This is a genomic window from Gemmatimonadota bacterium, from assembly GCA_016713785.1.
Classification (GTDB): Bacteria; Gemmatimonadota; Gemmatimonadetes; order Gemmatimonadales; family GWC2-71-9; genus JADJOM01.
In genome coordinates this window covers 285,058-400,400 of record JADJOM010000001.1, presented here as the reverse complement: position 1 = coordinate 400,400, position 115,343 = coordinate 285,058, and the positions used below count along the sequence as shown (strand labels likewise).

Sequence of the window (115,343 nt, the reverse complement as noted above, 5' to 3'; positions counted from 1 at the left end):
CGAGCACGTCCTTGCGGAGGGCGGAGATCGTCTCCCGCGCGATGATCTTGTTGCCGATCGCCGCCTGGATCGCCACCACGAACAGCTGCCGCGGGATCAGCTCCTTGAGCTTCTCCGCGATCTTGCGGCCGTACTCGTACGCCTTGTCCTTGTGGATGATCACGCTGAAGGCGTCGACGGTCTCGGCGTTGATCAGCATGTCGAGCCGCACCAGGTCCGACTCGCGGTACCCGGCCAGCTCGTAGTCCATCGCCGCGTAGCCGCGGCTGATCCCCTTCAGCTTGTCGAAGAAGTCGAGCACGATCTCGCCCAGCGGGAAGTCGAAGTCGAACTCCACCCGGCTGGTGTCGAGGTACTTCATCCCGTGGTACACCCCGCGCCGGTCGGTGCCCAGCTTCATGATGCCGCCGATGTACTCCGACGGGGCCATGATGCGGGCCTTCACGTACGGCTCCTCGATCCGCGAGATCTCCGCCGGGTCGGGGAGGTTGGTCGGGTTCTCCAGCAGCATCATGCTGCCGTCGGTGCGGTAGACGTTGTATTCCACCGTGGGGACGGTGGTGATGAGGTCGAGGTTGAACTCCCGCTCCAGCCGCTCGCCGACGATCTCCATGTGCAGCAGGCCCAGGAAGCCGCAGCGGAACCCGAAGCCCAGCGCGGTGGACGTCTCCGGCTCGTACTGGAGGCTGGCGTCGTTCAGCTTGAGCTTGGCCAGCGCGTCGCGCAGCGGCTCGTACTGGTCGCTGTCGGTGGGGTAGAGCCCCGCGAAGACCATCGGCTTCACGTCACGGTAGCCCGGGAGCAGCTCGCGGGCCCGGTCCTGGGCGTCGAACACGGTGTCGCCGGCCCGGGTGTCGGAGACGGTGCGCAGGTTGGCCACCAGGTAGCCCACCTCGCCGGCCTCGAGGAACTCGGTGGGCCGCTGGCCCAGCTGCAGGTAGCCCACCTCATCCACGGTGTACACGTCGTCGGGATGCGCGCCGAAGGCGATCTCCATCCCCTTCCGCACCGTGCCGTCCACCACGCGGATGCTCGGGATCGCGCCCCGGTAGCGGTCGAAGTACGAGTCGAAGATCAGCGCCCGGAGCGGCGCGTCCGGCTTCCCCGCCGGCGCCGGCACCTTGCGGACGATCTCCTCGAGCAGCGCCGGGATCCCCGTCCCCTCCTTGGCGGAGACGCTCAGGATTTCCTCCCGGCGCGACCCGATCAGGTCCATGATCTCCTGGGCCCGCCGCTCGGGCTCGGCGCCGGGGAGGTCGATCTTGTTGAGGACCGGGATGATCTCGAGCCCGGCGTCCATGGCCAGGAAGAGGTTGGAGAGGGTCTGGGCCTGCACCCCCTGGGAGGCGTCCACCACCAGGATCGCGCCCTCGCACGCGGCGAGCGAGCGCGACACCTCGTAGGTGAAGTCCACGTGGCCGGGGGTGTCGATCAGGTTGAGCTCGTAGTCCTGCCCGTCCCGCGACCGGTAGGCCATGCGGACGGCGTTGAGCTTGATGGTGATGCCCCGCTCACGCTCGAGGTCCATGGTGTCGAGGAGCTGCTCGCGCATGAGCCGCTTCTCCACCGCCCCGGTCGCCTCGATGAGGCGGTCGGCGAGGGTGCTCTTGCCGTGGTCGATGTGCGCGACGATGCAGAAATTCCGGATTCGGGCCTGACGCATGGCGGGTAAGATAAGGGGTAGGGGGAGGCCCCGGGGGGCGTTCCCCGGCGGCGCCCCGTCCCCTAGCTTCCCTTCCCATGACTGACACCCCGACCGGCTCCCTGGCCGATTTCAACGCCTTCCGCAGCCGGATGAACGACCTCATCCTCGGCGCGGGCCACCTGACCATCAACCGGTTCTTCGCGCTCGACCACCGCTGCTACGAACCGGGCGCCCTGGGCACCAAGACCAAGGAGATGCTGGGGCTGGTCTCGAGCCTGGTGCTCCGCTGCGACGACTGCATCACCTACCACGTGGTGCGCTGCCACGAGGAGGGCACCACCCGCGAGGAGTTCCTCGAGATCTTCTCGGTGGGGCTCGTCGTGGGCGGGAGCATCGTGATCCCCCACCTGCGCCGCGCCATGGCCAGGCTCGAGGAACTGGCCGGCCCCGCCGCCTGAGCGCCTAGCCCTCGGCCGGGATCGGCCGCCGGAACTGGGCGTTGCCCAGCAGCACGCCGCCCACGATCAGCGCGCCCCCGAGCAGGTGCCAGCCGGTGAGCCGCTCGCCCAGCACCGCCGTCGCGATGGCGGTGGCGATGAGCGGCGTGGCGCAGGTGAACAGCGCCGCCCGCGAGGCCCCGATCTGCTGCACCGCCCGACTCCAGAGCAGGTACGCCGCCACCAGCGACAGCAGCGTGGAGTACACCAGCCCGCCCCAGGCCGTGGCCGGGACGGCGTGCCACTCGGTGCGCAGCAGGCTCGGGAGGCCCGCCACGAGCAGCACCGGGGTGCCGGTGAGCATGGTCCACGCCGTCACGCCGAGGGCCGAGACCCGCCCCGAGATCCTCCGGAGCCCCAGGGTATAGGCCGTCCAGCAGCCGACCGCCGCCAGGATCAGCAGGTCCCCCCGCCAGTCGCCGTGGCGCACGTCGAGCCCCCGCGAGGCCACCACCACCACCACGCCCACCGTGGCCAGCGCCAGCGCCCAGCGCTGCCGGCCGGTGATCACCTCCAGCCCCAGCACGCCGGCGGTCACCGTGACCACCGTCGGCATCGCCGAGAGGATCAGCGAGGTGTTGATCGCGGTGGTGGCCGCCAGCCCGTGGATGAAGCAGAGCTGGTAGAGGGTGTTGCCCACGAGGCCCAGCATCACGACCGGCCAGCGGAGCTCCGCCGGGAGGTCGTGCGCCGGTTCCAGTCTCCGCAGCAGCAGCCACAGCAGCGCCGTCCCCACGGTGAAGCGGAGGGCGGTGAAGGCCAGTGGGGGGATGAAGGGAAGCGCCAGCTTGGTGGCGGTGAAGTTCCCGCCCCAGAACAGGACGGTCAGGACCATGCCCAGCAGGGGCGAGGGGCGGTGAGGCATGCCGGAAGGTAAGGCGGTCCGGCAGTGGCGCGGCCGGGGGATCGGGTGATCCCCCGGCCGCCCCGGTCGGCTCAGGTGGCCGGCTTCTTCTCCACGATCTTGTCGTAGCTCTCCGGGTTCCACTTGGGCCGTGCCGGGTTGTTGGCGATCTCCTGGCCCAGGTGGAAGAGCAGCTGCAGGATCCGCGACTCCTTGTCGGCGTCGATCTTGTCCGGCGAGTCCGAGACCTGGTGGTAGTCGGGGTGCACGCCATTGAAGAAGAACAGGACCGGCACGCCCTTCCGGGCAAAGTTGAAGTGGTCGGAGCGGAAGTAGAAGTTCTCCTCCGGCCACCGGTCGTCGATCGCCGCCATGTTGAGGTCGGCGTGCGCCGCCTGCACCCGCGCCAGCCGCTCGCCCAGGTCGGAGTGCTCCCGGCCGATCGCCACGATGGTGTCGGGCCAGTTGCGGCCGATCATGTCGATGTTGACGTTGGCGACCACGTTCTCCATCGGCACCGTGGGGTGGGACGCGAAGTAGGAGCTGCCGAACAGGCCCTTCTCCTCGCCGCTCACCGTCAGGAAGAGCACCGAGCGCCGCGGCCGGACGCCGCGCTGGCTGAACGCCTCGGCCAGTTCCACCACGCCCACCGTGCCGGAGCCATCATCATCGGCGCCGTTGCAGATGCTGTCGCCGCCGCGCGCCTGGCACTGGCCGCCGCCGGCGGTGCCCACGTGATCCATGTGGGCGGAGAAGACCACGTACTCGTGCTTGAGCTTGGGGTCGCTGCCCTCGAGCAGGCCCACGGTGTTGGGCGCGGTGGCCGCCTCGAGGACCCGCTCCACCAGGCCGATACCCACGGTGAGGCCCGGCAGGTCCCGGATCACCGCCGTGGCCGAGCCCCGGATCTCCGCCGGCGCGATGCCGGCCGCGGTGAGGGCGGGGCCGAGCGCGCGCTCGTGCACCTCGACCACCGGGACCCCATCCTCCTCCAGGCCGTCCACCCCGACCCGCACCTGGGCCTGGTTGGCCACCCGCTGGGCAAAGGCCACCGAGTCGCGGTTGGACAGGAGCAGCACCGCGGCCGCGCCGGTGCGGAGCAGCGCCGTCAGCGACTGCTGGAACGCCGGCGTCAGCGGCTTGCTGTAGTCCATCACCACCAGCACGGCCTTCCCGGCGGCCTGGAGCCCACCGGCCTCCTCCGCGGTGAAGCCGCCGCCCAGCAGGAGCGCGGGCAGGTGCAGCTCCTCCTTGGGGACCCGGCCGAAGGCGAATCGGGCATCCTTGCTCAGCTCGGCGTGCACGTGCTGCCCCGCCACGATGAGCCCGACGTGGGAGTTGACCGGGTCGATCTGGCGCCGGCTAATCGTGTAGCGCTGGAACCAGGTGCCGTTCTCGCCCGCGGGCTTGAGGCCGAACCGCTTGAACTCATCGGCCACGTACTGGGCCGTCATCTCCAGGCCGGGGCTCGGCGTGTTGCGGCCCATCATGGAGTCGTCGGCGATGATGTTGATCCGCCGCTGCACGTCCGCGGCGGTGATGGTGGCGGCGGCGCGCCGCAGAGCGGGGGCGGCCGGGGCGGCCTGGGCCGCGAGGGCCAGCGGCGCCGCCGCGGCGAGCAGGAGAAGTCGGGCAGACAATGCCGGTCGCATGATGGTCCTGTGCTGGGGTGGTGGAAAGGCGCGCCCAAAGATAAGCGCCCGGTCGGGGTGCTACGACCGGGCGCTCATCGGGGTTTCGATCCGGCTAGTTGGGACGCCGGCGCCGCAGCTCGGGTTGCCCGGTGCTCCGGGGCTGGGACGGCTGGGCCCGGGGCTCCGACTGTGGCCGCGCGGCCGGCGGGGCCGAGCGGGGCGCTTCCCGCGGGGTGGAGCGCGGCGCATCGTTCGGGGTATCCCGGCGCGGCTCCCGCGCGCTGCCATTGTCCTGGGAGCCGCGGCTGTCACGCGGCTGGCTCTCCACGGGGCTCCGGCGTGGAGCACTCTCCCGCGCGCCGTTGCCGTTGTCCCGGTCTTCCCCGGTGTCGCGCAGCCCGCCGCCGCTCTCGCCGCTCGGCCGCCGCCGGGGCGTCGACCCGCTCCCCGGCTGTTCCCGGGTGGTCGAAGCGGGCTCCCGGGTCTGGTCCGGCTCGTTCCGGCGGCGCGGTTCGCTCGAACTCTCCGGCCGCGCCTGGGGTGCGCTCGGCTGGTCACTGGGCCGGCGGCGGTTGCCGTCCGACTGGGGCGCCGTGGGGGTGCCCGCCTCCGGGGTCCGCCGCCGCGGGGTGGCATTGGGTGACGTGGCGCCAGGGGTGGCCGGCTCACCGGTGCGGCGCCGGGGCGAGACCGGCGCGGGGACGCTGCCCCGGCCGCCGACGTCGGCGCTGGTCCGGTCGCGGTCGATGACGGGCCGGCGGTCCTCCGGCACCCGGGGCCGTTCCGCCACGCGCGTGATGTAGTCGTTGCGCTGGTCGTAGTCCTTGAACACGTACCGCGGGCCGGGCCGGTAGGGCCGCACGATCACGGTCCCGCCCCGATAGTGGCGGTACGGGTAGTAGTACCAGTCATCGTAGATCACGATGCGGAACCGCGAGCAGTAGTGGCTGTAGGGATCCCAGTACCGCCAGCTGGCGTAGGTGTGGCAGTCGTAGCAGACGAAGCGCGGGTAGTCGTAATGCCGCTCCACGTTGTACTCCGCGACGTCGTAGTCATACGCGTCCTCCTGGCCGATCCGCTCCGCCAGGTCCGCCACGGCCACGTAGGGGTCGCCGCGCACGCGACCGTCGGAAATCGCCCGGTAGTCCCAGTGATCGCCGCGCACCAGGTCGTCGTAGTTGAACGGGTCCTCCGAGGCGATCGCGAAGAGGTAGCCCACGCCGGGGTAGTCATCGACGCGGAAGGCCTCGTCCCGGTCCCGGCCCAGGACCTCGAAGGTCCGGCCGCCGCGGGCCCAGTTGTCCTCCCAGGGGTCGATCGGAAACAGAACGCGGATGCGGCCGTCCGTATCCACCCGGAGGATGGTCACGTAGGCGTCCTGGTCACTCTTGAAGTAGACCCGGGCGTTGTCCCCGCGATTGTAGACGTCATCACGGTTGAGCCAGACATTGATGCGGGGGCGGTCGGTGGACGTACCCCGTACCCACCGGGCGATGATCGCATCCGGGGGGGTCGGAGTGGGGGCTGGACCGCTGATGGTGAGGGCGGTCAGCGCCAGAAGCAGGGCGGCGGACATGTGGCCTCCAGGGACAACAGAGTGGACGGGAGGCACCAGAGCAGACCATGTGCCAGCAAAGCAGAATCCGCTATCTTGTTGCCATACAATGACCTGTGCCCTCGTTGCCGATCGGAACCCTACCCGGGAGTGTCCTCACTCCCGGACACTCGGTGTCCGCGTTGACTTGAGCCCCGATGCCCCGGTACGTTGACGCGCCCATGAGCACCCCCGCGGCTGCCCCCCGCCCGCTCGACCTCCTCGACCCCCGTGACGCCGCCCGGCTGGCCGGGCTGGAACTGCTCACGGAGGGCATCGTCGAGGGATTCCTGACCGGCCTGCACCGCTCCCCGCGGCGGGGTTTCTCGGTGGAGTTCGCCGAGCACCGGATGTACCAGCCCGGCGACGAGTTGCGCTACGTGGACTGGAAGCTCATGGGGCGAAAGGACCGGCTCTACGTCAAGCAGTATGAGGAGGAGACCAACCTCCGCGCCATGCTGGTGGTGGACGTCAGCCGGTCCATGGCCTGGACGGGGGACGCCGGGCGCACGCTCTCCAAGCTGGAGTACGTGCGCCGGCTCACCGCCGCGATCGCGCTGCTGCTGCTGCGCCAGCGGGACGCGACCGGGCTGATCGCCTTCGATGAGTCGGTGCGGGCGGTGGTCCCGGCGCGGGCGCGGCTGTCCCACGGCCAGCAGCTGCTCGGGGCACTCAGCGGGCTCACCCCCGGGCTGGGGACCGCAGCCGAGCCTGCGCTGCGCCGGGTGGTGGGCCTGCTGCGCCGGCGGGGCCTCGTGATCTTCGTCTCCGACCTGCTGCTGGACCGCGAGCTGTCACTGCGGGCCCTCAAGTTCCTGCGGCACCGCGGGCATGAGGTGCTGGTGCTGCACGTGATGGACCCGGCCGAGCTGGAGCTGGCCGGACCGGCGGAGGCACGGTTCGAGGACCCGGAGACGGGCCAGGGGGTCACCCTCCGGCCGCGCGACTGGGCGGTCGCCTACCGCGAGACCGTGACCGGCGTGGTGGCCGCGTGGCACCGGGCCTGCCGGACCAGCGGCATTCACTATCATCACATCACCACTGACACGCCGTTCGGCCTGGCGCTGCGCCGGGTGGTGGGCCGTCCCGCCGGGCTCGCGTGATCGGCTTTCTCCAGCCCTGGGCGCTGCTCGGCCTCCCGCTCGCGGGGCTGCCGCTGCTGCTGCACCTCATGCAGCGCCGCGACCCGCCCACCGTCGAGTTCCCCGCCGTCCGCTACCTGGTCCAGGTGACCGAGGAGCACCAGCGCCGCCTCAAGCTGCGCCACTGGCTGCTGCTCCTGGTGCGCACCCTGCTCGTGCTCGCGGTGGTCCTGGCGGCCGCGGGGCCGGCGGCGTCCCTGGCGCGCGGCGCCACCCACGCCCCGAGCGCGCTGGTGGTCGTGCTCGATGATTCGCCGTCGAGCGCCGCGGTGGTGGCGGGCACGCCGCGCCTCACCGACCTGCGGGCGGCGGCGCGGCGGGTGCTCGAGCGCGCCACTCCCGCCGACGCGGTCTGGCTGCTGACCAGCGATGGCATCGCGCGGCGCGGCTCGCCCGCGGCGCTCCGGGCGCGAGTGGACAGCCTCGAACCCTCCCGCATCCGCATGGACCTGGGCCAGGCCCTGACGCTGGCCGGCGAGGTGCTCGCCACCGACGGCCGCCCCGGCGGGATTGTGGCCCTCACCGACCTGCAGGCCACGGCCCTGAGCGCCACGACGGCGCGGGTGCCGATCGTGGTGGCCCACCCGGCGGGGCCGGCGCCCGAGAACACCGGCGTGGTGGGGCTCGACCCCGGCGCGCAACCCTGGACGCCGGAGGGTGGGGCCGCGCAGGCTACCGTCGGTGGCGACGCGGCCACTCCGGCAGCGGTGGCGGTGCAGCTGGGCGACCGGCCCGCGCGCCAGGCGCTGGTGCCCGCCGGGACCACCAGCAGCTTTGCGCTCGGGCCGGCGCTGCCGGGGTGGTGGCCGGTGACGGCCGTGCAGGGGGCGGACGAGTTCCGCCTCGACGACCGGCGCGAGGCCCTGGTCCGGGTGGCGCCGGTGGCCCGGGTGGCGTGGGACCCGCGCGACCGCTACATCGACGCGGTGGCCGGCGTCCTCGCGGCGAGTGGCCGCATCCGGCCCGGGACCGAGCTCACGTTCGGCGCCCTCGGCCCGGGGGCCTCGGTGGTGCTGCCGCCGGCCGATCCGGCCGCCGTGGGGGCGCTCAACCGCGCGCTGGAGCGGCGCGGGGTCGGCTGGCGCTACGCCGCGCTGGTGGAGGCTGCGGGGGTCACCGACAGCGGGGCGCTGCTCGGGCGGGAAGCGGTGCTGCGCCGCTACCGGCTCGAGCCGCTCCGCGCCGCCGCGGCGAGCGGGGTGGTGGCGACCGTCGGTGGCGCGCCGTGGATCGTGCGGACCGGCGACGTGGTGCTCCTTGGGAGCCGGCTGGAGCCGGCCTGGACCCCGCTGCCGCTCCGTGCCGCGTTCCTGCCGCTGGTGGATGCCCTGCTCAACCGGGTGGCGCGCGGCCAGTTGGCGGTGCTGGAGGGTGCTCCGGGTGAGCCGGTATTGCTGCCGGACCTCGTGACCCAGGTAACCCAGGGTGAGCGTCGCTGGGTGGTCGAGGGGGGCGCCGCGTTCCGGCCTCCGGCCACGGGGCTGTACTTCCTGCTGGCCGGCCGCGACACCGTGGGCGGGCTGGCCGCCAACCTCGATCCGCGGGAGTCCGCGCTCGCCGCGGCCCCGGCGGGGCAGGTCCGCCGGCTGTGGCCCACGGCGCGGCTGCTCGAGCTCGCGGCGGCGCCGGACGCCGCCTTCGCCGCGCTCGGCCGGGCCAGCCTGGCCGGACCGCTGCTCTGGCTGGCCTTCCTCCTGGCGCTCGCGGAAGTGGTGCTCGCGAGCGGGACACGTCGCGCCGCATGACCCTGCAGCTGCTGCTGGACGCCTTCGAACGCACCGCCTTCGGCTACGATCTGCGCGACCGGCTCCCCGGCCGCGGCACCCTGCTGCCCCTGGCCGGGCTGCCGGGCTCGAGCTCGGCGGTGATGCTGGCGTGGCTGGCGCGGGCCTACCCCTCCCGCCTGTTCACCGTGATCGCCACCACGCCAGCCGACGCCGAGCGCTGGGTGACCGACCTGCAGCACCTCACCGATGCCCCGGTGGCGCTCTACCCGCAGCGGGAATCGCTGGGGGAAGAGGAGCCGCACTACGAGATCGCCGGGGAGCGGGCCGAGACGCTCGCCGCGCTGCTCGAGGGGCGGCTCCGGATCCTGGTCACCACGGCGCGGGCCACCCAGGAGCGCACCGGGGTGGTGGCGGGGCTGCAGGCCACCACGCTTCGCCTGGGCGGGGCGGGGACGCCGCCCCTCGGTGCGGTGGCCGCCCAGCTCGAAGCGATGGGCTACGAGCGGGTTGCCACGGTCACCGAGGTGGCCCAGTTCAGCGTGCGTGGCGGGATCATCGACGTCTACGGCTTCGGCATGGCGGGGCCGGCCCGGCTCGAGTGGTGGGGCGACACGCTCGATTCGCTCCGCGGCTTCGACCTCACCACGCAGCGCAGCGCCGAGGCGATCGACGAGGTCACCGTCCTGCCGCTCGGCGGGTCGGCGGCGCGGCGACGCGGGGACGGCGCGGAGCCGGTGGCCACCGGGGCACGCCGCACCCTGCTCGAACTGCTGCCCTCGGAGACGCTGCTGCTCGAGGACGGGTCCGGGGCCAACGCGGAGGAGGTGGGCCGTTCGTGGCGTGAGGCGGCACACCACCTCGAGGTGGCGCGGCGCCTGGGCGAGGAGGTGCCCGCCCGCGAGGCGCTGTTCGAGCCGCCCGAGGCGTGGGGCGCGCGGCTGGCGGCGTTCGGGCGCCTGGTGGTGCGGGGCGAGGGGGAGCCTGGGGCGCTCAACGCCGGGTTCTTCCCCCCGGAGCCGGTGGACCGGGATGTCCGGCGGCTGCGCTCGCTGCTGGCGGGCGAGGTGCCCACGCTGATCCTGTGCGACAACGAGGGCCAGCTGGAACGGCTGGACGAGCTGCTGCACGAGGACGGGCGACGGGGCGGCACGGCCACCCTGGCCATCGGGGCGCTCGACGGCGGCTTCGTGATGCGGAGCCTCCGGGTGCTCACCGACCACGAGATCTTCCGCCGGGCGCGTCGCCTGCGGCGCTCGCGCCGCTACCGCCAGGCGGCCCCCACCGCCATGACGGGCCAGCTGGCCGCCGGCGACTTCGTGGTGCACCTCGACCACGGCATCGGGGTGTACCGCGGCATCGCGACGATCCAGGTGGGCGAGTCGACGATGGAGGTGGCGATCGTCGAGTACGAGGGCGGCGACCGGCTCAACGTCCCGCTCTATCGCCTCGACCAGCTGGAGCGCTACCGCGCCGCGGGCGATGACGGCGACCAGCCGCCGCCCCGGCTGCACAAGCTGGGCGGCACCTCGTGGCAGCGGGTGCGCGACAAGACCCGGCAGGCCATCAAGGAGATGGCCGCCGAGCTGCTCGACCTCTACGCCCGCCGGCAGGTGAGCGCGGGCTACGCCTTCCCGCCCGACACCCGGTGGCAGCGCGAGCTCGAGTCGGCGTTCCTCTACGAGGACACCCCCGACCAGCGGAAGGCCACCGAGGCGGTGAAGCGGGCCATGGAGCAGCCGCTCCCGATGGACCTCCTGCTGGTGGGCGACGTGGGGTACGGCAAGACCGAGGTGGCGGTGCGCGCCGCCTTCAAGGCGGTGCAGGGCGGCAAGCAGGTGGCGGTGCTGGTGCCGACCACCATCCTGGCGGACCAGCACTACCGCACCTTCAGCGAGCGGCTGGCCGACTTCCCGGTGAAGGTCGAGGTGCTGTCGCGGTTCCGCACGGTGAAGGAGCAGAAGGCGGCCCTGGAGCGGCTGGCCGCCGGCGACCTCGACGTGATCATCGGCACGCACCGGCTGCTCTCGCCCGACGTGCAGTTCAAGGACCTGGGGCTGCTGGTGGTGGACGAGGAGCACCGGTTCGGGGTGCGGCACAAGGAGCGGCTCAAGGCGCTCCGGCTCACCGTCGACGTGCTGACGCTCACCGCGACACCGATCCCGCGCACGCTTCACCTTTCGCTGGCGGGGCTGCGCGACCTGGTGCTGATCGAGACCCCGCCACGGGACCGCTCCCCGATCCTCACCTTCGTGGAGCCGTGGGACGACGGCCTGCTCGAGGAGGCCTTTGCGCGGGAGCTGGACCGCGGCGGCCAGGTGTTCTTCGTGCACAACCGCATCGAGACCATCGAGACGCTCGCGGCCCGGGTGCGGGCGCTGGCGCCCCGGGCGCGGGTGGCGGTGGGCCACGGGCAGATGACGGCCGAGACGCTCGAGGACGTGATGCGGCGCTTCGTGCTCGGGGAGGTGGACATCCTCGTCTCCACGATGATCGTGGAATCGGGGCTCGACGTGGCCAACGCCAACACGATGGTGGTCCACGACGCCCAGCGGTTCGGGCTGGCCCAGCTGTACCAGCTGCGGGGGCGGGTGGGACGCAGCCACCGGCGGGCCTACTGCTACCTGGTGGTTCCGGACCTCATCGACCGCGACGCCGAGGAGCGGCTCAGGGTGCTGGAGCACCACACCGACCTGGGCGCGGGGTACCGGATCGCGCTCAAGGACATGGAACTGCGCGGCGCGGGCAACCTGCTCGGGCAGGAGCAGTCGGGGCACGCCCAGGCCGTCGGGTTCGACCTGTACCTGCGGTGGCTGGAAGAGACGGTGCGGGCGCTGCGCGGGCAGGCCGGAAAGGTCGAGCGGCCGGCGCCGCCCGAGGTGGTGCTCGACCGGCCGGCCCACCTGCCGGACGATTTCGTGGCGGCCGACGACGTCAAGCTCGATTTCTACCGCCGACTGGCGCGGGCCCTGACCTCTGGCGACATTCAACAGTTGCGCGACGAGCTGCGGGAACGGTTCGGGCCGCTGCCGGAGGCGGCGGACACGCTGCTGCACATGGCGCAGCTCCGCACCGTCGGGGCGCAGCTCGGGCTGCAGCACCTGCTGGTCCGGGGCGATGAGGCCCGGCTCACCTTCCGCGAGGGGGCAGCCCCGCGCTTTGCGGGGCTGTCGGCCGCCCTCGACCACGTGCAGCTCGCCGTCGAAGTCCGGCGCACGGTGCCGCTCTCCCTCCGCCTGACGCGGCTCGGGGGCGAGGCGATGGTCCCGGCGCTGGTGCGGGCGCTGGGCCTGGTGGCGGAGAAGCAGCTGGGTGGGTAGGCGGCAGGCATTCGATCTCAGATTGGGAGCAGGCATGCGACGGTTGGCCGTGGGAGTGCTCGGCGCGGTGGTGGCGCTGTCGGGCTGCGATGCGATCAAGCGGATGTCGGGCGGCACGCCCACCGTGGTGGCGACCGCCGCGGGGCAGCAGCTGAGCGTGGACCGGCTGGCCCGGCTCATGGCCGGCATCAAGGGCGTGCCCATGGCGCCCGAGGCGGCGGACTTCATCGCCAACCTCTGGGTGGACCACACCCTCCTGGCCCAGTCGCTCGCGGCGGGCGAGACCTTCCTCGATTCGGCCACGGCCAGCGAGGTCATGTGGCCCGAGCTGGTGGAGCTGCGCGGCAGCCGCTGGCACGACACCCTGCTGGCGCGGAAGATCCCGTTCACCGACCAGGTGGTGGACAGCATCTACGGCGCGGACCAGGTCCGGCTGTTCCAGCACATCCTGGTGCGGGTCGAGTCGACCGCGGAGCCGCCGGCGCGGGCCGCCGGCCGGCGCCGCGCCGAGGCGATGCTCGCGCGGGTGCGCGGCGGCGCCGACTTCGGGCAGGTCGCCACCCAGGTCAGCGACGACCCCGCCAGCAAGCTCGACAGCGGCTACCTCACCCCGGCGCCGCGGGGCCGCTGGGTCACCGCCTTCGACAGCGCCGGGTGGACCCTCGCGCCCGGCGCGATGACCGGCCTGGTCGAGACCCCGTTCGGCTACCACGTGATCCGGCGGCCCCTGGCCGCCGAGGTGCGCGGCCGCCTGGTGCAGTACATGCGCGAGCAGCTGGGCCGGCAGCTCGACTCGGTCTACCTCGACAGCCTCGGCATCCAGCGGAAGCTCAAGGTGGTCAGCAACGCGCCCGACCTGGTGCGCCAGGCGCTCGGCGACAAGGGTGAGGCGATCCGCTCCCCCAAGGTGCTGGCCTCGTACGACGGGGGCGCCTTCACCGTGGCGTCGCTGATCCGCTGGGTGACCGGCCTCGGCCCGGAGTGGGCCGCGGACCTCGGCCAGCGGCCCGACAGCAGCCTGACCCAGTTCGTGAAGCTGCTGGCGCAGAACCAGATCCTCGTGGCCCAGGCCGACTCCGCCGGGATCCGGGTGCTGCCTGACGAGTGGGCCTCCATGATGCAGCGGTATCGTGGCCTGCTCGACACGCTGCGCATGTCGCTCGACCTCTCGAGCGGCGACCTCACCGATCCCGCCGTGGCCCAGGAGCAGCGGGCCCGGGTCGCGGCGCTCAAGGTCGAGACCTTCTGGGACCGCGTGGTCCAGGGGCGCGGCCGCCCGCGCCCCATCCCGGGCCCGGTGTCGTTCGTCCTGCGGAAGACCGGGCAGTACACCGTGGACCGGCGCGGGGTCGATGCGGCGGTGGCGCAGGCCGCCGTCCTCAAGGCCAAGGCGGATTCCGCCGCGGCCGCCGCCCCGCGCCTTCCCGCCCCAGGAGGGCCGTGACCATGCGTCGCCTGCTCGGCTGCCTTGTCCTGCTGCTCCTGCCGGCCGCGCTCGCCGCGCAGGATCAGGGTCCCGCATTCCGCTGCGACACGGCGAGCACCGTCGTAGACCGGGTGATCGCCGTGGTGGGCGACGCCCCGATCCTCTCCTCGCAAGTAGAGGAGGAGATCTTCACCCAGCGCGCGCAGCAGGGCCCGCTGCCCACCACCCTGCCGGAGTTCCAGGCGCTCTGCCGCCAGGTCATCTCCGACCTGGTCGACGCGGAGCTGCTGCTGCAGGTGGCCCAGCGCGATACCGCCATCAAGGTGACCGACCAGGAGATCGCCGACGGCGTGGAGCAGCAGTACCGGAACGTCCGGCAGCGGTTCCAGAGCGAGGTCGACTTCCGCGCCGAGCTCGCCAAGTCGGGCTTCCAGACGCCGGAGGAGTTCCGCCGCTACCTGGGCGACCACCAGCGGAAGCAGGCGTACCGCCAGCGCCTCATGGAGAAGCTCCGCTCGGACGAGAAGCTCAAGCCGGTGCAGCCGACGGAAGCCGAGATGCGGGCGTACTTCGACCAGTTCCACGACCAGCTGCCGCAGCGCCCGGCCACGCTGTCGTTCCGGAACATCGTGGTCTCCCCGAAGCCCGCCGACGCCGCCCGTGCCCGGGCGCGCCAGCTGGCGGATTCCATTGTGGTCGAGCTGCGCAAGGGCGGTGACTTCGCCACCGCCGCGAAGCGGTTCTCGCAGGACCCCGCGAGCAAGGAACAGGGGGGCGACCTCGGCTGGTTCCGGCGGGGCCAGATGGTGGCGGAGTTCGAGGCGGTGGCGTTCCGGCTGCGCCCCGGAGTCATCGCGGATCCGGTCGAGACGCCGTTCGGCTTCCATATCATCCAGGTGCAGCGGATCCAGCCGGCCGAGGTCCAGGCGCGCCACATCCTCCTGATGCCGGACATCGAGCCGGCCGATGCCGACAGCGCCGAGGCGCTCGCGAACCGGGTGGCGCTGGCCCTGCGCGCCGCCGCGCCGTTCGACTCGCTGGCGCGGCTGTACCACGACGCGGCGGAGGAGAAGGAAGCGGAAGACGTGCCCGTGACGCAGCTGCCGGAGGAGTACAAGGACGGCATCGGCACGGCGGACAGCGGCTCGGTGGTGCCGGTCTTCGCCATCCGCAAGGCCAACGGGGTGCGCCGCAAGTTCGTGGTGCTGCAGGTGACCGGACGCCGCAGCGAAGGCGCGATCCGGTACGAGGACGTGAAGGACCAGATCCGCAAGCAGCTCAGCGACAACCTGGCCACCCGGCGGTACATCGACCGGCTGCGCCGCTCGGCCTACGTGGACATCCGCATCTAGGCCGCCGGTGGGGCGGGGGCGCGCCGGCGGCGCGCCCCCGCTCCGTTTCCTCCCCCTCCGCCTCGCGCTACCTTCAGCCCATGCCCTCCCCTCCCCGCCTGGCCGTGACCCTGGGCGATCCCCGCGGCATCGGCCCGGAGATCACCGCGCGTGCGCTGGCCACCGCCCTCGACGCCGAGATCGTCGCGATCGGCGCCGAGGAGCAGGTGGCCGCGGTGCCGGCGGCGCGGCGCATCGTGGTCGGCAGCTGGAAGGAGGGTCTCGGCGAGGGCGAGGGGGAGGGGGTGCCCCGGGCCGGCCCCTCGCGCGCCGCACGCGCCGGGAGGATCGCCGGGCTCGGCGTGGAGCAGGCCGCGCGGCTGGCGCTCGCGGGCGAGGTCGATGGGATCGTCACGGCACCGGCCCACAAGCACGCCCTCAACCTGGCCGGCTTCCAGTGGCCGGGGCACACCGAGTGGCTGGCGCACCTCGCGGGCGACGTGGACGTGGCCATGATGCTCGCCGCCGACCGGTTGCGGGTGGTGCTGGTGACCACCCACGTGCCGCTCAAGGCCGTGCCCCAGCTGGTGACCACCGACCGCGTGGTCCGCGCCGGGCGGGTCACCGCGCGCGCGCTGACCGACTGGTGGGGGATCGCGGCGCCCCGGCTGGCCGTCTGTGCCCTCAACCCGCACGCGGGCGAGGGCGGGCTGTTCGGCGACGAGGAGACGCGCGTGCTGGCGCCCGCGGTGGCGGCCCTCGGCGCCACGGGCCCGCTGCCGGCGGACACCGTCTTTGTCCGCGCCATGCGCGGCGAGTTCGACGCCGTGCTGGCGCCCTACCACGACGTGGGCATGACCGCCATCAAGGTCGCGGCGTTCGGGCGCGGGGTGAACATCACCCTGGGCCTGCCCTTCCCGCGCACCTCGCCCGACCACGGCACCGCCTTCGACATCGCCGGCACCGGCACCGCCGACCCGGGCAGCATGCGCCAGGCGCTCGAACTCGCGGCGCACCTGGCCACCATCCGGCGCCGGGCCACCGCATGAGTGGCGGCGGGACGCCGCGCATGCTGCGCTCGCTGCAATGGGCCCTGGTGGCCGTGGGCGTGCTGCTCCGCCTGCGCCAGTACCTGCATGCGCGCCCGGTCTGGCTCGACGAGGCAATGCTCCTCAGCAACATCCTGGGACGCTCCTTCGGGGACCTCCTGCAGCCGCTGGACAGCGACCAGACTGCGCCGGTTCCCTTCCTCTGGGCCGTCCGGCTCTGTGCCGTGCTCGGCGGCACCGACGAGCGGGTCCTCCGGCTGGTGCCGTTCCTCGCGGGGGTGGGGCTCCTCGTGGCGGTGCTGTGTGTGGCGCGCCGGCTGCTCGCGCCGGGGGCCGCCACGCTCGCGGTGCTGCTGGTGGCGCTCTCGCCGATGCTGATCTACTTCGCCAACGAGGTGAAGCCCTACGGGGTGGATGCGTGCGCCTTCGCGCTGCTGGCGCTGCTCACCGCCCGGCTGGCCGAGCGACCCGACCTGCGCGACCGCTGGGCGGCGCTGCTCGCCGTCGGCGCGGTGGTGGCCGTGTCGAGCGCCACGGCGCCGTTCATGCTCGCGGGGGTCGGGGCCGCGCTGGTGCTTGCGCCCGAGGTGCGGCGGGCGCCCGCGGCGGTGGCGTGGCTGGCCGCGATGGCCCTGCTCTGGGGTGGCGCCTTCGCCGCCGAGTACCTGCTGGTGTACCGCGCCGCGTCGGGCAGCGCGTACATGCAGCGCTTCTGGACGCCCTATTTCCTGAGCCCCACGCTGCCCGGCCTCGCCGGCAAGGCGGTCGCCGCCGTGGTGGAGGGGATGGAGTCGTGGTTCCTGGCGCCCGGGGGCGGCTGGCGCGCCGTGGTGGCGGGCGCGCTGGTGCTCCCGCTGGGCCTCGGCGCGTGGACGCTGGCGCGGGGCCGGGGCGTCTGGGCAGTGGCGCTGATGCTGGTCCCGGTGTTCGGCGCGCTGGCAGCCTCCGTGGTACGGGCCTACCCGGTGGCGCCGCGCCTGCTGCTCTTCGTGGTGCCAGGCCTGGCGGTGCTGCTGGCCGCGGGCACCGAGGCGGTGTGCGCCTGGCTCACCCGGCGGTGGCCGGTGGCGTGGCTCGCGGCGGCGGGGGTGGGGCTCGCCTTTCTCCCGGGGCTCGATGCCGCCCGCCAGCTCGCGGAGCCGTACGAGCGGGAGGCCACGCGGCCGCTGGTCGAGCGGTTCCGGCGGGAGCACGCGCCGGGTGCGGCCATCTACGTCTTCGGGCGGGGGATGCCCGCCTGGCTTTTCTATTCCACCGACTGGCGTGCCCCCGACCTGGTTCGGGTGCGTGAGCGCATCGCCCTGGTGAGCTCCACGGGCGCGGCGTTCCGGAATGCGGCGAGCCGCGGGCGGCCGGTCGCGGCGGAAGGGGACACGCTGCGGTTCGCGGTGGGCGACTGGCGTGAGCTCGTGGGTGTGCCCACCGGGACGGGGCCCGACTCACTGGGGATTCCCTCCCCGGCGCCCGACAGCGGCTGGGCCGACAACGAAGCCCGCCGGCTGCATGAAGCCGGCGGGCCCGAGGCATGGGTGCTGCTGTCGTCGTTCCAGCCGATGGTGCCGGACCAGCTCGACGCGGCCCTGACCAGGCGAGGGGGCGTGCGCGCCCTGCGCGAGGAGCGGCCTGGGGCGGTGCTGATGCGCTGGACCTTCCCGGCGGCGCCGGAGGCTAGCCCAGCCGCGCCATGATCTGCAGGTGCTGCTCCAGCTTGAGCTTCTGGCTGGCCCGGTTGGCCACCAGCACCGCCCCGACCTGCAGGATCGTCTCCCGCTCCGCGAGCCCGTTGGCCTTGAGGGTGTTCCCCGTATCCACCAGGTCCACGATCCAGTGGGCCAGGCCCAGCAGCGGCGCCACCTCCACCGACCCGTGCACCGTGATGATCTCCACCGGCCGCCCCGCCTGGGCAAAGTGGCGCCAGGCCAGGTTGGGGTACTTGGTGGCCACCCGGGCGGTCTTGCCGCCGGGTAGGGCAGGGAAGGGCTGGTCCGCGGGATTGGCCACCACCAGGCGGCAGGCGCCGAAGCCCAGCTCCAGCGGCTCCAGCACGTCGGCGTCGGATTCCCGCAGCACGTCGGTGCCGGTCACGCCCAGGTCGGCGGCGCCGCTCTCCACGTAGACCGCCACGTCGGCCGGCTTGACGATCAGGAACTCCACCGTGGGATCGCTCGACGGGATGAGCAGCCGCCGTCCGGGCGCGGGGTCGATGACGATCCCCGCGCGGGCGAAGCGCGCCACGGCGTCATCGTACAGGCGCCCCTTGGCGAGCGCGATCCGGATCGGGGCGCTCATGCCGCCCCCGCCTCGGCGATGGTGTCGAGGTCGAGGGAAACCCCTACCGCCGGCATCGGCGCGCCGAAGCGGCCCATGAGGTCGTCGTAGCGCCCGCCGGCCCCGGCGGCGCGGCCGGCGCCGGCGGTGTAGAGCTCGAACTGGATGCCGGTGTAGTACTCGAGCCCGCGGACCTCGCCCAGGTCATAGACCACGTGGGCCCGCTCGGCGGGCACGAGCGCGTCGTCGAGGCGGCAGAGGTGCTCGAGCCCCGGGCGCGCCGCCGGCGTGGCGGCGGCGAGGGCGGCGTCGAGCGCCGGCCGTCGCCCGATCACGAAGGCCAGTCCTGCCAGGCGGGCCGCCTCCGCGGGCCGGCCGGCGAGGCCGCGCGTCAGGCTGCCGCGGTCCTTGCGGTCGATCCAGCGGCGGACCTCCGCCCGGTCGGCGGGCTCGAGCGCCGAGAGGCCGGGCGCCAGCACCCCGACGTGCCCCAGGTTGAGCTGGAAGTCCCGCAGGCCGAGCTGGCGGGCCAGCTCCAGCGTCAGGCGGACGATCTCCACGTCGGCCCCGAGGTCGGCCTGGCCGAGCAGCTCGGCCCCGGCCTGCAGCGTCTCGCGGGGGCGGCCACCGCGGTCGGGCTCCTGCCGGAACACCTTGCCGCTGTAGGAGAGGCGAAGCGGCATGGGCGCGCCACGCAGCGTGGTGGCGGCCACCCGGGCCAGGCTCGCGGTAAAGTCGTAGCGCAGCGCCAGGATGCGGCCGTCGCGGTCGGTGAAGCGGAGCAGCCGGTCGGCCACGCCCGGCCCGCCGGCGCGGAGGAACACTTCCTCATACTCGAAGGTCGGCGGCAGCAGCTCCTGGTGCCCGCGCTGCTCCAGCAGGTCGAGGGCGGTGCGCTGCAGCCGCCGGCGGGCGAGCGCGGCGGGGCCGGTGAGGTCGAGGGCGCCGGGGGGAATCGGCGCGATGGAGCGGGGCATGGGCGGGAGTGTAAGCGCGGGCGGGCACGCCCGCCACGGGGCGGCTAGCGGAGCGGGCGGGGCGGCGTGACCGACGGGACCTCGCCCGTGGGCGTGCCCGGGGCCACCCCGCCGCCAAGGTGGAACCGCACGGACTTCACGCGGCGGCCCTCCATCTCGGCGATCTCGAAGGCGTCCTGCCCCACCGTCACCCGGTCGCCGGGCTTGGGGAGGCGGCCGATCTGCCCGAACAGGTAGCCCCCGACCGTGGTGTAGTCGGTGTCGTCGAGCTGCAGCTCGTGCTCGGCGTTGAAGTCGGAGATGGCCAGGCTGCCGTCGAGGAGCGGCGCGCCCTCGGGCGCGGCCTTGGGCCGGTCGAGGCGGTCGTACTCGTCGAAGATGTCGCCGACGATCTCCTCGAGCAGGTCCTCCATGGTGACCAGGCCGGCGGTGCCACCGTACTCGTCGAGCACCATCGCCAGGTGCACCTTGAGCCGCTTCATGTCGGCCAGGACGTCCTCCACCTCGCGGGTGCCGGGCACGAAGAGCGGTGGCCGCATCACCGCGCCGATCAGCGAGCCGGGCTGCTGCCGCACCGCCGTGAGGATGTCCTTGGCGTGCACCACGCCGACGATGTCGTCCAGGGACTCGCCGTACACGGGGTAGCGGGAGCGCCGCGCCTCGGCCACGACGTCGGCGGCCCCCTCCACCGTGAGCTCGCGCTCCAGCGCCACCATCTGGGTGCGCGGCGTCATGACCTCCTGCGCGGTCTTCTCCGAGAACTCGAAGACGCCCTCCAGCAGGCGGGCGTCCTCCTTGCCCAGGCTGCCGCCCTCCTCGCTCTGCTCCACCAGCATCCGGATCTCCTCCGGGGAGTGGAGCCGCTCGTGCTCGCCGGGGGGCCGGATGTGCATCAGGCGGAGCAGCCAGTTGGCGGTGCCGTTGAGCATGGCGATGGGCAGCGCCATCACCCAGGCAAAGCCGATGAGCGGCCCGGCCACCCAGGCGCTGATGCGCTCCGGGTAGAGCAGCGCCAGCGCCTTGGGCACCAGCTCCCCAGGATGATGTGCAGGGTGGTGATGATGGTGAACGCGAGGGCGATGGCCAGCGCATGGCTGGCGACCATCTCGAGATTGCCGGGGAGCCAGACCAGGCCCGACTGAATGATGCCGGACAGGGCGGGCTCGCCCACCCAGCCCAGGCCCAGTGAGGCGAGGGTGATGCCCAGCTGGGTGGCGGAGATGTAGCGGTCGAGCGATTTTACGGCGCGCAGGGCGAGGGCGGCCTGCTTGTGGCCCCGCTGGATCATCTCCTCCAGCCGGGTGCGGCGGGCCCCGACCAGGGCAAACTCCGCCGCCACGAAGAAGGCGTTGAGCGCCACCAGGGCCAGGACGGCCACCAGTTTCCCGGCGACCAGACTACTTTCGGACGGCTCCATAGGCCGTAACACTAGCGTCCTCCTTCCCGGCCCGCGAGGGCAACGCATGATCCGCCAGATTGCCGTCCCGCCGTTCGACCTGCTCGAGCCGTTCCTGCCCAAGCCGTCCGTCCTCGACACCGCCACGCGGGACGGGGTGGCGAGCATCCTGGCCGACGTGGCCACCCGCGGGGACGCCGCGGTCCGCCACTGGACCCGGAGCCTCGATGGCGTGGACCTGGCCCCCGAGGCGTGGGAGCTGCCCCGCGCCGAATGGGAGGCGGCCCTCGACCGGATCGACCACGAGTTGCGCGAGGCGCTGGAGACGGCGGTGCAGCGGGTGCGGGACTACCACCGGCGGCAGCGTGACCCGGGCTTCACCCTCCTCGAGGAGGACGGCACCATCCTCGGCATGCGGGTGGTCCCGCTGGACCGGGTGGGATTGTACGTCCCCGGCGGGAAGGCGGCGTACCCCTCCAGCGTGATCATGAACGCGGTCCCGGCGGTGGTGGCAGGGGTGGAGGAGATCATCGCGGTCACCCCGCCGCAGGGGATCACCGACGCGGTCCTGGCCGCCTGCGCGCTGGCCGGCGTCAACCGGCTGTTCCGGGTGGGCGGGGCGCAGGGCATCGGCGCGCTGGCCTATGGAACCGCCACGATCCCCCGGGTCGACAAGATCGTGGGCCCGGGGAACAAGTGGGTGGCAGAGGCCAAGCGGCAGGTGGCGGGGCCGGTGGGGATCGACATGATCGCGGGACCCACCGAGGTGGTCATCATCGCCGACTCCACGGCGCGGGCGGAGCGGGTGGCCGCGGACCTCATCGCGCAGGCGGAGCACGACGAAGACGCCAGCGCCTGGTGCGTGACCACCGACCTGCACCTCGCCGACCAGCTCCCGCTGGCGCTGGAGCGGCACCTGGCGAAGAACCCGCGGGCCGCGGTGGCGCGTGCCTCGCTCACCCGCAACGGGCTGGTGATCTGGGTGCCCACCCTCGCTGACGCCGTGACGGTGGCCAACCTGCGGGCGCCGGAGCACCTGGAGATCGTCACCCGCGACCCGGAGGGCGTGGCCGCGGGCATCCGCCACGCCGGCGCCATCTTCCTGGGCGACGACACCCCCGAGCCGGTGGGTGACTACCTGGCGGGCCCGAGCCACGTGCTGCCCACCAGCGGGACCGCGCGGCACGCCTCGCCGCTCGGCGTGTACGACTTCGTGCGGCGGCAGAGCCTGATCCACTACACACCAAGGACCGGCTCTACAACGACGCGTCGCGGATCATCGCGCTGGCCGAGGCCGAGGGCCTCTACGGCCACGCCGAGGCGGTGCGGATCCGGGTGGAGTAGGCCCGCTCCCCGCCGGTCCGACGTCCGCGGTATACTCCCCTCATGGTTTCCCCGCCCTGCGCCCACGTGGACCGCCGGTCGGCCGGCCCGCCGATCGGCCGGCTGGTCGGCGTCTTTGCGCTCACCGCGCTGTTCATGGTGGTGGAGGCGGTCGGAGGGTGGATCTCGGGGTCGCTGGCGCTGCTGGCCGACGCCGGCCACATGCTCACCGACGTCGGGGCCCTGGGGCTCACGCTGCTCACGGCGTGGATCGCCCGGCGGCCGGCCAGCGCCACCAAGACCTACGGCTACCTCCGCTGGGAGATCCTCGCCGCGCTGGTCAACGGCGCGCTGCTCTTCGGCATCGCCGCCCTGGTGGTGGTCGAGGCCATCGGCCGGCTGCGGCAGCCGGAGCCCATCCAGGGGGGCCTCTTCCTGGTGGTGGCGCTGGCCGGCCTGGTGGTGAACGGGGTGTCGCTCGGGCTGCTGCACGGGCATCACGACGGCCACCTCAACACCCGCGGCGCCTACCTGCATGTCCTGGGTGACCTGCTCGGCTCGGTGGGCGCGGTGGCGGCCGCGGGGATCGTGCTCCTGACCGGGTGGACCGCCGCCGATCCGGTGGTGTCGATCGTCCTGTCGCTGCTCATCCTGGTGGGCGCCTGGCGGCTGGTGCGGGAGAGCACCGACGTGCTGCTCGAGGCGGTGCCGCGGCACATCGCCCTGCCCGAGGTGGAACGTCGGATGCTCGCCGTGCGGGGTGTGGCGGCGGTGCACGACCTGCACGTGTGGACGGTCACCAGCGGGATGGTGGCCATGAGCGGCCACGCCATGGTGCCCGACCTGGAGCGGCATCCTGAAGTGCTGGAAGGACTTCGGACCGCGCTGGGGGGGCTCGGGATCGGGCATGTGACCCTCCAGCTCGAGACCTGCGAGGGGTGCCTGGAGACGGCCGCGACGGAGCTCCACGACCACGCCGGCCACGCCGGGCACCACCACTAGCACCACCCCATCGGCGCCCCGGGGGAAGCCCCGAAAACAGGCCCCGGTCCCGCCCTTGCCCCCCTTGCCTACTCTCGTCTATATATGCCGCGCGGAAACCGGGCGGCCCGAATGGGGCACCGGACGTGCGCCGGCGGTCGGCGCGCAACGCGGTACAGTATGTCGGACAGGTCGGGATGGCCCAGAACGAGCAGATCCGTAACATCGCCATCATCGCGCACGTGGACCACGGCAAGACCACGCTGGTGGACCAGATGCTGCGCCAGGCGGGGCCTTCCGGGCCAACCAGCACGTCGAGGAGCGCGTGATGGACTCGAACCCGCTGGAGCGGGAACGGGGCATCACGATCCTGGCCAAGAACACCGCGGTGCGCTGGGGCGACACGAAGATCAACATCGTGGACACCCCGGGCCACGCCGACTTCGGCGGCGAGGTGGAGCGGATCCTGCGCATGGTGGACGGGGGTGCTGATCCTGGTGGACGCCGCCGAGGGGCCGATGCCGCAGACGCGGTTCGTGACCCGGAAGGCGCTGGCCCTGGGGCACCAGCCGATCGTGGCCATCAACAAGATCGACCGGCAGGACGCCGAGCCGCTCCGGGTGCACGACGAGGTGCTCGGGCTGTTCATCGACCTCGAGGCGAGCCACGAGCAGCTCGACGCGCCGTTCCTCTACACCTCCAGCCGGGCCGGCACCGCCACCCTGGAGCTGGACCAGCCGGGCACCGACCTCAAGCCGCTCTTCGAGGCCATCCTCAAGCGGGTGCCGGCGCCGACCGGCGAGGGCGACGGCCCGTTCCAGATGCTGATCTCCACCCTCGACTTCTCCACCTTCGTGGGGCGGATGGGGATCGGGCGGATCGAGCGGGGCCGGGTGCGGGTGGGGCAGGAGGTGGCGCTGCTGCCCATCGGCGTGCCGGGGATGGTGGTCGACGAGGCCGTGAGCAAGGGCCGGATCACCAAGCTGATGACCTTCGATGGGCTCAACAAGGTGGAGACCGAGGAGGTCGCCGCCGGCGACATCGCGGTGATCGCGGGCATCGAGGGGATCGAGATCGGGCGGACGCTCACCGCGGTGGAGTGCCCGGAGCGGCTGGAGGGGATCGCGGTGGAAGAGCCGACGATGTCGGTGGACTTCATCGTGAACAACAGCCCCTTCGCGGGCCGCGAGGGCAAGTTCGTCACCAGCCGCCAGGTGCGTGACCGGTTGTTCCGGGAGCTGGAACGGAACGTGGCCCTCAAGGTCGAGGACACCGACAGCCCCGACACCTGGGCCGTCTCGGGCCGCGGCGAGCTGCACCTGGGCATCCTGATGGAGACCATGCGGCGCGAGGGGTTCGAGTTCCAGGTCTCGCGCCCGCGGGTCATCACCAAGGTGGGCCCCGACGGCGAGCGGCTGGAGCCGTACGAGGAGCTGATGGCCGATGTGCCTGAGGGGTACATCGGGACCGTCATCGAGAAGCTGGGCCCCCGCCGGGCCGAGCTGATCGAGATGAAGAACCCGGGGCAGGGCATGGTCCGGATGAACTTCCGGATCCCGGCGCGGGGCCTGTTCGGCTACCGCTCCGAGTTCCTGACGGATACCCGCGGCACCGGGACCCTGCACCACCGGTTCCTGGAGTACGGGGCGTGGGCGGGCCCGCTGGCGGGGCGGAAGAACGGCGTGCTGGTGGCGGACCGGGTCGGGGAGGCGGTGGGCTTTGCCCTCTTCAACCTGCAGGAGCGGGCCCAGATGTTCATCTCCCCGGGCGACGAGGTGTACGAGGGGATGGTCTGCGGCGAGAACTCCCGCCCCGGTGACATGGACGTGAACGTCGCCAAGGAAAAGAAGCTCACCAACATGCGGACCACGGCGTCGGACGAGAACATCCAGCTGGAGACGCCGCGGCAGATCACGCTCGAATATGCCCTCGAGTACATCGAGGAGGACGAGCTGATCGAGGTGACCCCGAAGTCGATCCGGCTCCGCAAGCGGGCGCTGGCGGCGACGGACCGGAAGAAAATGGCCCGGGCCGCGGCACGGGCGGACGCATCTTAACCCTGCACCCTCTCGGAGGAGTCATGCTGCCGTGGGAAGCGTCGGTCGAGGCGCTGGACATGCGTCGCCGCCGGGACGACGACGACTTCGACGATGACGAGGAAGCCTTCTCGTTCGACGACGAAGACGAGGATGAGGACGAGGACGGCGAGGATCTCGACGACGAGGACCTCGAGGACGAGGATCTCGACGACGAAGACCTCGACGACGTCTCGTTCGAGGAGCTCGAGGACGAGGACGACGGGCCCCGCCGGCGCTAGCCGCGGGTTGCGCCCCGGCGCGCGGGTGGGTTATCCTCCCACCCCTTCGGGGACCCTGGCGGTCTCGCGGGGGCCCTTGCAGGGCCTGTAGCTCAGGTGGTTAGAGCGCACGCCTGATAAGCGTGAGGTCGGTAGTTCAACTCTACCCAGGCCCACTCATTCGACCGCCCCCGGCGATGTCATCGCCGGGGGCGGATCTGCGTTCTGGCCGTTCCCCACCCACGGCTTGGCGGAGCAGGCCCGCGAGGACCGGGCTACGAGCCCAGCGATGGGTCTCCGACGGCCGTGAGCCGCGCCAGCACCGCCCGCGAGCCGGCGTCCGCCCGGAGCGCCGTGAGGGTCGGGTCGCGGTCGAGCGCTTCGGGCAGCGCCCCGCCGCGCGCGGCGGTGACCAGCGCCTCGCGCGCTTCTGCCGAGCGACCGAGCCGCGCCAGGGCCTCCGCCCGGTAGAGGGCCACGGCGGGGTCGGCGGGTCGCAGCCGCTCGGCGATGGCCAGCAGGGCGAGGGCACGCCGTGGGTCCTGGCGCACCAGGTGCTCCCGCGGCTCGTAGAACGAGGTGTAGACCCACACCTGCTCCAGCGCGCGCCGGGCCGCGTGGGCACCCATGGTGTCGGCGGGGTCCCGGGCGCGTTCCACCAGCCCGTCGAGGCCCAGGCGTCGCCAGCTGGTGGCGAGCGGCTGGCTGGTGCGGCGCAGGTCGCCCAGGACCTCGCCCAGCGTCCGGTTGAACGCCTCCTGCTGACGCACCAGCTCCCCCAGATGCCGCTCCGCCTGGAAGACGCCCGGCTGCCGCTCCAGCTCGCGCCGGTGCTCGGTGGCGGCGGCGATGTCGTGCAGCCCGGCAAAGTCGGTCTCGATGGCGCGGAACCGGCGCCAGGCGCGATAGGAGGCCCCGGCGGCCCGCATCATCGCGGCGTCACCGAGGCGGCTGCGGTACAGCGCATCGATCCAGGGGCGGTCGGCGGCCAGCAGGCCCCGGCGCATGGCCTGGAGGTGCATCCACTCGACGGCCTCCGCCAGGTCGGCCGCGCCGGGCCACGCGTGGACGCCGTCGAACCAGCCGATGTGGTGCCGGATGCCGACGCTGTCGAGGCGGGCATCGAGCGCCCACATCTCGTCGAAGTTGTAGTCATCGATGCCCGCCGCGCCGAAGAAGTCCGGGCCGGCGGCCCCCCCCGGGCCCGGTTGCTCGAGCGGGAAGTCCCTGGGGGTCCCGGCGCCGTACCCGATGATCCCCGCGACGTTCCCGCGCAGGCTGTACCCGAAGATCCAGCTGCCGCGCGCCGTCCCCGACTGGCCCACGAGGTAGATCCGGTGGGGGTCGATGCTGAGCAGGCGGTCGGCGTCGTCGAGGATGGCGTTGATGGCGTCGGCGTTGTGGTCCTCGGGCTCGTCACTCCGCGAGTTCCAGGAGCTGAGCACGATGTACCCGAGCCGGTCGGCCACCTCGCGCACCCGTTCCAGCGGGAGCAGCGCGCGCCCGCGGGGATCGAGGACCACGAGGACCGGCCATGCCTGGTCGGTGCTGTAGCGCGACGGGAGGAAGGCGGCGTACTGCTGCTGGCGATTGGACCGGCTGGTGACCCGCTCCACCACCTGGCCTGCGGGAAGCCAGGCGAGGCCGGTGCCGCCGCGGCTGGCGGTGGCGAGCTGGCTGGCCTGGGCGCCGGATGGAGGCAGCGCCCCGAGGAGGAGCCCGGTCACGAGCAGGCGCTGGAATCGCGACACGCGGCGTCCTCCCGGCGGCGGGGCCGGCCCCACGCGTGGGGGCGCACCCGCGGCCAGGGGAGGATCCCGCTGGCGCCAGGCGATCACGCGAATGGTGGTAGGACGCTCGTTAGCCACTCCGGGTTGCACACGTTGATGTACGAAACTGGTGAGCCGCGCGCGCTGCAACATGTGCAACGGCGGAATGCCCGATCGCATGCCACCCATGGGACGGTTGGAACGGATGGAACGTGTGCAGCGGTCAGTCCCCGAGTCCCACGCGCCGCCGCACGAAGGTCAGGTGTTCCACCTGCGTGAGCAGGAAGCCGGCGACATCGCCCACCGCGATCCGGGTGGCGCCTTCGGGCAGCTGGTCGGCCGTCACCCGGTACCGACCGCCCCCCTCCCCATCCACCAGGTCCGGGCAGCAGGCCAGGGTCCAGGCGAGCTCGCTCTGCCGCACTGCCCGCCAGGTGCCGAGATGCTCGGCGTTGATCGCGCGAAAAATGGCGGGAAAGTCCGGGGCCTCCCCCCGAAGGCCGCCCGCGGGATGATCCAGGATGCCACTGCCGGCGACCGCAACGACGCGAGTGAGCCCGACGTGCGCCATGGCAGCGACGATCTGCCGCATGCCGACGGAGAGCACGGTGCCGGGCCGCTCCACCGGGCCGCCGCCCAGGGCACTGATGACCGCCTCGGCGCCCTCGAGGGTCGCCCGCACCGCGACGGGGTCGGTGGCGTCGCCCGTCACGCAGGAGAGCCCGGGGCGTGGCGGCAGGCGGGCCGGGTCGCGCGCCAGCGCATGCACGGCATGACCGGCGGCGAGGGCGGAGGCGATCACCCGGCTGCCGACGCGACCCGTGCCGCCGAAGACGGCCAGCCGCACTAGAAGCGTTCCCCGACGAGGGGCAGCTCCCGCCGGCGCAGCGCCACCACCACCAGTGCCGCCACCATCACGGTGAGCGCCAGCTTGAAGAGCAGGCCGTGGTCGCCCTGGACCTCGATGCCAAGCCGGGTGAGGTGGCTCATCAGCGCGCCGCCCATCAGGCCGACGGCCAGCACCGCGCCGAGGACCGGCGTCTTCGGGTACAGCAGCAATGCCACCGCGACGAGCTCCGCCACGGCGGTGCCCAGGCGACCCCAGGGCTCGATGCCGAGGGTGCTGAAGATGTACCGGCTCTCCGGCGCGCCGGTGAACTTGAAGAAGAGGGTCTGGCCGAGGATCACGGCGGCCGTGAGCTGGCAGGCCCAGCTGACCATGGTGGCCGTGCGGCCGAGCGGCATGGGAGACATCGGACGGGCTCCACGAAGAGAGGGGACGGGCTCGATCTCGCCCAAGAACGCCGTGGAGGGGCGATCGGTTCCGTGGCGGCGGTCGGGAACCGGGAGCGGGGTCCCGGGCTTGACAGCGCATCCGGCAGGCGCCGTCCGGCTGGTTTCCCGCTCCCCGCGCTGGAGGACCCATGACACCGTCCACTCCGACCCCCCGCGTCACCACGGCGATCCCTCCCCGGTACGGGACGGCGCGTGAGGGGGTGCTCCGGATCCTCGCGCGGTGGGAAGAGAGCACCCGGCGGGCCATGCGAGGCGCGGAGTGGTCCCGGGTTGCCGCGGAGCAGCCGTGCGAGTGCTGATGTTCGGCTGGGAGTTCCCGCCATTCCAGGCCGGGGGACTCGCCACCGCGACGGTGGGGCTGGTGAAAGGACTGCTGCGGAACCGGGTGGGGGTGACGCTGGTGGTGCCCTTTCCCGCGGAGCAGTCGCCGTTGCCGGAGCTTCGTCTGGTGAGCGCCGACGGCGCCGTGGAGGAGCTGGTGATGCACCGGGTGCCGTCGCCGATGACCCCCTACGGCGGGGCCGCGGAGTACCAGGAGATCTTCAGCACCCTGCGGCGCGCGAGCCGGGCGCCGGGCGCGGTCTATGGCGCGGACCTCGAGGAGGTGGCGCGCTACGCCGCGCTGGCGGGGGGGATCGCGGCGCGCGAGGCGCACGACGTGATCGACACCCACGACTGGATCACCTTCGCGGCCGGGCTCGCGGCGCGCGCCGTCTCCGGCAAGCCCCTCATCGCCCATATCCACGCCACCGAATACGACCGGGCCGGGGCCGGCGCCAATCCGGAGATCTGCCGCCGAGAACACGCCGGGATGCAGGCGGCCGATCGGGTGGTGGCCAACAGTCACGCCCTCAAGCGCACCTGCGTGGAGCGGTACGGCATCCCGGCGGGGAAGATCGACGTGGTGCACTGGGGGATCGATCCCGACGCGGTGGCCCCCGACCTCCCGGCTGAATCCCCGTTCCGCGCCCGCGGCGCCGGCGCGCGGGTGCCGGTGGTGCTCTTCCTGGGCCGGGTGACATGGCAGAAGGGGCCCGACTACTTCATCGAGATGGCGGGGCGCGTGGCAGCGCATGTCCCCGGAGCCAAGTTCGTCGTGGCGGGCCAGGGGGATATGCTCCCCAGGCTCATGCACCGGACGGCCGAACTCGGCATCGCGGACCGGGTGCACTTTGCCGGCGCGGTGGCGGGGCGCCAGGTGCAGCGACTCTACCGCCTGGCCGACGTCTGCGTCATGCCCTCGGTGAGCGAGCCGTTCGGGCTGGTGGGGCTGGAGAGCTTGCGGCATGGCACGCCCTGCATCCTGCCGCGCGCCGCCGGGGTGTCCGAAGTCATCGCCAACGCCTTCAAGGTGGACTTCTGGGATCTGGACGCGATGACCAACCAGATCGTGGCGCTGCTGCGCCACCCCGCGCTGCGGGCCGAACTGGCCGACAACGCGCGCCGTGAGGTCGAAGGCCCGCGCTTCTCCTCGAAGAACCCGCCCGGCTGACCGCCGCTGCCTACACCCGCACCCTCCAGGGGAGCCCTGCATGACCGCCATCTGCCTGTACGCCCAGGTGCACCAGCCGTTCCGCCTGCGGCCCTACGGCCTGTTCGACATCGGCACCGGGGCCGAATACTTCGACACTGAGCAGAATCGGGCCCTCCTCCGGCGGGTGGCGGAGAAGTGCTACCTGCCGGCCAACCGGCTGCTGGCGGACCAGATCCGGCGGTCGCAGGGGGAGTTCCGGCTGGCGCTCAGCCTGAGCGGGACATTGCTGGACCAACTGGCGGCGTGGGCGCCCGAGGTGTTGCAGAGCTTCCAGGAGCTGGTGGCCACCGGGGGGGTCGAGCTGCTCGGCGAGACCTATCATCACAGCCTGGCATCGCTCGCCTCCGAGGCGGAGTTCGTGGCGCAGGTGGAGCGGCACCGGGCCGCGATCGGTCGCCACTTCGGCCAGCGGCCCGTGGTGTTCCGCAACACGGAGCTGATCTACTGGGACAACCTGGCGCCGCTGATCGCGCGGCTCGGGTTCCGGGGGGTGATGGTGGAGGGGGCCGACCATGTCCTCGACTGGCGCTCGGCCAACCACGTCTATGCCGCCACCACCGCGCCGGGCCTCCGCCTGCTGCCGCGCCACTATCGGCTGAGCGACGACATCGGGTTCCGCTTCTCCAACCGGGCGTGGGACGGCTGGCCGCTCACCGCGGAGAAGCACGCCGACTGGATCGCCGCCAGCGGCGGGGACAGCGTGCACCTATACGTGGACTACGAGACCTTCGGGGAGCACCAGTGGGCCGACACCGGCATCTTCGCGTTCCTGGCCCAGTGGCCGCGGGAGTGCCTGCGGCGGGGGCTCACGTTCGCCCATCCCGGCACGCTGGCGGCGCGGGCGCCGGTGGCACCGCTCGCCTTCACCCGGCCCACCTCCTGGGCCGACGTGGAGCGGGACACCACCGCCTGGCTGGGGAACCGGCTGCAGGAGGCGGCGCAGCAGCGCATCTACGGGATGCGCGAGGCGGTCCTCGCCGCCCGCGACCCGGAGCTGCTGGAGCGGTGGCGCCGGCTCACCACCAGCGATCACCTGTACTACATGTGCACCAAGTGGTTCGCGGACGGCGACGTCCACAAGTACTTTAGTCCGTACGAGTCGCCCTACGACGCGTTCGTGGCGTGCATGAACGTGCTGCAGGACCTGGAGCAGTCGCTGCCGGTGCCCATCGTGGAGGCAGCGCCACCGGCGCTTGCCGCCCGCCGGATGCTCGCCGCCCGGCGGTCCGCCATGGTCTGAACGGCACCGGGGAACCTTCCGGGGCGCGCCAGCGTTACCACTCGAGGCCCGGGGCCTCGTGGGGGAGACTGCTGCCTGATGAGGGCTTCCAAGCGATGACCGGCCAACGACATGGATGATCTGAACGGGGGCGCCGCGGAGGTGGCGGCCCCGGCGGCGGCCTTCGAGGCGCTGCTGGCGCCGGTCCTCGACGCGGCCTATGGGACCGCGCTCCGGTTCACCCGGAATCCCGCGGATGCCGAGGACCTGGTGCAGGAGGCCGCGCTGCTCGCCTTCCGGGGATTTCACACATTCCAGGTCGGGAGCGGCTTCCGAGCCTGGTTCTTCCGGGTCCTGACCAACTGCTATTTCAGCCGGTACCGGAAGCAGAAGCGGCAGGGCACGGAGCTGGCGCTCGATGACACGCCCGAGCTGTACCTGTACTGCCAGACGGCGGCGCTGGGGCTGCACGCGCGGAGCGAGGACCCGGCAGCCGAAGTGATGAGTCGGCTCGAGACGGAGCACGTCGAGGCGGCGATCGCGGCGCTCCCGGAGGAGCACCGGGTCGTGGCGTCGCTCTACTTCATGCAGGATTTCTCCTACCAGGAGATCGCGGAGATGGTGGGTGTCCCGGTGGGGACGATCCGGTCGCGGCTGCACCGCGGGCGGCGGATGCTGCAGCAGGCGCTCTGGGCGGTGGCAGTGGACCGGGGCATCGTGGCCGCGCTTGCCGTCGCGGGAAGCGAGGGCGCATGAGCACCCATCCGCCCGATCGCTTCACCTGCGAGGAGGTCTTCGCGCGGCTCGACGACTACCTCGACCGGGAGCTGACGCCCGACGAGCTGCGCCTGGTGCGGGCGCACATGGAGACCTGTGCCGTGTGTGCCGCGGAGTACCGGTTCGAGCAGGGGGTGCTGCAGGGCGTGCGGCAGAAGCTGCAGCGGCTGGCCGTGCCCGACGGGCTGATGGCCCGCATCACCGCGCGCCTGGCCGCCGAGGGCGGGAAGGACGCCGCGGGCTAGTCGGCCAGGCGGCGCAGCACCGCCTCCGCCAGGCCGATCCCCTCGAGGAAGGCGGTGGGCAGGCCGTGCGCGATCCCGGCCAGGGTGGCGAGGTCGAGCGAGGAATCGGCAGAGTGGCTCGTGGCCTCGAGCCCGAGCGCCAGCGGCAGGCTCGGCACCGCGGCGAAGATGGTGCGCCCCAGCGCGGCGTCGGCCATCCGGGCCGCGGTGAGGTCGGCCCGGTGCAGCACGGCGTGGGTCAGGTCGGCGTGGGTCAGGTCCGCGCCGGCGAGGTTGGTCCCTTCCAGCAGCGCCCCCCTGAACGTCGCCCCCCGCAGGTTGGCCCCCGCCCAGTTGGCCCCCCAGGGAGCCTCCGAGAGATCCGCGCCGGACAGATCGCAGCCGGCCAAGGTGGTATGGTCGAGGCCGCTTCGCTGCATCCGCGCGTCGCGGAAGTCCGCGGGTGCGGTGGCGGCCCCCGCCAGCTTGAAGCTGGTGCGACCCAGGTCCGCGCCGCGGAAGCTGGCGCCGCTCAGGTCGGTGCCGAGGAGCCGGGCGTCGGTGAGGCGCGCGCCGGCGAAGCTCGCCGCCCGCAGGCAGGCCCCGCTCAGGTCCGCGCCCCGGAGGTCGGCACCGTCGAGGCGGGCACCCCTCGAGGTTGGCGGAGCAGAGGTCGGCGCCGCGGAGCCGCGCGCCGGTGAGGTCCGCGCCGGGCAGCTCGGCATACAGGAGGACGGCATACGGCAGCGACACGCCGGCGAGCGTGTCGGTGTCGGTCTCGAGCAGCAGCGCCCCGGTGTCGCGGCGCACGATCCGGATCATGGGGGTCGTCCGGTCGAGGGAAGGGAGAGGGTCCCCTAACCTACAGCGGCCGCGGCGGGATGGTAGCGGGAACCCCCCGGGCCCCCCCGGCGTTGAGCGCGCACGGCCATGGGGCAGGTTGCCCGGGCGCGGCGCGAGGCAAGCGGAGGCGGCGTGCGACAGATCACGGCGGAGGACGGTCGGCTGGACCAGACCCGGCGCGGCGCGGTGGACTGGCGGCGCTGGGGGCCCTACCTGGCGGAGCGGCAGTGGGGGACGGTGCGGGAGGACTACAGCGCTGACGGCGCCGCGTGGGACTACCTGCCGCACGATCACGCCAGGAGCCGCGCCTACCGCTGGGGGGAGGACGGGCTGGCGGGGTTCTCCGACGACGGCCAGCGGCTCTGCCTCTCGCTCGCGCTGTGGAACGGGCAGGACCCCATCCTCAAGGAACGGCTCTTCGGCCTGACCAACGGCGAGGGCAACCACGGCGAGGACGTGAAGGAGCTGTACTACTTCCTCGATGCCACGCCGAGCCACTCGTACCTGAAGATGCTGTACAAGTACCCGCAGCGCGCGTTTCCCTACCGGCAGCTGGTGGAGGAGAACGCGCGGCGCGGCATCGGCGCGCCCGAACTTGAGCTGATCGATACCGGCCTGTTCGACGACGACCGCTACTTCGACGTGGTGGTGGAGTACGCCAAGGCCGGCGCGGACGACATCCTGCTCCGGGTGACGGTCCACAACCGCGGTCCCGGGGCGGCCGAACTGCACCTGCTGCCACAGCTGTGGTACCGCAATACGTGGTCGTGGGCGCCCGGGGCGGCCCGCCCCGAACTGCGCCGGACCGATGACGCGGTGCTGGCCCCCCACCCGAGCCACGGCGACTACCGGCTGCGGGTGGACGGGAGGGTGGAGTGGCTGTTCACCGAGAACGAGACCAACGTGGCGCGGCTCTTCGGTGCGCCGGCCACCGGGGCCTACGTGAAGGACGCCTTCCACGCGCGGGTGGTGGAGGGTCGCGCTGAGGCGGTGAACCCCGAGGAGCGGGGCACCAAGGCGGCGGCCTGGGCGCGCGTGACCATCCCGCCGGGCGGCACGCACGTGCTCCGGGCGCGGCTCTCGCCCGAGGGCAGCGGGTTCGGGGACTTCGAACGGGTGATGGACCTGCGGATCCGCGAGGCCGATGAGTTCTACGACCGGCTGCAGCGTGACCTGCCCGATCCCGACGCGCGCCTGGTCCAGCGCCAGGCCCTGGCCGGGATGATCTGGAGCAAGCAGTACTTCTACTACGACGTGCCGGAGTGGCTGGCCGGCGACCCGGCCCAGCCGACCCCGCCGGCAGGGCGGCGGCGTGGCCGGAACGCCGAATGGCGGCACCTCAACAACGCCGACATCATCTCCATGCCCGACACCTGGGAGTATCCCTGGTACGCGGCGTGGGACCTCGCCTTCCACTGCATTCCCCTCGCGCTGGTGGACCCCGAGTTCGCCAAGGGGCAGCTGGTGCTGCTCACCCGCGAATGGTACATGCACCCCAACGGCCAGCTGCCGGCCTACGAGTGGGCCCTCGGCGACGTGAACCCGCCGGTGCACGCGTGGGCCACCTGGCGGGTGTTCCAGATGGACCGCAAGCGCCGCGGCGATGCCGGCGACCTGGCCTTCCTGGAGCGGGTCTTCCACAAGCTGATGCTCAACTTCACCTGGTGGGTGAACCGCAAGGACGCCCAGGGCCGGAACGTCTTCCAGGGCGGCTTCCTCGGCCTGGACAACATCGGCGTCTTCGACCGCAGCGCGCCGCTCCCCACCGGCGGGTTCATCAACCAGGCCGACGGCACCGCGTGGATGGCGATGTACAGCCTCAACCTGATGCGGATCGCGCTGGAGCTGGCGCGGCACAACCGGGTCTACGAGGACATCGCCACCAAGTTCTTCGAGCACTTCCTCCACATCGCCGAGGCGATGACCAACCTCGGCGACGGCGGGGTGGGCCTGTGGGACGAGGGGGACCAGTTCTACTACGACGTGCTCAATACCCCGGACCAGCGGATGGTCCCGCTGCGGGTGCGGTCGATGGTGGGCCTCATCCCCCTGTTCGCCGTGGAGACTCTGGACCAGGCCCTGCTGGAGGAGCTGCCGGAGTTCACCGCGCGGCTGCGCTGGTTCCTCGAGGCCCGGCCAGACCTGGCGGCGCTGGTGTCGCGGTGGGAGACGCCCGGGATGGGCGAACGCCGGCTGCTCAGCCTGCTGCGAGGCCACCGGATGAAGGCCCTGCTGCGCCGCATGCTGGACGAGACCGAGTTCCTGTCAGAGTTCGGGGTGCGGGCGTTGTCACGCCATCACGAGGCCGCGCCGTACCGGTTCGACGTGATGGGCATGCCCCTCACGGTCCGGTACCAGCCGGGGGAGTCCGATTCCGGGCTCTTCGGGGGGAACTCGAACTGGCGGGGGCCGATCTGGTTCCCGGTCAACTACCTGCTCATCGAGTCGCTGCAGAAGTTCCATCACTACTACAGCGACGACTTCCGGGTGGAGTGCCCGACCGGCTCGGGGCGGTACCTCACGCTCGCGGAGGTGGCGGAGGAGCTGACCCGTCGGCTCTCCCGGCTCTTCCTGCGCGGGGCGGACGGGCGCCGGCCGGGGCTCGGCGACCATCCCAAGCTGCAGCATGATCCGCACTTCAGGGACCTGGTGCTGTTCCATGAGTACTTCCATGGCGACACCGGGCGAGGCGTGGGGGCATCGCACCAGACCGGGTGGACCGGGCTGATCGCCAAGCTGCTGATGCCGCGGACGCCACGGGCGGAGGTGCCTTCGGCCGCGGGGCCGCCCGCGCGTGCCGCCCATCCCCGGCGCGGAGGCGAACATGCGGCCCGCTGAGACGCCGGCGCCTCTGGAGGGCCAGCGGGCGCTGGTCACGGGGGCCAGCTCCGGGATCGGTCGCGCGATCGCGTTGGCGCTGGCGGACGCCGGCGCCGACGTCGCCATCAACTACTCTTCCGCGGCGGAGGCGGCGGAGGCGGTGGCGGGGCAGATCCGGGACCGCGGCCGCCGCGCGGTGGCCCTCCGGGCGGACGTGGGGCGCGAGGCCGAAGTGGTCGCTCTGTTCGCGGGAGCCCGCGAGGCGTTCGGGAGCCTCGATATCCTGGTGAACAACGCGGGGCTGCAGCAGGACGCGCCACTGCACGACATGACCCTGGCCCAGTGGCAGCGGGTGATCGACGTGAACCTCACGGGCCAGTTCCTCTGCGCCCGGGAGGCGGTGCGTGAGTTCCGGCGCCGCGGGCCGGAGCCGGCGCGCTCGCGGGCACTGGGAAAGATCCTGTGCGTGAGCTCGGTGCACGAGGTCATCCCCTGGGCCGGGCACGCCAACTACGCCGCCTCCAAGGGGGGCGTCAGCCTCCTGATGAAGAGCATTGCCCAGGAGTACGCCGCGGAGGGCATCCGGGTGATGGGGCTGGCGCCGGGCGCCATCCGGACGCCGATCAACCGCGCCGCCTGGGAGACGCCCGAGGCGTATGCCGCCCTGATGCGGCTGGTGCCGTACCGGCGCATCGGCGAGCCGGAGGACCTGGGGCGCGCCGCCGCCTGGCTGGTCTCCGACCAGGCCGACTACGTCACCGGCACCACGCTCTTCGTGGACGGGGGCATGACGCTCTATCCCGGCTTCGAGGAGGGCGGATGATCCCCGCGCTCGAGGCGGAGTGGCTGGAGACCGACGGGCTCGGTGGGTTCGCGAGCGGGACCGTCGGTGGCTGGCGCACCCGGCGGTACCACGGGGTGCTCACGCCGGCGGTCGAGGTGCCGTCGCGTCGCGCGGTGCTGGTGGACGGCTTCGAGGCGTGGTACGAGCGGGCGGGTGTCCGGACCCCGCTGACCACCCAGCACTACGCGCCCGAGGTGTTCCATCCCGACGGCCACACACGGCTGGCGGCCTTTGCGGCTGCCCCCTGGCCGCGCTGGACGTGGCGGCTCGCCGGCGACGTCGAGATCACCCAGGAGCTGGTGCTGCCGCACGAGCGGCCCGCGGCGGTGTTGCGCTGGCGGGTGAACGCCGCCGGTCGCGGCGGGCGGCTCGTCGTGCGTCCGCTGCTCTCGGGGCGCGACAGCCATGCGCTGCATCACGAGAACCCGGCGCTCCGCGCCGAGACCGTGGTCGAGGGCGAGCGGGTGCGGTGGCAGCCGTATGCGCAGCTGCCGCCGGTGCAGAGCCTCGCGGCGGCGGACTACCAGCACGACCCGCAGTGGTATCGCAACTTCCTGCTCGCCGAGGAGCGGGAGCGCGGCTTCGAGCACCGGATGGACCTCTGGTCGCCGGGGGAGCTGTGCTGGGATCTCACCGGCGGCGAGGCCGTCTGGGTGCTGCTCGCGGAGGGGATCGAGGGCCACGTGGCGCCGGGGCGGAGCCGGGCCGCCACCCTCGGCACCCGGCTGATCGACGCGGAGGCGACCCGGCGCGGGGCGCTGGGTGATCCGCTCGTCCGCGCGGGCGACCAGTACCTGGTGCGTCGCGGGGCGGGGAAGACGATCATCGCGGGGTATCCCTGGTTCACGGACTGGGGGCGGGACACGTTCATCGCCCTCCGGGGCCTCTGCCTGGCGACCGGGCGGCTCGACGATGCCCGCGACATCCTGCGGGAGTGGGCGGGCCAGGTGTCCGAGGGGATGCTGCCGAATCGCTTTGTCGAGGGAGGCGACCAGCCCGAGTTCAACACGGTCGACGCCTCGCTCTGGTACGTGGTGGCGGTGCATGAATACCTCGAGGCCCGCCGGCGGGTGCCCGCCGCGGAGCGGCAGCGGCTGCTCACCGCGGTCGGGGCCATTCTCGAGGGCCACGCGCGCGGCACCCGCTACGGCATCCGCATGGATGCGGATGGCCTGCTGGCCGCGGGAGCGCCGGGGGTGCAGCTCACCTGGATGGATGCCCGGGTTGGCGAGTGGGTGGTGACGCCGCGCATCGGCAAGCCGGTGGAGATCCAGGCGCTGTGGATCAACGCGCTGCGGATCGGCGCTACATCGGATGCGCGCTGGGGCCCCATCGCCGAGCGGGCGACCAGGGCCTTCGGTGAGCGCTTCTGGCTCCCGGGCGGCTACCTGGCGGACGTGGTGGACGCGGACCACGTGCCCGGCGCGGTCGATGATGCCTTCCGTCCCAACCAGGTGCTGGCGCTCGGGGGACTCCCTGGCCCGTGCTCGACACCGCGCGCGGCCGCCAGCTGCTGGAGGGGGTGGAGGAGCGATTGTGGACACCGATGGGCCTCCGCAGCCTGGCCCCCGACACGCCCGGGTACCGGCCCCGGTACGTCGGGGGCCGGTGGAGCGCGACGGCGCCTACCACCAGGGGACCGTCTGGCCGTGGCTCGCCGGCCCCTTCATCGAGGCCTGGGTGCGGGTGCGCGGCGACACGCCCGCCGCCCGTGCCGAGGCGCGGGGCCGGTTTCTCGAGCCGCTGCTGGGGCAGCTCACGCGGCTTGGCCTCGGGCACCTCGCGGAGATTGCCGACGCCGAGCACCCGTTCACGCCACGCGGCTGCCCCTTCCAGGCCTGGTCCCTGGGCGAACTGCTGCGGCTCGACCGGGTGGTGCTGGCGCCGCCGTCCGGCCGGCCATGAGGCCCCGGTGGCGGGACCACCTGCCTGAATACCTGGCGGAGGCGTTCGGGCTCGGGCTGTTCATGGTGTCGGCCTGCGGGTTCGCGGTGCTGTTCTTCCATCCCGGCTCACCGGTAGTCCAGCGCCTGCCCGGGATGTTCGCCCGGAACCTGGCGATGGGCCTTGCGATGGCGCTGACGCTCGCGGTGAACGTCTATGGCCCCTGGGGCCAGCGGTCCGGGGCACACCTCAACCCGGTGGTGACGCTCACCTTCTACCGGCTGGGCAAGGTGGCCCGGGGTGACCTGCCGGGCTACGTGCTGGCCCAGTTCGCCGGCGCCCTGGCGGGTACGGGCGTGGCGGCGCTCATCTTCGGTGAGCGGCTGGCGGATCCGACCGTCAACTACGTGGTCACGGTGCCCGGTCCCTCCGGCGTGCTCGTGGCGCTGCTGGCCGAGCTGCTGATCGCGTTCGTGCTGATGCTCGTGGTGCTGCACGTGGCGGCGACGCCCGCGCTGGCCAGGTACACCGGCGCGTGTGCGGCGGTGCTGGTGGGGCTGTACATCACCGTCGAGGCGCCCTACTCCGGGATGAGCATGAACCCGGCGCGCACGGTGGGGTCGGCGGTGTTCGCCGGCACCTGGACCGGGTGGTGGATCTACTTCCTCGCGCCGGGGCTCGGAATGCTCGCCGCGGCGGAGGCGTTCCTGCGCCTGCGGGGCCCGCGGGCGCGCCTGTGCGCCAAGCTGAGCCACGTGGAGGGGGTGCGCTGCATCTTCTGCGAGCATCACGCCGGCTGAGGCGGGAACCGATCCGGGGGCAGCGGCATTCTCGCGGTGCAGGCCACGCGGCACCGGCACGGCGCCGGTGCGAGACCACACTCCGGAGGATGCAATGCGCAGGATGTTCGCGGCTGTCGCGATGCTGGTGACCCTGGTCGGGATGACGACCGCGGCCACCTACGCGCCGAAGAGCTTCACCAGCAAGCCGTTCATGGGCGTCAAGGCCAACACCGGCACCGTCACCGCCACGGTCGACGCCGGCCGGATCTCGCTCAAGGTGTCCGATGACTTCGTCATCCCCGACACCCCGGCGCCGAGCTGGCAGATCGTCGACTCGAAGGGCAACACGTACCTCCTCAACCAGTTCCGCATCAAGGGCGACAAGACCAACCGCACGCTCACCCTGCCGGCCTACATCAAGGACGTGGCCAAGGTGCAGGTGTGGTGCTCCTTCGCCGAAGTGCTGCTGGGCGAGACCAGCTTCGACACCATCGTCAAGTAACCTGTCACTGGCACACCGCCGGTCGGGCGTCCCCGGCCGGCGGTCGTGTTTCCGGGAGGATCCCCCATGCGCATGACCCGACTGGCCGTGCTCGCCCTGGTGGTGGCCGGCCTGGCCACCCCCGCCACCGCCCAGGTGGCCCAGCACCGGAGCCTCACCCTCGAGGGTGCCCGCAACGTGATCGCGGCGGCGGCTGCCTTTGCCCGCACCCGCGCCGGGACGGGCGTCATCGCGGTGGTGGATGACGGCGGCCACCTGATGGCGCTGGAGCGGCTCGACGGCACCTTCGCCGCCGGCGCCACCATCTCCATCGGCAAGGCGCGGACGGCCGCGCTGTTCAAGAAGCCCACCCGGGTGTTCGAGGAGCTGATCAACAAGGGCCGCACCGCCATGACGACGGTGGACTTCACCCCGCTGATCGGGGGCGTGCCGATCGTGCTCGACGGCGAGATCGTGGGCGCGGTGGGCGTGAGCGGCGCCGCGAGCGCGCAGGAGGACGAGGAGGTGGCGCTGGCCGGCGCGGCGGGCGTGACCGCCCGGGTGTCGGCGGCGGCCCCGATGCACCAGCCGGAGGTCAGCTACTTCAGCCGGGACGAGGTCCGGGCCGCCTTCCAGCGCGGCAGCGTGCTGCTCGACGGCGCGGGGCGGAACTACATGGTGCACGCCAGCCGCCGCGAGAAGGCCGGCCAGGCGGAGGTGCACGCGCTCGACACCGACGTGATCTACGTGCTCGACGGCTCGGCTACGCTGGTGACCGGCGGGACGGTGGTGGGCGGCAAGACCACCGAGCCCAACGAGGTCCGCGGCGACGCCATCGACGGCGGCCAGTCCCGCCGCATCGGCCGGGGCGACGTGATCACCGTCCCGAACGGCACCCCGCACTGGTTCCAGGAGGTGCAGGGCCCGCTCACCTACTACGTGGTCAAGGTGCGGTAGCCATGCGCAACCCAATCCTGCTCATGGCCGTCCTGGCGGTGGTGCCCCCCGCCGGCCTGGGCGCCCAGGTGACCGGTGACGCCCCCTCCGGCAAGCCCGTGGCCGTCATCGACCTGGGCACCAGCGACGGCACAACGCTGGTGCGCGGCAGCTGGCGCTACAGCGACGCGGCCTTCGTGGCGGTGGACCACCGTGAGCCCGGTCCGGACCTGCGGGCCAGCGGTCCGCCCAACCGCACCCACGACATCACGCCCCACGCCGGGCCGGCGGAGTTCGACGACGGCGCCTGGCCGGTGATTCCCGCGGAGTCGATCGCCGTTCGCCGCGGGCACGGCCGGTTCTCCTTCAACTGGTACCGCATCAACGTGACCGTCCCGGCCCGGGTCGGCGCGCTCGACCCGACGGGCATGACGATCGTCTTCGAGCTGGTCGTGGACGATTACGCCGAGGTCTGGGTCAACGGCACGCTCCCGCTGGTCCTCGGCCAGGCCGGCGGCCAGCTGGTCAAGGGCTTCAACGCCCCCAACCGGGTGGTGCTCACGCGCGACGCCCGCCCGGGGCAGCAGTTCCAGCTGGCGATCTTCGGGATGAATGCGCCGGTGTCGCATCCGCCGGCCAACTTCATCTGGATCCGCAGCGCCACGCTGGACTTCCTTCCCCCCGGGGCCGCGCGCGTCGGGACGCCGGTGGCCACCCGCATCACCCGGCTCGACCCCGGGCTCGATGACGTGCTGGCTCCCGGCGTCCAGGCCGAGCGGCTCGCGGGCGGCTTCGAGTTCGTGGAGGGGCCGGTGTGGGTGGCGGAGGGCGGTTACCTGCTCTTCAGCGACCCCAACACCAACACGATCTATCGCTGGAGCCCCGACGGCCAGGTGAGCGTGTATCGCACCAAGAGCGGCTACGCGGGCGTGGACATCGGCCGCTACCACCAGCCGGGCTCGAATGGCCTGACGCTCGACCGGGAGGGGCGGCTGCTGATCAACCAGCACGGGCACCGCCGGGTGCTGCGGGTGGAGCGCACCGGCGCGCTGACGGTGCTTGCCGATCGCTTCGAGGGGCACCGCCTCAACAGCCCCAACGACCTGGTCTACCGATCGGATGGGGGCCTCTACTTCACCGACCCGCCCTTCGGGCTGCCACGGGTCTTCGACGACCCGGCCAAGGAGACGCCCTGGAGCGGGGTCTACCGGCTCAAGGACGGACGCCTCACGCTCCTCACCCGGGAGCTGCGCGGCCCCAACGGGCTCGCCTTCTCGCCGGATGAGCGGACGCTGTACGTGGACAACTGGGACCCGGCACGGAAGGTGATCATGCGGTACGACGTGCGGGAGGACGGGACGGTCGCCAACGGGCGGGTGTTCTTCGATATCACCCGCACCGTCCCGGAAGATGACGCCTGGGATGGGCTCAAGGTGGATGCCCGCGGCAACCTCTACGCCGCCGGCCCCGAGGGGATCTACATCCTGGCGCCCGATGGCCGGCACCTCGGCACGGTGACGCTGCCGGAGCACGTGGCCAACTTCGCCTGGGGCGACGCCGACCTGCGCACGCTCTACATCACGGCCAGCACGGGGCTCTACCGCCTGCGGGTGGAGCTGCCGGGCACCGTGCCCTTTGCCGGCGCCACCGCCGCCAGCCGCTGAGGCGCCACCCCGGCCCGCGCCGCACGGCTCGGGCCGACCGGCGCCGGGAACCTCCGGCCGCCGCGGGCGTTTACGGGGCAGGAGGAATCCCATGCCCGATACGCTCGAGGCCCGCAGCATCCTGGTGGATGCCCTGCTCGCGGGCCATACCCTGCTCACCCGGCGCGAGGAAGGCTGGATCGCGCAGGAGATCGACGCGACGGGCCGGCTCCGGCCGGCCCAGCCGCACCCCGCCGACCCGGCCGACATCGCCTGGCGCGGGAGGCACGCCCCATGTCACTGAACCACTACGACGTCATCGTCATCGGCTCGGGGGCCGGGGGCGGCACGCTGGTGCACCGGCTGGCGCCGAGCGGCAAGCGGATCCTGCTGCTGGAGCGGGGGGGCTACGTCCCGCGGGAGCGGGAGAACTGGAGCACCCGCGCGGTGAACCTGGAGGGCCGCTACAACACCCGGGAGGAGTGGCGGGATGCCGCGGGGAAGCCGCTGCACCCCCACACCAACTACTTCGTGGGTGGCAATACCAAGTTCTACGGCGCGGCGCTCTTCCGCCTGCGTCGTGAGGACTTCGGGGAGCTGCGGCACCACGGCGGCGTGTCACCCGCCTGGCCGATCTCGTACGACGAGCTCGAGCCCTACTACACCCAGGCCGAGCACCTCTACCAGGTGCACGGCGTCCGGGGCGAGGACCCGACCGAACCGCCCGCGAGCGCGCCGTACGCCCACCCGCCGGTGTCCCACGAGCCGCGGCTGCAGCAGCTGCACGAGGACTTCGCGGCGCAGGGGCTGCGCCCCTTCCATGTGCCGATGGGGGTGATGCTCGACGAGCGGGAGCCCCGCCGGAGCGCCTGCATCCGGTGCGCCACCTGCGACGGCCACCCCTGCCTGGTGAACGCCAAGTCCGACGCGCAGGTGGTCTGCGTGGACCCCGCGCTGGCGCGTCCCAACGTCACCCTGCTCACCGGCGCCTACGTCTCACGCCTGGAGACCGATGCCGCCGGCCGGCGGGTGACCGCCGTGCAGGTGGAGCGCGACGGCCAGCGGGAGCGGTACTCCGCCGACGTGGTGGTAGTGGCCGCCGGCGCGATCAACTCCGCCGCGCTGCTGCTCCGCTCGGCCTCCGACCGCCACCCGCGCGGGCTCGCCAACGGCTCCGACGTGGTGGGGCGGCACTACATGGGGCACATCAACTCCGTGCTCATGGCACTCTCCAAGTGCCCGAACCCGACGGTTTTCCAGAAGACGTTGGCGCTGAACGACTTCTACTTCGGCTCGCCGGAGTGGGCCTACCCGATGGGCCACATCTCGTTCGTGGGCAAGCTCGACGGCGACACCCTGGCCGCCGGCGCGCCCGTCATCGCGCCGGGGTGGACCCTGGAGCTGATGGGCCGGCACTCGCTCGACTTCTGGCTCACCTCCGAGGACCTCCCCGATCCCGACAACCGGGTCACCCTCGACCGCGAGGGCCGGATCGTGCTGAGCTACCGCCCCAACAACGAGGAAGGCCACCGGCGGCTCACGGCCAAGCTCAAGCAGCTGCTCGAGGGCCAGCGGGCCTGCGGTGTCCATGGCCACGAGTGTCACCAGGGCGTCTTTGCGCGGAACCTCTTCCTGGGCCAGCGCATCCCGCTCGCGGGCGTGGCGCACCAGAACGGGACCATCCGCTTCGGCCACGACCCGAGGACCTCCGCCCTCGACCCGCACTGCCGGGCCCACGAGGTGGACAACCTCTACGTGGTGGACGGCAGCTTCTTCCCCTCGAGCGGCGCCGTGAACCCGGCGCTCACCATCATGGCCAACGCGCTCCGGGTCGGGGACCACCTGCTCGGGAGGCTCGCATGAGCGGGCTGACCGCGCGGATGGATGGCTGGCGGGCGCGGATGCTGGTGGCACTGGCCGGCGGCACGCGCTCCCTGGTCTGGTACTACCTGCTCTCGACACTCTGCCTCGCGTTGCCCGCGACGGCCCAGGCCCCGTGGACCGGCCCGGGCGTCGGGCTGCCGGCGGCGCAGGCGGTGCCGGTGGTGGGGCTCACGGTGAGCGACATGGACCGCTCCCTGGCATTCTATACCTCGGCGCTGCCGTTCACGGTGGTGGCCGACACCGAGGTGGCCGGCCGTCGCTGGGAGGAGCTGACGGGCGTGTTCGGGGTGCGCCTGCGGCTCGTGCGGCTGCGGCTGGGCGAGGAGCAGCTCGAGCTCACGGAATACCTCGCGGCCTCGACCCCAGGACGGCCCGCGCCGATCGACGCCCGCAGCCACGACCGCTGGTTCCAGCACGTGGCGATCATCGTCCGCGACATGGACAGCGCCTACGCTCGGCTCCGGGCCCACCGGGTGCGGAGCGCCTCCACCGGTCCGCAACTGCTGCCCAAGTCCATTCCGGGGGCCGCCGGCATCCGCGCCTTCTACTTCAAGGACCCCGACGGCCACCCGCTCGAGATCCTGCAGTTCCCCCCCGACAAGGGCGACCCGCGCTGGCACCGTGGCCACGGGCTGTTCCTCGGCATCGACCACACCGCGATCGTGGTGGCGAGCACCGACCGGAGCCTCGCGTTCTACCGCGACCTGCTCGGCCTCCGAGTGGCGGGGGAGAGCTACAACCAGGGCGAGGAGCAGGAGCACCTCAACAACGTCGAGGGGGCGCGGCTGCGGATCACCGGCCTGCGCAGCCCGGCCGGCCCCGGGGTGGAGCTGCTGGAGTACCTCGCGCCGACCGACGGCCGCCCCTATCCGGCCGATGCCCGGCCCAACGACCTCCTGCACTGGGAAACGACCATCGCCGTGACCCGCCTGGACGCCGTGCTCGCCCGGCTCGACTCGGCGGGCGTGCCGCGACTCTCCCGGGCCCCGGCCATGCTCGGCGCCCGGAACCTCGGCCTGGGCGACGGCGTTCTGGTGCAGGATCCCGATGGTCACGTGGTGCGGCTCATCGACCGGTAGTCCGGTCCTGGAGGCAGCGATGGCGACCCAGTTCCAGCAGCTCGGCCCCGCGGATGCCGACCTCCTCGCCGGTCACCTGGTACGGTGGCGGCGCCTCGAGGGCATCTCCCTGGAGCCGGCCCACGCCGCGCGCGAGGCGGCGCGCATGCTCGGCGATGACCAACTCTGGCACGCCTGGCTGATCCGCGCCGCCGACCGGACCGTCGGCTACCTCGTGCTCCGCTTCCGCCACGCCGGCCCCTTCGAGCCGCCGCTGGCCCACCTCGCCGGGATGTACGTCGAGCCCGCGGCGCGCCGTCAGGGCATCGCCCGCCAGGCGCGCGCGCTCCTGCTCGACCTGGGCCGCTGGCTGCAGGTGCGGGTGATCGCCGATGACTTCACCCGCGAGGACTGCCACGCCGAGCCCTTCGCGCGCCCCGCGACCATCGCACCGCGCGGCCCCGCATACCTTCCCCGGCGAGCGATCGCATGACAGGCACCCTGGCCCCCCGCGAAGCAACCTCCTTGAGCGCCGTCGCCACGATGCAGGCGGTGGCGGTGATCCCGGGCCGCCCCGGCTCCGCCCACCTGACGACCCTGCCGCGCCCCCGGGTGGCGGACGTTCCGGGGGGCCGCGGAGTGCTGGTCCGGGTGCTGCGCGTCGGGGTGGACGGCACCGACAAGGAGATCAATGCCGCGGAGTACGGCGCCGCGCCGCCGGGCGAGGACGTGCTGGTGATCGGGCACGAGAGCCTGGGTCGCGTCGTGGAGGTGGGACCGATGGTCACCGAGTGCGCGCCGGGCGACCTCGTCGTGGCCACGGTGCGGCGGCCGGGCCACAGCCTGTACGACGTCATCGGCACCAGCGACATGACCACCGACGACACCTACTTTGAGCGCGGCATCAACCTGCGGCACGGCTACCTGGCCGAGTACTACGTGGACGACGCCGAGTTCCTGGTGAAGCTGCCGGCCTCGCTCGGGGAGCGGGGCGTGTTGCTCGAGCCCACCACCGTGGTGGAGAAGGGCATCGCGCAGGCCTGGGAGATCCAGCGGCGCCTGCGGGTCTGGCGCCCCCGGAAGGCCGCGGTCATGGGCGCCGGCACCATCGGCCTGCTGGCCGCGATGGCGCTCCGGCTCCGCGGGCTCGACGTGACGGTGTTCGGGCTGGAGCGCGCGCCGTACCTCAACGCCGAGCTGGTCGAGGCGCTCGGGGCGCGGTACTGCTCCACCCGCGACCTCCCGGTGCTCGATGGGGCGGCGCGGCACGGCCCCTTCGACCTGGTCTTCGAGGCCACCGGGTTCTCCCCCATCGTGTTCGAGAGCATGCAGGCGCTCGCGAAGAACGGGGTGCTGGTGCTCTCGAGCGTCACCGGCGGCGACCGCCGGGTGGAGGTCCCGGCTGACCGGATCAACCTCGAGTTCGTCCTGGGAAACAAGGTGATGGTGGGGACGGTCAACGCCAACCGCGAGTACTTCGAGGCCGGCGTGGGCGACCTGGTGCGCTGCGAGGCGCAGTATCCCGGATGGCTGGCGCGCCTGCTCACGCATCCCGTGGAGGGCCTGGCCCACCACGCCCAACTGCTCAGCCTGCTCACCATGGGCCAGGGTGTCATCAAGGCGTTCTGCCGCGTCGCCGACTGAAGGGGCGACGGCGTGGCGGACGGACACGGCTCTCCCCATTGCCGGGGAGGGCCGTCGTCCGTCGGGGCCGGGGCGGGGGCGCTAGCGCCGCGGCTGGTCCTTGAGGCCCGGCCAGTTGGCATCCGCCTTGGCTACATAGCCAGGGATGTCCTTGAGCCAGCGCCCCTGCACCCCCTTGTCGTAGTTGAGGTAAAGCCGTCCCTCCACCAAGGTGAAGGCCTCGGGATCGACTTTCACCTTGTACCCGCGGGAGACGCCATACGCGCAGTAGCCGCCGTAGGCCGGGAGGTACGGCGCCGGGTCGGCCGCGAAGGCATCCCGGTGCGCGGCGGTGCTGAAGCGATAGGTGGCGCCGTCATGCTGCACGATGAGGTCAGCGGTGCCGGGCACCGCGCGCTGGTCCTCGTGGTACGCCACCGCGTCGTAGCCGCCCAGTGCCACGCCGGCGCGGTCGGTGTTGATGGCCTGGCCGCCGAGCCGCAGGGGCAGCACGAGAAGGAGCAGGGCGGCGGCGCGGAGCGTCAGCCGCCGGGTCTGAGCTGGGTCGGGGTGCATCGCGGGACCTCCTGGGGTGATGCCGCCGCCGGACCGCCCGGCGGCTGCTCCTCCGGAGACGTCATGCGCCCGCAATTGGTTCCCTGGACCGCCTCCGCTAGGTGGCTGGCCGCGCCACCGCAGTGGCCGGGGGAATGGTATCCGCCAGCTCGGCGTGGAAGCGCGCCGCCTGGGCCGGCTCGCCGAGCGAGTCGAAGGCGGCCGCGAGGTCCTTGCGGGCGGCGCGGAGGAAGGAGGTCGCGGGGTCGGTCTGGCGGACCAGGATGTCATAGCCCGCCCGGGTCTCGACGGTGGCCTCGCGGAATCGCCGCTGCCGCAGCAGCGTGCGGCCCAGCTTGATGTGGCCGATCCCGGCGTTGACGTGCCCGGGCGAGAGGACCGCGTCGTAGATCGCGATGGCCTGCCGGAACAGGTCCTCCGCCGTGTGATAGTCCTTCTTCTCCGACAGCACGCTGGCCAGGTTGGACATCGCCACCGCGACGAACTGGTGCTGCGTGCCGAACACCTGGCGGTAGATCGCCACCACCCGGCGGAACCGCGCCTCCGCCAGGTCGAGCTCCCCCGCGGTCCAGGCCGCGTTGCCGAGCTCGTTGAGCGCCTCCGCCACCTGCGGGTGCACCGGCCCGAACACCCGCTCCTGAATCGCGAAGGCCCGCTCGAGGGCCGCATTGGCCTCGGGGAGCTTCCGCTCATAGGTGAGGGCGCGGCCCAGGCGCGTGAGGTTGGCGGCCACCTCCGGGTGATCCTCGCCATACCACCCCTCGGTGATGGCCAGCGCCTGGGCGTACGAGCTCTCGGCGGCGGCATAGCGTCCCAGCATCACCTCGATCTCCCCCAGGCTCGCGAGGTCCGTCGCCACCTCGGGATGCCGGCGGCCGTAGCGCTGCTCGTGCAGCGCCAGCACCCGGCGGCCGAGCGAATCGGCGGCCGGGTAGTGGCCGGCGTAGAAGTGGGCGTTGGCCAGCTCCCGCAGGTGCGCCGCGCGGTCGGGCGCGGCGTCCCCGGCGGTGGAGTCGCGTCGCACCACCTCGCCGAGGATCCCGATGGCCTCGTCGTAGCGGCCGCGCTTCTGGAGGACCTGGCCCAGGGTGACGGTGGCGTCCACGACCGTGGGGTGGTCGGCCGGGAGCGACGCGCGGGCGCTGGCCAGTCCACGCCGGACCAGGGCTTCCGCGTCCTCGAACCGGGCCTGGTCGAGCCGGAGGCGGCCCAGCGCCACATCGACGCGGGCCAGCGCCGGGTCCTCCGGGCCCAGGCGCGCGGCGCGCTGCGCCCGCGCCTTCGCGATGAGCGAGTCTGCCCGGTCCAGCTTGCCGAGCCGCTGGAAGACCGAGCCAAGCGTGAGGTAGAGCTCCTCCTGTACCTCCGGTTCGCGGTCGAGGGTGCCCGCCTGCTGCACGCCGCCCTCGAGCAGGGTCACCACGCGCAGACTGTCCGCCGGCGCCACGTCCTCCTCGCCGCCCTGGAAGAGGTTCAGCATGAAGCGCTGGATCTGATCGGTACGCGCCGCCTCGGCGAGGGCGGCGTTCCGCGCGCGTGCCAGCCGCAGGGTGTAGAAGGCCACCAGGCCGATCACCAGCAGCGCGATCGTGACCCCGGAACCGACGGCCGCGGCATGCCGGCGGACGAACTTCCCCAGCCGGTAGCCGACGGTGTCGGGCCGGGCCTCGAGCGGGCGGCCGTCGAGGAACCGGTCCACTTCGGCCAGCAGTGCATCCACCGTGCGATAGCGCCGCGCGGGGTCGGCGCGCATGGCGGTGAGGCAGAGCACGTCGAGGTCGGCCCAGGCCCCGGCGCCCAGCGCCGACCAGAGGTCCCCGGCCCGCGCCGCCGTCTCCCGGGCCGCCACCGAGGGTCGCGGCGGCTCCTGCGCGGCGATGATGGCCGCCGCCTCGTCCGGGGAGCGGCCGCTGAGGTCGTGGGGCAGGCGGCCCGCGAGCAGCTCGTAGAGCACCACCCCGAGCGAGTAGACGTCGGAGTGCACCCCGACCCGGCCCCCGCGGAGCTGCTCGGGGGCCGCGTAGGCGGGGGTGAGCGCGCGCAGCCCGGTGCGGGTCTGGTCGGCCGGGAGGTCCACCGCCTCCAGCTGCTTGGCGATGCCGAAGTCGAGCAGCTTCACCACGCCGTCGGCGCGCACCATGATGTTGGAGGGCTTGAGGTCGCGGTGAATCACCGCGTGCTGGTGGGCATGCCGGACCGCCTCACACACCGTCCGGAACAGCGCCAGCCGCTCCCGGATGCCGCACTGGTGGCTGCGGCACCAGGCGGTGAGCGGCTCGCCGTCCACGAACTCCATCGCGAACCACGGCGTCCCGTCGGGCAGGGTGTCGGCATCGTAGAGCCTGGCGATGCCGGGATCGTTGAGCTGCGCCAGGGTGCGCTGCTCGGCCAGGAACCGCTCGCGGCGGCCCGGGGAGAGCCAGGCGTCGGGGAGGATCTTGATGGCGGCCTGGCTGCCGAGGTCGGCGCGATCGGCGAGGTACACCACGCCCATTCCCCCCTCGCCCAGGATCCGCAGCAGCCGGTAGGGCCCGAACAGCTGGCGGCCCAGCATCGCCTCGTCCAGCCGGCCGATGACGGCTTCCGCCGCGGGGCCCACGCCACGGTCCAGGATCGAGTCGCCCCGCGCGTCCTGCGCCAGCATCCCCAGCACGTCGCCGACCAGCGCCTCGTCTCCCTCCGCGGCGTCCTCGAGGAAGGCCCGCCGCTCCCCGTCGGGCAGCGGCAGCGCCTCGTGGAACAGCGCCTGGACCCGGTCCCAGCGTGCCCGGTTCATCGCGGCCTCACCCCTGCGCGCGGAGGGCGTGGGCCAGCCAGGCGCGCGCCGCGCGCCAGTCCCGCAGCACCGTGGCCTCGGAGACGCCGAGCCACTCGGCGATCTCCGGGATCTCGAGCCCGCCGAAGAAGCGACCCTCCACCATGGCCGCCTGGCGCGGGCTGATCGTGGCCAGGGTCTCCAGCGCCTCGTGCAGCTGCAGCATGTCCTCCCCCGAGGCGGCGGGATGGGCCAGCGCCTCGTCGAAGGTCACGTCCGGGATCCCGCCCCCGCGCTTGTCCGCGGTGCGCCGGCGCGCCGCCTCGACCAGCACCTGCCGCATCGCCCGCGCCGCCACCCGCTTGAACTCGGGGCGCGAGAGCCGGCCCACCGCCGGGGAGGCCGAGAGCTTGAGCCATGCCTCGTTCACCAGCGCGGTGGGCGTCAGGGTATGCGAGGACTCGCCCCGGCGCACCGCCGTGGCAAGGCGCCGCAGCTCTTCGTAGGCCGCGGCGAACAGCCGGTCAACGACCTCCCGGTCGCTGTCCGGTAGTGGATCGGTAGTCATGAACGGGTTCCCGTGCCCCCAACCTACCCCGGAATCCCGATTGGGCCAGTCGCCGCTTCGTTACATCGCGGATGACGGTTCTGGCGCCCGGACTGCGCATGGCGGGAGGAACCCTTCCTGGAGTCCCTCATGCGCTGGATCCGATGGGCCGCGGGCACGCTGGCCGGTTTCGCGGCGGTGGCTGGTTGTGGCGGGAGTGGTGGATCGACCGGTCCCGGCGGCGGCGGCGGCGGCGGCGGCGGTGGGGGTGGGGGCGGGGGCTCCGGCGGGATCTCCGCCGTCATCGACGGGGTGCCTTGGACCAGCGCAACCGTCTCCGAGGATGCCCAGGTCGGGACCTTCGGTGTCATCCTGATCCAGGGGTCGCAGAACGGCACCACGATCCAGATCGTGCTCTACAACGTCGATTCCGTGGGGACCTACCGGCTGGGCATGGGGGGCACCAACGTCGGCGGATACGCGCAGGTCACCGACCTCCTGCCGCGCGGCTGGAGCACGCCTCTCTCGGGCGCGGCCGGGACGGTCACCATCACCACGCTGACTGCCGGGCACATCGTCGGCACCTTCGCCTTCACCGCCGACTCCCTGCTCGGCGCGGCGCTGGGGCAGCGGGTGGTGACCAACGGCCAGTTCGACCTGCTGCTGGGCGGGACCCTCGCCACCCTGCCGGACAACTACGGCAGCCGGCTGGACGGCACCGTGGGCGGCGCGGCGTGGCACGCCGCCACGGTGGTCATGCAGCTGCAGAGCGGCACGCTGGTCGTCGGCGGCAGCAACACCGCCTACTCCATCTCCATCGCCAAGACGTCGTTCGCCGGCGTGGGTACCTACCCGCTCGGCAGCGCGCCCGGGGATCCCGTGGTGGTGATGAGCGGCCCGTGGACCAACCCCAACGGGCCGGTCAACTGCTGCTGGGGCGGAGGGACGGGCAATACCGGCACCCTCGAGATCACCAGCCTCACGGCCACCCGGATCCAGGGAACCCTTTCGGCCACGCTGGTGCCATCGCCGGCCACGGCCGCCACCACGCCGCTCACACTCTCCAACGTCACCTTCGATATCGGCCGGCCCTGACCGGCCGGTCGCCCCTTCGCCCTCACGCCTGGAGTGTCTGCCATGTGGGACGTCATCACCGGACTCTTTTCGCTGGTCTTGTGGATTGCCCTGCCGCTGGTGGCCTTCGCGGCGTGGACCTACAACAAGCTGCAGAAGCAGGCCCAGGAGGTGCGCGAGGCCACCTCCAACGTGCAGGTGGCGGTCAGCAAGAAGCTCAACCTGGTCAACCAGCTCGGCGACATCGTCAAGAGCTTCCAGGCGAGCGAGCAGTTCACCCACATGAAGCTGGCCCAGGACAACAACGCCACCGCCATCGCCGTGGCGTACGCCCAGTCGGGGCAGATGCTCTCCACGCTCCTGGCCGCCGCGGACCGCGCCCCGGAGTTCAAGGCCAACGAGCAGTACCACCGGCTGGTGGACAGCATCCAGCACTGCGAGCTGGACATCCAGCAGGCGCGCTCCGCCTTCAATGCCACCGTCAAGCACTACAACAACGCCTACCTGGCGTTCCCCACGGTGCTGGTGGCGCCGTTCCTCGGCTTCTCCAAGGCGCCATACCTCGAGTTCGACATCTCCGGCAACGTGGACGCCACCGCGCTCAAGTCGTTCCAGACCGATGACGGGGAGCGGCTCAAGCAGCTGCTCGCCTCCGCGGGCGGCCACCTCGCGGACGCCACCCGGAGCATCGCCGGCCAGGCCGGGCAGGCCGGCAAGCTGATCGCCGGCGGGGCGGGGCAGGCGGGGAAGCTGCTCGCGGCCAAGGTCACCGAGCGGACCGCCGTCACCTACTTCTACCTCCCCAGGGGTGGCGTCCCCCGCGGGCCGGTGCCGTTGCCCACGGTCCGGGAACTGATCCAGCGCGGTGAGCTCGAGGCCGATGTCCTCGTGGCGCGGGCCGGCTCGGAGGACTGGCAGCCCCTGGCCGCCGTGGCGTCCGAGGGCTGACCCGCGGCCGAGTTCCACCGCAACATCCGGATAGCCCCGGGTTCGCCCGGGGCTTATCCTGTTGCCCATGCCCACGGAACGACGCCCCGGAGACACGCAGGCCTGGCACGCGGTGGAAGCCCGCGACCGCGCCGCCGACGGACGCTTTGTCTACGCCGTCCGCAGCACGGGGATCTACTGCCGCCCTTCCTGCCCCTCGCGCCGGCCCCGGCGGGACAACGTCACGTTCTTCGCCACGCCGGCCGCGGCGGTGGCCGCGGGCTTCCGCGCCTGCCGGCGCTGCCATCCCGACCAGGATGCCGTCACCTCCACCGAGCGCGCGGTGGCGCGGGCGCGGGCCCACCTCGACGCCCATCCCGACACGCGGGTCAGCCTCGCCGAACTCGCGCGGGCGGCGGGACTGAGCGCCGGTCACCTGCAGCGGAGCTTCAAGCGGGTGATCGGGGTCTCCCCCCGGGAGTATGCTGCGGCCCGCCGGGCCGAGCGGCTGCGGACCGGGCTGCGGCAGGGGGGCACGGTGAGCCGCGCGGTCTTCGAGGCGGGATTCGGGTCGGGCAGTCGGGTGTACGAGGCATCGCATCGCCTGCTGGGCATGACGCCCGGCCGGTTCAAACAGGGAGGCAGGGGCATGCAGATCCGCTATTCGATCGTGGCGTCGCCGCACGGGCGCCTGCTGGTGGCCGCCACCGATCGCGGCGTGGCCGCGGTGCTGCTGGGCGACCGCGATGCCGGCCTGGCGCGCGACCTCCACGCCCAGTTCCCGGCGGCGGGCATCACGCGCGTGGACGCCGGCGACGCGTGGCTGCGGGGGCTGGTGCGCCGGGTGGCCGCGGAGGTGCGGCGGCCCGGTGGGCCCGGGGCCATCCCGCTCGACCTCCAGGGCACGGCCTTCCAATGGAAGGTGTGGCAGGCCCTCACGGCGATCCCCGCGGGTGAGACCCGGACGTACACCGAGCTGGCCCGGAGCGTGGGGCGGCCCCGCGCGGTCCGCGCCGTGGCGAGTGCCTGCGCCGCCAACCGCGTGGCGGTGGTGGTCCCTTGCCACCGGGTGATCCGCCGTGACGGTTCGCTGGGCGGGTATCGCTGGGGCTTGCCGCGAAAGGCGGGGCTGCTCGAGGCCGAGCGACACGCGGCGGGGTAGGCCTCCGCCGCGGGTCTTGCCCCGCGCCCGTTTCCCGCGCTACTTACCCCCGCATCCATCCAGTCTGTCACCTTCCCGGCGCGGGGGAGTTTCCATGATCAGTCGCACCTTTCTGCTGGCGGGCCTCACCGGCTCGCTGCTGACGAGTGGCGTACGGGCCCAGGTGCCCAGCGCGGAGGCCCAGATCGCCGGCGCCGTGAGCGCGGCGCCCGAGGGGCTCCGCGCCGCCGCCACCGTCCTCGGCTACCGCAACTACCACCGGATGGACATTCTGCGGCAGGGCACCAACGGCATCATCTGCCTGGCCGACGACCCGAGCGTGGAGCGGTGGCAGACCTCCTGCTATCACCAGGACCTCGAGCCCTTCATGCGGCGCGGCCGCGAGCTGCGCGACCTGGGCCTCTCCCACGCGCAGATCGACAGCGCGCGGCAGGCGGAGGTCGACGCCGGCATCCTCAAGATGCCGGACGGCCCGCGTGCCCTGTTCAACCTCTACGCGCCGGCCGACAGCGTGGACCAGGCCACGGGCCTCGCCCGCGGGACCTCCCGACTCGAGGTGGTCTACACCCCGTACGCCACCAGCGAGACCACCGGCCTCCCCACCCGGCCCGGCAACGGCCTGCCCTGGCTGATGTACCCCGGGAAGCCGTGGGCCCACATCATGATCATGCACTAGCCGCGACCGGCCCGCGCCGGGCCGCTCCCGACATCCACCCGCCCCCTTCGGAGAACTCATGCGCCTTCGTCGCGTCGGATTCACGCTGCTCGCCGCGCTGCTCGCCGGCGGTACCCTCGCCGCGTGCGGCGGCGACAGCGGCGGCCCGAGTGGCCCGGCTCCCGACCTCACCGGCACCTGGACGATGGTCAACCTGAACATCGTGGGGACCAACGTGCCGGGCGCCACGGGGACCTTCGTCTTCACGGCCGACTCGATCGACATCGCGCTCGACGTGCCGGGCCAGGGGTCTTTCGGCGGCGCCGGCACCTACACCCTCACGGCCAGGAAGATCACGGTCGACACCGACGCCCCGCTCATCGGGCAGGCGACCGGCTCCTACACCCTCCGCAGCTCCGACGTGGTCGAGGACACCCTCTACGCCAACCTGATCGCCCAGGGCCAGCAGGTCTCGGTGGCCGTCACCCGCCCGTAATGCGCCTGGCAGTCCTCCGCCGCCATTCGCTGCACCTGGCCGGCCTGCTGCTCCTCGCGGCGGGCCGGCTCGCCGCTCAGGAGGATGCCGCGCTGCTCACCGGCCGGGTGACCGATTCGGCCACCGGGCAGCCCATCGAAGCGGCGACCGTGCTCCTCCGCGGCACGATGCTCCGGGCCACCACCGGGGTCCGGGGCGAGTTCCGCCTCTTCCCCGTGCCGAGCGGCCCCCAGGTCCTGACGGTCGCCGCCATCGGCTACGGGACCGTGCAGGTGACGGTCCGGGCGGTGCCGGCGGGCCGGACCGAGGTGACCGTGGCGCTGGCCCAGGCCACCATCGAGCTGCCGGGCATCGTGGTCACCGCCAGCCGGGGCGAGGAAGCCCAGGGCGAGTCGCCGGCCAGCGTATCGGTGGTGGGCGCGCGGGAGCTGGCGCAGCGCAACGTCACCACGATCGACGAGGTGCTGCCCTTCGTCCCCGGCGTCACCTTCAACAACAGCGACGTGGCCATCCGCGGATCCACCGGCATCGCCAACGGCGTCGGCAGCCGGGTCCTGATGCTGCTCGACGGCCACCCGGTGCTCACCGGCGACGGCGGCGAGATCGACTTCGAGGCGATCCCGCTGCTCGACGTGGAGCGGGTGGAGGTGGTGAAGGGCGCCTACTCCGCGCTGTACGGCAGCAACGCCCTCGGCGGCGTGGTGAACCTCATCACCAGCCCGGTCAGCGAGCGCCAGGAGACCGTGGTCCGCGCCCATCTCGGGCTCTGGCAGGTGCCCGGCCGCTACCGGTTCACCGACGAGCGGCTCACCGCCCAGGGCGTCGGCCTCCAGCACTCCCGCCAGCTGGGCGGCGTGGGGGTCCGGCTGTACGCGGCGCGAGAGACGACCGACGGCTTCACTGACAACGACGCCAGCCGCCGCTGGCTCTTCCGCGCCAAGCTCGCCTCCCGTCCCGGGGTGGCCCACCCGTGGGACGGCTACGCCATGCTCGTCCGCACGGTGGACTACTCGTTCTTCACCTGGCGCGCCGCCGACCGCCCCTTCGAGGTGGACACCGCCAGCCGCGGCGACAACGAGCAGACCTGGAAGTTCCTGAGCGGGTTCAGCGTCACCCCGCTGGTGCGGAGCCGGACGCTGCTGCGGGTGAGCCCCTACCTCAACTACAACAGCCTCACCAACGACTTCCGCGCCAACGCGGACTACCATCGTGCCCTGAAGGCCGGCGGCACCGTGCAGCTGGCCGTCACTCCCCACGACGGCCAGGTGGCCACGCTCGGCGCCGACGGCGGCTTCACCCGCGTCACCTCCAACTTCCTGGGCGGGCGCGACCTCGCCGACGCCGGCCTCTTCGGTCAGTACGACGTCCGCCTCGCGCCGCGCCTCAAGCTCGTGGCGGGCGGGCGGCTCGACTACCACCGCGCCACCGGCGGCGAGGGCGAAGTCACGCTCTTGCCCAAGCTCGGCCTCACGTGGCGCGTGGCGGAGCAGCTCCACCTGCGCACCTCGGTGGGCCGTGGCTACCGTGCGCCGAGCGCCATCGAGCAGTTCGTGAACACCACCCAGTTCGGCTTCCGCGTGGTGCCGAATCCCGGCCTCAGGGGCGAGCGCGCCTGGACCGGGGAGGTCGGCGTCACCGGCACCCGCGGCCGGGTCTGGTTCGACGCCTCGGTGTTCCAGAGCGAGTACCGCCGCCTGATCGCCCCGGGCCCCTCGGGCCAGCTGTTCGTGTTCCAGTTCCAGAACATCGAGCGCGCCCGGGTCCGCGGGCTCGACGCCGGGGTCCGGGTGCGCGTGGTGGACCGCCTGCTCGACTTCCAGGCGAGCTACCTCCTGCTGGGCACCGAGGACCTCGCCCGCGGCACCGAGCTGCCCTACCGCTCGCGCCACACCGTCACCGGCACCGCGGGCCTGCTCGGCGGCCTCCTCGGCATCGACGTGCGCTACCGCTCGCGGCCGGAGGAGGTGCTCGTCTATCCGCTCGATCCGCGCAAGGACATCGTGGTGGTGGACCTGCGGCTGGGCTACCGGGTGCTCGGCACCGGCCTGCAGCTCAAGGTGGGCAATCTGTTCCAGCACGAGTACACCGACGTGCAGGAGCGGACGCCGGGACCGCCGCGCAGCATCAGCCTGACGGCCTTCCGCGGGTTCTGAGCCGGCCGCCGATGCGCCCCATCGAACAGGCCTGCTACTGGCTGGCGCGGCTCCCCGCCCGGGAGCCGGCGCCGCTCGCCGCCCCCGCCGAGCACGACATCGTCGTGGTCGGCGCCGGGCTCACCGGGCTGTGGACGGCGCTGTTCCTCAAGGAGCTCGACCCCGGCCGCGACGTGGCCGTGGTGGAGCAGGGCATCGCCGCCTACGGCGCGAGCGGGCGCAATGCCGGCATGCTCTCCGAGACCGTGGACCACAGCCATGGCCTCGCCCTCCAGCATTTCGGGCCGGTGGAAGCCACGCGGCTGGCGACCCTGGGCGAGCAGAACGCGGCCGAGCTGGTGGCCTTCATCCGGGACCGCGGCATCGCCTGCGACTGGGAGCCCAGCGGCCGGCTGATGGTGGCGCTCACCGAGGCCCACCTCGAGGAGGCCGGGCGCAGCGTGGAGCTGGCGGAGCGGCTGGGCATCCGCACCTTCCGGCTGCTCTCCCGTGAGGCGGTGCAGGGGGAGGTGCATTCGCCGCTGTACCTGGGCGGGGTGGCGGTGGCGGGGGGCGGGATCCTCGATCCGGCGCGCTTCACCGACGGCCTGCGGCGCGAGGCGGAACGGGCGGGCGTGCGCGTCTACGAGCGGACCACCGTGGAGTCACTGGCGGAGGCCGGGGCGGGCGTGGCCCTCCGTGCCAACGGTACCGTGCTCCGGGCCCGCCGGGCGGTGCTCGCCACCAGCGCGTACAGCCATCACCTGCTGCCCGGCCTCACCCACCGGTTCATCCCGCTCTATGACTACATCATGGTGAGCGAGCCGCTCTCCCCGGCGCAGTGGGAGACCCTGGGCTGGCGCCACCGTCAGGGGGTGACCGATGGCCGCACCTTCTTCAATTACTACCGGCCCACCGCCGACGGGCGGGTACTCTGGGGCACCAGCGAGGCCACGTACTACAGCGGCAACCGGGTGGACCCCTCGTGCGACCACTCCCCGGCACACTACGAGTCGCTCCGGCACAGCTGGCGGCGCCACTTCCCCGCGCTGGCCGACCTGCGGTGGGAGTACGAGTGGGGCGGGGCCATCTGCTCCACCACCCGGCTCACCCCCTTCTTCGGGCGCGCGCTGGGCGGCCGGGCCTGCTACGGGCTCGGCTTCACCGGGCATGGTCTCGGCAGCACCCGCCTCGCCGGCCGCATCCTGGCGCACCTCGCGCTCGATCGTGCCTCCGACCTGCTCGGCCTCTCGCTGGTCACCAAGCCGCCGTTCCCGTACCCCCCGGAACCCCTGCGCGGGCTCGCGGTGCGCGCCGTGACCGGGGCGCTCCGCCGGGTGGATGCCGGTGAGCCGCCAAACTTGATGCTGCGGCTCCTCGAGCGGATGGGACTCGGCTTCTCGAGCTGACGTCGAGGCCGCCGCGTGGCCGCGGGAAGTGAGAAACGGGAAACGGCACTCATGCCGTTGCCCGTTTCCCGTCTACCGCGTCCCGTTCCCCACGGCACCTCAGCCCGCGCGGACCTTCCCCAGGGCGAGGTCGAGCGCGTCGAGCGCGAAGTCCACGTCGGCCGCGGTGAGGCACATCGGCGGCTTGATGCGCAGGGTGTTGCCGTCCAGTCCGCCCTTGCCGATCAGGATGCCGAGCTCGCGCAGGTGCTCCATCACGGCGAGCGCCTCCTCCCGCGCCGGCTCCTTCGTGGTCCGGTCGCGGACCAGCTCCACGCCGATCATCAGGCCCAGGCCGCGCACGTCGCCGATGAGCGCGTGGCGCCGCTGCAGCTCGAGCAGGCCCGCGCGCAGCCGGCCCCCGACGGCCTTCGCGTTCTGCTGCAGGCCATCCTCGTCGATCGCGTCGAGCACCGCCAGGCCGGCGGCCATGCTCACCGGGTTGCCGCCGAAGGTGTTGAAGTGGATCCGCTGGGTGAGCTTCTCCGCGATCTCGCGCCGGGTGGTCACCGCCGCGAGCGGTGCGCCGTTGCCGATGCCCTTGGCCATGGTCACGATGTCGGGCACCACCCCGAAGTTCTGGAAGCCCCAGTAGTGCTCCCCCGTCCGGCCGAACCCGGTCTGCACCTCGTCGGCGATGCACACGCCGCCCGCCGCCCGCGCCGCGGCGTAGGCCTCGGGCAGGTAGTTGGACGCGCCGTGGGTGGCCCCGCCCACGCCCTGGATCGGCTCGGCGATGAATGCCGCGATGCGGCCCGGGGTGGAATAGCGCACCAGCTCCCGGATGTCCTGCACGCTCTTGCTGGCGATCTCCTCGGGCGTGCCGGTGAACGGGCTCCGGTATGGGTCGGGGCAGATGGCGTGGTGCACCCCGCTGTTGAGCTGCTGGGGGAACTTCCAGGTATGGTGGCTGGTGAGCGGCATGCTCGCCGGCGAGCCGCCGTGATAGCTGTTGCGCACCGCGATCACGTCGTTGTGGCCGGTGTAGGCGCGCGCCAGCAGGATGGCCAGGTCGTTGGCCTCGCTGCCGCTGTTGGTGAAGTAGGTGACGTCGAGCCCCGGGGGCATCTTCGACGCCAGCTTCGCCGCCATCCGGGCAAAGTTGGGGTGCAGGTAGATCGTGGTGGTGTGGGCCAGCGTGGCGAGCTGCTCCTGCATGGCCCGCGTCACCTTCGGGTGGCAGTGCCCCACCGACACCGTGACGATGCCGGCGAAGAGGTCCAGGTACCGCCGGCCGGTCTCGTCGAAGAGGTACTGCATGTGCCCCTCGACGATCATCAGCGGCTCCCTGTAGAGCGTGAAGATCGCGGGGTTCGTGTACTGCTGCCGCAGGGCGAGCACCTCGGCCCGGCTCGGCCCGGTATAGGGCCGGGGGCGGTGGTCGCACGGGGGCATGGCCGGGCGGGCGGGTGCCGTGGCGGTCATGTGGTGTCCTCTCTGCTTCCGTGACGCCTGCCGGGGGTCCTCCAGGGATGGCCCCCACTACATGCCGGTGAGATCCCCGCTCACCCGTCCGTCGTGCTACCGGCTCATCCAGTTGGTGCCGGCTTCCCGGTTCCACTTGGTGGTGATCTTCTTGGTCTTGGTCCAGAACTCGAGGCTGCTCTTGCCGGTGATGTCGCCCACCCCGAAGCGGGAGTCGTTCCACCCGCCGAAGCCGAACGGCTCGCGCGGGACCGGCACCCCGACGTTCACGCCGACCATCCCGGCGCTGGCCCGCTCCATGGCGGCCCGCGCCGCGCCCCCGGACTCGGTGAAGATGGAACAGGCGTTGCCGTACGGCGAGGCGTTCTCCACCGCCAGCGCCTGGTCCAGGTCGGGGGTCCGCACGATCGCGAGCACCGGCCCGAACACCTCCTCCTGCGCGATCTTCATCTCCGGCCGCACGTGGTCGATCACCGTCGGCCCCACGTACCAGCCGCCCGCCTTGCCCGGCACGGTGGCGCCGCGTCCATCGACCAGCACCGTGGCGCCCTGCTGCTCCGCCTCGGTGATGTAGCCCTCGATCCGTGCCTTGGCCGCCGCGGTGATCACCGGACCGACGTCGCGGCCCGTGACCATCGTGCGGGCCTGCGCGGCGAGCTGCTGGACGATGTGATCGGTGGCCGAGACCGCGACCATCACCGAGGCCGCCATGCAGCGCTGCCCGGTGCACCCCGCCATCGCGGCGAGCACCCCGCCCGCGGCCATCTCGGGGTCGGCGTCGGGCATGACGATCACGTGGTTCTTGGCCCCGCCCAGGCAGAGCGCCCGCTTGAGGTTGCCGGTGGCGCGACGATAGACGGCCTGGGCCACCCTGGTGGAGCCCACGAAGGTCACCGCCTCGACCGCGGGGTGGTCGCACAGCGCTTCCACCACCTCCCGGTCGCCGTGGACGATGTTGAACACCCCGTCCGGCAGCCCCGCCTCCTTGAGCAGCTCCGCGATCCGCGCCGCCGAGAGCGGCACCACCTCGGAGGGCTTCATGATGAACGTGTTCCCCAGCGCGATGGCGTTAGGGATCGTCCAGTGCGGCACCATCGCGGGGAAGTTGAACGGGTTGACCGCGGCCACCACGCCGAGCGGGTAGCGCTCCAGCCGGCACTCGACGCCGCGGCTCACCTCGAGCACCTCACCCGCCACCAGTTGCGGCAGCGAGCAGGCGAACTCGGTGAGCTCGACGGCCTTGAGGATCTCGGCATCGGCCTCGCCGGCGATCTTGCCGTGCTCCTCGGTGATGAGCGCGGACAGCTCCCGCAGGTGCCGCTCCAGCAGGGCCTTGTAGCGGAAGAACACCTGCACCCGTTCCTTGATCGGGGTGCGCGACCAGCCGGGGAACGCCGCGCGGGCGGCCTGCACCGCCGCCTCCACCGTGCTCCGGTCCCCGAGGGGCACCCGGGCCAGGACGCTGCCGTCGGCGGGGTTGTGGACGTCCTGCAGGCGGGGGCCCCCGGGCGTGAACTGGCCGCCGAGGTAGTGCCGGACATCGGGGTACTTCACGGAGCACCTTCGCGGGTCGGGGGCGATGATGTGCGGGGTCGGGGGAGTCTGTCCGTCTACCGGGGGCTTGTCAACACGGTGGCCCGGGGCTTGCCCCCTTGCGCCCGGCGGCGAGTCTGCCGATAGTCAGGAACATCCCTCTAACTGCAGGCCCGGCACATGGATACCAACCCGATGCTGACCGGCGCGGCGCGCCGCGCGCGGTCAACGTTCTGGCAGTTTCCGCTCCTTCTGGCGATCGGCGGGAGCCTCGTCGTCGCCTGCAGCAGCAGCGACAAGGGTGGCAACGGCCTAGAGCCCGGCGTCGCGGCCGCCATCGATATCCTGACCCAACCGCCCGTCGGCGCCACCAACCGGGCCGCCATCGGTGGCAGCGTCGTAGTCCAGGTGGTCGACATCAATGGTGATCCAGTCGACACCGCCGGGATCAGCATCACCGCCGCCCTCCAGGGCGGGGGGGCGCTGAGTGGCACCACGGTCGTCGCGACCGATGTGAGCGGCCAGGCCACCTTCAGCAGCCTCACCATCACCGGCCACGTGGGCGACCGGCAGCTGGAGTTCACCTCCGGCGCCCTGGTCGGGATCACGTCAGGGGACATCACCCTGACCGCCGGGACCGCCGCGCGCCTGCTGCCCAACAGCAATCAGAACCAGACCTCGCTCAAGGGCCAGCCGGTTGCCACCCGGCCCGCGGTCAAGGTCACCGACCTCGACAGCAACGCCGTCGCCGGCGTCGCGGTCACCTTCGCCATCACGGTCGGCAACGGCTCGGCCACCGGCCTCACCCAGAACTCCGCCACCGACGGCCTGGCCATCGTTGGCAGCTGGACGCTGGATACCGCGGCCGGCACCAACACCATGACCGCCAGCGCGGCCGGCCTGACCGGCAGTCCGCTGACCTTCAACGCCACCGGCGCGGCCGTCGTCTCCAACTTCACGATCGACCTGCGCTTCCTGGGCAGCGGCACCGCCAACCAGCAGGCCGCCTTCACCGCGGCCAAGGCGCGCTGGGAGCAGGTGATCACCGGCGACCTGCCTAACATTCCCATCACCCTGCAGAACGACACCCAGTGCTCCGGCGGCACCCCGCTGAGCGTGGCCGGCACGGTGGATGATGTGGTGATCTTCGCCGACCTGGTGCCCATCGATGGGGTGGGCAACATCCTCGGCGCGGCCGGTCCCTGCTACATCCGCAGCCAGGCGCAGAACGCGCTCACCATCGTGGGCTACATGAAGTTCGATACCGCGGACCTGGCCAACCTCGAGGCGGGTGGCGACCTGGCCGACGTCGCGCTGCACGAGATGGGGCACGTGCTCGGGTACGGCACCCTGTGGGACCAGCCGCCGCATGGCCTGACCAATACCCTGACCGGTGGCAATCCGTTCTACCTGGGGAGCAACGCCAACGCCGCCTACCTCACCGAGGGCGGGGCCGGGTCCGTCTCGCCCGCGGCCTGTGGCGCGGCGGTCCCCCGCTCAGCCGTGCCGCTGCAGGCCACCGGCGGCGCGGGGACGGCGCTTTCGCACTGGGAAGAATGCGTCTTCCAGAGCGAGGTCATGACCGGCTACATCTCCGGCAACGCCCGGCCGCTCAGTCTCACCTCGATCCAGTCGCTCGCCGACCTCGGCTACACCGTGAACGCCGGCGCGGCCGATGTCTTCAGCCTCGGTACCCAGCCCACGGTCCGGGCGGGGGCGGAGAAGCGGATCGACCTGCGCAATGACATCCTGCGCAGTCCCATGGTCCAGGTCGACTCCCAGGGCCGGGTGCTCCGGATCATTCGGCGGCAGTAGGCCCGCGGCGGGTCTGGACAGGGGGCGGGGCGCCACGTAAATCCTGACGATGGCGCCCCGCCTTCGTATTGTCCCCCTGGTGCTGCTGCTCCTCGGCCCCGCGTGCGGTGGGGGCGGGGATTCCACCGGGCCGTCCGGCGGAACGCCGGTCGAGCTGCGCATCCTGACGGAGCCCTCGCCCAGCACCCGCAACCGGGCCGACTTCCCGCGACAGCCCTCGGTGCAGCTGTTCGACGCCAGCGGGCGGGCGGCGTCGGTGGCGGGGATCGAGGTGACCGCCTCCGTGGTCGCCGCGACGGCCCAGCTGGCGGGGCCCACGACCGTGGGCACGGACGCGGGCGGACGGGTGCAGTTCACCGGGCTCTCGCTGCAGGGGCGCGGCAGCGCGGTCCGCCTGGTCTTCGCGGCCCCCGGGGTACGCCCCGACACCAGCGCCGCCATCCTCATCAACGCCGGCAACCCTGCCCTCCTCGTCAGCATGGTCGGTGATACGCTTGGCGAGGTGCCGGCCGGCGGCATCGCCTCAGCCAACTTCTTCTTCCGCCTGACCGATGCGGATGGCAATGGGGTCGGGGACTTCCCGGTCACCTGCCGGGTCCTGACGGGTGGAGGCACGGTGTCGAGCCCCCAGGCCACCACGCAGGCGGCCAGCGGCAATGTCACCTGCGGCCAGTGGCTCGCGGGCGGCCTTGTCGGGCTCCAGGGGGCCGAGGCCCGCACCGCCGCGGCGCCGTTCATCGCCGAGACGGTCCTGGTGCGCGTCCGCACCGGTCCGCCGGCGGGGGTCGCCGTGGTGAACGGGGACCAGCAGGCCGTGCCCGTGGCCACGGCGGTGCCGGTCCCGCCCACAGTCCAGGTCCGCGATCAGTTCGGCAATCCCGTGAGTGGCGTGCCGATCCTGTTCTCCCCGGCCTCCGCGGCCGCCGGCAGCGTGTCCGGGGGCAGCCAGGTCACCGACGCGCTGGGCCGGGCCACGGTGGGCGGGTGGACCGTCGGTACCCAGGCGGGGACCGTGAGCCTCGCGGTCTCCCTGCAACCCTCCGGGGCGATCCTCGGCTACGTCCCCGCCACGGCGCTCCCCGGCCCCCCCGACGCCATCGCGCCGGTCCCGCCGGCCACCGACACCCTGGTCGCCCCGACGTCGTATGCGCTCTCCGGCCTGGCGTTCGAGGTGCTGGATGCCTACGGCAACCGGGCCCCGGGGGTACCCGTCAGCTTCACGCCGGCCGCCGGCGCGGTGGATTCGGCGGTGACCACGACTGACCTGTCGGGGCGCGCCACGCCGGGGCTGTGGCACCTCGGTCCCGCCGCCGGCGTCCAGACGCTCACGGCCTCCGCCGGCACGGCAAGCGTCGTCCTGCCGGTCCGGGCCCACGGCGGCCGGCTGCTCCTCCGGGTGGCGGGGGACAGCCAGGCGGTGGAGGTCGGCACGGCGCCGCCGGTGACCCCGATGGTGCGGGTGACCGACTCGGCAGGCACCCCCGTGGCGGGCGTCCCCGTGCGCTTCGTCGCCGGGCCGGGGACCGGCACCTACACCGGCCCCGCGGAAGTCCGCACCGACGCGCTCGGTGAGGCCAGCGCTCCCGGATGGACCGTCGGCACCGTGCGGCTGGCGGGTAGCGAGCTGGTGCCCCGGGCGCTTGGACTGGCCGGCGACAGCGTACCCTTCGTGGCGCTGCTCCAGCCCGGCCCGCCCACCGGCTGGGCCATCCTCCATGCCCCTGTGGTGGGCCCGGTGAATGCCACGCCGGGGGTGCTCCCTGCCGTCCGCGTCACCGACCGCTTCGGCAATGGCGTGCCCGCCCAGCCGGTCACCTGGACGGTCCGCACGGGAGGCGGTCGCCTCACCCAGGCCGACTCGCTCAGCGACACCCTCGGCACGGCCGTGGCGGTGTGGGTGCTCGGCACGGTGGCCGGCGCCAACGAGCTCGTGGCGCGGACGCCCCTCTTTCCGGTCGACAGCCTGCGATTCCTCACGCAGGGACTCCCGGGGCCGCCCGACAGCCTCACGGTCGCGCGTGGGGCCGGGCAGGTGGGTGCCGTCCGCCGGGCGCTCCCCACCCAGCCGCTCTTCACCGTGCTGGATGCCTACGCCAATCCCATTCCCGGCGTACTGCTCGAGTTCTCCGTCGTGGTCGGCGGCGGTACCATCGAGCAGTCGTTCGCCGGTACCGACCTGAACGGACGCGCCAGCCCCGGGCAGTGGACCCTGGGACCGGTGCGCGGGCTGCAGCGGATCCGCGCGGTTGTCTACGATGTCCCGACGCTCTCCATCGACCTCGACGCCACCGGTGTCCAGCCGCCCCCCGCCGCGCTCACGGCCACCGGCGGGTCCTTCCAGACCGTGCGGGTGGGCGCGCCCTCCCCGATGCCGCTGGCGGCGCGCCTCACCGACAGCCTCGGCTTCGGCATCGGCGGGGACACGGTTCAGTACACCATTACCAGCGGTGGTGGCAGCCTCACCTCCTCCATCGCCATCACCGACACCGGCGGCGTGGCCCGCCTCACCGGGTGGATCCTCGGCAGCGGCACCAATACACTCACGGCGGTCCACCCGGCGCTCCCCGGCTTCCCCGCGCAGTTCACCGCCACCGGTGTCCCCGATACCTCGGGGTACCAGGTCACCCTCAACGCCGTGACGCCGCTGAGCGGGACCGTGCAGGCCGCCTTCGACGCAGGCACCGCGCGCTGGCAGGCGCTCATCGTCGGCGATATCCCGGACGAGACCGTGACGCTGGCCGCGAACAGCTGCTTCACGGGGCAGCCGGCGTTCTCCGGCACGGTGGACGACCTGCTCCTCTTTGCCTGGGTGGCCCCGATTGACGGTGCGGGCGGCATCCTCGGCGGGACGGGCATCTGTGCCCAGCGGACCGGGACTTCCCTGCCGTCGGTCGCCGCCATCATCCTCGACCAGGCCGACCTGCAGGTCTTTGGCAGCCTGGTCCCCGACATCGTCCTGCACGAGATCGGGCACGCCGTCGGCATCGGCGCGATCTGGCAGGCGCGCGGCCTGCTGGTCGGGGCCGGCAGCCCCGCCCCCCGGTACACCGGCACGTTCGGGCGGCTCGGGTACTGGGCCATCGCCGGGGCCGTCGGGACGCCGATCGTCCCGGTCCCCGTGGAAGGCAGCATCTCGCCTCCCGGCAGCCGGGATAGCCACTGGGAGGAGACGACCTTCGACAAGGAGCTGATGACCCCGTACATCGACGGGGGAACCGACCCACTCAGCCTGCTGACGGCGGCCTCGTTGATCGACCTCGGGTACGTCGTGGACCTCGCCGCGGCCAACGGCGCCTTCGCCCTCCTGCGTCAGGGCCCACCGTCCGGCCGTGTCCTGCATCCCGGCTGGGAGCTGGTCTTCCCCGGCCCCATCCCCCCGGGTGTGACCCACGTCCCCCCGCCCCCCCGCTGAGCCACCCCCCTCACACCCCACCTGTGCCCCCAGTCACCGCCCTTTCCCCCGCCGGGTAGCACCTTTCCCTCCACTCGAAGTCCCATTTCGCACCACATCCGTCTGCCGGGAGTTGCCATGCGCTGGATCCGCCGCGCGGCGCTGTTCGCGTCCGTCGCCTGTCTCGCCGTCACCCCGCTCGCCGGCCAGCGGGTCGCCGACCACAAGGGCGTGTGGTTCGGCGGCGGCCTCGGCATGGGCTCGGCCCGGCTCTCCTGCTCGATCTGTCGCGCCGGGCGCGACGGCGGTGCCGCCGGCTACCTCCGGGTCGGCGCCACCGTGACCCGGCAGGTGCTGGTGGGCGCCGAGACCCTGCTGTGGTACCACAGCGACGGGCCGGTGGACTACCTGCTCGGTTCGGTCCAGGCCGTGGTGGTGCTCTACCCCATGAAGGACAACGGCTTCTTCCTCAAGACCGGGCTGGGCCTGGCGCAGTACTCCGCCAAGGACAGCGACGACAAGGCCTCTACCCAGGCGCTCGCCGCCCAGGTCGGGGTCGGCTACGAGGTGCTGGTCGGCAAGGGGATGTCCATCGTCCCCTTCGCCAACTTCATGGGCACCACCGGGGCCGACCTCCGCTTCAACGACACCGTCTCCGGACTGTCGGCCAACACCAGCCTGTTCCAGCTGGGTGTGGGCCTCACGCTGCACTAGCACCGACCGCCACTTCCTTTGTCACCGATCGCCTCTTCCCCTTCGGAGGCTGGCATGCGCGCTCGACTCCTCACGTTGCATCGTCTCGTGGCCGGGACCCTCCTCCCGCCCACGCTCCTGCTCGCCGCCTGCGGCGACGGGGCCTACACCGGCATCCCCCCGGTCGAGGAGACCGGCACGGCCGTCCAGTACGGCATCTGGGTGCCGGGCACGGGGGACACCTGTACCCAGGAGGTCCACGACCGCTTCTCGGTCGTCGGCCCCGACGGCAAGCGCTACAACACCTGGCACCCGCCCGTCGACCCCGCCAGCGGCTGCACCTTCGGGCACGAGCACGGCCGCGATCCCCGTGGCTCCAACCTCTTCAGCCGCGTGGGGCCGATCCCCTTCGGGCTGGCCAACGAGGCGCTGGAGACCTGGGACCCGCAGGGCGTGCGGCGCGAGGACCACTTCGGGCACAAGGTCGACTGGGAGAACGACGTGGAGTTCGTCCGCAAGGACGGGCTGACGGGCGCGCTCTTCAGCGTCAAGTGCGACGTGCTCGCCAAGCTGCACCAGGGCACGCACTCGAAGGACGCCTTCACCAACAACCTGCACGAGATCGCCTATCACCTGCAGTGCAGCGACGGCACCGAGATGCACGTCACGCTGATGTCGGCGATCGGCGAGGCGGGCGGCTTCACCCGCACCTGCGACGGGCAGCGGGTGGACGTCGGGCCGCCGGTGCCGGCCAACTCCCCCAACGGCGGCGGCCAGCGTGTCATCCCCGACCGGACCTGCGTGGACCAGAACCTCTACGTGGGCGCCGGCCAGCGCGCCGACTACAACGGCGCCCTGCACGAGAGCTGGCAGACCTCGAACACCGTGCGTACCGAGAACGGGCACACCATCGCCCATTTCAACCCGTACTTCCAGGTCTTCTTCCCCAGCCGGTTCTACGATCCGGCCGCGCCGAATGTCACCGGCCGCCCCATCGCCGAGTGCGACGCGCTCAACCCGGCGCGCGACCTCAACAATGACCTGTGTGCCCAGTCCACCAACGACGGCACCCTGACCGGGCTCGCCTTCGACGACTCGCGCTCGAAGTTCAACGGCGTGCGGCGCTTCATCGACGTGAACAACAACGATGTCGACAACGAGGACGGCCCCGAAGTCTGGTACAGCGACCCCTTCGGCAGGAATGCGCGGCAGCAGCCCTTCCCGGGCTCCATCCGGCAATGGGTCTCCAAGACCAGGAACGAGTACGGCTTCAATGTCGACGGCCCCGCCATCGGCTTCAACCGGAACTACGGGGTGGCCTCGACCCACGCGCCGAACTAGCCGGCGCGGGGCCCCAGGCAACGACACGGGGTGGGTCCGTCACCGGACCCACCCCGTGTCGCATCCCGGCCGAGCCGAGCCAGTCGCCTAGAACCGACTCAACGGCACATCCCCGTTCGCCCGTTCGCCGAGGTAGAGCAGCACGTCCCGGCCCCGGTACCCGGGCGCCGACACCCGCACCGACTGGGTCCGGCAGCGGTTCACCAGGGTCCGGTCGAACATCAGCCGGTACTCGCCCCGGTCGTTGGCGAAGGTGCCGTAGGGGGTGCCGAGGATCTGCAGCCGCGCGCCCGGCAGCGGCTGGCCCGTGTCCTGGTGGTAGATGCGCCCCGCGATCACCGCCATGCCCCTGGGGATGGTGCTGTCGGTCTGTTCCTCCTCGGGGAGGTCGCAGCCGCGGCTGTCACTGGCCTCGGCGGTTTCCCACGGCCGGTTCTCGCGGCTCCCCGTCAGTGGACCGAGGCGGCTGGACGGCCGCCCGAAGATCCGGCGGGCCTCCGTCTCCATGGCGGTCGGCGCGTTGGTCCCGAGCATCGAGGGTGTGGTGGCTTCCGGGCTCGGCGCCGCGGGGCCATCGGTGACGGCGTCCTCGTTGCCGGGATCGGGGCGGGTGGCCTCGGACCGCGTCGCCTCCGGCGGCGCGTTCGGCTCCGGCTCGGGCGTCGGGGAGACCCGCGCGGTCGAACCTGCCGTCTCGTCCGGGCCGGGGGTCAGCGGCGCCAGTGGCTCGAGCGGCGCGTTGGGCTCGATCGGCGGGGCCTCCACCCGGGGAGTCGGGGTGGGTCGCGGCGGCGCGAAGTCGAGCTGGACCGGGCGCACCGATGCCTGGCCGCGATCCTCCAGCGGGCCCTTCCGGTCCGCCCGCGACCCGCCATAGAGCGCCAGCGCGATGATCGTCACGTGCAGCACCACGCTCACCGCCGACCCCAGCGTCGGGCGGACGCCGGGACCGCTGCGAGGCAGCGTCGTGGAGTAGTTGTGCACCCGTGCCGACATCGTGCCTTTCTTCCCGCCGGGCCTTACTCGCGCAGCGCGCGCTTGAGCACCTTGCCGGACCCCGTCTTCGGCAGTTCCGCCAGGAACCGGACCTGGCGCGGCACCTTGAAGCCGGTGAGCCGCTCACGGCAGAAATCCAGCACCGCCGACTCGCCGAGCGCCACGCCCGGGCGTGCCACCACGGCCGCCACGACCACCTCGCCCCACACCGCGTCCGGCGCCCCGTAGACCGCCGCCTCGAGGACCGCGGGGTGCTGGTAGAGGACGTGCTCCACCTCGGTGGAGTACACCTTTTCCCCGCCGGTGATGATCATGTCCTTCTTCCGGTCCACGATCGTCACGTACCCCTCACCGTCCTCCACCGCGAGGTCGCCGGTGCGGAGCCAGCCATCCGCGGTGAAGGCGTCCCGGGTGGCCTCCGGCCGCTGCCAGTAGCCCGGGGTGACGGTCTCGCCCCGGACCTGGATCTCCCCCGCCTCGGATTCATCCGTGGCCACCGGCAGGCCGTCCTCCCGGACCACCCGCAGCTCCACCGCCAGGAAGGGCCGGCCGGTCTTGGCCCGGAACCGGAACTGCTCCTCGGCGCTGCGCTCCCGCAGGTGCGCCTTGAGCAGGCTCAGCGTCAGGTACGGGCTGGTCTCCGTCATCCCATAGGTCTGCACGTACTCGGCCCCGAAGGTCTCCACGATGGCCCGCACGACCGCGGGCGCGATCGGCGCGCCTCCGCTCAGGACCAGCCGCAGGCTCCGGTAGTCATAGCGCTGCCGGGCCTCGTGCTTCACCATGAGGTTGAGCATGGTGGGCACCAGGTTGGTCAGGGTGATGCGCTCCTGCGCGATCAGCGCCAGTGCCGCCTCCGGCTCGAAGCGCGGCAGCATCACGTGGCGGCCGCCCACCAGGGTGATCGCGAAGGTGGCCCAGGCGTCCGCCAGGTGGAACATCGGCGCGATGTGGGCCCAGGTGTCCCGGTCGGTCAGCCCCAGCTCCGCGACCGCGGCCACGGCGTGGGCGGACACGTTCCGGTGGGTCAGCATGACGCCCTTGGGCTGGCCCGTGGTGCCGCTGGTGTAGTACAGATGCGCCACCGCGTCGGCCGGTGGCAGGGCCGGCGCGAACGGCCGGCCATCCGGGTCGGGATACGCGCCGGCGGGCCCCCGCGTTGGGGTGGGGAAGGGGGAGGCGCTCGAGAGCAGACACTGCACCGGGGTCTCCCGCGCGAGTACCGCCCCGACCAGCTCGCCGAGGGAGGGATCGGCGAGCAGCACCCGGCTGCCGCTGTCGCGCAGGATGAAGCCGAGTTCGTCGGGGTGGAGCCGGGTGTTGAGCGGGACCAGGATCGCGCCGAGGCCGGCGGCGGCAAAGTAGGCCTCGAAGCAGGGCAGGGAGTTCGGGAGCAGGGTGGCCACCCGGTCGCCCGGGGCCACCCCCTTGGCCCGGAGCCACCCCGCCAGGGCATCCACCCGGGCGCCGGTGTCGCGGTAGGAAAGGTGACGCCCGCCATCGACAACCGCGGTACTCACCGGGTAGAGATGACGGGCGCGAGCGAAGATCTGCCAGAGGTTCATCCGGCGGCCTAGTACGTCGTCTGCCAGTCCACCTTTGCCGCGCGGCGGCAGCGGGTGCACATCATCGACTCCGGCTCCCCGTCGAACTCCTGCCGGCCGGTGCAGTCGGGGCAGACCGCGTACGACGTGACGAGCTTCTGGCCCGCGAGCGTGGGCCGCATGACCCCGGTGCGTACCACCACGCTCCACATGGTCGGGCGATCGGCACGGATCCGGACATCCTCCCGCCGGACCCGCAGCGGAGCCTGATCCACCTCGAGCACGACCTCCTCGGGTGTCTCGTCCACCACGGGGTACCAGGCGCCCCGGCGGAGCACATCGGCCTGTCCGGTCGTTCCCGTGGCCCACGCCCGGATCGCCGGGTTTCCCCCGGATCGGCGGTATGGTGGCGGTGCACTCATGGCCCGTACTATAGCGATCTTGGCCGGTTGCCGCATCCTCGGCCAGCCGCCCGGCTGCAGACCCTGCCTCCGTGGGGTAGATTAGGTCCCCTATGCTGTCCCCCCTCGACACCCGCCCCCCCGCCAGCCGCCAGCTGGCCGAGCTCCTGCTCGGCCTGGCCGGGCTCATGCACCGGCTCCGGACCCTGCCGGAGGGCCACCCGAGCCTCCACGGGCAGGCCCTCGCGCTGGAACGCGCCCTGGCCGTGACCCTGGCCGGCCGGGAGCGGCTGGTCATGGAAGTGGGGACCGTCCAGCTGGTCGTCGAAGGGATGGAGACCAACCCCGAGTACGAGCCGCTCCGCGACCTGGCGGCCGACCTCCGGCAGGCGGGGCTGGCCTCGCTCGAATTCCGGGCCGGCGTGACCGCCGCCGAGCTGCTCGAGGCGCTCACCCCGCTGGCCATCACCGGCGTGGCCGTCGCCGGCACCCGTAACGTCGGGTTTGTCGGGCTCAGCGCGCAGCCGACCGCCGAGGACGCCTGGCTCGAGCTCGAGCGGCTGGTGCTCGGCGAGCCGGGCCGGGAGCGGGCGGAGCGCGATCCCCATGAGCTGGCGCTCGCGCTCGAGCTCGAACCGGCCGATCCGGCGCGCGATGTGGAGCTGCTCGGGCTGCTCTCCCGGCTGGTCTGGGCGGCCGAGTCCACCGCCTCCGGCGACCCGGCGGCCGCCCCCGACGGCGAGCGCACCCGGCGTCAGGAGGCCCTGGACCTCCTCGAGTCGCTGCCGACGGCCCTGCTGCGGCGGCTGCTGGCGCCCACCGGCACACCGGCCGCCCAGGCGGAGTTCCTGCGCGCCGTGGCGCCGGTGCTCACCCCCACGCTCGCGCTACGCTTCCTGGAACTGCTGGCGCACGGGCGGGAGGGGATGCTCTCGGCCGGGGCGCTTCGGGTGCTGGCCCGGCTGGCCCTGCGCGCGGATGAGTCCGGCGGCACCGCCGCGCGGCGTGCCCTCAGCGAGGAACTGCTCCGGTTCGTCGCCCCGCTTGAGACCGCGGCGCCCGCCCTGCGGGTGGCGCTCGAACCCGACCGGGTGCTCAAGCTCGCGCTGGAGAGCGGCATCCTCGAGCCCGGCACCCTCTCGGCCGCCGACCGGATGATTGCCCGTCGCCAGGTGGCGGCGCTGCTCGCCATCCTCGAGACCGTTCCGCGCGAGGACCCGGTGGCCCGCGCCGTCCGCGCCCGGGTGTTCCACCCGCAGACCGTGCGCGTGCTGCTCGATACCGCACCGGTGGACCTCGATTCCATCGACCGGCTGGTACCCGGCGCCGGGCTCGAGGCCGCGCCCGCGCTGCTCGACGCCCTGGCCCACTCCCGCGAGCGCCGGGTCCGGCTGCGCCTGCTCGACCTGCTGGCCCGCTACGGCAACGGGGTCGGACCCCTGGCCAGCGAGCGAATCGACGGCATGCCCTGGTACGTGCAGCGCAACCTGCTTGCCCTCATCGGACGGCTGCCCGACCTGCCGAGCGGCTTCATGCCGGCGCGCCTCCTGGGCCACCGCGACCCGCGGGTCCGGCACGAGGCCATCGCCTTGGCGATCGCCGACCCCGAGTTGCGCACCCGCGGCCTGGCGGAGGCGCTCGACACCAATCACGAGCCCACGCTCCGGCTGGCCTTCGCCGCACTGGCCGATCGCTGCCCGCCGGAACTCCTCCCCCGGCTCCTCACCCGCGTCGGCGACGCCGGCCTGGACCCTGAGCTCCGCGCCATGGCGGTCACCGCGCTCGCGCCGGTCAGCGACCCGGTGGTGTTGCGCCTGCTGCGGCGGCTGGTGGTGGCCCGCGGCCTCGCCGGGCTTGGGCGGCTGGCCCCCAAGAGCCCGCCGATGCTGGCGGCGCTGCGCGGCCTCGCGCTCCACTGGCACAGCCACCCCAAGGTGGGGGCGCTGCTCGAGACCGCCCGGGCCTCCCGCGACACCGACATCCAGGCCGCCGCCCGCCCCGGCCGCCGCTCCGGCTCCGGCCCCCGGGTGATGCCATGATCAGCCAGGCCACCCGCTTCCTCCGGGCCATGGAGCACGCGCTCGAGCTCCGGATCCGCCCCGGGTCCGAGGCGCTGCTGCGCCGCACCGCCGACGAGACCTGCCTCACCCGGCTGCGCGAACTGCTGCTCGCCGACCGGGAGCCCGCCATCGGCTTCGGCCCCAGTGGCGTGCGGCTCGGGGAACTGCCGCTGGCGGAGTTCCAGCGCTGGCCCTGGGCCGCGCGCCTCGCCTCGCGCGGGATCGAGCGCCTCGTGCTCGCCGGCGAGCCGAGCGCCGGGGCGCTCGCCGCCTTCCTCGATCACGCCGCCGGCCTGGTGCCCGACGTCTCCGCCCCGCCCCGCCTCGAACCGGGCGGCCTCCAGTGGGGGCCGGACACCGGGCCCGCGGATGCCAGTGACTATCCCCTGCGGGAAGAGCTCGACGTGATGCGGCACGTCTTCCAGCGCGCGCGCGCCGGGGAGCGGCTGCCCCTCGGCGACGTGCACGCCGTCAGCGCCTCGCTCGGCGCGCTGGTCGACGGTCGCCAGGCGCCCGGCCTGCCGCTGCTCCGGGTGACGGAACGGGCCGAGTACCTCCCGGCCCACGCGCTCAACACCGCGCTCCTCGCCATGGCGGTCGCGGAACCGCTCGGCCTCGGCGCCGACGAGCGGCGCGAGATGGCGCTGGCCGCGCTGCTCCACGACGTGGGCATGGCGCGGCTCCCCTCCGATACGCTGGTGGCCGCTCACTTCACCGACCAGGACCGGGCGCGGGTGCGGGGACACCCGCTGGAAGGCGCGCGGGTCCTGCTGCGGCATGGCGAGCAGCTGGAGAGCGCCGCGGTGGTGGCGTATGAGCACCACCTGCGGCAGGACGGGTCCGGGTATCCCCGGCTGAGCTATCCCCGCGAGCCGCACATCCTCACCCGGGTGGTCGCCGTGTGCGGCGCGTTCGACGCGCTCCTGGCGCACCGGCCCGACCGCATCCCGATGGAGCCGAGCCTCGCCCTGCGCGAGATCGAACGGAACGTGGTGAGCCAGTTCGATCCCCGCGTCGTGGCCGCGTTCGCCGAGGTGATGCTCAACAGCGCCCGCCGCGGCAGCCTTGCCTTGACATTGCGACAACTTTAGTCGTATTTGCCTGTCCGGCCCGATTCCCGGTCGCCCGCGTGGGTCGCCGGGGGTCGGGCCATCCGTGCAGGAGCCATCCCATGAGCGGAACCCAGAGCCTCCCCGCCGTGCCGCCGATCGCGGGCCGCGGCTACGCCCATCCCGAGGTCCTCGTCTCCACCGAGTGGGTGGCGGCGCACCTCGACGATCCCACCGTCCGGCTGGTCGAATCCGATGAGGACCTGCTGCTGTACGAGATCGGGCACATCCCCGGCGCCGTGAAGGTGGACTGGGTCACCGACCTCAACGACCCGCTCACCCGCGACTACCTGGACCAGGCCCGCATGCAGGCGCTGCTCCGGGCCAGGGGCATCGGGCCCGAGACCACGATCGTCTTCTACGGGGACAAGAACAACTGGTGGGCGACATACGCCTTCTGGGTGTTCCGCCTGTTCGGGATCGAGCGGCTGCGTCTGATGGACGGGGGCCGCGCCCGTTGGGTCGAGGAGGGCCGGCCGCTCACCACCGAGGCGCCGCGGCATCCCGCGGGGGGCATCGTGGTCGGCCCGCGCAACGACGCCGGCATCCGCGCCTTCCGGGAGGATGTGCTGGCCCACCTGGAGCGCCGGGGCCAGCTGGTGGACGTGCGCAGCCCCGAGGAGTTCCGGGGCGAGCGGCTGCATATGCCCGACTATCCCAACGAGGGGTCGCTGCGCGGCGGGCACATCCCCGGGGCGAGGAGCATCCCATGGGCCCGGGCGGTCAACCCGGAGACCCACACCTTCCGTCCCGCGAGCGAGCTCCGCACCCTCTACACCGAGGAGCAGGGGCTGGTCCCGGACCGGGACACCATTGCCTACTGCCGGATCGGGGAGCGCTCCTCCCACAGCTGGTTCGCGCTCACCTACCTGCTCGGCTTCACCCGGGTGCGCAACTACGACGGGTCGTGGACCGAGTGGGGCAACGGGGTGCGCCTGCCGATCGAGAAGTAACCCGCGGGGCTCATCCCAGCAGCGGGGGCAGCACGGCCCCGGCGCTGCCCGTCAGCTTCACCTCTGCCATGCCGTCGAACGCGGTCGGTCCCGGGTCCACCACCACCAGGGGCCGGCGGCGACGTACCACGGCCATCGCGTATCCCGCCGCCGGCTGCACCGCGCCGGCCGTGCCCACCACCAGGCAGGCATCCGCCTCCCGCGCCGCCGCGTCCGCCCGCTGCATGGCCGGGAGGGGGAGCGCCTCGCCGAACCAGACCACATCGGGCCGGAGCAGCGCGCCGCACGCGGGACAGGCGGGCAGGGTCTCCCGCGCGGTCGCGTCGACGGGGTCGTCGCCCTCCGCGCCATGGTCGCACCGGGTGCACCGCACCCGCGCGATGGAACCGTGGAGCCGGATGGGCAGGGCGGGCGACGGGTCGCCGCCGCGCGCGGTGGCGGCGGTGCGGGCGGCGCGCTCGTGCAGGGCGTCCACGTTCTGGGTCACGAGCGTGACGCCGGCGCGACCGAGCATCCAGTGGGCCAGCGCCAGGTGCCCGGCGTTCGGCGCGCACGCCGCCACCAGCCCGCGGCGCCAGCCGTACCACTCCCACACCAGCCGCGGGTCGCGCGCGAACGCCTCGGGCGTGGCGAGGTCCTCCGGCCGGAAGTCCTTCCAGAGCCCTTCCGGTCCGCGGAAGGTCGGCACGCCCGATTCGGCGCTGATGCCCGCGCCGGTGAGCACCAGCACCCGCGGCGCCTCCGCCAGCAGCAGGCGCGCCCGCGCCAGCGCCGCCGCGTGGTCCACCTACGCCAGCTCTCCCGCCATCCGCCGGATCCGGCCGATCATCGCGGTGAGTCCGTGCGTACGCGTCATGCCAAGTGCCTCGCCCAAGCCCAGCCGGTCCAGCAGGTCGGGGGGGAGCTGCGCCACCTCGGCGGGAGGCACACCCTGCAGCGCCCGGGCCAGCAGCGAGACGAAGCCGCGCACCGTGGGCGCCTCGCGCGGGGCATCGGCGTGCAGGACCACGCCGTCGCCCTCGCGTTCGAGGAAGAGGAACACCGGTGACTGGCACTCGGGGACGCGATGCAGCCCCTGGTCCCGGGCCGCGTGGAAGCGGTCGGGCAGGGGCGGGAGCTTCTTGCTGTAGTCGAGCAGCAGTTCCAGGCGGGTCTGCTTGTCCGCGCCGTGGAACCGGCGGGTGATCCGGTCGAGGGAGTCGAGCATGCCCGGAAGCTACCTACGCCGCCCGGGCCGCCTCCAGCTCGGTGAGCAGGCCCGCGAGGTCCAGGCCATGGGCCAGGGCCACGAACTCCAGGGAGCGCCGGGATCCGCAGCAGAGATCGATGCCGTGCCGGGTGAAGACCGGCAGGGTCGCGGGATGCAGTTCAGCAAGGGTTCCGACCGTCATGTCGGGGTGCAGCGCGATGGTGGGGCTCATGAGTGGACTCCCGGCGCCATCGGCCGCGCGCGGCCGATCAGCAGCATCCGGAGGTGGTGGAGGATGGTCGCCGTGATGGCGAGGGTGAACAGCACTGCGCCGGCACGGGCGGCGGGGGCGCTCCCCGCGGCCACGCCCGGGACCAGGACCAGCAGGCCCACCGCCCCGGCCGTCGCGGCAGTGATGCCCAGGCCGCGGTGCAGCATCGCCGGCATCGCCGGGGTGCCGGGCTGGCCCATGCGGGTGGCAAAGCGATGATGCCAGGTGAGCGTGGGGAGCACCCGGAACGAGACGCCGAGCACCAGCGCCCCGGACCAGCCGAGCAGGAGCGCGAGCACGTAGGCGACCAGCAGGCGCGGCTGGTGCGCACCGAGGGCGGCCGTCGCGAGCCCGAGCGGGATCGCCGCGGTGAGTGAGGTCAGGGCCAGCGTGAGCAGGCCGGTGGCGGGATCGAGCGCGCGCCGCGCGCGGGTGCGGAACCACCCCAGCCCGAGCCAGCAGAACAACGCCCCGGCCGTGGCCATGAGCGCGATCCCGGCCCAGGCGAGCGGCGCAGCGCCGAGGACCGCGCCGGAGGCGTAGGCCAGCACCGCCGTCCCGAGCAGCCGCGGCATCCAGGTGTCCAGTCGGGCGGGAATGGGCGTGGGGCTGCCGTAGAACATCGGGATCATCCGGCTGCCGAGCCCGAACGCGGTCATCGAAACGAAGCCCGCCAGCCCGAGGTGCAGGTGCGCCGAGAGGAGTCCCAGCCGCGGCGTGGTCCACCAGCCCAGCGCATCGCCAATCCGGGCGCCGGCCACCAGCATCGCGAACCCGAAGCCGATGTGCGCATACGAGATGTAGAGCCCGAGCTGGCGGTTGCGCGGTGCCCGGCGGCGCTGGGGGAGCAGGTTCCACGCGGTGCCGAACACCGCGACGAACAGCACCGACCACCCGGCCGACTGGAGAGACCGCTGCCCCAGCAGCAGGCCGCAGGCGAGCAGCGCGGTGCCCAGGGCGTGCAGCCCCAGCGCCATCCAGGCCACCCATCGGCTCCGTTCGCCGATACCGAGCATGGCGGGGAAGATCTGGTACAGCACGCCCGTGATCACCGTGGTGAGGAAGCCCAGGGTGCAGAGGTGGGTGAGCGCCAGGACCCGCGGGTCGAGGAAGCTGCCCGTCGCGAGCTGCGGGGCGAGCCACGCCAGCCCCACCGCGCCAGCGAGCGCCCAGCCGAAGCCGAGGGCGAAGTGGCTCCCGACCAGCGGAAATGACGGAATCACCTGCCCGGTGACGGGGAGGGAACGCCCGGGCGGTGGCGCGAGGCCGATGGGGCGCGCAATGGGGACCGAATCGGTTGCCATCACGCTCCAAATTACCATCCGCGCGTGATGATTATGTGAAGCCGGAATGTGGGCAGAGGAGAAACGGCGCGCGGGCCCGGCGCGCCTGGCGCCGGGCCCGCGACCGGAGCGGGGGTGACGCGGGTTACATGTTGTCGACCACGGCGGTGCCGAACTCGGAGCACTTGAGCAGGGTGGCGCCGGGCATCAGCCGCTCGAAGTCGTACGTGACCCGCTTCTGCCCGATGCTGGCCTCGAGGCCCTTGATGATGAGGTCGGCCGCCTCGTTCCAGCCGAGGTAGCGGAACATCATCTCGCCCGAGAGGATCACCGAGCCGGGATTCACCTTGTCCTGGTTGGCGTACTTGGGCGCGGTGCCGTGGGTGGCCTCGAAGATGGCGTGCCCGGTCAGGTAGTTGATGTTGGCCCCCGGCGCGATGCCGATGCCGCCGACCTGGGCCGCGAGCGCGTCGCTGATGTAATCGCCGTTGAGGTTCATGGTGGCGATCACGTCGTACTCGGCGGGGCGCGTGAGGATCTGCTGCAGGAAGGCGTCGGCAATCACGTCCTTGATGATGACGCCGCTGGGCAGCCGGCACCAGGGACCGCCGTCGATCTCCGTTCCGCCGTACTCGGTGCGCGCCAGCTCGTAGCCCCAGTCGCGGAAGCCGCCCTCGGTGTACTTCATGATGTTGCCCTTGTGCACCAGGGTCACGCTCTTCTTGCCCTGCCGGACGGCGTAGTCGAAGGCGGAGCGGATGAGCCGCTTGCTCCCCTCCTCCGAGATCGGCTTGATCCCGATGGCGCTGGTCTTGGGGAACCGGATGGTGGTGGCCCCCATCTGTTCCAGCAGGAACGTCACGATCTTCGCCGCCTGCTCGGTGCCCGCCTTGTACTCGATGCCGGCGTAGATGTCCTCCGTGTTCTCCCGGAAGATGATCATGTCCACCAGCTCCGGCTGCTTCACCGGGCTGGGCACCCCGGTGAACCACCGCACCGGGCGCACGCAGGCGTAGAGGTCGAGCTTCTGCCGCAGCGCCACGTTGAGCGAGCGGAAGCCGCCGCCCACCGGGGTGGTCAGCGGTCCCTTGATGCCCACCAGGTGGTAGTCGATCGCGCGCAGGGTGTCGTCGGGCAGCCAGCTGTCCAGCGTGTCGCGGGCCTTCTCGCCGGCGAACACCTCGAACCAGGTGATCGCCCGCTTTCCGCCATACGCCTTCCGCACCGCGCCGTCGAACACCGCCCGCGACGCCCGCCAGATGTCCGGCCCGGTGCCGTCGCCCTCGATGAAGGGGATGATGGGGTGGTCGGGCACCTGCAGCGTGCCGCTGGCCATCGTGATCGCTTCGCCCGTGGTCGGGGCGACCAGCGCGTCGTATCTGGGAGGTGTGGGCATGGAAGGGAGGCCGTGGTAAGTTGGACGCGTCTCCTCGGGGCGAGGAGAACCCCCGAGAATCTAACATGCCGCCCGCGCCCATTCCCGATCCCGCCGCTCCACTGCGCCACAGCCTCGCCCGGCAGGGCCAGGCGGTCGAGGTGGCCCGGGGCATCCTGGCGGTCTTCGACGCGCACCAGGGCCAGTTCCTCCTGGTCACCCGCCGCGCCGAGGCCCGGTTCCGGCAGCGCGACTGGCGCGGCGGCCAGCAGGACGCCGCCGAGCGCCTGACGCTGTACCGGCAGTTCGTGAGCTGGTGCGTCGCCGATCTCCGCCGCGGCCTGGGCGAGGCCGCCGGCGACACCGCCCAGTGGCGCGGCATCCGCGAGGCGTATGCCCGGGAGGCCCGGCCGCGGCTCGACGCCGAGCTCGCCTACACGTTCTTCAACTCGGTGGTGCGGCAGGTGCTCCGGGCGGTGGGGCCGGGCCAGGGCGTGTACTTCGATGACGCCGATTTCCAGGCCCTGCTGGTCCAGGCCGCGGGCCCGGTGTTCCGCACCTACCATGGCCGGCGGAGCCTGGAGGAGCTGCTCCGGGCACTGCTCGCCGACCTGCCCTTCGCCGAGGCGTATGCCCGGCGGGACGAGGACGCCCGCCTGCTGGCCGCGCGCCTCGCGGAGGAGCTGGCCCGGCTGCCCCTGGGGGGCGCCCTCGAGGCGCTCGAGATGGTGCCCACCCCGTTCTACCGCAACAAGGGCGCGTACCTGGTCGGACGCATCCGCGCCGGCACGACCCTCCTCCCCCTGGTGCTTCCCCTGGTGCACGACGAGGACGGCATCCGGATGGACGCCGTCCTCCCCACCTCGGACGAGGTGAGCGTGGTGTTCTCCTTCACCCGGTCCTACTTCCACGTGGCGCTCGACTGCCCGCGGGCCATGGTGGAGTTCCTCCGGACCCTGATGCCCCGCAAGCCGCTCGACGAGCTCTACACCTCCCTGGGCTACCACAAGCACGGCAAGACCGAGCTGGTGCGCGCGCTGCTCCGCCACATGGAGCACCACGACGCCCGCTTCGAGGTGGCCGCCGGCGACAAGGGGCTGGTGATGGCGGTCTTCGCCCTGCCGTCGCTCAACGTGGTCTTCAAGCTGATCAAGGACCGCTTCGGGCCGCCCAAGCACACCACCCGGGCCCAGGTCATGGAGAAGTACCAGCTGGTCTTCGTCCGCGACCGGGTGGGCCGCCTCGCCGACGCCCAGGACTTCGAGGGCCTCACCTTCCGCCGCGACACCTTCGCCCCCGGGCTCCTGGAGGAGCTGCTGGCCGAGTGCGGCAGCACCATCCAGGCGGAGGGCGACCAGGTGGTCTTCCGCCACCTCTACACCGAGCGGCGGGTCACGCCACTCAACCTCTACCTGCGCCAGGCCGACGAGGCGCACGCCATCGACGCCGTGCTCGACTACGGGCAGGCCATCAAGGACCTGGCCGCCGCCAACATCTTCACCGGCGACATGCTGCTCAAGAACTTCGGGGTGACCCGCCACGGCCGGGTGATCTTCTATGACTACGACGAGCTCTGCCTCCTGACCGAATGCAACTTCCGCGCGATCCCCGCCGCCCGGCACGACGACGATGAGTACAGCGCCGAGCCGTGGTTCTCGGTGGGCGAGCACGACATCTTCCCCGAGGAGTTCCGCGCCTTCCTGACCCTGCCCGGCCGGCCCGGCGAGGCGTTCCTGCGCGCCCACGGCGACCTGCTCACCGTGGCGTACTGGCGCCACATGCAGCAGCTGGCCGAGCGGGGCGAGGTGGTCGATATCTTCCCCTACCCCCCGGGCCGCCGCCTCCGCGCGGGCTGATACCGTCACGTCACCAGATCGTGACCCGGCCCGGCGACTCTCCCCTCTCCTTCACGCCGAGACGAGCTCCCGTGGCCCGATCCCACGCCCGAATCGCCGCCCTGCTGCCCCTGGTGGCGGCCTGCGCCCCCGTGCCTGCCATTCCCCCCGTGCCAGACGCCGGCGCCCGGCGGGTCCCGGTGCCCCGCGTGGCCGAACTCACCACCGTCGCCGGCGTGCCGGTGGGGCAGGGGGGCTTCGGCTCCGCGCTCGCCGTCGCCGGTGGCGCCTGGTACTTCCTGACCGACCGCGGGCCGAACGTCGACCTCCCCACCGAGGACCACAAGCTCTTCGCGCAGCCCGGATACGCCCCGACCATCGGGGCATTCCGCTGGCGCGACGGCGCGCTCGAGCCGGTGCGGCGCATCGCGCTGCACCTGCCCGATGGCCGGCCGCTCTCGGGGCTGCCCACGCCCAAGGGCATGGGCGCCAGCGGCGAGGTGGCGGTCGGGGTGGACGGCGCGCAGTTGCCGCCCGATTCGAACGGGGTGGACACCGAGGGGCTGGCGGTGCTCCCGGACGGCAGCTTCTGGGTCTCCGAGGAGTACCGGCCATCGCTGCTGCACGTCGGCCCCGACGGGACGGTGCGGGAGCGGATCGGTCCCTTCGCGGGGGCGGGGCGTCACCTGCCCGCCGTGCTCGCCGCCCGGCGGTCCAACCGCGGCATGGAGGGCCTGGCCCTGGTGCCCGGGTCGGCCACCCTGGCGGGGCTGATGCAGGGTCCGCTCGACAACCCGAAGGCCGCCGGCCGCCGCTCGCGTGCCCTGCGCCTGGTGATGTTCGACACCCGGAGCGGCACCAGCCGCCAGCTGGTGTACCTCCTCGAGGCGCCGGGGCACCGGATCACCGAGATCGCGGCGGTCTCCGCCACCCGCTTCCTCGTGGTGGAGATCGACGGCAAGGTGCCGGGCCACGCCACCGATCCCGCGCGATTCCTGCGGATCGTGCAGGTGGACCTGGCCGGCGCCACCGACGTGAGCGATCCGGCCGACGGGCCGCGCGGCCGCCTCTTCGGCGGGCGCACCCTCGAGGAGCTCGACGCCGACAGCCTCGCCGCCGCCGGGATCGTCCCGGTGCGGAAGGCCCCGCTGGTGGATCTGCTCGATCCCGCCATCGCCTACCCGTACGACAAGCCGGAGGGGCTGGTGGTGGTCGACGCCCGGACCCTCGCGCTGGTCAACGACGACGACTTCGGCGTCGACGCCGACGGCCGGGGCGGTCTCGGACCCAAGCGGGGGGCAGGCGGCGGGGTGGTCGGAAACGAGCTCTGGCTGCTGCACCTGCCGGCCCCGCTGGAGGGTGCCCGCTAGCCACGCCACGGAGGCCGTCATTACCTTCGGCCTCCGTGACCCTCCTCTCCCTCGGTGGCGTGGCCATCCAGTATGGCGCCGACCCGCTCCTGACCGACATCACCTGCGTGGTGAGCCGGGGGGAGCGGTGGGGCCTGATCGGCCGCAACGGCGGCGGCAAGACCTCGCTGTTCCGCGCCATCACCGGCGACCTGCAGCCCGCGAAGGGCGGGGTGGCGCGCGCGCCGGGGCTGCGGATCGCCCTGCTCGACCAGCACCGCGACTTTGCCGGGGCCGAGACCGTGTGGGAGGCGGCCTGCGCGGCGTTCCGCCCGCTGCTCGCGCTGGAGCACTCGCTGCAGGAGCAGGCCCACCGCATGAGCGAGCGGGGCGACGCCGTCACCGACGACGACCTGGCCCGCTACGACCGCGACCTCGAGCGCTTCCAGCGCGAGGGGGGCTACGAGGTGCAGGCGCGGGTGGCCGCGGTGCTCCACGGCCTGGGCTTCGACCCCGACGCGGCGCACCACCAGGCGCTCGCCTCGCTGAGCGGCGGCGAGCGGGGCCGCCTGGGCCTCGCCAGCCAGCTGGTGCGCCCCGCCGACGTGCTGCTCCTCGACGAGCCCACCAATCACCTGGACCTCGAGACCACCGAGTGGCTGGTGGATCACCTCCGCGGCCTCGACGCCGCGGCGATCATCATCAGCCACGACCGCGCCTTCCTCGACCAGGTGGCCGACCACATCCTCCACCTCGAGTCCGGCACCGGCTTCACCTACCGCGGCAACTACAGCAGCTTCGTGGCCCAGCGCGCGGAGCGGCGCATGGCGCAGGACCGCGCCTACCAGAAGCAGGCCCGGGTCATCGCCAAGGAGGAGGACTTCATCCGGCGCAACATCGCCGGCCAGAAGACCAGCCAGGCCAAGGGCCGCCGCCGCAAGCTCGCCCGGGTGGCGCGGCTCTCCCCGCCCCCCGACGACCTCGACACCATGGCGGTGCGCTTCCGGAGCAGCGGCCGCGGCGGCGACCAGGTGCTGCTGGCCGACAAGCTCCGGGTGAAGGTGGGCGACCGCGTCCTGCTCGACGGCTTCAGCGCCGTGCTCCGCCGTGGCGACGTCGTGGGGCTGGTCGGCCCCAACGGCGCCGGCAAGAGCACCCTGCTGGCCACCCTGCTCGGCGACCGCCCCGCCGACGCCGGCAGCGTGCGCATCGGCGACGCCACCGAGGTCGAGGTCTACCGCCAGGACCTGGCCCAGGTGCCGCGCGACAAGAGCCTCTTCGACATCGTCCACGACCTCCGCCCCTCCTGGACCCGGGGCCAGGTGATGGACCACCTCGGCCGCTTCGACTTCTCCGGCGACACCACCCTGCGCCGGGCCGGGTCCCTCTCCGGCGGCGAGCTCGCCCGCGTGGCGCTCGCCATGATGACCCTCGGCACCGCCAACCTCCTGGTCTTCGACGAGCCCACCAACCACCTCGACGTGGAGTCCATCGAGACGCTGGAGGACGCCATCGAGGGCTACGAGGGCAGCGTACTGCTGGTGAGCCACGACCGCGCGCTGCTGCGCGGGCTCTGCTCCAGGGTCTGGGGCATCGAGCAGGGGCGGATGGTGGACTTCGACGGCAGCTTCGAGGAGTGGGAGGCGGCCCGGGCCGAGCGACGCCGGGTGGCCACCGAGGCGGCGCGCGGCCGGGAGCAGGAACGCAAGGCGCGGGAGAAGAAGGAACGCGAGGCCGCGCCCCGTCCGGAGTCGGATCGCAAGGCCCGGCAGAACGCGGTGCGTACCGCCACCCGCGCGGTGGCGCAGGCGGAGCGCCTGGTGCAGGAGCTGGAAGCGCGCCAGGCCGAACTCACCACGCTGCTGGCCGACACCGGGCTGTATGGCACGCCGGAGGGATCGGCCCGGGCGCAAGAGATGGCCCGCGAACTCGACGTGGTCCGCGCCGAACTGGCCGATGCCTATACCGACTGGGAGCAGGCCGCCCACGACCTGGAACGCCTCGACGTGCCCTGATCCGCGCCCTATCTTGTTCACCGCCGTACCGCCGTACCGCCGTACCGCCGTACCGCCATACCGCCATACCGCCGTACCGCCACCCCGCCCCCTTCGCGGAGCCCCGATGCCCGCCGTTCGCCGGACCTGCGCCCTCGCCCTCCTGCTGCCCCTCACGCTCGCCGCGCAGGAGCGGCCGCTCGCCCTCACCGGGGCCCGGATCTTCCCCGTGGCCGGCCCGGTCATCGAGAACGGCACCCTGGTGGTGCAGGGCGGGAAGATCCTCGCCGTCGGGGCCGCGGGCCGGGTGAGCATCCCGGCGGGGGCCGAGGTGCGCAACGTCTCCGGCCGGGTGCTGATCCCCGGGCTGGTCGATACCCACAGCCATATCGGCGACGGCGACGCCGCCGACCGCTCCTCGCCCACCCAGGGTGAGGTCCGCATCCTCGACGCGATCGACATCCACAGCGACAACATCCGCCGCGCCCAGGCGGGCGGCATCACCACGGTGAACATCATGCCCGGCTCCGGGCACCTGATGGGCGGGCAGACCGCCTACCTCAAGCTCCGCCACGGCCGCACCATCAACGACCTGCTCTATTGCGACGATCCCCTCACCGGGATCTGCGGCGGGTTCAAGATGGCCAACGGCACCAACCCGCGCGGCGCGCCGCCCTGGCCCGGCACCCGCGGCAAGGCGGCCTCGCTGGTCCGGGAGCGGTTCGTCAAGGCGCTCGACTACCGCCGCCGGCTCGAGCTCGCCAGGGCCGACACGACCAAGCGGGTGGAGCGGGACCTCGAGATGGAGGCGCTGGTCCAGGTGCTGGAGGGGAAGCGGGTGGTGCACCATCACACTCACCGTTACGACGACATCCTCACCGTGCTCCGGCTGCGGGAGGAGTTCGGCTTCCGCGTGGTGCTGCAGCACGTGACGGAAGGGTGGCGCGTGGCCCGCGAGATCGCCGCGGCGGGGGTGCCCTGTTCGATCATCCTGATCGACAGCCCCGGCGGCAAGCTCGAGGCCATGAACCTCAGCATGGACAACGGCCGTATCCTCGACTCGGCGGGCGCCCTGGTGGCCTTCCACACCGACGACGGCATCACCGATTCCCGCTTCTTCCTCCGCTCGGCCGCGTTCGGGGTGCGGGCGGGGCTGCCCCGGACCCGCGCCCTCGAGGCGCTGACCATCGCCGGCGCGAAGATGCTCGACCTGGCCGACCGGGTCGGGAGCCTCGAGCCGGGCAAGGACGCCGACTTCGTGCTCCTCTCCGGCGACCCCTTCAGCATCTACACCCACGTCGAGGAGACCTGGGCGGGTGGGGAGCGGGTCTTCGACCGCGGCAACCCCGCCGACCGCGCCTACGCCACCGGCGCCTTCCGCCTGATGCGCGACCTCGAGACCCACACCGACGACCACAGCGACGTGGAGGGCGGACGATGACCTCGCGACTCGGCGGCTCGGCGCCCCGGCGGCTTGGGGTTCTTCTCCTGCTCGGCGTCGCGGCCCCACCCCTCCAGGCCCAGCTCGCGGTGCGGGCCGACACGCTCTATACCATGGCCGGCGCGCCGATCCCCGACGGCGTGGTCCTGGTGGGGAAGGACGGCAAAATCGAGGCGGTCGGGCCCGCCGCCCGGGTGCGGATTCCCCGCGGGGTACGCACCCTCACGGCGCGGATCGTCACTCCCGGCCTGGTCGATGCGCACACGGTGGTGGGGCTGGCGGGCGCGCTCAACTACGCCCACGACCAGGACCAGCTCGAGACTTCCGACCCGATCCAGCCCGAGCTCCGGGCCTTCGACGCCTATGATGCCCGGGAGCGGCTGGTGGAGTGGGTGCGCGGCTTCGGGGTGACGACGCTGCACACCGGGCACGGGCCCGGCGCGCTCATGAGCGGGCAGACCATGGTGGTGAAGACCCGCGGGTCGAGCGTCGCGGAGGCGCTGGTGGACAGCGTCACGATGGTCGCGATGACCCTGGGCCCCGATGTCTCGGACAACTTCCGCGGCAAGTCGCCCGGCACCCGCGCCAAGGGCGTGGCGATGCTGCGCGCCGCGTTCCTCAAGGGGCAGGACTACGCCCGCAAGCGCGCCGACCCTGACAGCACCAAGCGGCCGGCCCGCGACCTCCGCCAGGAGGCGATCGCCCGGGTGCTCGAGGGCCGGGCCGCCGCGCTCATCACCGCCCACGGCATGAGCGAGATCCTGGCCGCGCTCCGGCTGCAGCGGGAGTTCGGCTTCCGCCTGGTGCTCGACGGCGCCGCCGAGAGCTACATGCTGGTCGACGAGATCCGCGCCGCCGGCGTGCCGGTGATCCTCCACCCCAGCATGATCCGCAACACCGGGTCGGCCAGCAGCGCGAGCCTCGAGACCGCCGCGACGCTGGTGGCCGCCGGGATCCCGGTGGCGCTGCAGAGCGGCTTCGAGGGCTACGTCCCCAAGACCCGCGTGGTGCTGTTCGAGGCGGCGGTGGCCGCCGCCAACGGGCTCACCCGCGAGCAGGCGCTCGCCACCATCACCCGCGACGCCGCCCGCGTCATCGGGCAGGACCGCCGGGTGGGGACGCTCGAGGTGGGGAAGGACGGCGACCTCGCCCTCTTCGACGGCGACCCGTTCGAGTACACCAGCCACGTCTGCGCCGTGGTGATCGAGGGCGCGGTGGTCGCGGATCGCTGCCGGTAGGGGGCGGCGGTCCGCCCCTACTTCACGACCTCCCGCAGGTACAGCGCGGCCAGCGCCAGGTAGGCGGCGAAGCTCACGCCGAGCAGGGCGGCGCTGGCGCGGCCGGGCCGGGCCCACGCCGGGGCCACGGCCGCCAGCCGCACGTGGTTGAGGAGGTAGAGCGCCGCGGGGAAGAGTACCGTCCCGGCAAACCCCACCACCGCCGAGAGCAGGATCAGCACTCCGGGCGTGCTCAGCGCCATGGTGCCGCCCGTGATGGCCGTGAGGGTGGCGAAGCAGATCCAGTACCAGCGCCGCCGCCCCTGCCGCGCCGCGCGCGGGAAGACTGTCGTGATGATGTCGGCCTGCATCCGGCTGACCCCGTCGGCGGTGGCGAGCCAGGTGTCGGTCAGGAACGCCGCCGCCACCACCAGGAACAGCAGCCGCCCCACCGGCCCCCAGCTCACCTCGAAGAACCGGCTCTGCACCACCGCCAGCTCGTAGTCCTCCGGCAGCAGCCCCTTGGGAAAGAGCAGCGCCCACGCCAGCAGGCAGGTCATCAGCGTGGTGCACAGGTTGCCGCCGATCCCCACCAGCGCGTCGACCGTCAGGTAGCGGCGCCACCGGTCCCACGCGGCCCGGGTCTCCTCACGGTCGGAGGGGAGCAGCGCGGCCACGCCCGCCATGCCGTGCACCGGGGCGGGCTCATCGGTGGCCGTCCCGGCGCCGCCGCCCACCCCCGTCACGTGTGAGGCATGGGCGGCCATCCCCGCCCCCTTTTCGCTCAGCCAGTACGAGTAGAGCAGGATCCAGAACCCGCCCAGCCCCGCGAAGGTGATCCCGGTGAGGAGCTTGGTGGCGTCGGCCGGGTCCCAGGGGCGCGGCATGGAGCCGGCGGGCGGGCCCGCGAGTCCGCGGACGAACGACGGCAGCGCGGCGAGCACCTCCGGCTGCAGGCACGCCCACGCCAGCCCGATCACGGTGGTCACCGCCACCACCTTCATGAAGTTCTCGACCAGCCGGTACACCACGCCCGAGAACACCGCGGCGACCACGAACACGCCGATCGAGGCGTACCCCCAGAACAGCGTCTGCCCCCGCGCGCCCCACCCGGCCGGAAACCCGGTGAGCGCCGCCAGCGCGGTGCCGCCCGCCGACGCGAACGCACCGAACCAGAGGAAGGAGAGCGTCATGAGGGCCCACAGCGCGAGCCCGAAGCCGCGATGCAGCCGCAGGAAGCCGCGGAAGATCGTCTCGCCGGTGAGCAGCGTGTAGCGCCCGATCTCCACGTTGAGCGGATACTGGAGCAGGCAGGCCGGCAGCAGCAGGCAGAGGAACGTCAGGCCGTACTTGGCCACCAGGTAGGGCCACCAGATCAGCTCGCCGCTCCCCTGCGCCAGCGCCATCCACACGATGCCGGGCCCGAGGGCGCGCCACCACCCGGGAAAGGGGGGCAGGGGGCGCCGGTCGGTGTCGGGGCTGTTCATCGCCGGTTATCCTTGGGCATGCGATTTCCTGTGCGGGCACGATGACTCCGCGGTCCCGGGCGCGGCTCGAGATCCTGTGCGTCGCGTTCCTGTTCTCGACGGGGGGCGCCGCCATCAAGGCGGTCACCTTCTCCAGCTGGCAGGTCGCCTCGCTCCGGTCGGGCGTGGCGGCGCTGGCGGTGTGGCTCTTCCTGCCGGCGGCCCGGCGGCTCCGGCGCGGGCAGCTGGCGGGCACCCTGCTCGTGGCCGTGGCCTACGCCGCCACGCTGGTGCTCTTCGTGCTGGCCAACCGGCTCACGACCGCGGCCAACACGATCTTCCTGCAGTCCACCGCGCCCCTCTACATCCTCCTGCTCGGCCCCTGGCTCCTCAAGGAGCCGTTGCACCGGCGCGACCTCGGCTTCATGGCCGCCGTGGCGGTGGGCATGGCGTTCTTCTTCCTGGGACGCCAGACGACGTTCGCGACCGCCCCCGACCCGGTCAAGGGCAACCTGCTCGCCCTGGCCTCGGGGGTCACCTACGCCGCCATGCTGATCGGGCTGCGCTGGATGGGCACCCGTGGCGGCTCGCCGGCGAGCGCGGTGGTGCTGGGCAATCTCGTGGCGTTCGGGGTGGCGCTCCCGGCCGCATTGCCCTTCGCGGGCGCGGGCCCGCGCGACTGGGCCATCATCCTCTACCTCGGCATCTTCCAGATCGGGCTGGCGTACGCCCTGCTCACCCGCGCCATCCCGCACGTGCCGGCGCTCGAGACGTCGCTGCTCCTTTTCCTGGAGCCGGCCCTCAACCCGCTCCTCGCCTGGGCGGTGCACGGCGAGTATCCCGGGCCGTGGGCGCTGGTCGGTGGCGTGCTGATCATGGCGGCCACGGGCGTGAAGTCCTGGGCCGACGCCCGCCGGGACGCTGTCGTACCCGCCGCGCCACCGCGCCCGGCCGCCGAGCCGACGTGAGCACCCTTCCCACGTTGCTCGAGACCGTCCGGGTCCGGGGCGGCCGCGCGCCGCTCTGGTACCTGCACCTCCGCCGCCTGGTCGCGAGCTGCCGCGCGCTCGGCGTGCCGTTTCCGCCGGCCTTCACCGTGCCGGAAGGTGGTGCCGATCGCGTGCACCGGATGGAGGTGGGCCGCCACGGCGTCCAGGTGACCGAGCGCGAGCCCGGCGCAACCGCGCCGGTGGCGCTGCGGGTGAGCGCGGTCCGTCATCCCGGCTACCCGCACAAGACCACCCACCGTGCTGCCTTCGCCGAGGCGCTGGAGGGGGCGCGCGCGGCCGGTGCCGACGATGCCCTGCTGCTGACCCCCACCGGGCTGGTGGCGGAGGCCACGATCTGGTGCCTCTACTGGTGGGAGGGGGACACCCTGGCCGCGCCGGCGCTGGGCCTCGGCGTGCTGCCCGGGGTGTCCCGGATGCGGATCGAGGAGCTGGCGGGGCCGGTGGCGGAGCGCCGCGTGACCGAGGCGGAACTCGCCGGGCGGTCACTCTTCCTGAGCAACGCGGTCCGGGGTATCGTTGAGGTGGCAGCGCTCGACGGCCGCCCGGTCCCGGTGCATCCCGGGACCGGGCGGCTGCGCGAGCGCTTCTGGCCTTGACCCACCCGGGGGCGGTCTTTACCTTCTCCCGGCTCGCGGTGCTGGCCAAAAGAGCCCGTGGTGGTTGTAGCTCAATCGGTTAGAGCGCCGGACTGTGGCTCCGGAGGTTGCGGGTTCGATCCCCGTCAGCCACCCTGTGTTGAGGAGTGTAGGTCCGTAGCTCAATTGGTAGAGCACCGGTCTCCAAAACCGGGGGTTGGGGGTTCGATTCCCTCCGGGCCTGTCGGCGGTCCGGCCGCTGTGCCGGACCAGTGCAGGTGCACGCCGCTATCGTCTAGAGGCCTAGGACACAGCCCTCTCAAGGCTGGAACACGGGTTCGAATCCCGTTAGCGGTATGGGGTGGGCCCCAACGGCCCCATCGTCTATCGGTTAGGACGCGACCCTTTCAAGGTCGAGAGACGGGTTCGACTCCCGTTGGGGCTACTCGCAGCACGCAGGACAGACACGAGCACCAGTGGGGGCAGGCCTCCGCGCCTGCCCCCTTTGCGCCGCTAGCTCAATTGGCAGAGCAAGTGACTCTTAATCACTAGGTTGTAGGTTCGATTCCTACGCGGCGCACTCGGACGGCCCGGAGCTCTCGCTCCGGGCCGTCTTGGCCTCTGGCGCCCGGCGCGCCGGTCCGGTATTTCATCGCGTGCCCCCTCGCCTCCGCTCCCTCGACGCCTTCCGCGGCCTCACCGTGGCCGCGATGCTGCTGGTCAACAACCCCGGCAGCTGGTCCTACGTCTATCCGCCGCTGGCGCATGCCGAGTGGCATGGCTGGACGCCGACCGACCTCATCTTTCCCTTCTTCCTTTTCATCGCCGGGGTGGCGCTCGCGTTCTCGCTCCGCGCGCGGGAAGAGCAGGGGGCCGGCCGCCGCGTGGTCCTGCGTCGCATCCTCCGCCGCGGGCTGGTCATCATCCTCGCCGGGCTGCTGCTCAACGGCTTTCCCTTCTATCACCTCGACACCCTGCGCTGGCCCGGCGTGCTGCAGCGCATCGGCCTGGTGTACCTGGTGGCGGCGCCGGCCTGGCTGCTCCTCCCGGCCTGGGGTGTGGCGCTGCTCTCGGGCACCCTGCTGCTCGGATACTGGGCCCTGATGACGCTGGTGCCCGTCCCCGGGTATGGCGCCGGCGTGCTGGAGCCGGTCGGCAACCTGGCGCAGTTCGTCGATGCGCGGCTGCTCGCCGGCCATACGTGGAAGCCCGACTGGGATCCTGAAGGACTCCTGAGTACGCTACCTGCCATCGCCACCTGCCTGCTGGGCGCGCTCACCGGGCAGTGGCTCCGCCGCCAGGCGCCGAGCGGGCGCGTGGCGTGGCGGCTCGCGCTCGCGGGCGCGCTGGCCGTGGCCGTCGGGCTCGCGTGGGCGCTCGTCTTTCCGATCAACAAGAGCCTCTGGACCAGTTCCTACGTGGTCTTCACCGCCGGCGCGGCGCTGCTGGCGCTCGCGCCCTGCTACGGGCTCATCGAGGTGGCGGGCCTCGCGGGCTGGGCCCGGCCCTGGCTCCCCTTCGGCACCAATCCGCTGCTCGTCTTCGTGGGGTCGGGACTCATGGCGCGGCTGCTCCTGCTGATCCGCGTGGGCCAGGGCGAGGCGGCCGCGCCGCTGCAGCGGGTGATCTACCAGCGTGGGTTTGCCGGCTGGGCCGGTCCGCTCAACGGGTCGCTCGGGTACGCCATCAGCTTTGTCCTCCTCTGGATGGCCATCGCCTGGGGCCTCGACCGGGCCGGCTGGCGGGTGCGGGCCTGAATCCGGACCGGTGATCCCGGTCACGCACTCGGCAAGACTCCCCGCGATGACCCCCCACCCGTGGCCCCAAAGCCACGAGATCTGCGCCGGAGCTCATCCGCAACATGAATCCAGTCAACGAGATAGCCTGACGCGCCCCCGCCACACTCAGGCACGGATCTTGTTGTAGATCCGGCATTCTCCGGGATCCGCGGGGCCGCCCGCGGAAGTCCCGATGCTCTCCAGCACATCCCCCCACCGGGGTCTGACCCATGCGGAACGTCTCTCGCCTCGCCCTGCTGGCCGCCTTTGCGTACGTCGCCGCCTGTGGTGGCGGGGATGGCACCGGCCCCTCGGATCACACGCCGACGAGTGTCACGGCGCTGTCGGGCAACAACCAGCAGGCCCCGGTGGCCACCGCGGTGGCGGTGGCTCCCTCGGTCCAGGTCCGGGACAAGAAGGGGCGCGGGGTGCCCGGGATCCAGGTGACGTTCGCGGTCGCCTCGGGCGGCGGCGCGCTGACCGGCGCGGTGGATACCACCGACGCGAGCGGCGTGGCCGCCGTCGGCAGCTGGACGCTCGGCACGCAGGTGGGCGCCAACACCCTGACCGCGACGGTAGGGACGCTGGCGCCGGTGACCATCACCGCCACGGCGGTCGCCGGGGCCCCCGCCAGCATGGTGTTCAGCACGGCGCCGGGCAGCAGCGCGCTCAACGGCGCCGCCTTGGCGCAGCAGCCCATCATCCAGCTCAAGGACCAGTTCGGGAACAACGCCACCCAGGCGGGCGTCCAGGTCACCGCGGCGATCGTCGCCGGCGGCGGCACCCTGGGTGGCACCACCACCGTCGCCAGCAACGCGAGCGGCGTGGTCACCTTCACCAACCTCGCCATCACCGGCACGGTGGGCACGCGGACCCTGAGCTTCACCGCTACCGGGCTGGTGGCCCTGTCCTCGGGCGCCATCCAGGTGGATGCCGGCGCGCCGGCCACGGTGTCGGCCGCCTCGAGCACCACGCTGACCGGTACCGCCGGGACCCCGGTGGCCCCCGCGCCCTCGGTCCTCGTGGCCGACGTGAGCGGCAACCCGGTGGCGGGCGCCACCGTGACCTTCACCGCGACGGCGGGCGAGGGCACGGTCAGCAACGGCAGCGTGCTCACCAATGGCTCCGGCATCGCCACGGTCGGCAGCTGGACCCTGAGCGGCACCGCCGGCACCAACCACCTCTCGGCCCAGGTCGGCAGCCTCACGCCGGTGACGTTCACCGCCACGGTGAATCCCGGCGCGGCCGCCGCGCTCGCCATGCAGGCCCAGCCGTCCGCCAGCGCGGCCAACGGCGCCGCGCTCGCGACCCAGCCGGTCGTGCGCATCGTGGACGGCTTCGGCAACGTCATCACCAGCGCCACCACCACCGTCACCGCCACCCTGCAGGGCGCCGGCGCCGCGCTCGGCGGCACCGCCAGCGTCGCCGCGGTCAACGGCGTGGCCACCTTCACCGACCTCTCGCTCACCGGCACCGCCGGCACCTACGCCCTGGCGTTCGCCGCGGGCGGCCTGAGCGGCGTCACCTCGGGGAACATCGCCCTCACCGCCGGCGCCGCGACGACCATCGCCGCGAGCGCGGGCGATGGGCAGAGCGCCACCGTCAACGCCGCCGTGGCCACGCCACCCGCGGTGCTGGTCACCGACCAGAGCGGCAACCCGGTCAGCGGCGTGAGTGTCACCTTCGCGGTCGCGAGCGGCGGCGGCAGCGTCACCGGCGCCTCCGCCACGACCAACGCCAGCGGCATCGCCGCCGTGGGCAGCTGGACCCTCGGCACCACGGTGGGCGCCAACACCCTCACCGCCACGTCAGGATCGCTCACCGGGAGCCCGGTGACCTTCGGCGCCACCGCCACCGCGGCCGCCGCCAGCCGGCTGGCCCTCACCACCGCCCCATCGGCAAGCGCCACCAACGGGGTGGCCCTGGCGCAGCAGCCGGTGGCCCGCGTCGAGGACGCCTTCGGCAACCCGATCAGCCAGGCCGGCACGGTCGTGACGGTCACCGCCTCGGGCGGCGGCGTCATCGCCGCCGGCGCCACCGCCACCACCAACACCAGCGGCGTGGCCAGCTTCAGCGGCCTGGTGCTCAATGGCCTGGCGGGCAACTACACCCTGACCTTCAGCGCCGGCGGGCTTTCCAGCGCCACCTCCGGGAGCATCACGCTCGCGGCTGGCGCCGCCTCCACCCTGGCGATCACCACCCAGCCGCCGGCGAGCGCCGTGAACGGCGCCGCGCTGGCACAGCAGCCGGTGCTGCAGGTGACCGACGTGGGCGGCAACCCCTCGCCGGTCGCGACGAGCATCACGGCCGCGCTCACCGGCGCGCCGGCGGGCGTGACGCTGGGCGGCACCACGACCGTGGCCAGCAACGGCAGCGGCGCCGCCGCCTTCACCGACCTCTCCCTGACCGGCACGGTCGGGAGCTACAGCCTCACCTTCACCGCCGCCGGGCTCAACAGCGCCACCTCCGGTGGCATCACGCTGGCGGCGGGCGCCGCCACGACCATCGCGCTCAACGCGGGTGATGCCCAGAGCGCCATCGCGGGCAGCGCGGTGGCCATCGACCCGTCGGTGCTGGTGACCGACCAGAGCGGCAACCCCGTGAGCGGCGTGAGCGTGACCTTCGCGGTCGCCACCGGCGGCGGCAGCGTCACCGGCGGCGCGGCCAGCACCGACGCCGGCGGCATCGCCACGGTGGGCAGCTGGACTCTCGGTGCCAGCGTCGGCGCCAACACCCTCACGGCCACCAGCGGCAGCCTCACCGGCAGCCCCGTCACCTTCACCGCGACCGGCACCGTCGGCCCCGCCGCCCTCCTCGCGGCGAACGCCGGCACCGGCCAGAGCGCCATCGCCGGGAGCGCCGTCACCATCGCGCCGGCGGTGCTGGTCACCGACGCCAACGGCAACCCGGTGAGTGGCGTGAGCGTCACCTTTGCCGTGGCCACCGGCGGCGGCAGCCTCGCCGGCGGCAGCGCGGTCACCGACGCGGGCGGCATCGCCACCGTCGGCAGCTGGACCCTCGGCGCCGTGGCCGGCGCGAACACGCTGACGGCGACCTCGAGCGGGCTGGGCGGCAGCCCGGTCACCTTCTCGGCCACCGGCGTCGCCGGGCCGGCGAGCGAGCTTGCCTTCGGCCAGCAGCCTACCAGCGTGACCAGCGGCGCCGCGATCACCCCCGCCGTGACGGTGCGGGTCACCGACGCCAACGGCAACCTGATCACCGGCGCCACCGACGCCATCACCCTGGCACTCGGCGCCAACCCAGGCGGCGGCACCCTCGGCGGCACCCTCACGGTGAGCGCGCTGGGCGGCATCGCCACTTTTCCGGGACTCTCGATCGACAACGCCGCCTCGGGGTACACCCTCGCGGCCAGCGCCACCGGCCTCGCCAGCGCCACCAGCGCCACGTTCGACGTGACGCCCGGTGCCCCGACCAACCTGGCCTTCGGGCAGCAGCCCACGAGCACCACCGGCGGCGCCACCCTCGCCCCGGCGGTCACGGTGCTGGTGCGCGACGCCAACGGCAACACCGTCACCGGCTCCACGGCGCCCGTCACCATCGCCATCGGCACCAACCCCGGCAGCGGGACGCTGGGGGGCACGCTCACGGTGAACGCCGTGGCCGGCGTCGCCACCTTCGCTGACCTCAACATCGACAAGGCCGGCACCGGGTACACGCTGTCGGCGGCCTCCGCCGGCGTGAGCGGGGTGACCAGCGCGTCGTTCAACATCACCGCGGGCGCGGCCACCCGGCTCGCCTTCGGGCAGCAGCCCAGCGACCTCCTCGCCGGCGGCACGATGGCCCCGGCGGTGACGGTGCTGGTGCAGGACGCCGGCGGCAACACCGTCACCGGCGCCACCAACGCCGTCACCATGGCGCTCGGCACCAATCCCACGGGCGGAAGCCTCAGCGGGACCCTCACGGTGAACGCCGTGGCCGGCGTCGCCACCTTCAGCGATCTCTCGCTCACCGCGGCGGCCCCGGGCTACACACTCGCGGCGACGGCCTCCGGGCTCACCGGCGCCACCAGCGCCAGCTTCGATGTCACCCCCGCGGCCGCCACCAAGCTGGCCGTGGGGCAGCAGCCGGGCAGCGCCGCCAGCGGCGCCGCGCTGTCGCCGTCGGTGACCGTCCTGGTCCAGGACGCCTTCGACAACACCGTCACCGGGGCCAGCACCGCGGTCACGGTGGCCCTCGGCACCAATCCCGGCGGCTCCACGCTCGGCGGGACGCTCACGGTGAACGCCGCCGCGGGCATCGCGACCTTCGCCAACCTCACGCTCGACAAGGTCGGCGTCGGCTACACCCTCGACTTCACCGCGGGCGGCCTCACCGGCGCCTCGTCGGGGGCGTTCAGCATCACGCCCGGCGCGGCGGCCCAGCTCGCCTTCGGCCAGCAGCCCACCAGCAGCACCGGCGGCGGCGTGATCGCCCCGGCGGTCACCGTCCTGGTCCAGGATGCCGCTGGCAACACCGTCACCGGCGCCACCAGCTCCGTGAGCCTCGCCTTCGGCGCCAACCCCGGCAGCGGCACGCTGGGCGGGACCGTGTCGGCCAGCGCGGTCGCCGGCGTGGCCACCTTCAGCGACCTGACCGTCGACAAGGTGGGCACCGGCTACACCCTCGCCGCGAGCAGTGCGGGGCTGACCGGCGCCACCAGCGCCGCCTTCGACGTCACCCCCGGCGCGGCCGCGGCCCTGACGATCACCACCCAGCCCTCGTCCCAGGTGACCAACGCCAACGCGCTCACCCAGCAGCCGGTGCTGCAGCTGCGGGACGCCGGCGGCAACGCCGTCCCGCAGGCCGGCGTGAACGTGCTGGCCTCGCTCACCGACTCCACCGGCGTGGTGCTTGGCGGCACCCGCACCGTGGCCACCAACGCCAGCGGCGTGGCCACCTTCACCAACCTGGCGCTCACCGGCACGGTGGGGAGCTACTCGCTCACCTTCACCAGCGGCGCGCTCACCTCCGCGACCTCCTCGAGCATCGCGCTGGTGGCGGGCTCGCCGGCCAGCGTGGTGGCGGCCAGCGCCACCAGCCAGTCGGGCCGGGTGGGCATCGCGGCCGGCACCGCCCCGTCGGTGACCGTCACCGACGTGAGCGGCAACCCGGTGAGCGGCGCCACGGTGACCTTCGCGGTCACCGCCGGCGGCGGCACCGTGAGCGGCGGGAGCCAGAGCACCGACGCGCTGGGCCACGCCACGGTGAGCGGCTGGACCCTGGGCCGCACCGTCACCACCAATACGGTCTCGGCCACGGTGGGGGCCCTCCCGGTCGTCACCTTCGACGCCACGGTGACCATCCAGCTGTCCGCCGTCTCCGCCGGCAACGACCACGCCTGCGCCCTGACCATCGATGGCGTGCCCTATTGCTGGGGCAATAACGCCGCGGGCGGCCTGGGCGACAGCACCACCACGCCCACCCTCGCCCCGGTGCCGGTGGCGGGCAGCCCCTACTACTCCCGGATCAGCGCCGGGCGCGGCTTCAGCTGCGGGCTCGACACCAACGGCGCCGCCTACTGCTGGGGCAACAACGCTTCCGGCGAGCTGGGCATCGGCAGCACCACGCCGAAGACCGCGCCGACCGCGGTGACCGGCGGTCACCTCTTTACCGGGATCGTCACCGAGAACATCGCGAGCAGCCACCACGCCTGCGCCATCGCGGTCGGCGGCTCGCTGTTCTGCTGGGGTGACAACTCCGCCGGCCAGTACGGCCGCGGCAACACCACCAGCAGCTCCTCGCCGCAGGCTGCCGGCGGCACCGGCACCACGTACCTCCAGGTGGCCGCGGGCGACAAGTTCAGCTGCGGCGTCCGCACCGGGCAGGCGGCGTACTGCTGGGGCATCAACGGCTCCGGCCAGCTCGGCGACAACAGCACCGCCCAGCGCCTCAACCCGGTGGCCGTCGCGGGGGGACTCAGCTTCACCCAGGTGGCCACCAGCCAGATCCACAGCTGCGGCCTCACCGCCGGCGGGCTGGTGTACTGCTGGGGCGACAACTTCCAGGGCCGCCTCGGCCAGGACACCACCCTGGTCAACCAGAGCCTGACCCCGATCCAGGTGCCCGGCCTCACCGGGGTGTCCGAACTGGTGGCCGGCGGCGGCCACACCTGTGCCCGGACCAGTGGCAACGCGATCTACTGCTGGGGCCTCAACGACGCCGGGCAGCTCGGCGACGGCACCGGCGGCGCCGCGGGTGACTACAGCTCCACGCCCGTCCTGGTGTCGCTGCCAGGGGGCGTGACGGGATTCACCTCGATTACCACCGGCGCCTCGTTCGCCTGCGCGATCGCCAACACCGGCGCGGTCTACTGCTGGGGCGAGGGCGACGGCGGCCAGCTCGGCGACGGCACGGGCCTCGACGCCAACCTCCCGGTGCTGGTCGTCGACCCGTAGGCCGGCGCACTCCCCGGTACCACAAACGACGAGGGCCGAGCATCCGCTCGGCCCTCATCCGTTACCCCCACCCAATCCCCCGTACCGCCCTACCGCCCCACCGCCCGCCCGCCGCCTACTCCCCCAGCGCCACGCTGCCCTGGCCCCACGCCTGCCAGGTCAGTTCGCACCGCTCCACGAAGTACTCCTCAGGGTGTCCGCCGCGGTCCAGCAGCGCGTGCAGCATCTCGTGCCGGACCACCAGCTCGTTCTCCGCGTACGTATCCGCGATCACCACCCGCATCCCGGCGCTGGAATGGGACCAGAGGCCGACCTTGGGGCCGGCGCTGGTCTCGAAGGAGGAGACATCGGGCACCACGTACCATTCGACGTCATCGAAATCCCCGGAGCGCCCGGCGCAGGCCTCGGTGGCTTCCCACCAGGCGCGATAGGCCGCCGGCGCGATGATCTGCTGGGCGTTCGTCGGGAGCTCGCTGGGGGGGCCGAGCATCTCGCACGCGGCGAGCGTGCCGAGGAGCCCCAGGCAGGCGACTACGGGTTTGAGCGACGGCATGGGGTCTGTCTCCCATGCCCGAGAACACAAAAGCGTGAGTCGGGTAGCCCGGGGATCGGGCCATGGTCCGCATCACGCTCCGCAACTCCACCTTCGGCACCGAGCTATCTGTAGCGGCGGCCAGGGCGAGCCCTGGTTCCCCTGCAGACCTCTAGTTTTGCGGCCCCGGATCACTCCGGGTGTGCTCTTATCGGGCGGTTCGTGGTTTGGCTGACTTCAGTTGTCCATCGCTCCCCAGAGTAGCGAGAACGGTGCCACCAAGCCAAGTGGCCGTCACTACGCGAGTTCGCTTCCGGAGGGAGGGTTGCGGACCCGTGGCGGTGCTGCGAAACTCCCTCGACCGCCGCGCCACACTTCCCGCAGCCGCCCGGATGCACCGTTTCCATGCGACCTCCGCTGCCCCGACGTACCCTCCTCCCTGTGATCTGGGTCACATTCGCCGCCGGCCTGCTCGCCCTCCGTCCCGCCCCCGTCGCCCCGCCCGCGGGTCCGGCCCTGGTGGTGATGCTCACGGTGGACCAGATGCGCGGCGACTACCTGGCGCGATTCCAGGGGCAGTGGCGGGGTGGCTTCCGCCGCCTGCTCGACGCCGGGGCCGTCTTCCCCAACGGGCTCCAGGATCACGCCATCACGGAGACCGCGCCGGGGCACTCCACCCTGCTCTCCGGGCGTGACCCCGCGCACACGGGGATCATCGTCAACTCGCTCGGCGTGCAGGACAGCAGCGTGGAGCTGGTGGGGATGCCCGGATCACGGGGCGCCTCGCCGCACCGGTTCCAGGGGACCACCCTGGTGGACTGGATGCAGCGGCGGGATCCGGGGTTCCGGTTCCTCGCGGTGAGCGACAAGGACCGGGCCGCCATGCTCCCGGTGGGGCGGGCCCGCGGGCCGGTGTTCTGGGACGTCGGCGGTACCTTCACGACCAGCACCTACTACAGCGACACGCTGCCCACCTGGCTCCGCGCCTGGCAGGCGCGGCGGGGCGCCGCCCGGCTCGCGGGGACCAGCTGGACCCTGCTCCGGCCCGAGTCGGAGTATCCCGAGGCCGACGCCCAGCCCTGGGAGCACGATGGGGCCGACTACGTCTTCCCGCACCGGCTCCCCGACGACTCCCTCAAGGTGGCGCGGCAGCTTGCCAGCTATCCCTGGATGGACTCCCTCACCCTGGACCTGGCCCTCGATGGCGCCCGGGCCATGGGGCTCGGCCAGCGCGCCACGCCGGACATGCTGGTGATCGGCCTCTCGGCCACCGACTACATCGGGCACCGTTACGGGCCCGACTCGCGCGAGATCCACGACCACCTGCTGCGTCTGGACCTCTGGCTCGGCACCTTCCTCGACTCGCTGCGGACCCAGGTCGGGGGGCGGCCGATCCTGCTGGCCCTCAGCGCCGACCATGGCGTCACCAGCTTCCCCGAGTTCGCGCGCACGCAGGGGCGCCCGGGCGGCCGCATCGGGCTCGGGGCGCTGGTGCGCGAGGTGAACCGCGCCCTCGCGTCGCGGCTCCAGGACAGCACGGTCCTCGAGGAATCGTCCGGGCTGATCTTCGGGGACCGGGCGCGGCTCCGTGCCGCCGGCGTGAGCCCCGAGAGCCTCGCCACCGCGCTCGCCGCGCGGGTGTGGCGCATGCCCGGGGTCCAGAACGCGTGGACTCCCGCCACCCTCGAGGGCGCGGCCGTCTCCGACCTGCATGCCCGGCGGTGGGTACGGCTGCTGCCTCCGAAGTTCGCGTGGTTCGTGGCGGCGCAGGCCAAGCCGGGGTACATCTGGGCCGACGGGCCGGGGTATGCCACCCACGGGACGACCAACCCCGACGACGTGAACGTGCCGCTGGCATTCTACGGTCCCGGCATCCGGCCCGGCGTGTACCCGGACACGGTGCGCACCGTGGACATCGCGCCCACGCTCGCGCGGCTGCTGCGGGTCCCGACCCAGGGCAAGCTCGATGGCCGCCCCATCAGGCGCGTCACCGACTAGATTCCCGGCCCCGACCCTCTACCCTGGCGTCCGCTTCGTGTCCTTTCCTGCGCTGCCCTGTTTCCCGTGCCCGCACCACGCCTCCTGCTGCGCCTACGGTACCACGGTGAGCGAGCCGGAGGCGGCCGCACTCCGGGCCCGCTATGGCGAGGACCGGATCTACCGGACGCGGTGGGGGGAGTGGCGCACCCGGGTCCGGAAAGGCCGCTGCGTGTTCTACGTGGACGGCGGCTGCAGCATCCACGCCGACCCGCACTACCCCGCGGTCTGCCGCGGCTTCCCCTGGACCGACGCCGAGACCGGGGGCCCGTACGAGTTCGACCAGACGATCTGCCCCGAGTTCCTCGCGCGGCCGGAGCTGGTGCAGCTCGGCAAGTCCCGTCCGGCGCGCTGAGCGCCGGGCCGCGTTCCCATCCCTGGAGGGCCGCCATGGCCACCCCGTTCCGTCTGCTCCCGGCGCTCGGCGCCGCCCTCGCGCTCTCGTTCGGCCCCGGGCTCGCCGCCCAGGCGCCCGACCCCGCCCTGGCGCAGGCCCGCCGCATTCTCGAGCGGACGATCCTTGTCGACGGCCACAACGACCTCCCCTGGGAGATCCGCACCAACACGGACCATCCCCGCGACGTCGAGGCCTACGACCTGCGCGACTCGGTCCCCGGCCAGACCGACCTCGCCCGCCTCAAGGCGGGGCGGGTCGGCGCGCAGTTCTGGTCCATCTACGTGCCCGGCGAGGACCGCGACAGCGGCTACGCGCGGATCCAGCTCGAGGAGTTCGACATCGCCCGGCGCATGGTTGCGCGCTATCCCGACCGGCTGGCGCTGGCCCTCACCGCCGAGGATATCGTGCGGGCGCGGCGCCAGGGGCGGATCGCCTCGCTGCTCGGGATGGAGGGGGGGCACGCCATCGAGAACTCGCTCGGTGCGCTGCGCGCCTACTACGAACTCGGCGCCCGTTACCTCACCCTGACCCACAACGTCACCCTGGCCTGGGCCGACGCCGCGCAGGACACCCTCAAGCACGGCGGGCTCACCCCCTTCGGCCGCGAGGTGGTGCGGGAGATGAACCGCCTCGGCATGCTGGTGGACCTCTCCCACGTCTCGCCCGGCGTCATGAGCGACGCGCTCGACGTGACCGAGGCCCCGGTCATCTTCTCCCACTCGTCCGCCCGCGCGCTCACCAACCACCTGCGCAACGTCCCCGATTCCATCCTGGCGCGGTTGCCGCGGAACGGGGGCGTCGTCATGGTGACGTTCGTGCAGTCGTTCGTCTCGGAGGAGCGCCGCCTGGCCGAGCTGGCCGACGACTCGGCCCAGGCGGCGATCGCGCGGGAGAGTGCCGACTCGGTGGAGGGGCGCCGGCGGTGGCGCGCCTGGCGCGAGGGCCATCCCCTCCCGCGGGCCACCCTCAGCCAGGTGGCCGACCACATCGAGCACGTCCGGAAGGTGGCCGGCGCGGACCACGTGGGCATCGGCAGCGACTTCGATGGCATGGGGCCGGGACCCCTCGGCCTGGAGGATGTCTCGACCTTCCCCGCGCTGTTCGCGGAGCTGATCCGGCGCGGCTGGAGCGAGGCCGACCTGCGAAAGCTGGCGGGGGAGAACGTGATCCGCGCGCTGCGCCAGGCGGAGCAGGTGGCGGCGCGGCTGCGCAAGGAGCGGCCGGCGAGCACGGCGACGATCGAGCAGCTGGACGGCCGGTAGCGCCCGCGGCGGGGCTAGGCCTTTCGGAACCCGATGATGCCGCCAACCACCAGGGCGGTGATCGCAAAGGAAAACCACTGGATGGCGTAGCTCAGGTGGGGCCCGTCATCCAGGGGGGCCGGCGCATCGCGCCGGAGGCCGCGCGGGCCGCTCGAGTCGGCGACGTGCAGGATCACGTAGTCCGCCACGGGGTAGGGGAGCCGGGCGCGGATGGCGCGGAGGTCGATCCGCCGCCAGGTCAGCTGGCCCCCCTCCTCCATCGGCTCGCCCGGCGCCGTCGTGTCCAGCGCAAAGGCCAGCCCCCTCACCCACACCACCCCAGGCTCCTGCAGCGGCGCCAGCTCCACCCGGCGCGCGTCGGGTGAGGTGACGTACCCCCGCTGCACCAGGATCGCCGTGTCGCCGGCGAGCGGCCGCAGCGGCGTCACCAGCCGCACGCCCGGTACCCCACCCTCGCTCTGGCCCCGGATCACGATGTCCGCCGCGTGGTCGTAGCGGCCCGAGACACTGACCTGCCGGTGATCGAGCCGTCCCCCCGTTCCGCCCCCGGCCGCGAGCATCGCGTCGAGCGCGAGGGGCGGCCGCTCCCGCGCCGCGCTCGCCACCGCGTTGAGGGCACGCCGCTCGCGGAGCCGCGCCACCTGCCACAGCCCCAGCCGCGCGAAGACCAGGGCGGCCACGAGGGTGCCTCCGAAGAACAGCAGCGAGCGCGCGCGAGGCGTCATGCAGGTGGACACTTCGGGTTCGGGAGTGTCCGCGGACGCGGACGGTCTGGCGGGGGCCCTGGCTGGACGGTCTCCGCCAAGTGTTTGCGCCACAAGAGGTTCAGGCGCCGATCGCGGCGCGGTCCACACCTTGCCTAAGGAGCCGGTGTTTCCCCCGTTTCCGCGCCGTCCAAGATACACCGGTCGAGGTGGGTCCGAGATGCGAACTCCTGGCTTCTTCCTCCTGGCCGCCGCCGCGCTGTGCCTCACCGCGCCGGCCGCCCTCCGCGCGCAGGACCACGAACCCAATCCGCAGCTCCGGGAAGTTCCCGATGACCACGCCGTCGAGGACGAGCGCGACGACCCCGCCCCGGTGGAACGCCGCCGGCCGCGCGGCGAGGACGATCGCTCACGGGCCCGTCCCGACCGGCGCGCGCCGCTGCGCCGCGGCGGCTACTACGCCAGCTTCGGCGTCGGCGCGGGGAGCGAGGCGGTGGCCTCCCTTGGCGTGCCCTCGCCCTACTACCCCTCCCGCGTCCGCCCGACGGTGAACATCGGCTTCGGCGCCGGCGTGGGGCAGGCGCTCCGGGTCGGGTTCGAGGGCTTCGCCTGGTTCAACGTCACCGGCGACGGCGCGCTCGAGACCGTCACCACCGCCATGGTCGGTGCCCGCGTCTATCCCATCCCCACCAGCGGGCTCTACCTCCGGGCCGCCGGCGGCTTCGGCCGCTACGGCCAGGATCTCCTCGACGACTACTGCGACTGCAGCGCCCCGATCGTCCAGGACTACGGCCTGGCCTGGGCGGTGGGTGGCGGCTTCGAGGTGCCGGCGGGCAACGGGCTCTGGATCGGCCCCAGCGTGGAGATGATCCGCATGAACATCGACGGACCCGATGGCTACCGCGAACGGGTCCTCAACTTCGGCATCACCCTGACCTTCGATGGTCATCACTGACAGGAGGACGATCATGCGTCTGCACACTGCCGCTTCCTTCTTGGCTCTCGCCCTGCTGCTGGCCCCGGCCGCCGCACAGGCCCAGGACGATGACCCGCATCATGGCCGGGGCTCCCGCGGCCGCGGCATCCGCCAGGTGGACGATGACACCGCGCGTCGGCGCCGCGAGGGCTTCTGGCTCAGCGCCGGCCTCGGCGTCGGGGGCGAGTCGTTCGACGCCCGCGACGGGCTGGGCTGGAGCGACAACGTCTCGGGCGGGGTCGCCTACCTCAAGCTGGGTGGCACCGTCTCGAAGTCGCTCCTCCTCGGCGCGGAGCTGCAGGGCTGGGGCGCCAACTTCTACGAATCCGGCTTCTCGGGCGTCTCGTACGAACGCGCCCTCGGCAGCCTGATGGGCATCGCGCAGTTCTATCCCGCCGAGCGGTCCGACTTCTGGCTCCGTGGGGGACTCGGGGTCGCGGTGGACCAGCTCGTCGACTATGCCGGGGATGTGACCTTCGAGTCCAACCGGTACGGCTCCGCGGTGGCGATCGGACTCGGGTACGACATCCGGGTGGCCCGGAAGATCTCCATCACGCCGAGTCTCGACTTCGTCGGCCAGCACTACGAGACCCACAACGAGCGACTGCTCAACTTCGGTGTCGGCGTGACCTTCCACTGACCCGGAATCGGCCTCGGGGTCCAGGCGGGGGTGGGAACGGGGAGGGCAGCATACCCCGTCCCACCCCCATTTTCGCGCCAAAACTCATGAATTTCGGCGGGGCCGATGCCTGTCAGGCGCCGGGTCAGCAACAATCTGTGGTCCCGGCGCCACAAGTCGGCCTGCAACACTCCCGTCAACTCCTAGCGGGGGAACGGCTTGGCGAATAGGATATGCGCCCCGGGGTGGGCACGGTGTCTGCCCTCCTTTGTTCTTGTCTTCAGCCCCTGCAGGCTCGTGGCACTGTTCCGTTCGCCGTACCGCTGGCTGGGTCCGCTGGTCGTCCTCGCCGCCGCCGTGAACTGCGGTGGGGGGGACAGTCTCACGGTACCCTCCGAAGGACTCCCCACCGCCATCGTGAAGGTCGCGGGCGATGCCCAGTCGGGCACCGTGACGCTGCCGCTGGCCGACACCCTCGTGGTGCTGGTGACGGACGCCAAGGCGCGCCCGGTGCAGGACCAGCCGATCGTCTTCACCCGCCTGGCGGGGGGCGCCAACGGCGCGGTCATCCCGGACACCGCCCGCACCGACATCAACGGCCGGGCCCGCTCGGTGTGGGTGCTGGGCGCGCTGGCCGGCGCGCAGCGGGTGGAGGCGCGGGTGGTCGCCACCGGCACGCCGGGTACCCTCAAGGTGTTCTTCGATGCCACCGCCGCGGCGGCGGCCGCCGACACCCTGCGGCTCGCCGCCGGCGACCGGCAGGCCGGCACGGTGGGCGCCGCGCTCGCCGAGTCGCTCGCGGTGCTGGTGACCGACCGGTACGGCAACCCGGTGGCGGGGCAGGACGTGGCGTGGGCGGTCCCGGCGGGGCAGGGGAGCGTGAGCGCGGCGCTGGTGGCGAGCGGGGCCGATGGCCGCGCCGCGGTGCGCCGCACCCTGGGCCCCAACGCCGGGACGCAGGGCACCACGGCCACGGCGGCCGGGCTCAAGGGCTCGCCGGTGAGCTTCCAGTCCACCGCCACCGCCGGCGGCGCCGTGGCGCTGGTGCGGATCTCCCCCGACAGCCAGAGCGCGCCCGCCGGCTTCACGCTCACCGACTCCGTGGTGGTGCAGGTGCAGGACGCCAACGGCAACGGCGTGGCCGGCCGCAGCGTCAACTGGGTGACCACCGCCGGCAACGGCAGCGTGGTGCCGCAGACCAGCACCACGAACGCCCAGGGCTACGCCTTCACCTACTGGACCCTCTCGCCGGTGGCGGGGCCCAACACCCTGACCGCCGCGGTGAGCGGGCTGCCGCAGGTGACGTTCACCGCCATCGGCGGCGCGGCGCAGCCCACCACCCTCGCGGGGCAGTCGGCGGCGAGCCAGAACGGCACCGTGGGCCAGGCGGTGGCGGCGCCCCCGTCGGTGAAGGTCACCGACCAGAACGGCAACCCGGTGCAGGGGGTCACGGTCACCTTCTCGGTGGCGCAGGGCGGTGGCACCGTCTCGGACGGCACCGGCTCGGGCCCCACCGCGTCGGTGGCCACCAGCGCGCAGGGCGTGGCCACCCTGGCGGCGTGGACCCTCGGCACCACCGCCGGCGCCAACGCGGTGAGCGCCGCCGCCACCGGCGCCGGCGGCGCCCCGCTGGGCGGCAGCCCCGTCAGCTTCACGGCCACCGCCGCCCCCGGCGCGGCGGCGCGCCTGCTGGTGGTCACCGAGCCCAGCGGCGCGGCGCAGAGCGGCGTGGTGTTCGCCCAGCAGCCGGCGGTGGCGCTCCGCGACGCCTTCGGCAACGCGGTGACCCAGGCCGGGGTGAGCGTCACCGCCACGGCCCCCGGCGGCGCCACCCTGCGCGGCGCGCCCAGCGCCTCGACCAACGCCTCGGGCGTCGCCACCTTCAGCGGGCTGAGCCTCGCCGGGCCGATCGGCAGCTATACCCTCGTGTTCGCCGGCGCCGGCCTGACGCCGGACACCTCCGCCGCCGTGCTGCTCTCCGCCGGCCCCGCCGCGCTGCTCGGCATCACCACCCAGCCCTCCGCCACCGCGCAGAGCGGGGTCGCGTTGGCCCAGCAGCCGGTGATCCAGCTGCGCGACTCCGCGGGGAACGCGGTGGCCCAGGCCGGCGTGCCGGTCTCGGTGGCCATCGCCACCGGCGGCGGGACGCTGGGCGGCACCACCACGGTGAACACCAACGCCAGCGGCGCGGCGGCCTTCACCGGGCTGGCCATCACCGGTGCCGCCGGGGCGCGCACGCTCACCTTCAGCGGCAGCGCGCTGGCCAGCGTCACTTCCACGGCGATCACCCTCGGCGCCGGCACGCCCACCGCGCTCGCGCTTTCCACCCAGCCCTCCGCCACCGCGCAGAGCGGCTCGGTCCTGGCGACGCAACCGGTGGTCGAGCTGCGCGACGCCAGCAACAACGTGGTGGCGCTCGCCGGCGTGAGCCTCACCGCCAGCCTCACCGGCGCGCCCGCGGGCGTGATCCTCGGCGGCACGCTGACGGTGCCGACCACGGCGGCCGGCAGCGCGGCCTTCACCGGGCTCTCCCTCACCGGGCCCGCGGGCAACTACACCCTGACCTTCACCGTGACGGCCGGCGCCACCGGCGTCAACCCGGTGACCTCGAGCGCCATCGCCCTCGCCGCCGGGAGCGGCACGGCGCTCACCCTCGAGGTGCCGCCGCCCGCCACCGCGCAGAGCGGCGTGGCGCTTGCCCCGGCCCCGGTGCTGCAGGTGCGGGATGGCGCCGGGAACGCCGTGCCGCAGGCCGGCGTCGCGGTGGGCGTGACCATCGCCACCGGGGCGGGCGGGGTGCTCGCCGGCACCGACACCGTGCTCACCAACGCCGCCGGGGTGGCCACCTTCAGCAACCTGCAGCTCGTCGGCCCGGTGGGGAGCTATACCCTGGCCTTCGGGGCCACCGGCCTCGCCGGCGTCACCGCCAGCCCGCTGACCCTCGCGGCCGGTCCGGCTGCCCAGCTGGTGCTGCAGACCCAGCCCGCCACCACCGCGCAGAGCGGCGTGGCGCTCACCACCCAGCCGGTGGTGCAGCTCCAGGATGGCGGCGGCAACCCGGTGGCGCAGGCCGGCGTGACCGTCACCGCCAGCATCGCCAGCGGGGGCGGCAGCCTCGGCGGCACCACGGCGGTTGCCACCGACGCGCAGGGCATCGCCACCTTCACCGACCTGGCGCTGAGCGGGACCGCGGGCAGCCGCACCCTCGGCTTCGCGGCCAGCGGGCTCAGCGGCGCCACCAGCAACGCCATTGCGCTCGGCGCGGGCGCGCCCGCGAGCCTCGCCATCACCGCGGGAAACAACCAGACGGCCACGGCCGGGTCTCCGGTGGCCATCGATCCGCAGGTGCAGGTCACTGACCTCAGCGGCAACCCGGTGGTCGGCGTCAGCGTCACGTTCACGGTGACCGGCGGTGGCGGGACCGCCGCCGCGGTGGCCCAGACCGACGCGAGCGGCTTCGCCGCGGTGACCTGGACCCTGGGTGGCACCGCGGGCGCCAACACCCTCGACGCCTCCGCCGCGCTCAGCGGCGGCACCAGCACCGTCAGCTTCACGGCCACCGGCCTGGCCGGCAGCGCCGGCCGCCTGGCCATGGTCACGCAGCCTTCCGCCTCCGCGCAGAGCGGGGTGGTGTTCGCCCAGCAGCCGGTCATCCAGCTGCAGGACCAGAACGGCAACAACGTCAGCACCAGCGGCGTGGCGATCACCGCCCAGTCGAGCGGCAGCCTGGGCGGCAACACCGTCGCGGTGTCGGTGAACGGTGTCGCGACCTTCACCAACCTCTCGCTGACCGGGCTCGCCGGGAGCTACCAGCTCACCTTCACCGGCGACAGCCTCACCGGCGTCACCTCCGCGCCGGTCGCGCTGGGTGCCGGCGCGGCGAGCAAGCTCGTCGTGGTGACGCAGCCCTCCTCGCCGACGCCGAGCGGGACGCCGTTCGTGCAGCAGCCGGTGGTGCAGGTGCAGGATGCCGCCGGCAACCCGGTGGCCTCGAGCGGCCGCAGCGTCACCGCGGCCATCAACGGTTCGGTGGGGAGCCTCAACCCCGCGGGCCGGACGGTCGTCACCGACGCCGCCGGGCTCGCCACCTTCCAGACGCTCACGGTGAGTGGTCCGGCGGGGAGCTACTCGCTGCTGTTCTCCACCACCGGCCTCACCCCCGACGTCTCGGCGAACTTCGACATCACGGCCGGCGGTGCCACGCAGATGACCGCCACCTCCGCCACCAGCCAGAGCGCGACGGTCGGGACCACGGTGGCCGCGCCGCCGACGGTGCTGGTGCAGGACGCGCAGAACAACCCGGTGGCGGGCGTGGCCGTGACCTTCCAGGTCACCGCCGGCGGCGGGGCGCTCAACGGCGGCGCCGCAGTCACCGACAACAACGGCGTGGCCGCCGTCACCAGCTGGACCCTTGGCCCCGTGGCCGGCGCCAACACGGTCACCGCGAGCGCCTCGGGCCTCCCGACGGTGACCTTCAACGCCACCGGCACGGCGGGAGCGGCCACGCAGGTGGTGCTCACCACGCAGCCCTCCACCAGCGCCGCCAACGGCGCGGTGTTCGCCACCCAGCCGGTGGCCCAGCTGCGCGACGCCAACGGCAACAACGTGAGCCAGGCCGGCGTGCCGGTGACGGTGGCCATCGCGAGCGGCGGCGGCACCCTGGGTGGCACCGCCACGGTGAACACCAGCGCGGCGGGCCAGGCGGCCTTCAGCGGTCTCTCGATCACCGGTACCACCGGCACGCGGACCCTGAGCTTCACCTCCGGGACGCTCACCGCCGCCACCTCCGGCAGCATCGCCCTGACGGCCGGTCCCGCCACCACGCTGGCGCTCAGCGCGGGCGACGGTCAGTCGGCGCCGGTCGGCACGCCGGTGAGCACTCCGCCGGCGGTGCTGGTCACCGACCAGAGCGGCAACCCGGTGAGCGGCGTGGCCGTGACCTTCGCGGTGGCGGGGGGCGGCGGCAGCGTCACCGGCGGCAGCGCCACCAGCAACGCCAGCGGCGTCGCCACGGTGGGCAGCTGGACCCTGGGCGGCGTGGCGGGGACCAATACCCTCACCGCGACATCCGGCACCCTGGCCGGCAGCCCGGTCACCTTCACGGCCACCGGCACCACCGGCGCGGCCACCACGCTGGCGGTCATCGCCGCGGCGCCTACCACCGCGCAGAACGGCATCGCCTTCACCACGGTGCCGGTGGTGCAGCTGCAGGATGCCAGCGGCAATGCGGTGGCGCAGGCCGGCGTCACCATTGACGGGGCGCTCTTCTCGGTGACGCGCACCCTCACCAACGGCAGCGCCCTCACCGACGCCCTGGGCCAGGCCACGTTCGCGGGGATGGCCATCAACGGGGTGATCGGCACCGACAGCCTGAGCTTCACCTCCACGGGGCTCACCGGCACGGCGCGGACTCCGCTCACCGTCACCGCCGGCACCGCGGTCAAGCTCGGCGTCAACCGCCAGCCCAGCACCACGGGCCAGAGCGGCGTGGCGCTGGCCACCCAACCGCGGGCCCAGGTGCAGGACATCTCCGGCAACAGCGTGAGCGTGACGGGCGTGCTGGTCACGGCCACGATCGCCTCCGGCCCGGTGGGCGCCACCCTGACCAACCCGACGGCCACCACTGGGTCCACCGGCCTGGCCACCTTCAGCGGCCTGGCCGTCTCCGGGCCGCCGGGTACCTACACGCTGCAGTTCGACGCCACCACCGCCGGCTACACCCCGGTGGTGAGCGGCAACCTCGTGCTGACGGTGGGGCCGGCCTCCCAGCTTTCCCTTACCACGCCGCCGCCGGCCACGGTGGCGAGTGGCGCCGCGTTCGTGCCGGCGCCGGTGGTCCAGCTGCGCGACGGCTTCGGCAATCCGGTCCTGTCCCAAGGCATCGCCATCACCGCCACGGTGGCCTCCGGGCCCGGCGGCTCCACCCTTACCAACGCGGTGGCCACCACCGACGCCGCCGGCGCGGCCACCTTCACCGGGCTCTCGCTGAGCGGCACCGCCGGCGACTACACCCTGGCCTTCGCCGGCACCGGCCTGGCCACGGTCACGTCGGGCACGGTGGCGCTGACCGCCGGTGGTGGCAGCAAGCTCGCCGTCACCACCCAGCCGTCGGTGACGGCCGTCAACGGCGCGGTGTTCGGCACCCAGCCGGTGCTCCAGCTCCAGGACGCCATCGGCAACCCGGTGAACCAGTCCGGCGTCGCCGTCACGGTGTCGGTGGCGAGTGGCACCGCCACCCTGGGCGGCACGCTGAGCGCCACCACCAACGGCAGTGGCCAGGCCACCTTCACCAACCTCAAGCTGACCGGCACGGCGGGCGCCCACACCCTGCTGTTCGCCGCGAGCGGCTACACCGGGATCACCTCGGGCACCATCACCCTCACTGCCAGCGCGGCCACGACCATCGCGCTGAGCGCCGGCAACAACCAGGTGGCCACGGTGAACACCGCGGTGACCACGGCCCCCGCCGTGCTGGTCACCGACCAGAGCGGCAACCCGGTGGGCGGCGTCAGCGTCACCTTCACCGTGACCGCGGGCAGCGGCAGCGTCGGCGGCGGCGCCTCGAGCATCGTGAGTACCGGCGCCACCGGCCTCGCGGCGCCGGCCAACTGGGTGCTCGGTACCATCGCCGGCGCCAATACCCTGAGCGCCACCGCGAGCGGCCTCACCGGCAGCCCCGTCAGCTTCACTGCCACCGGCGTGGCCGGCGCGGCCACCCAGATCGCCTCGGTCACGGCGGCCTCGAGCAGCGTCGCCAGCGGCGTGACCTTCCCGCAGCAGCCCTCGGTCCGGCTCCTCGACGTCTTCGGCAACGCGGTGGCGCAGGCGGGCGTGCCCGTGGACGTCGCGGTCCAGAGCGGTGGCGCCGTCCTCTCCGGCACCACGCCCGTGAACACCGCGAGCACCGGCATCGCCACCTTCAGCGGGCTGGCCCTGACAGGCCCCGCGGGGCCGCACACCCTGGTCTACTCCAGCGCCGGGCTGACCAGCCTGGTCTCCGGGACCATCACCGTCACCGCCGGCGGCTCCGCGACGGGCATCACCCAGGTCAACCCCGCCGCGACCGTCGTCGGGGAGAGCTACACCGTGAGCGTGTCGGTCACGGGCGCGGGGGGCACCCCGACCGGCACCGTGACCGTGGGCGACGGCAGCGTCTCCTGCAACGCCACCCTGGCGGGCGGGAGCGGTTCCTGCGCGATGGCCTCGACCGCGGCCGGCAGCAGGACCCTCACCGCCACCTACGCGGGTGACGCCAACTTCCTCGGCAGCAGCGGGACCGCGTCGCACACCGTCAGCCAGGCGGCCACCGCCCCGCCGCCCCCCCCGCCAGGCGTCGACCACCACCACGGTCACCGGCAGCGCGCCCGACCCCTCGACGGTGGGTACGCCCTACACCGCGAACTTCACCGTGGCGGTGCTCGCCCCCGGCGCCGGCGCGCCGAGCGGCAACGTCACCGTCACCGACGGGCTGGGCGGGAGCTGCACCACCAGCGCCGGGGCGGGGAACTGCCAGCTGACCCCGACCAGCGTCGGCGCCGGCTCGCTCGTGGCCACCTACGCCGGCGACGCCAACCTCCTCGGCAGCACCTCCGCCGCGGTGGGCCACACGGTCAGCGCGATCGCCACCACGACCACGATCACCGGGGTCGCGCCCGGCACCATCGTCCTGGGCCAGCAGGTGACCGTCAGCTTCACCGTGAGCGGCGGCGCCACCGGCACGGTCTCGGTGAGTGACGGCACGGTGGGGTGCAGCGCCACGGTGGCGATCGGGAGCTGCAGCTACACCCCGACCACGGCCGGCGCCAAGACCCTCACCGCGAGCTATCCCGGCGACGCCACGCACGGGGCCAGCAGCGACACCGACGCGCTGCTGGTGGATCCGTTCGGCGTCGCCACCCAGCTCCAGTTCCTGGTGCAGCCCTCGACCGTGCTGGTGGGCGACAAGATCAGCCCCGCCGTCGAGGTCCGCATCCTCGATGCGCTCGGCAACCTGGTCACCAGCGCCACCGACGCCATCACCATCACCCTGGCCCCAAACCCGGGCGGCGGTACGCTCGGCGGCACCGTGACCGTCTCCGCCTCGGGCGGCATCGCGAGCTTCGGCGACCTGACCATCGACGCGGCGGGCACCGGGTACACCCTCGATGCCTCCGCCACCGGCCTCGCCGGCGCCTCGAGCACCGGCTTCGACGTGCAGTAGTCCCCCACGGCAGCCCATCGCCGGGAAGTCAGGGCCCGTCCCGCGGCGTGACGCCGTGGCCGGCACCGTGTTGTTCTATCGTCGGCGCGCGGGAAGGACCCCGGACGCCCCCATGTTCTTCAGGACCCGGTTCGCATGCGCCCCCGCGCTCTTCTTCGCACGCTGGTCACGGATTCACGCGTTCGCACCCTCGCCACGATCCTCGCCGCGGCGGTGATCGCCGCCTGTGGCGGCGGCGAGAGCCTCAACAACCCGCCCGGGGGCACGCCGACGGCCATCGCCATCATCGGCGGGGGCGGCCAGTCGGCCACGGTGGCGGCGCCGCTCCCCGACACGCTGGTGGTGCGGGTGACCGACGCGGCGCAGGAGCCCGTGGTGGGGCGCCAGGTGGTCTTCCGGGCCATTGCCGGCGGGAGCGGCGCCCAGCTCATCCCCGACACGGCGGTGACCGACGTGGATGGCCGGGCGCGCTCGCGCTGGGTGCTGGGCCAGCTGGCGGGCTCGCAGCGGGTGGAGGCCCGCGTGGTGGGGGCGGCCAGCCTCGTGGCCACCTTCGACGCCACCGGGCTTGCCGGGGCCGCCGACACCGTCTTTGCCCTCTCCGGTGATGGTCAGGCCGCGGGCGCCGGCGCGGCGCTGGCCGAGTCCCTGGTGGTGGTGGTCACCGACGGGTACGGCAACCCGGTGGCGGGGCAGGCGGTGCTGTGGGCGGCGACGGGTGGCGGCAGCGTCTCCGACGACACCACCGCCACCGGCGCCGACGGCCACGCGGCGGTGCGCCGGACGCTCGGCCCGGTGGCCGGCGCGCAGGGCGCCACCGCCACCGCGGCGGGGCTCGCCGGCTCGCCCGTCAGCTTCAGCCACACCGCCACGCCCGTGGCCACCGGCATCGTGCGGGTGGCGGGCGACAGCCAGAGCGCCGCGCTGGGCGCGGTGCTGCCCGAGTCGCTCGTGGTGCGCGTGGTCGACGCGCAGGGCCACGGCGTGGCGGGCAAGAACCTCTCCTGGATCCCGTCCACCGGCAGCGGTGCCGCCGCCCCCCGCACCGCGGTCACCGACTCGCTGGGCGAGGCACGCACCCAGTGGACCCTGGGCACCCTCGTCGGCACCCGCACCCTCACGGTGCTGGTGCCGGGCGTGGGCCAGACCGACTTCACCGCCACCGTCCTCGCCGGCGCGCCCGACTCCGTGGCCGCGGTCTCGGTGCTGGCCCAGAACGGCGCCGCCGGCCTGCCGGTCGGCACCAGCCCCGCCGTCCGGGTCTTCGACGCCGGCGGCAATCCGATCGCCGGCGCCAGCGTGGTGTTCCGCGTGACCCAGGGGGGCGGCGCCGTCTCCAAC

Annotated in this window: 82 protein-coding genes, 6 tRNA genes, 3 pseudogenes and 1 riboswitch (2 of these 92 only partly in view); of the genes and pseudogenes, 63 read left to right on the top strand and 28 right to left on the bottom strand. The window is 73.0% G+C overall.

Annotation, left to right across the window (positions count from 1 at the left end):
- A protein-coding gene (gene lepA / locus IPJ95_01715; protein MBK7922331.1) for an elongation factor 4 crosses the window boundary here: on the bottom strand, positions 1 to 1,663 show its 5' portion. Its footprint begins 137 nt before the window's first position; 1,663 of the gene's 1,800 nt are visible here — the first part of the coding sequence; the start codon lies at positions 1,661 to 1,663; its stop codon lies beyond the left edge, outside the window.
- Between the two features lie 77 nt (positions 1,664 to 1,740).
- On the opposite strand from lepA, the gene IPJ95_01710 reads away from it, so the two are divergent.
- Positions 1,741 to 2,103, top strand: a complete 363-nt coding sequence (locus IPJ95_01710; protein ID MBK7922330.1) for a carboxymuconolactone decarboxylase family protein — start codon at positions 1,741 to 1,743, stop codon at positions 2,101 to 2,103.
- Positions 2,104 to 2,107: 4 nt separating this feature from the next.
- On the opposite strand, the gene IPJ95_01705 is transcribed toward IPJ95_01710, so the two are convergent.
- The 3 genes from IPJ95_01705 to IPJ95_01695 all read right to left on the bottom strand — a co-directional run bounded on the left by IPJ95_01705 (position 2,108) and on the right by IPJ95_01695 (position 6,196).
- Positions 2,108 to 3,007: a DMT family transporter gene (locus IPJ95_01705; protein ID MBK7922329.1), complete on the bottom strand. Its 900-nt coding sequence runs from the start codon at positions 3,005 to 3,007 to the stop codon at positions 2,108 to 2,110.
- A 71-nt stretch (positions 3,008 to 3,078) separates the two neighbouring features.
- The gene (locus IPJ95_01700; protein ID MBK7922328.1) at positions 3,079 to 4,638 is read right to left on the bottom strand and encodes a M20/M25/M40 family metallo-hydrolase; all 1,560 of its coding nucleotides are present in this window, start codon (positions 4,636 to 4,638) and stop codon (positions 3,079 to 3,081) included.
- A gap of 94 nt (positions 4,639 to 4,732) precedes the next feature.
- Positions 4,733 to 6,196, bottom strand: coding sequence for a DUF4384 domain-containing protein (locus tag IPJ95_01695; GenBank protein ID MBK7922327.1), 1,464 nt, complete (start codon positions 6,194 to 6,196; stop codon positions 4,733 to 4,735).
- A gap of 200 nt (positions 6,197 to 6,396) precedes the next feature.
- Here IPJ95_01695 and IPJ95_01690 point away from each other — a divergent pair, with 200 nt between their 5' ends.
- From IPJ95_01690 to IPJ95_01660, 7 genes are all read left to right on the top strand, one after another.
- The gene (locus IPJ95_01690) at positions 6,397 to 7,317 is read left to right on the top strand and encodes a DUF58 domain-containing protein (GenBank protein MBK7922326.1); all 921 of its coding nucleotides are present in this window, start codon (positions 6,397 to 6,399) and stop codon (positions 7,315 to 7,317) included.
- The gene (locus tag IPJ95_01685) at positions 7,314 to 9,101 is read left to right on the top strand and encodes a VWA domain-containing protein (protein ID MBK7922325.1); all 1,788 of its coding nucleotides are present in this window, start codon (positions 7,314 to 7,316) and stop codon (positions 9,099 to 9,101) included. Before IPJ95_01690 ends, IPJ95_01685 begins: the two co-directional genes overlap by 4 nt.
- Positions 9,098 to 12,400, top strand: a complete 3,303-nt coding sequence (gene mfd / locus IPJ95_01680; protein MBK7922324.1) for a transcription-repair coupling factor — start codon at positions 9,098 to 9,100, stop codon at positions 12,398 to 12,400. Before IPJ95_01685 ends, mfd begins: the two co-directional genes overlap by 4 nt.
- Before the next feature lie 34 nt (positions 12,401 to 12,434).
- Positions 12,435 to 13,844, top strand: coding sequence for a peptidylprolyl isomerase (locus tag IPJ95_01675; GenBank protein MBK7922323.1), 1,410 nt, complete (start codon positions 12,435 to 12,437; stop codon positions 13,842 to 13,844).
- The gene (locus IPJ95_01670; protein ID MBK7922322.1) at positions 13,841 to 15,178 is read left to right on the top strand and encodes a peptidylprolyl isomerase; all 1,338 of its coding nucleotides are present in this window, start codon (positions 13,841 to 13,843) and stop codon (positions 15,176 to 15,178) included. The genes IPJ95_01675 and IPJ95_01670 overlap by 4 nt, the downstream gene beginning before the upstream one ends.
- Positions 15,179 to 15,258: 80 nt before the next feature.
- Entirely contained in the window at positions 15,259 to 16,206 is a 948-nt protein-coding gene (pdxA, locus tag IPJ95_01665) for a 4-hydroxythreonine-4-phosphate dehydrogenase PdxA (protein MBK7922321.1), read from the top strand.
- A 20-nt stretch (positions 16,207 to 16,226) separates the two neighbouring features.
- Positions 16,227 to 17,894 carry a glycosyltransferase family 39 protein gene (locus tag IPJ95_01660; GenBank protein ID MBK7922320.1) on the top strand — a complete coding sequence of 556 codons (1,668 nt, stop codon included), beginning with the start codon at positions 16,227 to 16,229 and terminating at the stop codon, positions 17,892 to 17,894.
- On the opposite strand, the gene IPJ95_01655 is transcribed toward IPJ95_01660, so the two are convergent.
- The 4 genes from IPJ95_01655 to IPJ95_01640 are packed head-to-tail and all read right to left on the bottom strand — an operon-like array spanning position 17,875 to position 20,829.
- On the bottom strand, positions 17,875 to 18,495 hold the full coding sequence (locus IPJ95_01655) for an ATP phosphoribosyltransferase (protein ID MBK7922319.1): 621 nt from the start codon (positions 18,493 to 18,495) through the stop codon (positions 17,875 to 17,877). The genes IPJ95_01660 and IPJ95_01655 overlap by 20 nt on opposite strands.
- Positions 18,492 to 19,451, bottom strand: a complete 960-nt coding sequence (locus tag IPJ95_01650) for an ATP phosphoribosyltransferase regulatory subunit (GenBank protein ID MBK7922318.1) — start codon at positions 19,449 to 19,451, stop codon at positions 18,492 to 18,494. The genes IPJ95_01655 and IPJ95_01650 overlap by 4 nt, the downstream gene beginning before the upstream one ends.
- A 44-nt stretch (positions 19,452 to 19,495) precedes the next feature.
- Positions 19,496 to 20,479, bottom strand: coding sequence for an HlyC/CorC family transporter (locus IPJ95_01645; protein MBK7922317.1), 984 nt, complete (start codon positions 20,477 to 20,479; stop codon positions 19,496 to 19,498).
- Positions 20,398 to 20,829: a DUF21 domain-containing protein gene (locus IPJ95_01640; GenBank protein ID MBK7922316.1), complete on the bottom strand. Its 432-nt coding sequence runs from the start codon at positions 20,827 to 20,829 to the stop codon at positions 20,398 to 20,400. Before IPJ95_01640 ends, IPJ95_01645 begins: the two co-directional genes overlap by 82 nt.
- Positions 20,830 to 22,233: 1,404 nt before the next feature.
- On the opposite strand from IPJ95_01640, the gene IPJ95_01635 reads away from it, so the two are divergent.
- From IPJ95_01635 to IPJ95_01620, 4 genes and pseudogenes are all read left to right on the top strand, one after another.
- Positions 22,234 to 23,172, top strand: coding sequence for a cation transporter (locus IPJ95_01635; protein MBK7922315.1), 939 nt, complete (start codon positions 22,234 to 22,236; stop codon positions 23,170 to 23,172).
- A gap of 176 nt (positions 23,173 to 23,348) precedes the next feature.
- A pseudogene (typA, locus tag IPJ95_01630) lies at positions 23,349 to 25,208 on the top strand (translational GTPase TypA).
- Between the two features lie 23 nt (positions 25,209 to 25,231).
- Positions 25,232 to 25,468, top strand: a complete 237-nt coding sequence (locus IPJ95_01625) for a hypothetical protein (protein ID MBK7922314.1) — start codon at positions 25,232 to 25,234, stop codon at positions 25,466 to 25,468.
- 81 nt (positions 25,469 to 25,549) lie between these two features.
- A tRNA-Ile gene (locus IPJ95_01620) sits at positions 25,550 to 25,623 on the top strand.
- A 99-nt stretch (positions 25,624 to 25,722) separates the two neighbouring features.
- Here the strand turns inward: IPJ95_01620 and IPJ95_01615 are convergent.
- From IPJ95_01615 to IPJ95_01605, 3 genes are all read right to left on the bottom strand, one after another.
- Positions 25,723 to 27,198, bottom strand: coding sequence for a hypothetical protein (locus IPJ95_01615; GenBank protein MBK7922313.1), 1,476 nt, complete (start codon positions 27,196 to 27,198; stop codon positions 25,723 to 25,725).
- A gap of 241 nt (positions 27,199 to 27,439) precedes the next feature.
- Positions 27,440 to 28,063, bottom strand: coding sequence for an NAD(P)H-binding protein (locus IPJ95_01610; protein ID MBK7922312.1), 624 nt, complete (start codon positions 28,061 to 28,063; stop codon positions 27,440 to 27,442).
- Entirely contained in the window at positions 28,063 to 28,461 is a 399-nt protein-coding gene (locus IPJ95_01605; protein MBK7922311.1) for a DoxX family protein, read from the bottom strand. The genes IPJ95_01610 and IPJ95_01605 overlap by 1 nt, the downstream gene beginning before the upstream one ends.
- A 337-nt stretch (positions 28,462 to 28,798) precedes the next feature.
- Here IPJ95_01605 and IPJ95_01600 point away from each other — a divergent pair, with 337 nt between their 5' ends.
- The 4 genes from IPJ95_01600 to IPJ95_01585 all read left to right on the top strand — a co-directional run bounded on the left by IPJ95_01600 (position 28,799) and on the right by IPJ95_01585 (position 32,287).
- Complete coding sequence (locus IPJ95_01600; GenBank protein MBK7922310.1) at positions 28,799 to 30,004, top strand: glycosyltransferase family 4 protein; 1,206 nt, start codon at positions 28,799 to 28,801, stop codon at positions 30,002 to 30,004.
- A 40-nt stretch (positions 30,005 to 30,044) separates the two neighbouring features.
- Positions 30,045 to 31,286 (top strand): polysaccharide deacetylase family protein, encoded by a 1,242-nt coding sequence (locus IPJ95_01595; protein ID MBK7922309.1) that lies wholly within the window; start codon positions 30,045 to 30,047, stop codon positions 31,284 to 31,286.
- 111 nt (positions 31,287 to 31,397) lie between these two features.
- Positions 31,398 to 32,021 carry a sigma-70 family RNA polymerase sigma factor gene (locus IPJ95_01590; GenBank protein MBK7922308.1) on the top strand — a complete coding sequence of 208 codons (624 nt, stop codon included), beginning with the start codon at positions 31,398 to 31,400 and terminating at the stop codon, positions 32,019 to 32,021.
- Positions 32,018 to 32,287, top strand: coding sequence for a zf-HC2 domain-containing protein (locus IPJ95_01585; GenBank protein ID MBK7922307.1), 270 nt, complete (start codon positions 32,018 to 32,020; stop codon positions 32,285 to 32,287). Before IPJ95_01590 ends, IPJ95_01585 begins: the two co-directional genes overlap by 4 nt.
- On the opposite strand, the gene IPJ95_01580 is transcribed toward IPJ95_01585, so the two are convergent.
- Complete coding sequence (locus tag IPJ95_01580) at positions 32,284 to 32,991, bottom strand: pentapeptide repeat-containing protein (GenBank protein MBK7922306.1); 708 nt, start codon at positions 32,989 to 32,991, stop codon at positions 32,284 to 32,286. The two genes, IPJ95_01585 and IPJ95_01580, sit on opposite strands and share 4 nt — an antisense overlap.
- A gap of 259 nt (positions 32,992 to 33,250) precedes the next feature.
- Here IPJ95_01580 and IPJ95_01575 point away from each other — a divergent pair.
- The 12 genes and pseudogenes from IPJ95_01575 (at position 33,251) to IPJ95_01520 (ending at position 47,085) form a co-directional block, all read left to right on the top strand.
- Positions 33,251 to 35,851 (top strand): annotated as a pseudogene (locus IPJ95_01575) (glucosidase).
- An 82-nt stretch (positions 35,852 to 35,933) separates the two neighbouring features.
- Positions 35,934 to 36,752 carry a glucose 1-dehydrogenase gene (locus IPJ95_01570; GenBank protein ID MBK7922305.1) on the top strand — a complete coding sequence of 273 codons (819 nt, stop codon included), beginning with the start codon at positions 35,934 to 35,936 and terminating at the stop codon, positions 36,750 to 36,752.
- A pseudogene (locus tag IPJ95_01565) lies at positions 36,749 to 38,678 on the top strand (glycogen debranching enzyme family protein). Before IPJ95_01570 ends, IPJ95_01565 begins: the two are co-directional and overlap by 4 nt.
- A complete protein-coding gene (locus IPJ95_01560; protein MBK7922304.1) occupies positions 38,675 to 39,457 on the top strand; it encodes an aquaporin in 783 nt (260 codons plus the stop codon). The pseudogene IPJ95_01565 and the gene IPJ95_01560 overlap by 4 nt, the downstream one beginning before the upstream one ends.
- A gap of 94 nt (positions 39,458 to 39,551) precedes the next feature.
- Positions 39,552 to 39,941, top strand: coding sequence for a hypothetical protein (locus IPJ95_01555; protein ID MBK7922303.1), 390 nt, complete (start codon positions 39,552 to 39,554; stop codon positions 39,939 to 39,941).
- A 66-nt stretch (positions 39,942 to 40,007) separates the two neighbouring features.
- The gene (locus IPJ95_01550; GenBank protein ID MBK7922302.1) at positions 40,008 to 40,877 is read left to right on the top strand and encodes a heme-binding protein; all 870 of its coding nucleotides are present in this window, start codon (positions 40,008 to 40,010) and stop codon (positions 40,875 to 40,877) included.
- 587 nt (positions 40,878 to 41,464) lie between these two features.
- The gene (locus IPJ95_01545; GenBank protein ID MBK7922301.1) at positions 41,465 to 42,520 is read left to right on the top strand and encodes an SMP-30/gluconolactonase/LRE family protein; all 1,056 of its coding nucleotides are present in this window, start codon (positions 41,465 to 41,467) and stop codon (positions 42,518 to 42,520) included.
- 91 nt (positions 42,521 to 42,611) lie between these two features.
- On the top strand, positions 42,612 to 42,803 hold the full coding sequence (locus IPJ95_01540; protein ID MBK7922300.1) for a hypothetical protein: 192 nt from the start codon (positions 42,612 to 42,614) through the stop codon (positions 42,801 to 42,803).
- Entirely contained in the window at positions 42,794 to 44,362 is a 1,569-nt protein-coding gene (locus tag IPJ95_01535; GenBank protein ID MBK7922299.1) for a GMC family oxidoreductase, read from the top strand. Before IPJ95_01540 ends, IPJ95_01535 begins: the two co-directional genes overlap by 10 nt.
- 38 nt (positions 44,363 to 44,400) lie before the next feature.
- Positions 44,401 to 45,462 (top strand): VOC family protein, encoded by a 1,062-nt coding sequence (locus tag IPJ95_01530; GenBank protein MBK7922298.1) that lies wholly within the window; start codon positions 44,401 to 44,403, stop codon positions 45,460 to 45,462.
- Positions 45,463 to 45,481: 19 nt separating this feature from the next.
- Positions 45,482 to 45,934, top strand: coding sequence for a GNAT family N-acetyltransferase (locus IPJ95_01525; GenBank protein MBK7922297.1), 453 nt, complete (start codon positions 45,482 to 45,484; stop codon positions 45,932 to 45,934).
- A gap of 50 nt (positions 45,935 to 45,984) precedes the next feature.
- Entirely contained in the window at positions 45,985 to 47,085 is a 1,101-nt protein-coding gene (locus tag IPJ95_01520) for a glucose 1-dehydrogenase (protein ID MBK7922296.1), read from the top strand.
- A gap of 81 nt (positions 47,086 to 47,166) precedes the next feature.
- On the opposite strand, the gene IPJ95_01515 is transcribed toward IPJ95_01520, so the two are convergent.
- The 3 genes from IPJ95_01515 to IPJ95_01505 all read right to left on the bottom strand — a co-directional run bounded on the left by IPJ95_01515 (position 47,167) and on the right by IPJ95_01505 (position 50,963).
- Positions 47,167 to 47,640, bottom strand: coding sequence for a YHS domain protein (locus IPJ95_01515; GenBank protein ID MBK7922295.1), 474 nt, complete (start codon positions 47,638 to 47,640; stop codon positions 47,167 to 47,169).
- Positions 47,641 to 47,737: 97 nt separating this feature from the next.
- Complete coding sequence (locus tag IPJ95_01510) at positions 47,738 to 50,416, bottom strand: tetratricopeptide repeat protein (GenBank protein ID MBK7922294.1); 2,679 nt, start codon at positions 50,414 to 50,416, stop codon at positions 47,738 to 47,740.
- Between the two features lie 7 nt (positions 50,417 to 50,423).
- Positions 50,424 to 50,963 carry a sigma-70 family RNA polymerase sigma factor gene (locus IPJ95_01505; protein MBK7922293.1) on the bottom strand — a complete coding sequence of 180 codons (540 nt, stop codon included), beginning with the start codon at positions 50,961 to 50,963 and terminating at the stop codon, positions 50,424 to 50,426.
- Between the two features lie 129 nt (positions 50,964 to 51,092).
- Here IPJ95_01505 and IPJ95_01500 point away from each other — a divergent pair, with 129 nt between their 5' ends.
- From IPJ95_01500 to IPJ95_01470, 7 genes are all read left to right on the top strand, one after another.
- Positions 51,093 to 52,037, top strand: coding sequence for a hypothetical protein (locus tag IPJ95_01500; protein ID MBK7922292.1), 945 nt, complete (start codon positions 51,093 to 51,095; stop codon positions 52,035 to 52,037).
- Between the two features lie 42 nt (positions 52,038 to 52,079).
- Positions 52,080 to 52,964: a LemA family protein gene (locus IPJ95_01495; GenBank protein MBK7922291.1), complete on the top strand. Its 885-nt coding sequence runs from the start codon at positions 52,080 to 52,082 to the stop codon at positions 52,962 to 52,964.
- Positions 52,965 to 53,031: 67 nt separating this feature from the next.
- Complete coding sequence (gene ada, locus IPJ95_01490; GenBank protein MBK7922290.1) at positions 53,032 to 54,105, top strand: bifunctional DNA-binding transcriptional regulator/O6-methylguanine-DNA methyltransferase Ada; 1,074 nt, start codon at positions 53,032 to 53,034, stop codon at positions 54,103 to 54,105.
- 136 nt (positions 54,106 to 54,241) lie between these two features.
- Positions 54,242 to 54,781, top strand: a complete 540-nt coding sequence (locus IPJ95_01485) for a hypothetical protein (GenBank protein MBK7922289.1) — start codon at positions 54,242 to 54,244, stop codon at positions 54,779 to 54,781.
- A gap of 58 nt (positions 54,782 to 54,839) precedes the next feature.
- On the top strand, positions 54,840 to 55,256 hold the full coding sequence (locus tag IPJ95_01480; protein MBK7922288.1) for a hypothetical protein: 417 nt from the start codon (positions 54,840 to 54,842) through the stop codon (positions 55,254 to 55,256).
- On the top strand, positions 55,256 to 57,409 hold the full coding sequence (locus tag IPJ95_01475) for a TonB-dependent receptor (GenBank protein ID MBK7922287.1): 2,154 nt from the start codon (positions 55,256 to 55,258) through the stop codon (positions 57,407 to 57,409). The genes IPJ95_01480 and IPJ95_01475 overlap by 1 nt, the downstream gene beginning before the upstream one ends.
- 11 nt (positions 57,410 to 57,420) lie before the next feature.
- Positions 57,421 to 58,797: an FAD-dependent oxidoreductase gene (locus IPJ95_01470; GenBank protein ID MBK7922286.1), complete on the top strand. Its 1,377-nt coding sequence runs from the start codon at positions 57,421 to 57,423 to the stop codon at positions 58,795 to 58,797.
- Between the two features lie 99 nt (positions 58,798 to 58,896).
- On the opposite strand, the gene IPJ95_01465 is transcribed toward IPJ95_01470, so the two are convergent.
- Positions 58,897 to 60,261 (bottom strand): aspartate aminotransferase family protein, encoded by a 1,365-nt coding sequence (locus IPJ95_01465; GenBank protein ID MBK7922285.1) that lies wholly within the window; start codon positions 60,259 to 60,261, stop codon positions 58,897 to 58,899.
- Positions 60,262 to 60,357: 96 nt separating this feature from the next.
- The gene (gene mmsA, locus IPJ95_01460) at positions 60,358 to 61,815 is read right to left on the bottom strand and encodes a CoA-acylating methylmalonate-semialdehyde dehydrogenase (GenBank protein ID MBK7922284.1); all 1,458 of its coding nucleotides are present in this window, start codon (positions 61,813 to 61,815) and stop codon (positions 60,358 to 60,360) included.
- A 159-nt stretch (positions 61,816 to 61,974) separates the two neighbouring features.
- Between mmsA and IPJ95_01455 the strand changes: the two genes are divergently transcribed.
- The 4 genes from IPJ95_01455 (at position 61,975) to IPJ95_01440 (ending at position 69,034) form a co-directional block, all read left to right on the top strand.
- Positions 61,975 to 63,609: a hypothetical protein gene (locus tag IPJ95_01455; GenBank protein ID MBK7922283.1), complete on the top strand. Its 1,635-nt coding sequence runs from the start codon at positions 61,975 to 61,977 to the stop codon at positions 63,607 to 63,609.
- Between the two features lie 49 nt (positions 63,610 to 63,658).
- Positions 63,659 to 67,021, top strand: coding sequence for a hypothetical protein (locus IPJ95_01450; protein MBK7922282.1), 3,363 nt, complete (start codon positions 63,659 to 63,661; stop codon positions 67,019 to 67,021).
- 117 nt (positions 67,022 to 67,138) lie between these two features.
- On the top strand, positions 67,139 to 67,714 hold the full coding sequence (locus tag IPJ95_01445; GenBank protein MBK7922281.1) for a hypothetical protein: 576 nt from the start codon (positions 67,139 to 67,141) through the stop codon (positions 67,712 to 67,714).
- A 54-nt stretch (positions 67,715 to 67,768) separates the two neighbouring features.
- Positions 67,769 to 69,034: a hypothetical protein gene (locus tag IPJ95_01440; GenBank protein MBK7922280.1), complete on the top strand. Its 1,266-nt coding sequence runs from the start codon at positions 67,769 to 67,771 to the stop codon at positions 69,032 to 69,034.
- A gap of 87 nt (positions 69,035 to 69,121) precedes the next feature.
- Here the strand turns inward: IPJ95_01440 and IPJ95_01435 are convergent, their stop codons facing one another.
- The 3 genes from IPJ95_01435 to IPJ95_01425 are packed head-to-tail and all read right to left on the bottom strand — an operon-like array spanning position 69,122 to position 71,912.
- On the bottom strand, positions 69,122 to 70,030 hold the full coding sequence (locus IPJ95_01435) for a hypothetical protein (GenBank protein MBK7922279.1): 909 nt from the start codon (positions 70,028 to 70,030) through the stop codon (positions 69,122 to 69,124).
- 23 nt (positions 70,031 to 70,053) lie between these two features.
- Positions 70,054 to 71,595 carry a long-chain-fatty-acid--CoA ligase gene (locus tag IPJ95_01430; GenBank protein MBK7922278.1) on the bottom strand — a complete coding sequence of 514 codons (1,542 nt, stop codon included), beginning with the start codon at positions 71,593 to 71,595 and terminating at the stop codon, positions 70,054 to 70,056.
- Between the two features lie 8 nt (positions 71,596 to 71,603).
- Positions 71,604 to 71,912 carry a hypothetical protein gene (locus tag IPJ95_01425; protein ID MBK7922277.1) on the bottom strand — a complete coding sequence of 103 codons (309 nt, stop codon included), beginning with the start codon at positions 71,910 to 71,912 and terminating at the stop codon, positions 71,604 to 71,606.
- Positions 71,913 to 72,088: 176 nt separating this feature from the next.
- On the opposite strand from IPJ95_01425, the gene IPJ95_01420 reads away from it, so the two are divergent.
- From IPJ95_01420 to IPJ95_01410, 3 genes are all read left to right on the top strand, one after another.
- A complete protein-coding gene (locus tag IPJ95_01420; GenBank protein MBK7922276.1) occupies positions 72,089 to 74,014 on the top strand; it encodes a hypothetical protein in 1,926 nt (641 codons plus the stop codon).
- On the top strand, positions 74,011 to 75,126 hold the full coding sequence (locus tag IPJ95_01415) for an HD domain-containing protein (GenBank protein MBK7922275.1): 1,116 nt from the start codon (positions 74,011 to 74,013) through the stop codon (positions 75,124 to 75,126). The genes IPJ95_01420 and IPJ95_01415 overlap by 4 nt, the downstream gene beginning before the upstream one ends.
- An 80-nt stretch (positions 75,127 to 75,206) precedes the next feature.
- The gene (locus tag IPJ95_01410) at positions 75,207 to 76,097 is read left to right on the top strand and encodes a sulfurtransferase (GenBank protein ID MBK7922274.1); all 891 of its coding nucleotides are present in this window, start codon (positions 75,207 to 75,209) and stop codon (positions 76,095 to 76,097) included.
- Between the two features lie 10 nt (positions 76,098 to 76,107).
- Here the strand turns inward: IPJ95_01410 and IPJ95_01405 are convergent, their stop codons facing one another.
- The 5 genes from IPJ95_01405 to icd form a co-directional block, all read right to left on the bottom strand.
- Entirely contained in the window at positions 76,108 to 76,866 is a 759-nt protein-coding gene (locus tag IPJ95_01405) for an NAD-dependent protein deacylase (GenBank protein MBK7922273.1), read from the bottom strand.
- Positions 76,867 to 76,884: 18 nt separating this feature from the next.
- The gene (locus IPJ95_01400; GenBank protein MBK7922272.1) at positions 76,885 to 77,304 is read right to left on the bottom strand and encodes a SufE family protein; all 420 of its coding nucleotides are present in this window, start codon (positions 77,302 to 77,304) and stop codon (positions 76,885 to 76,887) included.
- Positions 77,305 to 77,317: 13 nt separating this feature from the next.
- On the bottom strand, positions 77,318 to 77,518 hold the full coding sequence (locus IPJ95_01395; protein ID MBK7922271.1) for a DUF542 domain-containing protein: 201 nt from the start codon (positions 77,516 to 77,518) through the stop codon (positions 77,318 to 77,320).
- A complete protein-coding gene (locus tag IPJ95_01390) occupies positions 77,515 to 78,861 on the bottom strand; it encodes a hypothetical protein (protein MBK7922270.1) in 1,347 nt (448 codons plus the stop codon). The genes IPJ95_01395 and IPJ95_01390 overlap by 4 nt, the downstream gene beginning before the upstream one ends.
- Positions 78,862 to 78,985: 124 nt before the next feature.
- Positions 78,986 to 80,236 (bottom strand): NADP-dependent isocitrate dehydrogenase, encoded by a 1,251-nt coding sequence (gene icd, locus IPJ95_01385; GenBank protein ID MBK7922269.1) that lies wholly within the window; start codon positions 80,234 to 80,236, stop codon positions 78,986 to 78,988.
- A gap of 65 nt (positions 80,237 to 80,301) precedes the next feature.
- Between icd and aceK the strand changes: the two genes are divergently transcribed.
- From aceK to IPJ95_01360, 5 genes are all read left to right on the top strand, one after another.
- Positions 80,302 to 82,071, top strand: coding sequence for a bifunctional isocitrate dehydrogenase kinase/phosphatase (gene aceK / locus IPJ95_01380; protein MBK7922268.1), 1,770 nt, complete (start codon positions 80,302 to 80,304; stop codon positions 82,069 to 82,071).
- Positions 82,072 to 82,142: 71 nt separating this feature from the next.
- Positions 82,143 to 83,420 carry an esterase-like activity of phytase family protein gene (locus IPJ95_01375; protein MBK7922267.1) on the top strand — a complete coding sequence of 426 codons (1,278 nt, stop codon included), beginning with the start codon at positions 82,143 to 82,145 and terminating at the stop codon, positions 83,418 to 83,420.
- A 35-nt stretch (positions 83,421 to 83,455) separates the two neighbouring features.
- The gene (locus tag IPJ95_01370; GenBank protein ID MBK7922266.1) at positions 83,456 to 85,414 is read left to right on the top strand and encodes an ABC-F family ATP-binding cassette domain-containing protein; all 1,959 of its coding nucleotides are present in this window, start codon (positions 83,456 to 83,458) and stop codon (positions 85,412 to 85,414) included.
- A gap of 106 nt (positions 85,415 to 85,520) precedes the next feature.
- The gene (locus IPJ95_01365; protein MBK7922265.1) at positions 85,521 to 86,834 is read left to right on the top strand and encodes an amidohydrolase family protein; all 1,314 of its coding nucleotides are present in this window, start codon (positions 85,521 to 85,523) and stop codon (positions 86,832 to 86,834) included.
- On the top strand, positions 86,831 to 88,072 hold the full coding sequence (locus tag IPJ95_01360; protein MBK7922264.1) for an amidohydrolase family protein: 1,242 nt from the start codon (positions 86,831 to 86,833) through the stop codon (positions 88,070 to 88,072). Before IPJ95_01365 ends, IPJ95_01360 begins: the two co-directional genes overlap by 4 nt.
- Before the next feature lie 17 nt (positions 88,073 to 88,089).
- On the opposite strand, the gene IPJ95_01355 is transcribed toward IPJ95_01360, so the two are convergent.
- A complete protein-coding gene (locus IPJ95_01355; GenBank protein MBK7922263.1) occupies positions 88,090 to 89,538 on the bottom strand; it encodes an Nramp family divalent metal transporter in 1,449 nt (482 codons plus the stop codon).
- A 41-nt stretch (positions 89,539 to 89,579) separates the two neighbouring features.
- Between IPJ95_01355 and IPJ95_01350 the strand changes: the two genes are divergently transcribed.
- From IPJ95_01350 to IPJ95_01310, 9 genes are all read left to right on the top strand, one after another.
- Entirely contained in the window at positions 89,580 to 90,485 is a 906-nt protein-coding gene (locus tag IPJ95_01350) for a DMT family transporter (GenBank protein MBK7922262.1), read from the top strand.
- Entirely contained in the window at positions 90,482 to 91,123 is a 642-nt protein-coding gene (locus IPJ95_01345) for an aminotransferase class IV (protein MBK7922261.1), read from the top strand. Before IPJ95_01350 ends, IPJ95_01345 begins: the two co-directional genes overlap by 4 nt.
- 60 nt (positions 91,124 to 91,183) lie before the next feature.
- Positions 91,184 to 91,257, top strand: a tRNA-His gene (locus IPJ95_01340).
- A gap of 16 nt (positions 91,258 to 91,273) precedes the next feature.
- A tRNA-Trp gene (locus IPJ95_01335) sits at positions 91,274 to 91,346 on the top strand.
- A gap of 40 nt (positions 91,347 to 91,386) precedes the next feature.
- A tRNA-Glu gene (locus tag IPJ95_01330) sits at positions 91,387 to 91,459 on the top strand.
- A gap of 16 nt (positions 91,460 to 91,475) precedes the next feature.
- Positions 91,476 to 91,547, top strand: a tRNA-Glu gene (locus IPJ95_01325).
- A 62-nt stretch (positions 91,548 to 91,609) separates the two neighbouring features.
- Positions 91,610 to 91,682, top strand: a tRNA-Lys gene (locus tag IPJ95_01320).
- Positions 91,683 to 91,812: 130 nt separating this feature from the next.
- Positions 91,813 to 92,859 carry a DUF5009 domain-containing protein gene (locus tag IPJ95_01315; GenBank protein ID MBK7922260.1) on the top strand — a complete coding sequence of 349 codons (1,047 nt, stop codon included), beginning with the start codon at positions 91,813 to 91,815 and terminating at the stop codon, positions 92,857 to 92,859.
- A 251-nt stretch (positions 92,860 to 93,110) separates the two neighbouring features.
- A complete protein-coding gene (locus IPJ95_01310) occupies positions 93,111 to 99,275 on the top strand; it encodes a carboxypeptidase regulatory-like domain-containing protein (GenBank protein MBK7922259.1) in 6,165 nt (2,054 codons plus the stop codon).
- 115 nt (positions 99,276 to 99,390) lie between these two features.
- Here IPJ95_01310 and IPJ95_01305 read toward each other — a convergent pair whose 3' ends face one another.
- Positions 99,391 to 99,828, bottom strand: coding sequence for a hypothetical protein (locus tag IPJ95_01305; protein MBK7922258.1), 438 nt, complete (start codon positions 99,826 to 99,828; stop codon positions 99,391 to 99,393).
- Positions 99,829 to 99,920: 92 nt separating this feature from the next.
- A riboswitch (cyclic di-GMP riboswitch) is annotated at positions 99,921 to 100,024 on the bottom strand.
- A 224-nt stretch (positions 100,025 to 100,248) separates the two neighbouring features.
- Between IPJ95_01305 and IPJ95_01300 the strand changes: the two genes are divergently transcribed.
- The 3 genes from IPJ95_01300 (at position 100,249) to IPJ95_01290 (ending at position 103,503) form a co-directional block, all read left to right on the top strand.
- Complete coding sequence (locus tag IPJ95_01300) at positions 100,249 to 101,805, top strand: alkaline phosphatase family protein (GenBank protein ID MBK7922257.1); 1,557 nt, start codon at positions 100,249 to 100,251, stop codon at positions 101,803 to 101,805.
- A gap of 106 nt (positions 101,806 to 101,911) precedes the next feature.
- Positions 101,912 to 102,199: a hypothetical protein gene (locus IPJ95_01295; protein MBK7922256.1), complete on the top strand. Its 288-nt coding sequence runs from the start codon at positions 101,912 to 101,914 to the stop codon at positions 102,197 to 102,199.
- A 35-nt stretch (positions 102,200 to 102,234) separates the two neighbouring features.
- Positions 102,235 to 103,503 (top strand): dipeptidase, encoded by a 1,269-nt coding sequence (locus tag IPJ95_01290; GenBank protein MBK7922255.1) that lies wholly within the window; start codon positions 102,235 to 102,237, stop codon positions 103,501 to 103,503.
- A gap of 14 nt (positions 103,504 to 103,517) precedes the next feature.
- Here the strand turns inward: IPJ95_01290 and IPJ95_01285 are convergent, their stop codons facing one another.
- Positions 103,518 to 104,228, bottom strand: a complete 711-nt coding sequence (locus IPJ95_01285; GenBank protein MBK7922254.1) for an SURF1 family protein — start codon at positions 104,226 to 104,228, stop codon at positions 103,518 to 103,520.
- Between the two features lie 199 nt (positions 104,229 to 104,427).
- Between IPJ95_01285 and IPJ95_01280 the strand changes: the two genes are divergently transcribed.
- From IPJ95_01280 to IPJ95_01265, 4 genes are all read left to right on the top strand, one after another.
- Positions 104,428 to 105,162 carry a hypothetical protein gene (locus IPJ95_01280; protein MBK7922253.1) on the top strand — a complete coding sequence of 245 codons (735 nt, stop codon included), beginning with the start codon at positions 104,428 to 104,430 and terminating at the stop codon, positions 105,160 to 105,162.
- 13 nt (positions 105,163 to 105,175) lie between these two features.
- Positions 105,176 to 105,823: a hypothetical protein gene (locus IPJ95_01275; GenBank protein MBK7922252.1), complete on the top strand. Its 648-nt coding sequence runs from the start codon at positions 105,176 to 105,178 to the stop codon at positions 105,821 to 105,823.
- Positions 105,824 to 106,099: 276 nt separating this feature from the next.
- Complete coding sequence (locus IPJ95_01270; GenBank protein ID MBK7922251.1) at positions 106,100 to 113,536, top strand: Ig-like domain repeat protein; 7,437 nt, start codon at positions 106,100 to 106,102, stop codon at positions 113,534 to 113,536.
- 601 nt (positions 113,537 to 114,137) lie between these two features.
- Positions 114,138 to 115,343 carry the start of a hypothetical protein gene (locus tag IPJ95_01265; protein MBK7922250.1) on the top strand. It continues 5,796 nt past the right edge of the window, so only the first 1,206 of its 7,002 coding nucleotides appear in the window; its start codon is at positions 114,138 to 114,140; its stop codon lies off the right edge, out of view.

Bases quoted from the DNA above. Each gene is read 5' to 3' on its own strand.
- IPJ95_01410 (MBK7922274.1), top strand. From the start codon at position 75,207: ATGAGCGGAACCCAGAGCCTCCCCGCCGTGCCGCCGATCGCGGGCCGC.
- IPJ95_01675 (MBK7922323.1), top strand. From the start codon at position 12,435: ATGCGACGGTTGGCCGTGGGAGTGCTCGGCGCGGTGGTGGCGCTGTCG.
- IPJ95_01530 (MBK7922298.1), top strand. From the start codon at position 44,401: ATGCTGGTGGCACTGGCCGGCGGCACGCGCTCCCTGGTCTGGTACTAC.
- IPJ95_01360 (MBK7922264.1), top strand. From the start codon at position 86,831: ATGACCTCGCGACTCGGCGGCTCGGCGCCCCGGCGGCTTGGGGTTCTT.
- IPJ95_01450 (MBK7922282.1), top strand. From the start codon at position 63,659: ATGGCGCCCCGCCTTCGTATTGTCCCCCTGGTGCTGCTGCTCCTCGGC.
- IPJ95_01570 (MBK7922305.1), top strand. From the start codon at position 35,934: ATGCGGCCCGCTGAGACGCCGGCGCCTCTGGAGGGCCAGCGGGCGCTG.
- IPJ95_01455 (MBK7922283.1), top strand. From the start codon at position 61,975: ATGGATACCAACCCGATGCTGACCGGCGCGGCGCGCCGCGCGCGGTCA.
- IPJ95_01415 (MBK7922275.1), top strand. From the start codon at position 74,011: ATGATCAGCCAGGCCACCCGCTTCCTCCGGGCCATGGAGCACGCGCTC.
- IPJ95_01480 (MBK7922288.1), top strand. From the start codon at position 54,840: ATGCGCCTTCGTCGCGTCGGATTCACGCTGCTCGCCGCGCTGCTCGCC.
- IPJ95_01355 (MBK7922263.1), bottom strand. From the start codon at position 89,538: ATGAACAGCCCCGACACCGACCGGCGCCCCCTGCCCCCCTTTCCCGGG.
- IPJ95_01495 (MBK7922291.1), top strand. From the start codon at position 52,080: ATGTGGGACGTCATCACCGGACTCTTTTCGCTGGTCTTGTGGATTGCC.
- IPJ95_01475 (MBK7922287.1), top strand. From the start codon at position 55,256: ATGCGCCTGGCAGTCCTCCGCCGCCATTCGCTGCACCTGGCCGGCCTG.
- IPJ95_01275 (MBK7922252.1), top strand. From the start codon at position 105,176: ATGCGTCTGCACACTGCCGCTTCCTTCTTGGCTCTCGCCCTGCTGCTG.
- IPJ95_01705 (MBK7922329.1), bottom strand. From the start codon at position 3,007: ATGCCTCACCGCCCCTCGCCCCTGCTGGGCATGGTCCTGACCGTCCTG.
- IPJ95_01420 (MBK7922276.1), top strand. From the start codon at position 72,089: ATGCTGTCCCCCCTCGACACCCGCCCCCCCGCCAGCCGCCAGCTGGCC.
- IPJ95_01510 (MBK7922294.1), bottom strand. From the start codon at position 50,416: ATGAACCGGGCACGCTGGGACCGGGTCCAGGCGCTGTTCCACGAGGCG.
- icd (MBK7922269.1), bottom strand. From the start codon at position 80,236: ATGCCCACACCTCCCAGATACGACGCGCTGGTCGCCCCGACCACGGGC.
- IPJ95_01505 (MBK7922293.1), bottom strand. From the start codon at position 50,963: ATGACTACCGATCCACTACCGGACAGCGACCGGGAGGTCGTTGACCGG.
- IPJ95_01395 (MBK7922271.1), bottom strand. From the start codon at position 77,518: ATGAGCCCCACCATCGCGCTGCACCCCGACATGACGGTCGGAACCCTT.
- mfd (MBK7922324.1), top strand. From the start codon at position 9,098: ATGACCCTGCAGCTGCTGCTGGACGCCTTCGAACGCACCGCCTTCGGC.
- IPJ95_01690 (MBK7922326.1), top strand. From the start codon at position 6,397: ATGAGCACCCCCGCGGCTGCCCCCCGCCCGCTCGACCTCCTCGACCCC.
- IPJ95_01635 (MBK7922315.1), top strand. From the start codon at position 22,234: ATGGTTTCCCCGCCCTGCGCCCACGTGGACCGCCGGTCGGCCGGCCCG.
- IPJ95_01305 (MBK7922258.1), bottom strand. From the start codon at position 99,828: ATGCCGTCGCTCAAACCCGTAGTCGCCTGCCTGGGGCTCCTCGGCACG.
- IPJ95_01525 (MBK7922297.1), top strand. From the start codon at position 45,482: ATGGCGACCCAGTTCCAGCAGCTCGGCCCCGCGGATGCCGACCTCCTC.
- IPJ95_01365 (MBK7922265.1), top strand. From the start codon at position 85,521: ATGCCCGCCGTTCGCCGGACCTGCGCCCTCGCCCTCCTGCTGCCCCTC.
- IPJ95_01625 (MBK7922314.1), top strand. From the start codon at position 25,232: ATGCTGCCGTGGGAAGCGTCGGTCGAGGCGCTGGACATGCGTCGCCGC.
- IPJ95_01285 (MBK7922254.1), bottom strand. From the start codon at position 104,228: ATGACGCCTCGCGCGCGCTCGCTGCTGTTCTTCGGAGGCACCCTCGTG.
- IPJ95_01350 (MBK7922262.1), top strand. From the start codon at position 89,580: ATGACTCCGCGGTCCCGGGCGCGGCTCGAGATCCTGTGCGTCGCGTTC.
- IPJ95_01435 (MBK7922279.1), bottom strand. From the start codon at position 70,030: ATGTCGGCACGGGTGCACAACTACTCCACGACGCTGCCTCGCAGCGGT.
- IPJ95_01440 (MBK7922280.1), top strand. From the start codon at position 67,769: ATGCGCGCTCGACTCCTCACGTTGCATCGTCTCGTGGCCGGGACCCTC.
- IPJ95_01595 (MBK7922309.1), top strand. From the start codon at position 30,045: ATGACCGCCATCTGCCTGTACGCCCAGGTGCACCAGCCGTTCCGCCTG.
- IPJ95_01500 (MBK7922292.1), top strand. From the start codon at position 51,093: ATGCGCTGGATCCGATGGGCCGCGGGCACGCTGGCCGGTTTCGCGGCG.
- IPJ95_01590 (MBK7922308.1), top strand. From the start codon at position 31,398: ATGGATGATCTGAACGGGGGCGCCGCGGAGGTGGCGGCCCCGGCGGCG.
- IPJ95_01580 (MBK7922306.1), bottom strand. From the start codon at position 32,991: ATGCCGAGCTGCCCGGCGCGGACCTCACCGGCGCGCGGCTCCGCGGCG.
- IPJ95_01400 (MBK7922272.1), bottom strand. From the start codon at position 77,304: ATGCTCGACTCCCTCGACCGGATCACCCGCCGGTTCCACGGCGCGGAC.
- IPJ95_01660 (MBK7922320.1), top strand. From the start codon at position 16,227: ATGCTGCGCTCGCTGCAATGGGCCCTGGTGGCCGTGGGCGTGCTGCTC.
- IPJ95_01390 (MBK7922270.1), bottom strand. From the start codon at position 78,861: ATGGCAACCGATTCGGTCCCCATTGCGCGCCCCATCGGCCTCGCGCCA.
- IPJ95_01280 (MBK7922253.1), top strand. From the start codon at position 104,428: ATGCGAACTCCTGGCTTCTTCCTCCTGGCCGCCGCCGCGCTGTGCCTC.
- IPJ95_01465 (MBK7922285.1), bottom strand. From the start codon at position 60,261: ATGACCGCCACGGCACCCGCCCGCCCGGCCATGCCCCCGTGCGACCAC.
- IPJ95_01540 (MBK7922300.1), top strand. From the start codon at position 42,612: ATGCCCGATACGCTCGAGGCCCGCAGCATCCTGGTGGATGCCCTGCTC.
- IPJ95_01605 (MBK7922311.1), bottom strand. From the start codon at position 28,461: ATGCCGCTCGGCCGCACGGCCACCATGGTCAGCTGGGCCTGCCAGCTC.
- IPJ95_01430 (MBK7922278.1), bottom strand. From the start codon at position 71,595: ATGAACCTCTGGCAGATCTTCGCTCGCGCCCGTCATCTCTACCCGGTG.
- IPJ95_01445 (MBK7922281.1), top strand. From the start codon at position 67,139: ATGCGCTGGATCCGCCGCGCGGCGCTGTTCGCGTCCGTCGCCTGTCTC.
- IPJ95_01555 (MBK7922303.1), top strand. From the start codon at position 39,552: ATGCGCAGGATGTTCGCGGCTGTCGCGATGCTGGTGACCCTGGTCGGG.
- IPJ95_01470 (MBK7922286.1), top strand. From the start codon at position 57,421: ATGCGCCCCATCGAACAGGCCTGCTACTGGCTGGCGCGGCTCCCCGCC.
- IPJ95_01315 (MBK7922260.1), top strand. From the start codon at position 91,813: ATGCTGCTGGTCAACAACCCCGGCAGCTGGTCCTACGTCTATCCGCCG.
- IPJ95_01535 (MBK7922299.1), top strand. From the start codon at position 42,794: ATGTCACTGAACCACTACGACGTCATCGTCATCGGCTCGGGGGCCGGG.
- IPJ95_01585 (MBK7922307.1), top strand. From the start codon at position 32,018: ATGAGCACCCATCCGCCCGATCGCTTCACCTGCGAGGAGGTCTTCGCG.
- IPJ95_01310 (MBK7922259.1), top strand. From the start codon at position 93,111: ATGCGGAACGTCTCTCGCCTCGCCCTGCTGGCCGCCTTTGCGTACGTC.
- pdxA (MBK7922321.1), top strand. From the start codon at position 15,259: ATGCCCTCCCCTCCCCGCCTGGCCGTGACCCTGGGCGATCCCCGCGGC.
- IPJ95_01695 (MBK7922327.1), bottom strand. From the start codon at position 6,196: ATGTCCGCCGCCCTGCTTCTGGCGCTGACCGCCCTCACCATCAGCGGT.
- IPJ95_01515 (MBK7922295.1), bottom strand. From the start codon at position 47,640: ATGCACCCCGACCCAGCTCAGACCCGGCGGCTGACGCTCCGCGCCGCC.
- ada (MBK7922290.1), top strand. From the start codon at position 53,032: ATGCCCACGGAACGACGCCCCGGAGACACGCAGGCCTGGCACGCGGTG.
- IPJ95_01290 (MBK7922255.1), top strand. From the start codon at position 102,235: ATGGCCACCCCGTTCCGTCTGCTCCCGGCGCTCGGCGCCGCCCTCGCG.
- IPJ95_01655 (MBK7922319.1), bottom strand. From the start codon at position 18,495: ATGAGCGCCCCGATCCGGATCGCGCTCGCCAAGGGGCGCCTGTACGAT.
- IPJ95_01545 (MBK7922301.1), top strand. From the start codon at position 41,465: ATGAATGCGCCGGTGTCGCATCCGCCGGCCAACTTCATCTGGATCCGC.
- IPJ95_01650 (MBK7922318.1), bottom strand. From the start codon at position 19,451: ATGCCCCGCTCCATCGCGCCGATTCCCCCCGGCGCCCTCGACCTCACC.
- aceK (MBK7922268.1), top strand. From the start codon at position 80,302: ATGCCGCCCGCGCCCATTCCCGATCCCGCCGCTCCACTGCGCCACAGC.
- IPJ95_01520 (MBK7922296.1), top strand. From the start codon at position 45,985: ATGCAGGCGGTGGCGGTGATCCCGGGCCGCCCCGGCTCCGCCCACCTG.
- IPJ95_01700 (MBK7922328.1), bottom strand. From the start codon at position 4,638: ATGCGACCGGCATTGTCTGCCCGACTTCTCCTGCTCGCCGCGGCGGCG.
- IPJ95_01560 (MBK7922304.1), top strand. From the start codon at position 38,675: ATGAGGCCCCGGTGGCGGGACCACCTGCCTGAATACCTGGCGGAGGCG.
- IPJ95_01550 (MBK7922302.1), top strand. From the start codon at position 40,008: ATGCGCATGACCCGACTGGCCGTGCTCGCCCTGGTGGTGGCCGGCCTG.
- IPJ95_01710 (MBK7922330.1), top strand. From the start codon at position 1,741: ATGACTGACACCCCGACCGGCTCCCTGGCCGATTTCAACGCCTTCCGC.